The sequence below is a fragment of the Staphylococcus sp. TCBT05 genome (assembly GCF_055179755.1).
Map to the genome: position 1 here is coordinate 1 of NZ_JBUQDQ010000025.1, position 115,343 is coordinate 115,343.

Here is a 115,343-nt window from a genome sequence, read left to right on the forward strand (position 1 = left end):
CTGTAATAAGTGGTACTATACAGGCAAGCAGAGAATGAAATGTCTCTTTTTTTAGATCCAAGGAGCTTATCTTCTCAATCACTAGAAGAAAGTAAAAGGTACTAAAAAACGAATGTTACTATAAAAATGGTTTTTACAAATTAAAAAGAGCAATCATTTATATTGAAATGATTGCTCTTTTTATGAAAAAACGCTAATTAGTATTAAATAAGAAGTGAGTAAAGCATTTTATTTTCGTTAATATAAATATTTGAAGGATCAAAATCATCTACATTGGCTTTAAGTTGATCTAAATCGTTATGTTCATAAAGTTGTATACCAATAATAACCGTACCTGTATTTTGTGATGATTTTTTTAAGTATTCAAATTTTGTGATATCATCTTTTGGACCTAATACATCATTTACAAATTCTCTTAATGCACCTGGTCTTTGTGGAAAGTTCAAGATGAAATAGTGTTTCATCTCTTCGAAGAGTAATGAACGTTCTTCGATTTCTTTCATTCTATTGATGTCATTGTTACCACCACTAACGACACAAACAACTGATTTTCCTTTGATTTCTGATTTGTATTGTTCTAAGGCACTTACACTTAATGCACCTGCTGGTTCTGCAATAATTGCCTGTTTTGAGTACATATCTAAAATTGTGCTACACACAGCACCTTCATGTACTTGAACATAATCATCTACAACATTTTTTGCAATGTCATAAGTGATTTCACCGACACGTGCAACTGAAGCGCCATCGACAAACTTATCAATATTAGGTAATGTTACGATTTGATTTTCTAATACAACAGAGGCATACATACTACTAGCTCCAGCTGGTTCAACACCAACAATGGATGTGTTAGGTGAATGTTCTTTAAAGTATGTGCCAACACCTGAAATTAAACCGCCACCACCAATTGCTGCAAATAAGTAATCAAATTTGACATTATCTTCTTTAGATTGATTAAGGATTTCCTTTGCAAGTGTACCTTGTCCTGCAATTGTATATATATTATTAAAAGGATCAATAAAGTTCATTTGATGTTCTTGTGTATAGGTAAGTGCTTCTTTCAAACAATCATCAAAAGTATCACCTGTAAGAACGACTTCTACATTTGTGCCACCGAAAAATTTAACTTGGTTAATTTTTTGTAGTGGTGTCGTCACAGGCATAAAGATTACTGCATTTAAATTTAATTTGCTAGCAGTAAACGCTACGCCCTGAGCATGATTACCTGCACTTGCACAAGTAATTCCATTTTGTCGTTCTTCTTCTTTTAAAGTAATGATTGCATTATATGCGCCTCTTAATTTGAAAGAACGTACCCATTGTAAGTCTTCACGTTTTAAATATACATCGCACTCATATTTATGAGAGAGATAATGATCTTTTTGAAGAGGGGTTTCTTTCACTATATCTTTTAATTGTAAGAAAGCTTCATCAATATCTTTAGAAGAAACAGTTGTTTTTACAGTCATAAGTTTCACACCTTTATTTAATAAGATTAAAATGTTTTTGTTTTTTCATAAGATTTAATTTGTTCTTCATATTCTAAAGTAATTGCTATATCATCTAAACCTTTAACAAGTTTGTTTTTCCAAGTATCATCAATATCAAAGTGGAATGATTTTTCTGATGTATAAACGGTTTGATTAGGTAAATCTACAGTAATTTCTTTAGCTTCTGCTAGATATTTTCTTGCAGGCTCATCTAGAACGATAGGCAACATGGCGTTCTTAGTACAATTCATATAGAAAATATCACTATAACCACCTGCAATAATAATATCAAATCCGTAATCTTTTAGTGCCCATGCTGCATGTTCACGACTTGAACCACAACCAAAGTTATCACCAGTAATCAAAATGCTCGCACCTTGATACTCTGGTTTATTTGGATTAAAGTCTGGATTATCAGAACCGTCATCTAAATAGCGCCATTCATCGAATGCAAATGGTCCAAACCCTGTTTTTGAAATTCGTTTCAAATGTGCTTTAGGAATAATTTGATCTGTATCAATATTATCATTAAATAATGGTACAACCTTTCCTGTATAAGTAGTAATCGGTTTGATTTCCATATTAAACAACAACCTTTCTTACATCTACGAATTTACCATTTATAGCAGCTGCTGCAGCCATAGCAGGGGAGACGAGATGTGTTCTCGCACCTTTACCTTGTCTACCTTCAAAGTTTCGGTTACTCGTTGAAGCACAGTGTACTCCGGTAGGAACTTGATCCGGATTCATACCTAAACACATTGAACAACCAGGTTCTCTCCAATCAAATCCTGCATCTTTAAAGACTTTATCTAGACCTAGTTTTTCAGCTTCAATTTTTACAGTACGTGAACCAGGCACAACAATAGCGGTAATATTTGGATGTACTTTATTACCTTTGACAATTTCACTAGCTTCAACTAGGTCTGATAGTCTTGCATTAGTACATGAACCCAAGAACACATAACCAAGTTCAATATCTTCAGCTTTTTGACCTGGTTTCAAATCCATATAATTATATGCACGTTCATCGTTAACATTTTGAATTTCTGGGAAAGGTTCATTGAAACTCACTCCCATTTCTGGATTTGTTCCCCAAGTAACTTGTGGTTCTAAATTAGTAACATCTAAAGTGATAACTTTGTCAAATTGTGCATCATCATCTGTGTAAAGCTCTTTCCACTCATCTATTGAATATTCATAATTAGTTGCATAAGGACGACCTTTTACATATTCAAATGTAATATCATCTGGTTGCATCATGCCATATTTTGCACCGGCCTCAATGGCCATGTTACAAATCGTCATACGCGCTTCCATAGAAAGTGATCGAATTGTCTCACCAGTAAATTCCAATGCATAACCCGTTCCAAAGTCAACACCATACTGGCTAATAAGATAGAGAATGATATCCTTAGCATAAACACCAGTAGGAAGTTTCCCTGTAACGTCAATTTTTAAATTTTTTGGTTTAGTTTGCCAAAGTGTTTGAGTTGCAAAAACATGTTCAACTTCACTTGTACCGATTCCAAATGCAATAGCGCCAAATGCACCATGTGTTGCAGTGTGAGAATCGCCACATACGATTGTTTTACCAGGTTGAGTTAATCCTGTTTCTGGTCCAACCATATGCACTATACCTTGTTCGTCAGAACCCATATCAAATATATGAACACCAAACTCTTTAGCATTTTTTTGCAAAGTTGTAATTTGTTTGTTTGCAATCTCATCCTTAATATTAAAAATATCTATTGTTGGTACGTTATGATCAAGTGTCGCGTACGTTAAATCCGGACGACGTAGTTTACGGTTTTGAAGACGCAAACCTTCAAATGCTTGAGGAGATGTAACTTCATGTATTAGATGCAAATCAATGTATAATAACTGTGGGTCACCTTCTTTACCAGTTAAGACATGTTTATTCCAAACTTTATCAAATAGTGTTTTACCCATATGACATCTCCTCCTTTTATAGATTTTCTTTTACAAAATTAAATATTTCAGATGTTTTATAATGACCATTTAGGTCTTGGGTTGTCTTGCCTTCTTTAATTAATTGATAAATTACAGTTTCAAGTTTTGTAGCTGCTTCATTTTCATTAAGACTCTCTCGTAAACACATTACAACTGAAAGTAGCATTCCAAATGGATTAGCCTTATCTTGATTGGCGATATCAGGTGCAGAACCATGAATTGGTTCATAAAGTCTTGGGCCTTGTTCGCTAAAACTAGCAGAAGGTGAAAGACCTAAAGAACCAGGAATTACTGAAGCTTCATCACTTAAAATATCACCGAATAAGTTTTCAGTAACGATGACATCGAATTGAGATGGGTTGGTAATTAAATGCATTGCGCAAGCATCCACTAATAAATGATTTACTTCAACCTCAGGATAATCTTTCGCAACTTCATCTATGACTTTACGCCACAATTTACTAGAAGATAAAACATTTTCTTTATCTACAGAAGTAAGTTTTTTATGACGTTTCTGTGCTAAATCAAATCCAACTCTAGCAATGCGCTCAATTTCATCACGGCTATAAGTCAAAGAGTCTAGTGCTGATTCGTCATTCCAATGTTTTGGCTCACCGAAGTAGATACCTCCAGTTAACTCTCTTACTAAAATAAAATCTGTTCCTGCTACGCGTTCTTCTTTGATAGGGGATAAATGACTTGTGCCATTTGTTACTGTAGTGGGGCGAATATTAGCAAATAGACCCAATGCTTTACGTATACCTAATAAACCTTGCTCAGGCCTATTATTTGGATCTGTCCACTTAGGTCCCCCCACAGCACCTAGTAAGATCGCATCTGCATTTTTACAAGCGGTTAATGTTGTTTCTGGAAGTGGTTTGCCATGATTATCGATAGCGATACCACCAAAGTCGTGACTCTCGATTTCATAATCGAAATTGAATTGTTCACTTAATTTTTCTAAGACTTCTAATGAACCATTTAAAATTTCAGGACCAATTCCGTCACCTGGCAATGCTACTATTTTGTAACTCATGAATGTATACCTTCTTTCTTAGATGTATTAGCTGCATATTTTGCATGAGCTTCTACATAAGCTTTACATGATGCAAGTAGGATATCATGGTCGATGCCAACACCAGTGACAATCTGGTCATTAATTTTAAGTTGTACGTGTACTTCACCTTGTGCATCAGTACCTTCTGTAACAGAATCGATAGTATAATCAATTAATTCTGTTTCCTTATTAAATATTCTATCAACTGCATTATAGATGGAAACGATTGAACCTGTACCAATACTTGAATCTTGATAGGTATTACCTTCATTGTCTTTAATGACTACTACTGCACTTTGTAATCCACTTGAGACAAATTGTAATTGCAATGTCTCGACTTGATAAATTGCATTTTGTTCGTGCTCAGTACCTTGAATTAATGCGTGGATATCTCTATCGGTAACAGATTTTTTCTTGTCAGCAATTGCTTTGAACTGCTTAAATAATACTTTTTGTTCTTCAGGAGAAACGTCATATCCAAGCGCAATTAATTTTTCTGCAAATGCATGCTTACCTGAAAGCTTTCCAAGTGGAAGTTCTGTAGTATCAACGCCAACTAATTGTGGTGTCATAATTTCGTATGTTTCAGGATTCTTTAGAACACCGTCTTGATGGATTCCTGATTCATGGCTAAATGCATTTTGACCAACAATTGCTTTGTTTCTTGGGACTCGAATGCCGGCAAATCTTGAAATTAAATCTGAAGTTTGTTTAGTTTCAGCAAGTTTAATTTGTGTTTGGTTATTGTAATGATCTTGTCGAACGTAAAGGCCAAGTGCAACTTCTTCTAAAGCTGTATTACCTGCACGTTCCCCAATACCATTTAAGGTGCCTTCAATTCGTTTAGCGCCATTTTCAATAGCAGCCATACTGTTAGCAACAGCTAAACCTAAGTCATCATGGCAATGTGCACTGTAAATTACATCTTGATTTGTTTTAATTTGATCTAGAAGTGTTTTAAAAATTTGACCATATTCTGAAGGATAACTGAAGCCTACAGTATCTGGGATATTGATAACAGTGGCACCAGCATCAACAGCTGTTTGTACACATTCGATTAAGAATGGTAACTCTGTTCTTGTCGCGTCCTCAGGTGAAAATTGAACAACTTCGAAGAATTGCTTTGCGTAAGTTACATGTTCTTTAATAGAAGCTAATACTTCTTCTTTAGTCATCATTAGTTTTGAGTCGCGGTGGATGGGGCTAGTTGCGATAAATACGTGTATTCTTGGTTTAGCGGCTTCTTTAGTTGCTTCATAAACTGCGTCTATATCGGATTTTACGCAACGTGCTAGTCCACAAACTGCTGTTGTTGTTAAAGCTTTTGAAATAGCTTCAACTGATGCAAAACTGCCTGAACTTGATGCAGGAAATCCTGCTTCAATTATATCGACGCCCCATTTTTCTAATTGCTTTGCAATCTTTAGTCGTTCGTCGAAAGAAAAGTTAACCCCAGGTGTTTGCTCGCCGTCTCTTAGTGTTGTATCAAAAATTTGAATATGGCTACTCATTTTAAACATCTCCTAACATTTGTTGTAATTATTGATAGTTAAATAGCATCCCCTGAAGGTTTTATAGTCGCTTTATTCAATCGTAATGTATAAAGCATCATAAGTGATTTATATTGTTATGAATTTAAATATAAAATGACTTATAATGCTTTAATTACGATGGTTAGCTATTTAAGAATCAAATTATTTTTGAATACTTTTTGATTTAATGAATGGCATCATTTCGCGTAGGTCTTTACCGACAGCTTCGATTTGATGGCCGTGTTGTTCTTCACGTAATCTATGGAATTCTTCAAAGTTATTTTCATTATCTTTAATGAAACGATCACTAAAGTTACCTTTTTGAATATCTTCTAATACAGCTTTCATATTATCTTTAACATCTGGTGTAATTACACGTGGTCCTGATACATAATCTCCAAACTCAGCAGTATTCGAAATTGAATAACGCATGTTTTCCATACCGCCTTCATACATTAGGTCAACGATTAATTTCATTTCATGTAAAACTTCGAAATAAGCGATCTCTGGTTGATAACCAGCTTCTACTAATGTTTCGAAACCTGATTGAATTAATTTTGTAGCACCACCACAAAGTACTGCTTGTTCACCAAATAAATCTGTTTCAGTTTCTTCTTTGAATGATGTTTCTAATACACCAGCACGTGTTGCACCGATGCCTTTAGCATAACTTAAAGCTAAGTCTCTAGCTTCACCACTAGCATCTTGTTGAACTGCAAATAGGGCAGGGACTGCACTACCTTCAGCGAATGTACGACGAACTAAGTGACCTGGACCTTTAGGAGCTACTAAGAATACATCTACATCTGCTGGTGGTTGAATTACGTCAAAATGAATATTAAATCCATGTGCAAACACTAATGCATTGTTTGGTTCTAAATTAGGTTCGATTTCTTCTTTATATACTTGGCCTTGAATTTCATCTGGTAATAAGATCATGATGACATCAGCTTGTTTTGCTGCCTCATTTACAGGGTAAACTTCGAAACCATCGTCTTTAGCTTTATCGAAAGAACTTCCTGGTCTGATACCGATGATTACATCATAGCCGTTATCTTTTAAGTTTTGTGCATGAGCATGTCCTTGAGAACCATATCCCACGATTGCTACTTTTTTACTTTGTAATGCGTCTTTTGTAACTGATTGGTCATAATAAACTGTTGTCATAATAAAATCCTCCATGTTTTAAATAAATTTTTTAAATTTTCTAAAAACTCAACTAAATAATACCTGCTGAACCAGTTCTAGAAACTTGTGCAATACCATATGATGATAAATCGTCTAATAAGTTGTCCATTGTATATTGAGGACCAGATGCTTGAAGATAGGTATAATCATCTTCTTTCTTTAATATAGAGATTAGCGCATCATACGGTTTTATTACTTTTTCTAACTGTGCATTATTAGATGGTGTTTGTAATTTCACTAATACTAATTCTCTATTATAAGTATTAGTATCAGTAATATCTTCGACGTGTATAATGTTTATTTGTTTCTCTAGTTGTTGAATTAAATTTCTTAATACATCTGTGTCAGGCACTTCTGCTACAAATGTTATATCTGATATACCATCTTCTAATGTAGGTGTTGCAGAAAGTGTGACGATATTAAATTGTCGACGTACAAAGATACTCGTTAATCTATTTAATGTTCCTGCTTTATCTCTTACTTTCGTTCTAAATGTTCTTCTCATGATAGTCCCTCCATCTCATGGTTCGCTTTGCCACTAGGTACCATAGGTGTTACAGGCTCTATCGGTGAAATACGTACTTCAATAAGTGCTGGACCGTCATGATTAAATGCTGCATCGATTTGTTGTTCTAATTGTGTAGGATCATCGATTAAGAATCCTTTAACATTATAGGCTTCTGCTAATTTCAAGAAATCTGGTTGATCATTGAATACAGAGTGTGAAAAACGTTTGTTAAAGAACTTATCCTGCCATTGTTTAACCATACCAAGTGTCCCGTTATTTATTAGAACTACTTTAATGTCTAAACCATATTCTTCAAGTATTGCCATTTCTTGATTTGTCATTTGGAATCCACCATCACCAACAATAGATACAACTGTTTTATCCGGAGATGCTAATTTTGCACCAATAGCAGCTGGAATACCAAAGCCCATCGTTCCTAAACCACCACTTGTTACTAACTGTCCATGAGATTTAAATGGATAGTATTGAGCTGTCCACATTTGGTGTTGACCAACATCCGTAGTAACAATTGCATCACCATCTGTGATTTCACCGATATACTCGATCGCACGCTGTGGTTTTGAAAATGATTCGTCTTCATCTTTACTATATGAAAATGGATGCTTTTCTTTATTACTATTACAGTATGCTAACCAATCATCGTGTTTTATTGAGTAACTTTCATAGTCTAACAATGCTTCTAATGTAGCTTTACAATCAGCAACGATACCTAAATCAACTTTGATAATCTTATTGATTTCAGAAGGGTCAATATCTACGTGTACGATTTTAGCGTTTGGTGCAAATTCATCAGGTTTACTTGCTAGTCTATCGTCAAATCTACTACCAAAGTTGATGAGTAAGTCACATTCTGTTAGTGCCATATTACTAGCGTATGATCCATGCATGCCTCCCATTCCTAAGAAGAGGGGATGTTCATATGGTATAGCGCCTAGGCCAAGCAATGTACTTACTACAGGTAATTGATGTCGAGTCACAAATTCAGTGAATACATCATTTGCTTTTGCATGATTTATACCTGCTCCTGATAAAACAATTGGTTTTTTTGCTGATTTTAAATAGTCACGTAATTTTTGAATTTCATTTTCAGCTGGTTTATCAGCTACGTGGTATCCAGGTAATTCTAGTTCGTCTGTCGTCTGTGCATTTGTTGAAAGAATACCCATATCTTTAGGAAAATCTATTACAACTGGCCCTTTACGACCTGTGTTTGCAATATGAAATGCTTCATGAATAATCTTAGGAATTTCATTTACATTTTTGACTTGATAATTGTGTTTTGTAATCGGTGTTGTCATAGAAAGTAAATCTGCTTCTTGGAAAGCATCTTTTCCAATTCCTGCTGTTGCAACTTGACCTGTAATTACAACAAGTGGTAACGAATCACTATATGCATCTGCAATGCCAGTGATAGCATTTGTAGCTCCAGGACCGCTTGTAACAACAACCACACCTGTGTTTCCTGATACACGTGCATATCCTTCGGCTGCATGTGTTGCACCTTGCTCATGTCTAGCTAGAATGTGTTTTATTTTACCGTCATAGAATGTGTCATAGAGGGGAAGGACAGCACCTCCTGGATAACCAAAGATAAAGTCAACATTTTCATTTGCTAAAGATTCAACTAATAATTCAGAACCAGAACGCATTTCATCTACTGTATCTTGCTCGAGTTCAACTTCGGGCTCTACTGAATGGGCTGCTTCCAAAGAATCAAAATTTTCTGACTTTTCATACTCAAGTGTTTCAATTTGTTTAGACATTGTTCTCACTCCTTAGATAAGGTTTTCAGGTACTTGCATAATTCCACCCGTATTTGCACTTGTAACTAATGCTGTATAACGTGCAAGGTAACCAGATTTAACTTTTGCTTTAAATGGTTTTAAGTCTTGCTTTCTAGCTTCTAATGTTTCAGTAGATACATCAACATCTAATGTACGATTGGTTAAATCAATTGTAATTTCATCACCATCGTTGATTAATCCGATAGGTCCACCAGCTGCTGCTTCAGGAGATACATGTCCTACAGCGATACCTCTTGTTGCACCTGAGAATCGACCATCTGTAATTAAGGCAACATCTTTACCTAACCCACGACCAACGATTGAAGAAGTAGGTGCTAGCATTTCAGGCATTCCAGGTCCACCTTTAGGTCCTTCATATCTAATTACTACGACATGTCCTTCTCTAACAGTATGATTGTCGATTGCTTCAACAGCTTCGTCATGTGAATCGAAACAAATTGCTTTTCCTTTAAATACTTTGATAGATGGATCAACACCACCAACTTTTATGACTGCACCTTTAGGAGCTATATTTCCGTATAATATTGATAGTCCACCTTGTTTGTCATACGGATTGTCTAGATGTCTAATTACGTCGCTATTTAAAATTTCTTTATTTTCATTATTTTGTCGTAAGGTTTGACCAGTTGCAGTTATTCTATCAGGATGTAATGTACCTTCTTTTTTGAACAATTCATTGATGATTGCAGGAACACCGCCAGCTTCATGAACATCGTGCATTGAATATGATGAACTTGGAGCTATTTTTGATAAATAAGGTGTCTTTTTAGCAATTTCATTAATTCTTGTTAAATCATAATCAATACCTGCTTCATTAGCGATTGCTAATGTGTGCAATACAGTATTTGTAGATCCACCCATAGCCATGTCTAATGCGAATGCATCATCAATTGCTTCTTCAGTGATGATATCTCTTGGTTTTAAATCATTTTTAATGTTATCTACTAATTTGAATGCTGCTTCTCTTATCATTTCACGGCGTTGTTCGCTGACTGCTAATGCAGTACCGTTATAAGGTAATGCTAATCCTAATACTTCCATTAAACAGTTCATTGAGTTAGCTGTGAACATTCCTGAACAAGAACCACAAGTAGGGCAGGCATTTTGTTCCATGTCTAAAAATTCATCTTTTGAAATTGAACCATCTTTAAATGCACCAACAGCTTCGAACATCGAAGATAATGTTAAGGCTTTACCCTGAGAAGATAATCCAGCTTTCATTGGACCACCTGAGCAAAAGATTGCTGGTACATTTGTTCTTACAGATGCTAGCAACATTCCTGGAGTGATTTTGTCACAGTTTGGAATATAAAATACGCCATCAAACCAGTGTGCATTGATAACTGTTTCAGCAGCGTCTGCGATGATTTCTCGTGATGGAAGTGAATATCTCATGCCAATGTGTCCCATGGCAATACCATCATCAACACCAATTGTGTTAAATTCGAAAGGAATCGCACCTGCTTCTCTAATTGCTTCCTTAGCAATATCTCCTAATTCTCGTAAGTGAACATGTCCAGGGACAATATCAATATAGGAATTACAGATTGCTACGAAAGGTTTATTCATATCGGTAGGCTGTTTTAAAGCGCCCGTAGCGTGTAAAAGACTTCTTGCTGGAGCTTGATGATCTCCTTTTTTGATCATATCGCTTCTCATGTTTGATTCCCCCATAAAATTGAAAATAAAAAAACGTCCCAATAATAATTGGGACGTTTTTAAGTCCCATTCAACTAGAAAGAGGACTTAAACTCTTAGTAATTTCTTTACTAAAGTTCCAGTCCTACGAGCATAATAAAATGACTAAAATATTTGAAGTTGTCGGTTGATATTGCATTGTACTTTGCATCATTTTATTATGCTCCTTTCGATAGAATGGTTTATTTTTTGATTTGTTAGAAATATCTAAAAATTTGATAAATTAAATTTACTACATCGATGTGATGATGTCAATAACTATTTGTAATTTTCTTACAATTCAAATAACTACAATTTATTGAATTAGTTATATTATGTTGAAGTAAAGTGACTTAAAATTTGTTAAAATATAGGAGTTAATTTATTAGACATTATGCTTGCTAATTCCTATGATTGACTAGAGGTTAACGCGTAATACACAATTTCTATTATCTAGACGGATGTACTTAATCTAAATTTAGCATGTGATGTACAAGCTGATCAGAAAAATCAATAATGTAATTTATTATAGGTAAGTCATTTAATTCATGGAGCATAATAGTTAAAATGCGCTCAGATGTAAATGTCAGTATATTTTTATTTTGAAATACAAGGTGCGAATAACCATGCGTTACTGACGTGTAAAGGAGTTTAACGATGATTAAGATAAAAAATTTAGACGAAATGGAACATTTTGCTAAAGTATTAGTGAAACATGTAAGTGCACAAGATATAATCTTGCTTAATGGCGATTTAGGTGCCGGCAAAACAACACTTACACAATTTATTGGTAAAGGACTCGGTGTTCGTAGAAATATCAATTCACCAACATTTAATATTATTAAGTCTTATCAAGGAACCGATGTTAAATTACATCATATGGATTGTTATAGATTAGAAGAATCCGATGAAGATTTAGGGTTTGATGAATACTTTGAGGATAATGCTGTAGTCATTATCGAGTGGAGTCAATTTATTGCAGAATTTCTCCCATCAGAATTTTTAACAATTAATATTCATACAATCTCAGAACATGAAAGAGCAATTACGATAGAAGGGCACGGTACGCATTATCAAAAAATAAAGGAGGCAGTTGAACGTGAACTATCTTTTGATTGATACATCGAATCAACCATTATCAGTGGCAGTGGTACAAGATAAAGAAACGCTAAGTGAGATTAATACGAATATTAAAAAGAATCATTCCATACAATTAATGCCGTCGATTAAGCAAGTTATAGCAGATAGTGGTTTAGATAAAAGTGCAATAGATGGTATCGTTGTAGCAAAAGGACCTGGTTCTTATACCGGATTAAGAATTGGAGTAACAGTTGCTAAAACATTAGCCTATGCAATGAATGCTAAATTATACGGTGTTTCTTCATTAAAGGCGCTTGCAGCAACTGCAAAAAATGAACAAGGTCTTATTGTACCTGTGTTTGATGCGAGACGAGAAGCGGTCTATACAGGTGTGTATAAATATGTTGATCAACAACTTGTAACTGTTATTGAAGACCAATATTTGCCAATTACTCAATTACTACAAGCATTACATGAACTGGGGGAAGATTATACGTTTGTTGGACCTGACACAGACCATTTGCAGATACATCTAGATGGTAAATGTGTTGCAAATATACCCCAAGCAAAATATATGATAGAAATGCTCGAGTCACCCGAAAATGTGCATGAATTCACACCAAACTATATTAAATTATCAGAGGCTGAGAGAAATTGGTTAAACCAACAGAACAAGAATTAAATATACGATTTATGACAAAGGATGATGTACCACAAGTATTTGATATAGAGCGGGCTAGTTTTAATGATAGTAGTTGGTCAATTGATGCTTTTTTCCATGAAATTGAAAAGAATGAATTTGCAAATTATTTCATAATTGAATATGATGCACAAATCATTGGATATATAGGCATTTGGATAGTTATTGATCAAGCGCAAATTACTACTGTAGCTATAGATAAAGAATTTAGAGGTTATGGTTTAGGACAATTATTATTAAAATACGCCATGAATTATGCACAATCAAAATGCGATGTTATGAGTTTGGAAGTAAGAGTAGAAAATACGGTAGCACAACATGTGTACACAAATTTGGGTTTTCAATATGGAGGAAAGCGCAAAAATTATTACGGTGAAGGTGAGGATGCGTTAGTCATGTGGGTGAATTTAAATGAATAAAGATACGGTTATATTAGCAATTGAATCAAGCTGTGATGAAACAAGTGTCAGTATTATAAAAAATGGCACACAAATAATGAGTAACATCGTATTAAGTCAAATTGACAGCCATAAGCGTTTTGGTGGGGTTGTACCTGAAGTAGCTAGTAGACACCATGTAGAAGGTATAACTACAACTGTTGATGAAGCGTTGTTAGAAGCAGGTATCAACATGGAAGATGTAGATGCGATAGCAGTTACACAGGGTCCTGGATTAATAGGTGCACTATTAGTGGGCATTAATGCTGCTAAAGCACTAGCCTTTGCATATGATAAACCACTTATACCTGTCCATCATATTGCAGGACATATTTATGCCAATCACTTAGAAGAGCCGCTTCAGTTTCCTCTTATTGCACTTATTGTTTCTGGTGGTCACACTGAATTAATTTATATGAAGGATCATTTGAACTTTGAAGTAATAGGTGAAACGAGGGATGATGCAGTTGGTGAGGCATATGACAAAGTAGCAAGAACAATTGGTTTAAGCTACCCTGGTGGTCCACAAGTAGATAAATTAGCTGCACAAGGTGCGGATGTATATGAATTTCCGCGTGTATGGCTAGAAAAAGATAGCTATGATTTTAGTTTTAGTGGTCTGAAAAGTGCAGTCATCAATAAACTTCATAATTTGAAGCAAAAGGGTGAAACTATAAATAATGCAGATGTGGCAACAAGTTTTCAAAACAGTGTTGTCGAGGTACTTGTTGGTAAAACAATAGCTGCATGCAATGCATATCACGTACAAAACTTGATCGTTGCTGGCGGAGTTGCTAGTAATAAAGGATTACGACAGTCTTTAAATGAAGCCTGTAAAGAAAATAATATTAGTTTAGCTATACCGAGTCCTAAGTTATGTACAGACAATGCTGCGATGATAGGAGCGGCAGGGTATTATCTATATATAGAGAGTGCGACTGCTGACCTAGCGCTAAATGGCTTTGGTAATATGGATATTGAACTCTTTTCACAATAAGTTTTTTAAATAGAATTTGTATGCTAGATAAGATAGTTTGCCTTTGTTGCGAACTATCTTTTTAATTTATGCAAAGAATTGTAATATTTAAATTTAGTTAAAATGGGTATAAACATTTTAGTATCAAAATATAAAAAACATAGCAAAGGATAAAAATTAGGGGGACTTATTTATGAAAGCAGTTCAATATTTTAATTTTCAAAATAGCTTAGCGGCATTAAATTTCTATGAAAAGCATTTAGGAGCAACAAATATCCAACGCTTAGGTGGAGACAATGAGATGTTTGACGACATGCCAGATGAATATAAAGTAGATGCGGATTTCACTATGCATGCCTCATTTGAAGTGTTTGGCGAAACATTTTATTGTAGTGATACATGGAAAAATAAAAAAATTGATAACAGTGGTGCGATTGTTGCATTCACATTTGATCAATCAGATGAAGCAGCGAAAAAACGTGCAGTAGACTTCTTTAATAAGGCAGTAGAAGCGGGATGTGAAGCAACGATGCCTTTAGGTAAGACAGAGTGGTCAGAATTATATGGTATGTTTAATGATCCATTTGGGGTTACTTGGATGATTAATGCTGAATAACATTAATTTGATCTTGCATCGATCTTACTATTTAAGAAATTAAATTCAGTTGCAAATTGAAATATAAATATAAAAATTTAAATCAAAATCCAGCAAATGAAATGGCTCATTTGCTGGATTTTTATATTTTTGTAACAGAGTGTCATGTTGTATTAAGTAAGTACACCGTCTTAACTTTGAACTTAGGTAAGAAGTATTTGGCAATTTCAACTAACGTGTAGCTTAATTATTTATACAAAGTAAAGTTATTGTGTTGTCGATTTTGCGCGTTCATAAATAGAATTTGGAAAGTCAGTGATACGTAATAATTCAATAGCATTTCGTGTGTCAGCTTTTCCAGATTTAATCTTATAATCAAAGTCTATTGTGTTACCTGAAATGGATTCATTGAAATGGTAATTGGAATATTGATGATCTAATAGTTCAGATAATTCAATATCGTGCGTTGCAGCAATAACTGTATAACCATCTTGTTGGTCAAAATAATTGAGTACTGCTTCAGACGCTGCTATACGTTCAGTGGTATTTGTTCCTTTAAATATTTCATCTATAAAGCAATAAATATGGTCAGTTAGTGTTAAATCAAATAGGCGTTTGATTGACTTTATTTCGGTCATAAAGTAACTGTCACCAGAAAGAATATCATCTTGGTTAACCATTGATGTATAGACATAACCTGGTTGATATTTAAATATAGTTGCTGTTGCAGTGTGAATAGTTTGAGCTGTAATTAGGTTTAAGGCGATTGCCTTCATAAATGTTGATTTTCCTGAAGCATTTGAACCAGTTAATAAAATATGATTATCAACATTCAAAGTATTTGGTACAGCATTTGGAATTAAGGGATGGGTCAATCCTTCAAAGGTCACTTCTTGATGATTTACAACTTGAGGTAAGCAATATTCATCTAACGTTCCTCGCCACAATGCTACTGCATAATGATTATCTACTTCTGCAACATAGTCATAGCATGCCATGACTTCGGATTCATATTTTTTAAAGCTATTTTGAATGAGATGGAAAACATGATAATCAAACATAAATATTAACTTAATTAACATAATAAGTATGAAGGTTTCATCATTAGAATTAGCTCTCCCTAATAAACCACTGAACTTTCGTGCTACTACAAAGTGTTTAAAATTCACAGCTGTTTCTGGTGTACCATCTATTTTGTGAATATCATAAGCACGTTTAATTACATTTGAAGTATAGAATATAGAATTTAAATCTTGGTCAAATGTTTTGCGAATCGTTCCACTCAATACCATATTAAATAATAGTGAAGCTATGGTAAGTAATAATCCATATTTAGCATTGAATATAGATAATATGAGAAAGATAAATGGTAGGTAAGTACAGGCCATATAAAAATTATTTCGCTGTATGTATGCTAACTGATTAGGAAACAATGGATAAATTGATTTACCTAATTTTGCTAAGTGAATGGAGACATTTTCTCTGAATGATACATTTGATTTAAATCGCTTGATTAATGATTCATTCTTCACTTGATACATTTGCCTTAGAGTAGCGTATAAACGCATTTCACCAATAGAAGTGAAATTAAAGTTTATATTTTGAAATAACTGGTCCATATTTAAATCAGACCATGTTTTATCATCGATTAATTTGTCTGATTGATGCTGATGTTTGAATGTATCGTATTGATAATGATAACGATGGTATGGACGAATAAAGCACTCTAGTGGTTTTTGTCTATACCATAAGTTTTTAATATCATTCTTAAGACGGTAATTAATTACGATATTAGAAATAATCGCAATAATTAAACTAGCTAGAACAAAAGCAATAAAGAACCACAAAATCGTGGGCATGGTGAAACACAGTCCTTTCTCTCTATATAGTGAAGTCCTTTTTTATTATGACATTCATATAAAGAGATAACAATGTGGGTTCTTAATATTAAAACGTCTGAACAATGTCAATAGGGAACGTGCGTACTTATTAACAATAAGTGCATAAGTTGTGGGTAAATAAGAAGATTAATGTGGATATGGAGTGTATTTCCAAAAAATCACAGCAATAAAAGTTACTTTTTACCTGTGTATAACTAGGATAACTTTGTGGATAGCTTACAATTCAAGGATTTTTATTGTGTATAAAAAAGTGTAAAATATATCCTATGAAAAAAGCCGATGTATTAAAATATACATTGGCTTAAGTGTAAGTCAGGATATTATTGTAATAATTCTTGTAATTCTGCCCATTCTGACATAACCTGTTCTAATTTTTGTTCGGTTTCTGCTTTTGCTATTGCAATATCATTTGCTTTATCTGGATTTGAAAAAATTTCAGGTTTAGTGAGTTGAACGTTTAAATCATCGATTTGTGCTTCGTAATCTTCAATTGCTAATTCACATTGTTCTATTTTACGAGTGATTTGTCGCTGTTCTTTCTTTTGTTGCTTTTGATCAATGTAATTATTTGTTTTAGGTGTATTGTCTATTTGTTGTTCTACCTGTGATTGTTCATGCTTAGATTTTAATGCTTCAGTTTCTTCTAGTTTATCAACATAATATTGATAGTCACCTAAATAGAGCGTGCCTCCCGTTGTGTCTAAATCAAATACTTTGTTAGCTAATTGATTGATAAAATAGCGATCGTGGGAAACAAATAACAATGTACCATCGAAATTTAATAAAGCTTGCTCTAACATTTCTTTAGAATCAATATCTAAATGGTTAGTCGGTTCATCCAAAATTAATACATTATTACGTTCCAGCATTAATAGTGCAAGTTGTAGACGTGCTTTTTCTCCACCTGATAAATCATTGATAACTTTTTTTACGTCTTCTTGTACAAATAAAAATCTGCCTAATACTGCTCGAACATCTTTTTCATTCATGGTAGGGTATTGATCCCAAATATAATCAAGAATTGATTTTGTTGATTTAAATTCTGCTTGCTTTTGGTCATAATAGCCAATCTTTAAGTTTGCACCTTTAGTGATGTCGCCTGAAATTTTTGGTTGGCGTTCTGCTATAGTTTTGATCAGCGTAGATTTACCAATACCATTTGGTCCAATGATCGCGATATGATCACCTTTGGTAATTTCTAAATTGATATTTGAAGTGATTGGTTCGTCGTAACCAATGGCTAAATTTTTTATATGAAAAACATCGTTACCCGTATTGCGTTCAAAATCAAATTCAATATTTGCACTTTTAGCATCTAAGATAGGCTTATTAATAAGTTCGATCTTTTCTAACATTTTACGTCGGCTTTTTGCCATACCCGAAGTTGATGCACGAGCGATATTTTTTTCTACGAATGTCTCTAATTTTTTAATTTCTGCTTGCTGACTTTCATACTCTTGCATCTTTTTTTGGTAATATTTATCTCTTTGTTCAATGAATTGACCATAATTTCCAACATAATGTTGTACATCACCAAGTGCGACATCATATATTTGATTAACAATTTTGTCTAAGAAGTACCTATCATGACTGATTATGATAATAGCGCCTTTAAAGTAATTTAAGTAACTTTCAAGCCATTGTGTCGTCTCCATATCTAAGTGGTTAGTAGGTTCATCTAATAGTAGCAGGTCAGGTTCATTCAATAACATTTGAGCTAAAGATAATCTAGTCTTTTGTCCACCACTGAAATCGTTAATTGGTCGATTGAAATCATCTTCCGTAAAGTTTAATCCATGTAATACAGTTTTAATTTTACTTTCATATTGATAGCCTTCTTGTTGCTCAAATTGGTTTGAGATACTTTCATAGCGCGCAATATGTGCTTTATATTCGTCAGTATCATATTCCTCTGCATGTTTAGCTAACCAATCTGTTTCAAATTTCATTTGTTCTTGCATTTCTTTAATATGTTCAAAGGGCTTCGTCATTTCTGCGATTACCGTTTGATTGGTATTTAAAGTCATTTGTTGTGTTAAATAACCCATTTTTAAATTTTTAATTTTTGATATATGTCCAGAATCATAATCTTCGACACCTGCAATAATTTTCATTAATGTAGATTTACCAGCTCCGTTACGTCCAACAATACCGATACGTTCCCCCGTCTTAACTTCTAAATCTACGTTGTTGAAAATATCATCCCCGTCGAATGATTTTGTAATATCGTTTAATTGTAATAATATCATTCGAATTTGCACCTCTCTATTCAAAATCTATTTTACCGTATAAAGCGTATGGATAAAACTATCAGTGTTTATTTTTATATATCATTAATGTATAATGTTGTAGTAATTATTAGATTATTTAGTATTATTATTTAAATTAGGGGGACATGATCTTGGCTAATCAAAGCGATAAGATTCCTCGTGCAACGTTGAAACGTTTACCGTTATACTACAGATTCGTCAATACATTAAAATCAAAAGGTATAGATAGAGTGAATTCAAAGGCAATCAGCGAAGGATTGAATATAGATTCTGCAACTATTCGTCGTGATTTTTCATATTTTGGAGAACTAGGAAAAAAGGGTTATGGCTATAATATCGATAGCTTATTACACTTTTTCAAAAATGAAATTAGTGAAAATGATGAAATTAAAATTGCCATTGTTGGTGTTGGGAACTTAGGTAAAGCATTGTTAACTTACAATTTCTCAATCCATGATGAAATGACAATAACGGAAGCTTTTGATATACGAGAAGATGTGATAGGTACTGAAATCGGTCAAGTAAGTGTTAGTAATTATGCAGATATTACCGAGGTTCTAGAACGTGAACAAATAGATATCGTAATCCTTACTACACCTGAAGATGTTGCGCAGCAAGTAACAGATAAGTTAGTAGATGTTGGAGTGAAGGGGATATTAAACTTTACACCAAGTCGTGTATCTACGCCATCTGATGTGCAAGTTCATCATATTGATTTAGGTATAGAATTACAATCATTATTATTTTTTATGAAAAATTATAGTAACAAATAATTTTAACAAACGAGTTTACTTATTTAATAGAGATAAGTAAACTCGTTTATTTTTGACTTACTTTTTGTTAAAGAAAGATTTCAATATTATCTTTTATTTGTACGGACAAAGATTAAAATATATTGACTTATACGGACAAATATAATACATTGTAATTGTAAACGTTTTCATAAAAAAGGGGTTAAGGGGGATTTTATGGAGCAGATAAACAATCCAATTGTAATACAGAGAGCAGATCCGTTTGTTTTTAAGGAATCAGGAACATATTATTTTACTGGTTCTTATCCGAAATATGACCGTATTGTTTTGAGGAAAGCATCGTCATTGAATGAGCTAAATGAAGCAAAAGAACATGTTGTATGGACTAAAGATTTAGATGGAGAAAAAAGCGCATTGATTTGGGCACCTGAAATTCATAAAATAAATGATAAATGGTTTATCTATTATGCAGCAGCACCAAATGATTACATTGAGGATGATACATTTAATCATAGAATGTTCGTCTTAGAGAATAGTAATGATGACCCACTTACAGATAACTGGATAGATAAAGGGAAAATAGATACAGGATGGGAAACATTTTCGCTGGATGCAACCGTTTTTGAATTAAATGGGCGTTTATATTATGTTTGGGCACAACAAGATATAGAGATACCAGGACACTCAAATATCTATATTTCTGAAATGGAAAATCCATGGACATTAAAAGGGTCACCAACAATGTTAACGATACCCGAATATGACTGGGAGTGTAAGGGTTTTTGGGTAAATGAAGGGCCGGCCATTTTAATAAAAGAGCAACGTATATTTTTAACATATTCTGCGAGTGCAACAGGTATTGATTACTGTATGGGAATGCTTGTTGCTTCTGTAGATAGTAATCTATTAGATGTTAATGCTTGGGATAAAGTTGAAGAACCTGTATTTACAAGTGCTATTGAAAATGGACAATACGGTCCAGGACATAATTCATTTACAAAATCTAAAGATGACTTGCATGATGTGTTGGTCTATCATGCTAGAAATTATACAGAGATTGAGGGCGATCCATTGTATGATCCAAATCGTCATGCACGTGCGCAATTAATAGAATGGTATAATGGTTGGCCGGATTTTGGTTCACCTGTTGTTGATACGCGTTCAACACCTCATTCTACCAAGGTAATTGGAAGTGATGCCATTGATTAATTTAAAGCGTATTACATTTTGGAGATTTGGTGGCATTAATTTCTCTTATTTTGCTATCTGGACATTAATCATTACATTTTTGCCATTGTGGTTAAATAGAGTAGCACATTTAAACACAGCAGAAGCTGGAATTGTATTTTCAACAATGTCTATTGTAGCAATTGTACTTGAACCAATTTATGGCGTCATACAAGATAAATTAGGATTAAAAAAGTATTTGTTTGCATTTGTTATTTTTTGCTTACTGCTAATAGGACCATTTTTTGAATATGCTTTTATTCCATTAATCAATATGAATGTGCTGTTAGGTAGTGTATTAGGTGGTTCATTTATTAGTTTGTGTTTGTATAGTGGTGTGGGGGTCGTCGAATCATATTGTGAAAAATCGAGCCGAGCAAATAACTTTGAATACGGCCATGCAAGATTATTTGGTTCAATTGCTGGCGGTTCGTTCGCATTTATTGGTGGCATTATGTTTGTGAAACAGCCCAATAGTATATTTTGGGTATGTACTATAGTAGCACTATTACTTGGTATTATTCTCTGGTCTGTTAAAGTTAACGCATTTGAATATCAAAAGGATGATAAAACGAAAAATGAAAGAGCATATGTAAATAAAAATACGATTCTAAAGTTATTTAAAAATAAAAGTTTTTGGGGATTGTGTTTATTAATTATTGGTAGTGCCAGTTTATATGATGTATTTGATCAACAGTTTCCTAATTATTTTGTTAAATTTTTTACAAATCAAAGTAATGGGGAATCATTATTTAGTAAATTAACTTCAACTCAAATTTTTATTGAAGCGGTTGTTATGATATTTATGCCATGGATAATTAATAAAATAGGTTCTAAGAATGGCTTATTCTTATTTGGTATTATTTTATTTTTGAGGGTCATAGGTACGGCATTCACAGATGAAGTTTGGTTACTATCATTCTTTAGACTATTAGCAGCGATAGAAATGCCACTAATGTTAGTTTCTATAATGAAATATATCGTAGGTACATTTGATATTAGACTATCTGCTACAGTTTACATGCTTGCATTTAATGTAGCGAAGCAATTAGGGGTGGCATTTTTCTCTTTAGTAATGGGGAAACTTTATGTAATTATCGGTTTTCAAAACACTTATATTGTGATGTCGCTAATTATTATTGTCCTTGTTTGTCTAGGTGCTTTATTAATGAGTAATGATAAAATAGATTATCAAAAAATTACGATGAATAGAAAAATAAAAAAAGTAAGTTAACTTTATATATAAAAACCAAATATATATTAATCAAGCCTCTAGAACATAAATACCTAGCATTAAGCCCATCAAAGATTTTTGATGGGCTTGTTATTGCTTGCTTTCCTAAGGTAGCGAGTCTCGGTCTCGACACTCATCTTACTCCCTCAGGTGTCTCGCAAACAATTCGCAGTTCTTAAATGTAATTACTACAATAAATAAGACATTTTAAAATGAATTATTTGAAACAGAAACTATCCCTGAGATAAACCAAAAAATAAAAAACAAATTAAGTGATGAAGATTTAAATAAAATCATAAATCATCGATTATTTACTAAAATTTCTATTTCTAAATATATTAAATATATAAAATGAGCTAAGAGGTTGAAAAGTTACTCTGATTCTAATATTATTAATCTTATTGATTTTATCGGGGAAAGAGGTTATTGAATGACTTGGTTAATTTTTAGTGGGCTCATTGTAGGTGCACTATTAGGTTTTGTAATGCAACGCACACGGTTTTGTTTAGCAGGTGGCTTTAGAGATATGTATGTACAAAAAAACAATAAAATGTTTTATGCATTATTAATCGCAATTACGGTTCAAAGTATAGGTCTATTGATTCTTACGTCAACTGGAATTGTTGAAATACCAACAGCATCATACCCATTAATAGGTACTATTATTGGATCATTTATATTTGGTATAGGGATTATCTTATCTGGCGGATGTGCAACAGGTACATGGTACAGAGCGGGTGAAGGTTTAATTGGTAGTTGGTTAGCACTTGCAGCATATGCATTTACATCAGCAGCAACTAAATTTGGGATTTTATTGCCATTAATGAATGGCTTAAATAAACCAACTAATGTCAATACAAGTATGGCACAAACAACAGGCATTCCAACTTGGATTTGGGTGTTAATATTAACAATTATTACTGTATTTGTAGTGGTTAAGACATTACGTAAGCCAAAACCTAAATTTGCAGTACCACAATTAAAACAAAAATTCACTGGAGTTAGACATTTACTATTTGAAAAGAAATACCATCCTTTTGTTGCCGCAATTGCTGTTGGATTAATTGCATTATTGGCATGGCCAGTCAGTGAGACAACAGGTAGAATGTATGGTTTAGGTATAACGACACCATCAGCAAATATAATTCAATTTCTCGTTACAGGTGATACAAAGTTACTAGACTGGGGCGTATTCTTAGTTTTAGGAATTTTCCTAGGTTCTTATATTGCAGCTAGAGGATCAAGAGAATTTAAATGGAGACTTCCAGATAAAGCGACAATACGTAATAGTGTTATCGGTGGTGTGTTGATGGGATTTGGTGCGTCAGTAGCTGGTGGATGTTCAATTGGTAATGGCTTAGTAGAGACAGCGACAATGTCTTGGAAAGGCTGGATTGCATTGGCATCGATGATATTAGGCGCATGGACAATGAGTTACTTTTTATTTATAAGACCTATGAAAAAAGCACAAAAATCACAAGTAAATAATAAAAATACAGTTACTTCAGGAACACAAATGACTTAAAGTTAAAGGAGATAATAACTATGGTATATGAATTAGGTACAGTAGGTATGGTTTGTCCGTTCCCATTAATTGAAGCTCAGAAAAAAATGGACACATTAGATAATGGTGATGAATTGAAAATTGATTTCGATTGTACGCAAGCAACAGAAGCACTACCAAATTGGGCTGCTGAACAAGGTTATCCAGTTACAAATTATGAACAACTAGACGATGCTTCTTGGACAATTACTATTAAAAAAGCTTAATAAATAAATTAAAGAAGAACCATCTTGGACAGGCATAAAATAATGCGTCAATTCAAGATGGTTTTTACTTTAAATGGTATTTAAAGCGGTTCCAATATGGTAGAATAGTAATGTTTACAATAGCTAAATAATGAGAGTGAGAGTATATGAAAAATATTGCTGATATTGCAAAAATTGCAGGCGTATCCAAGAGTACTGTTTCTAGGTATCTAAACAATGGATCAGTTAGTCTAAAGACAAAACAAAAACTAGATAAGATTATTCAAGAAAATGATTATCAACCTAATCAATTTGCTCAAAGTTTACGTGCCCATAGAACAAATATGATAGGCGCAATTATTCCGAGAATGAATTCTTATGCTGTGGATGAAACAGTCAAGGGAATTAAAACAATATGTGACGAATTAAATTATAGTTTATTGTTAAATTACACTAACTTAAATTCAGAAAAGGAACTAGAAGCTTTAGAAACATTTTACCGTAGTAAGGTTGATGGCATTGTGTTAATGGCTACTGAAATTACAGATCGTCATTTAGCTATTATTAACAAGATTCAAGTCCCTGTAATTATTGTTGGACAAGAGCATGAAACTTTACATTGTGTCATACATAACGATTATCACGCTGGTTATATTGTTGGTAAAAAATTAGGTCAGCAAAATTATAAAAATATTAAATTTTTCGGTGTAACCGAAAGCGATATTGCAGTTGGTATTGATAGAAAATCAGGGCTTATTGCAGGATTGAAAGCGTATGGTCTAGAGCCAAATATTTCATTAACTTCATTTAATTATCAAGAAGCGATGGAAGATGTTATTTCTGAATTAGATGCACATCCACATTATGATGCAGTTGTTGGCGCTACAGACTCAATAGCCTTAGCTGTGCATAAATATATTTCAGAACATGATCAACAAGTGAAAAATCAACGAATTGTTGGCTTTGGTGGAGATCCTGTCACAGAAATTGTGTCACCATCGATTAGTACAGTTATATATCACTTTGAACAAGCGGGGGAAGTAGCAATGACACAATTAAATCATATGATTAAACAACAACCAATTGAACAAAGGTTAACTATTGATGTCAGCCTATCATTTAAATCTTAGTAGAAACATGATATGATGTAAAAGTATATTGTGGAACCGGTACCAAAATTATTTAGGAGGATAAAAAATGACGGAGTGGACAAGAGAACAGCGTTATCAAAGAATTGAAGATGTAGATCAACAAACAATAGATGCATTGATGGAACAAGTAGATGCATCAAAATATAGACAAAGATATCATATACAACCTACAACGGGATTACTAAATGATCCTAATGGTTTAATTTATTTTGATGGTAAGTATTATGTTTCTCACCAATGGTTTCCTTTAGGACCCGTACATGGATTGAAATATTGGTATACATATACTAGCGATGATTTGGTACACTTTGAACCAATTGGTCCTACATTAAAACCCGATACAAAAGATGATAGTCATGGAGTCTATAGCGGAAGTGCCTTTGAATATAATCAACATTTATATTATATGTATACTGCAAATCATCGTGATAAAGATTGGGCTCGTTCATCAAGTCAACATATAGCAAAAGTTGATGCAGATGGTAAGGTTGAGAAATTCCCTAAAGCTGTTATTGCTGAACCTCCAGCTGGTTATACTCAGCATTTTAGAGATCCGAAGGTATTTACAAAGGATGGGGGCTATTATGCCATCATTGCAGCACAAAATGATTTAGAACAAGGTAGAGTATTACAATATCGCTCTAATGATATTGTGAATTGGGAATTCCAAGGTGAGATTGAAACAAAATTAGATGAATTTGGCTACATGTGGGAATGTCCTGATTACTTTAATTTAAATGGCTATGATATCTTAATGTTTTGTCCACAAGGATTGGCATCAAAAGGCGAGCATTTTAAAAACATATATCAGTCTGGTTATATTATGGGGCAATATGATATTGATAATTTAACTATGAATCATGGAGATTTTCACGAATTAGATCATGGGTTTGACTTTTATGCACCACAAACATTTATAGATGAACAAGGTAGACGCATCTTAATTGGTTGGATGGGATTACCTGATACAAATTATCCATCGGACGAAGATGGCTGGGCACATTGCTTAACTATTCCTCGTGTATTAACGATAGAGGAAGGTAAGCTCAAACAAAGACCTATTCCTGCATTAGAATCATTAAGAACTAATGAAGAGACAGCACTTGGCTATGCTAATAAATTCCCAAGACAGCTTCATCCTTATGAAGGTACACAATATGAATTAATAATTGATATTTTAGAAAATGATGCAACTGCTATTTATTTCGAATTAAGAACTTCAAAGCAACATTCAACACTTATAACTTACGACACCAAATCTAGAACGTTAACTTTAGATCGTAGTGAAAGTGGTTTGTTACCCGATCCAGTTGAGGGAACTACACGTACAACAACACTAAGTCAAGATTTAACACAATTAAGAATATATGTTGATACATCAAGCATTGAAATATTTTGTAATAATGGAGAAAGTGTATTAACATCTAGGATTTTTACTGATGAAAATGCAACAGGTATTAAAACATCAACAGAATCAGGACAAGCATACTTAAGATTTACTAAATATGATTTGAAGGATGATAAATAAGTTATGAAACGTTTACTAGCAATTGGAGAAGCACTTATAGATTTTATACCTAATACAACAGATTCTAAATTAAAGGATGTAGAAGGATTTTCTCGCCAAGTAGGTGGTGCGCCATGTAACGTTGCTTGTACAGCGACTAAGTTAGGTGGTAATGCTGAAATGATTACGCAATTAGGTGATGATGCATTTGGTGATTTAATAGTCGAAACGATTGAAACAATCGGTGTTCAGACAAGTTATTTAAAGCGAACACATGAGGCAAACACTGCTCTAGCATTTGTAAGCTTAACTAAAGATGGTGAACGTGATTTTTCATTTTATCGAAAACCATCTGCAGATATGTTGTTTTCTGAGGAAGATGTCACAAATATTGAAGTAACTAATAAGGATATACTACACTTTTGTTCAGTTGATCTAGTAGAAAGCCCTATGAAAAAAGCACATAAAGCATTGATTGATAAGGTTAAATCAGCAGGCGGCACAATTGTCTTTGATCCAAATGTTAGATTACCATTATGGGATAGTGAAGCGGATTGCAAAAACGCAATTCATGAATTTCTATCACTAGCTAACATTATTAAAATTTCGGATGAAGAATTAACATTTGTGACAGGCGAGGAAAATGAAAAACAAGCCATTCAATGGTTATTTCAAGGCGATGTTGAAGTTGTTATTTATACGAAAGGTCCAGACGGAGCAGTGTTATACTTTAAAGATGGGACTATTATAGAACAACAAGGCATTAAAGTAAAAGCCATCGATACAACTGGTGCTGGTGATGCATTTATCGGTGCATTAATCAGCAGATTGTTAACATCAGACAGTACAAATGCAGTAATTCAATTAAAAGAGGAAGGGCAAGCAATTCTAAATTTCAGTAACTATGTAGCAGCTATGGTTACTACGAAATACGGAGCAATTGATAGTTTGCCAAATTTAGAAGAAGTAAATGCAGCATTAAATAAATAACAAAATAAAACGCCATATAAAGCTTTCACTATGAAAGGATACTTTATATGGCGTTTACTATTTATGAATTATATTTTTTTAACGTTCCTTACTGATGCATAACAATGTTCACTATTTTTAAAATATACGATACGAGATTTAGAGTCTATTGATTCTATGTTGTGTCGATTTACGACAAAGCTATTATGACAACGGAAAAATCTTTCATCTAATTGATCAATTTCCTTTAAGTTGCCATAAAATTCAATTTGACGATTATCCAAATGTGCTATCAACCGATGTGATTTTGATGAAGACTCGAAAAACATGACATCATCATATTGCACATAAACCGAATTACTACCACGCTTTAACTCAATTGTTTCGACATTACTTTCTTTAGATAATAATTTTAATCTAGATTCTGAAGTTTCTAAACAGTCTATTATTCTTGATTTGAGTTCATCAGGATCATCTTTAAAGATAAAATCCATTGCAGCAACTTTATAAACAAAAGTTAAATAAGTTAACTCACTATGACTTGTCACAAAAATAATATTTCCCACTGGGTCATGCTTTCGAATCTCACTTGCTAACTTTATTCCATTAATATCCGCTTCAAGTTGAATATCTAAAAAATAACAACCAATGTCATTTAAATCTTTAGAACGTTCTAAAATTTCATAAGGATCATCTGTAGCAACTTCAATTTCCATAGGTTTTTCTTCAATCATAATGTAATTGTTTATAATTGAAATCATATTCTCGCGTTGTCTTGGGTCATCTTCACAAATGAATATCTTCATGTTTCCACGTCCTTATGAATTAGAATTTAAAATTTCCACTTTTTGAATAAAGTAATTATTATCAATTGTTGTATCTAATAAAACATTAGAAGTTGTATCTGTCAATTCCTTTAAGGTAGAAAGACCTAATCCACGATTTTTCCCTTTTGTAGAAAAGTTTTCTTTAAAGAGGGTGTGTACTCTAGGCATATCAGGCTCACATTTATTCATAACAATAAACATAACAGAATCATCATTATTTTTGATAAAGGCAATGCGAATCAAGGGATCATCTTCAATTTTTTCTGATGCTTCAATTGCATTATCTAAAATTATGCCGATGGCTCGACTTAAATTAACGATAGGCATGTCAATTTTGTCAATTGGTTCTGGAACTTCAATACTGATACGAATATTTTTCTCTTGAGCTTGTAATATTTTAGTTGTTAACAAACCTTTTATCTCTCGTACTTTTAAATTTTCAATACCATTGATCTTAATGGCATTCATTTGCATACTATCTTGCATTGGTAAAATTTCTTCATTGAAGTATTTTTTTAAACCGTCCATATCATTTTCTCTAATAAATTCTGACATGGTGGACAAAATATTTACATAATCATGTCTAAACTTACGCATTTCATTATTAATGTTTTCAATTTGCAGTGTATATTTGTAATAATTTTCAATTTCTTGCATATTACGTTTATACTGAATCTGCCTTACAATACTAAATGAAATTGTGATAATTAGAATAGCTAGCGTAATGATGAATACAGCATACATTACTGTTAGAAACTTTATATCTGCAAAGGACATTATTTCTTTAGGTAAATAAAAATAAACAATCAACAAGCAAGTAGATAAAAATAACGCTACAATAGTCAAATAAATTTTATTAAATGATAAGTCCGATGATAATAATTTCTTTACAAAATATCTTGAAATAAAAGAAAACCCTAGAGTTGTGAATGCAAAAAATAATATATACAGTAGATTAAATAACAAATCACTTTCAATAAGGTTATATGAAATAGTAGCTAACCATGTAGTTATAAAGTTAGCTATGTATAGTATAAAGAAACTTATTAAGACTGAAACTAGTCCAATAATTCTATTTCTAAAGTACATAAATATGGCTGTACAAATTAATAAAAAAATCATCGCCCTAGATTGGAAGAAATAAAATACAACAGTTGAAGGGATTATAATCCCAATCATGGTAATATAATCCCGTAATTTGTAAGCTGTATTGTTTATGATTTTAATAATTATAAACAAAATAACAGCTTGAAATATTGTTAATGTAAGTGAACTTAATATTGTCATTCTTTACACACTTTCTACTGACCAATTATTTGTGTAATTCTGTTATTTCTGCTGGTACTTCTGGCTCATCAAAGAAACCACCACATGGTAAAGCCCCAACTGTAGCGCCTAGTGTTGAAAATAATTTAGTAGCTAAATTTAATAAAGAATCTAAAATATTCATTATAAAACATCCTCCTTAGGAAAAAATATTGGTAGTTGAACCACTGAAATTAATACAATACCCAAAAGTATTAATTGTTGGTAAGGTTCAGAGAAAAATACTGAAATTACTAATAATAATAAAGTTACTACAATTGTTTTTATTTTTTTACCTTTGCGAAGTCTTTCAGGTATAGGTTGCTTCTTGGTTTCTGCAGGTGCATAAATAACAAGAATAATAAATCCCATTATTGCTAGTATATACATTATTAATGGAGACACTTGCATATACCCAATTAACCAAGGTAATAAAACAAAAAGCAATAAATTTTGCACGTGACACAGAAATGATGATTTCGCATGTGCACCATGTGCAAAAAGCCTAATGAAAAAATAAGATAAATGTACAGTTAAAGTGTATAAAAAAAGATGACAGAGGATAGAAACGCCATAAGTAACTAATGCTTTAAAGAAATTAATTGCAACTGCTTGCATACCCAAACGGATTTTTAAAAACTCAATATGTTCTAAATTATTGCGTTGTTGCAAATAACGTGAAAATTGTTCGATTTTATTATCAATAAGCTTAGACATTACGCTTCTCTCCTTGCTTGTATTATACAAATTTAATTAAGTTTTGAGCGTCTTATTGCTCAACTGTACTTTTTGAGTTCCTAACTGTTTCATTTACCTATCTGTTTAATTTTAACATATATATTTTTGCAGTTTGGAATAAATTTTGACAAGTTAAGAAAAAATGACCAAGTCACTTTTAATTCATGGTTAAATGGTCATGTATCACAAAGAAGTGATAAACATTTTACAAATCATTAATCATTTTGTTTGTAATGATTATGATTGATTGAACTTAAGAGCAGGGGTTCAATTAATTAACTATTAAAGGTAAGTTCACTTTTGTATAGTTGAGTGAAATACTGGTAATAGTGGTCGTTTTTCAATTCTTTGAATACAAACAAAGGAGGCTGATGTAGTGACAAATTACTTTTCAGCATTAGTTAGTGACTTTGTAAAATAGCACAATTTTGTTTTATTCAATAGAATAAGCAAAGTTATTTTGATGTTATAGAATATTCCCAATTCTATATGTCAGAATATTGTTTTATCAGTTTTTTTTGATTTGATGATTATTCCCAGTCGCAAATCAACAGTTACACATTCGTAGATCTTTCCCAATCTCGAATGCGTATCATTTATTACTCATACTTAATAGACCATTCCCAGTCTCAAAATGAGTATTTTAAAGTACTTAATATCATTGACCTTTCCCAGTCACGAATTAAGTACGAGCTATTACATTGATTTAAGATCATTCCCAGTCTTTAAATCAAGTATCAATTAATCACTCAAACATGAGATCAATTCCCAGTCTCAGATGAGTGCCATTAATACTTTTGTGATAAGGATTTTCCCAGTCTTTAAGCAAAGGGTATTACGCATTGAGGACAGACCTTTCCCAGTCTGAAATCAATATTCAAACATCTATAACAGAGATGTTTGGAATGTTAACATGTAAGCTATCGTAAACATCATTCAATTTATCATTAATTAACGGTAAATTCACTAAAAATTTTTTCATAATTAATAACATCCCCAAAAAATAGATAGAGAATTAACTGTAAAAACATTCCCTTAATAATAAGTTACAAAAACCGTGAGCCCCTCCCAAGCTCACGGTTTTTTATGTTTTTTAGTGTTTATATAAATCAGTTCTTAAATTATCAAATACAGGTATGGCAGCTCTTTGCTGTTCAACTTCGTTTAAATCTATCTCGCATGTTATATGTCCTTCTTTTTCTTTGAGCTGTTCTACAATTTCACCGTTTGGATTAATCACTGCTGACTTTCCAGCATATAATGTATTGCCGTCATCTCCACAGCCATTACATGCAACAATAAAGATATTATTTTCAATAGCGCGAGCCTGTAATAATGCTAACCAATGATTCGCTCTTACTTCAGGCCATTGTGCCACATAAAATGCAATTTGTGCGCCATTTTTTGCTGGATATCTCAATAATTCAGGGAAGCGCAAATCATAACAGATGATTTGTGTAGCTTCGATACCATTAGAAAGTTTGAATTTCTCTGGTACAGTTGTGCCAGGCGTCATAAATCTAGGTTCGTCTAGCATAGGGACTAGATGCACTTTGTCATAACTATTTACTAAAGTACCATCTTTTGTCACTGTAAATGCACTATTATAAATATGATCATTTTTAGAATTTGACACTGAACCAGCTACAATATCTACTTGAAATTGTTTAGCTAATTTACTAATAAAAGCATAACTGCGTGTTAAATTTTTATCAGCGAGTTGATGTAATTGGGGAAGAGCATAGCCGTTGTTCCACATTTCTGGTAAAACAACCAGGTCAGTGTCATTGGAAACATATTTTTCAAACCAATTTAAGATAGTTTCTTCATTTAAAGTTACGTTTGCAGGTTCTACTTTAAATTGAAAGATCTCTATATTCATTTAAATCGCCCCTTAATTTGTTGTTAGAGTTAATATACTAAATAAATATAGATAATTCAAAATTATTCGAATATAACCAATAAAAAAGAAGTTAATCTAATATACATATAGTAAAAATAATTTCATCCAAAAAAGTAAGTATTATGATTCAATCAAAATACTTACTTTTTATTACTATATACTATTGATTAACTTCTATATTAATTTAGAGTTATTTTCTTACTAAGAAACGAGCGTTAACATCTTGGAATTCTTTTTCTCCAGCAGCTTCACGAATGTTACCAAATGGCATTTGAGCAATTAATTTCCATGTTTTAGGAATATCAAAAGCTTCTTGTGTAGCTTCGTCTACTAATGGGTTATAGTGTTGTAATGACGCGCCTATACCTTCAGTGCTTAAAGCAGTCCATACTGCAAATTGATGCATTGCATTAGTTTGATTAGACCAAATTGCGAAGTTTTCAGCATAACTTGGCATTTGCTGTTGTAATCCCTCAACAACTTCTGTGTCTTCAAAGTAAAGAATTGTACCGTATGCATGTTTAAAGTTATCAATTTTATCTGATGTAGGTTGGAAGTCTCTGTCGTCACCCATAACTTTTTTCAATTCATTTTTTGTAATATCCCAAAACGCATCATGTTTATCATTTAATAATAAGACAATACGAGTAGATTGTGAGTTAAATGAAGATGGAACATGTTTGATTGCATGTTCAATGATTGATTCTACTTCTTTATCTGAAATTGAAATTTCTTTTTCTAAACTATAAATTGTGCGTCGTGTTTCGACTGCATTTTGAAAACTATCTAATGTTTTTGTGTTTTTATTAAATAAACCCATGGCTAAAACTCCTTATCCGATTTAAATTATATATTAAGTATAATAATTATATCTTAGTTTGTAAATAGGTTTTTACATAAAATTTCAAAGATATTAATATTATCTTTCAATAACTAACTTTTAATGAAATAATAGATGAATTCTAATATACTGAAATTGATATGAGAAATTTTAGGGAGGCGAATTAATGAAGCATCCTTTTTCACAAAAAATGGTCGTTTCAAGCTTTGTATTTGCACTTAGTACTGTGTTAGTTACAAAGCCGACATATGGTGCAATACAACAAAATAATGATTCACAATACAAAAGTGTAGATAATATAGAAAATAGAGATACAAATCAACGAGATAGTTTAATGAGAAATGTTAAATATCCGGAAACAAATAATAATGCAGACGTTACAAACACGAGTGATAATAATAGTCAAAACACCTTGAACAGTGATAAGGCCACAACAACTTATCAAGATGTGACAGAACAACCAACGAATACTAACACGACAGCTGATGATAGTAAATCGCAAGATACGCTATTAACGCAAGATATTAATTCGAATCAAACAGATTCGATACCGCAAGAAGATAATACGACAGAACAATCAAATGATTCTGAGACAAATGATTCAAATTCAGATGATGGTACAGGAGAGACTTTGCCAGATTATAGTACGGATGATTCAGATAGTGGGGAACCTAATAATAATGGTGAGCCAAGTCAGTCAGATAATAACAATGAGCCGAGTACTGAAAATCCAACCGATACAGATCGTATTGATAATTCAATACCAAATTCTGATGATCAATCAAACTCTAATGTCCCAACTGATAACACTAATCCAAGCCAGACAGATGGGACGAATAACGATACATCAGGTTCAAATAATTCAACGCCACAGGATGGCTCAGACAGTACAACGAATTCAGGAGATGCATCAGACGATTCAAAACCAAATACTACAGATAATTCAAATGACTCAAATGGTGATGATTCAACAGGCAATTCAAATCAAACAGATGGTACAGGATCAGATGGCTCATCAACTGGTGATTCAACAGACAATTCAGGGCAAACGGATGGTACAGGATCAGATGATTCTAATAGTACGACGCAACCTGATAATCCAGATGATAATGCGAACCCTGATAATCCAGATGATAATTCTCAAGCAGATGGAGACAATTCATCAGAAAATCCAGATGACACAAATCAACCGAATAGTGATGTGAAACCACCACCTAGTCATACTGGAGATACTTCGGACGATTCAAAACCAAATGCTCCTGATAATTCAAATGACTCAAATGGTGATGATTCAACAGGCAATTCAGATCAAACAGATGGTACAGGATCAGATGATTCTAATAGTACAACGCAACCTGATAATTCAGGTGATAATACTGGAGATGATGATTCTCAAACAGGTGATATGCAGCCACCAAGTAAACCTAATAATACGGATAAACCGCACCAACCAACATCACCGGATAAATCAGAGGATGATAGTTCAGGACAGATGCCAAGTTCGAATGAACCAGACAATTCAGGGCATCAATCAGCCGAACAACCAACACATGATGATGCATCGACGATAACTCCAGGTGATACCCATATGACTCAGAATACGCGACCAGATAATACGTTATCTAGTAGTAATACAGGAAATCAATCGAGTCACCATTCGGTCAACACAGATACTACAACAGTAAATTACAACCAAGATAATCATGGTTCTGAACATCCAGTGAATACAGCTACACCACAATATAGTTCAGGTGAAAATAATGGGGTAACCTATGGCGAATTGTCAGCAAATAAGGAACAACAAATTAACCGTAATAATGGTGATACAAGAGTTGTGAATCGTTTTAAACAAATGTCTAGTGGATCGTTTAAATATAATCCATTTGTGTTAAATCAGGTTCGAGAATTAAACAACAAAGCCGCAAGTGTCACTGATAAAGAAATCTCTGCAGTTTTAAAAAAGCAGAGATTTGAAGATAATGCATATTTAAATTCATTGCAAAAAGGAACAAACTATTTTAAATTTGAATATTTTAATCCTCTAAAATCAAGTACGTATTATAAAAATTTAGATAAACAAGTATTAGCATTAATTACAGGGGATATTGGTTCAATGCCTGATTTGAAAAATCCTAAAACGAAAGCATCTTCAGGTAAGTATGAATATCATTCAAGTAGTGAAGAAGAGCTGACAGATACAAAAGAAAAGAATGAAAGTTCAGCGATTGATATCAAATTTGAAAGAACATTATTTGCATTAATAACTGCAATGATAGTTATATTCTTAGGAATGGTGATTGGTTACTTTGTTCATAGAAGAAAATAAACTATTCGCTACTTATGTAAATAAAATGAACCATTAAGATAGGATGTTAAAAAGAAAATTGTGAAGTCTTAAATAATTGCTAAAAAAATAGAGCTAATCACAATAGATTAGCTCTATTTTTTTATTAGTCAATATCAACAAAAGAAATGAATGATAAATGATGTTGTTTCTTGTAGTTGCTTAATTTTTTCAGGTCCAATAACAATTTGGATAATGACAACTAAACTATTTTGCATAATATGTACTAAAATAGGAACCCAAATGCGCTTTGTATATGCATATAATGCAGAAAAGATAAATCCCATACCAAAATAAATAATAAAGAATGAAGGGTCGCCGTGAGCAGCACTAAAGATTATAGAACTAACGATTGCTGCTATAAGAAAGCTTACTACTTTATTTCCTTTGATTAAGTTATATATTTCCCCGAATATAACCTTTCTAAATACAAACTCTTCTAGAATGGGACCTACTGTTGATATTAAGATTATAAATAAAGGTATTTCTTGTGCTACTTTCATTAATCTTGCAGTATTAGGGCTTTTATTTGGTGCTCCAAATACGTACATATTTATTGCACCAGCAATAATTTGATATATCATTACTACAGCAAAACCAACAACTGCCCACAATATTACATATCTTTTCTTTTCCTTGGTTTGACGTTCAATGTAGGAAGGATTTTTTATAAAAAGATTAATAAGTATGATGAGTATTGCAGCTACAATAAAGCAAGCTACTTGAGAATATATACTAGCAAAAAGCAATTCTTTCCCAGAAAGATTGTCAAAAAGGCCTAACAATTGAAGTATGACTACTCCTAATTGTGCTAGTCCATAAATTAATAATGTCAAAATTGACGCCCATAATCGAGACATGGTGAACCTCCAATAATAAGTATAGTATTTATTCTATCGTAAATAGCAGACATGTACAAAATTTACGATGAATAGTTTTAACTTGAATTATTGACCAAATTTGATTATTATAGAAAGTGTATTAGCACTCAAGTACATTAAGTGCTAACGATTTACTATTTTGAGGAGGAACAGTCAATGTTAAAGCCATTAGGTAGTCGAGTGATTATACAAAAAACAGAACAAGAACAAACAACGAAAAGCGGAATCGTATTAACAGATAGCGCTAAAGAAAAATCTAACGAAGGAACTGTTGTAGAAGTAGGTGCAGGACGTACTTTAGAAAATGGTACTCGAGTTGTTCCTGAAGTTAATAAAGGCGATAAAGTAGTCTTCCAACAATATGCTGGTACAGAAGTTAAACGTGGAGACGAAACATACTTAATCGTTAATGAAGATGACATTTTAGCAATTATTGAAGAATAAAGACCTTATATATATTTTTTAACAATAAAAATTACAGCACGGGGGTAAGAAAATTATGGCGAAAGATTTGAAGTTTTCAGAAGATGCACGTCAAGCAATGCTACGAGGTGTAGATAAATTAGCCAACGCAGTCAAAGTAACAATTGGGCCAAAAGGTCGTAATGTTGTTTTAGATAAAGAATATACTTCACCACTTATTACTAATGATGGTGTAACAATCGCTAAAGAAATTGAACTAGAAGATCCATACGAAAATATGGGGGCGAAATTAGTACAAGAAGTAGCAAACAAAACCAATGAAATAGCTGGTGATGGTACAACAACTGCAACGGTACTAGCGCAAGCGATGATTCAAGAAGGACTTAAAAACGTTACAAGTGGTGCTAACCCAGTTGGTTTACGTCAAGGAATTGATAAAGCTGTTGAAGTTGCAATAACTGCTTTACATGATATTTCTCAAAAAGTAGAAAATAAAAATGAAATCGCACAAGTTGGTTCAATTTCTGCAGCTGACGAAGAAATTGGTAAATATATTTCTGAAGCTATGGAAAAAGTAGGTAATGACGGAGTTATAACTATTGAAGAATCAAGTGGCTTCAATACAGAATTAGAAGTCGTTGAAGGTATGCAATTTGATAGAGGATATCAATCTCCATATATGGTTACTGATTCAGATAAAATGATTGCAGATCTTGAAAGACCGTACATTTTAATCACTGATAAGAAAATTTCATCATTCCAAGATATCTTGCCATTACTTGAGCAAGTAGTTCAAGCAAGCAGACCAATCTTAATAGTTGCAGATGACGTTGAAGGCGACGCATTAACAAATATCGTCTTAAACCGTATGCGCGGTACATTTACTGCAGTAGCAGTCAAAGCACCTGGCTTTGGTGACCGTCGTAAAGCAATGTTAGAAGATTTAGCAATCTTAACAGGTGCACAAGTGATTACAGACGACCTTGGGTTAGAGCTGAAAGATGCGACAATAGATATGTTAGGTACTGCTAATAAAGCAGAAATTACTAAAGATAATACTACTGTTGTAGATGGTAATGGAGACCAAAACAATATCGATGCACGTGTCAGTCAAATCAAAGCTCAAATTGAAGAAACAGATTCAGACTTTGATAGAGAAAAATTACAAGAGCGTCTTGCTAAATTAGCAGGTGGTGTAGCAGTAATTAAAGTTGGTGCAGCTAGTGAAACTGAATTAAAAGAACGTAAATTACGTATTGAAGATGCATTAAACTCAACAAGAGCTGCCGTTGAAGAAGGTATTGTTGCAGGTGGTGGAACTGCATTCATGAATATCTATGATAAAGTGGCGCAAATTGATGCTGAAGGTGATGTAGCTACAGGCGTTAACATCGTATTGAAAGCATTAGAAGCACCTGTACGCCAAATTGCTGAAAATGCTGGTTTAGAAGGATCAGTTATTGTTGAAAGATTGAAAAATGCAGAAGTCAGTGTAGGATTTAATGCAGCTACAAATGAATGGGTTAACATGTTGGATGCAGGTATCGTTGATCCAACAAAAGTTTCACGTTCTTCATTACAACACGCAGCAAGTGTTGCGGCAATGTTCTTAACTACTGAAGCGGTAGTTGCTAATATTCCAGAAGAAAATAATGGCAATGATGCTCAAGCAGGTATGGGTGGCATGCCTGGAATGATGTAAAATAACCATTGAACGTTGATATGACGCCATATCAGTTATCCAATGGTCATAATTTGGTCATAGAAATTTTAAAATAAATTATTTGAGACGTTTTCCATAAGTTTACTGAACTTTTGGGAAGCGTCTTTTTTATATGATTCAGTAATCTTTGCGTAGATGTTCATTGTGGTATTTATGTCCTTATGGCGTAATCGTTCCTGAATTTCTTTTATATGCACACCAGCTTCAATTAAAAGGCTGCAATGCGTGTGTCTGAACGAGTGCGTCGTGATATTCTTATCAATATTAGTCTGTAGCATAATTGCCTGAATCCACTGTGACAGCTTCTTAATGACAAGTGGGTATCCGTTATTATCTGTGAATATAAAATCATTATCCACGTACAACTCATTTTTCCATTTGTCTTGCACATTCACTTTATAATCTTGAAGTAACTTAATAACGTTAGGATCAATTGAAATTTTGCCGATAGATGATTCTGTTTTTGGTGTGAGTATCTGATAATTTTTCTTATTGTTATTTGGATTGTAATAAGTTTTTGTGATACTTACCGTACATTCTTCATAGTCAATATCAGACCATTTAAGCGCTAATACTTCACCTGCACGCATGCCAGAATACGCAAGGAAGGTAAATAATTCAAAGCTATTCAGTGGCTTATGGTGGTTCTTAGCAACGCTTAAAAACTCGAATAATTCATCTTTTTCAAGAAACTTTTGTTTTAAGCTATTTTGTTCTAAATCCTCAACGGTAGGTTTAAATTTAGTCCTCTTAATTCCCTCAATAGGTGACTTAGCAATTATCTTCATATCTAACGCATACTTAAATATAAGGTTAGTTGAGCTTACAATACTATCAACATAATTTTTACTGAATCGAGTGCTTATATCGTCCACAAATGCTTGATAGTCACGCTTGGTTATAGTCTGTATACTTCTATTACCAAATTGTTGTTTAGCGTGATATATGGCTTTTTCTCTTGCTCTAACACTACTCACTTTTGCATTTCTACTATAGTGATTAATCCATTCATCAGCTACATAATTAAATGTATGAGTAGACGGCGCAATATATTCACCATTTCTTATTTGTCTTTCTACCATTTCAGCGTGATTCTTAGCATCAGACTTACGTGCAAAACCAGACTTAGATATATATTCATATTTATCAGTATTAGGGTTTTTGCCTAGTGATATACGGTATCGCCATGTATTTCCACGTTTTTCATAGTTTGCCATTTAATCTTTTTCATCCCCTCCATTTTTCAAATATTTAAACTCTTCAGTAAGTAAACTATCATCATAATCTAGTTTTTTTAATGTTTTTGAAATGATTTTCATATAGTCATCATACGTTGTTTTATCAATATCTCCATTTATGTGCATTGCCCCAACCTGGTTTGCTTGTGTTTTATATATTTGAGTTAAATAGTCATTTATCATTTCGTTAATGTGAATCATTTCCCAGTTATCTATTTCAACATTTCTAAAATATTTTTTATTGTTTATATCATTCAAATGAAAATTCAAATCATTAATTGGTTCTTCAAAAAAACTTTCGCTATACTTCCCTTTTTTGTTAGAAGAAAAAATATGTGGATCCGAAAAGTTTTGCACTATTTTTTTCATTTCCTCATTAGCATTGGCTTTTAATGAGTCCATTGAAGAAGGTAGTTTTTCGAAAACGTATGCACCATCTGCTAATCTATTTATCAAATCAATATAATAATTTGCATCGTCTACATCATTATCAAATATACCTAACAAATATTGTTGAATAAAATCATTTGATGGAGATAATTTTGCTTCATTTTCCACAGAACTAATGTAACTGTGCGAATAACCAATTTTTTTAGCTAAGCCCCTTGTAGTCAAATTAGTAGTGTTTCTCAAAGTTTTTAATATTCCACCAAGTCCAAAATATTCTTTATCCATTTTTATCACCTCACAAAAACAATATCACACAACAGAGTGCAAGAGAACAAAAATGTGATATTTGGATTGAAAAACTTCCTTTTTGGTGTACAAGAGTACAAAATAATCATTCTTGTGCTTGACTTATATATTTTAAAAATGTACTATGAAATTAGAAACCAAGAGAACATATAAATTAAATTTGGTTTCTAGGGAGGTTTTTGAAATGTTGTTAACTGTTAAAGAAACAGCAGAGTTACTTAGAATAAGCGAACGGTATACGTATCAACTTATTAAAAAAAATAAGTTACCACACATTAAGTTAGGTGGAAAAATATTGTGTGATAAGCAATCGTTAATGGATTATTTAAAATCTATTGAACAAGCTTCAATAAAAAAGGAGGCATAAACCATGTTTAATATCGGCATTGATGAAGATGAAGCACGTGAGTTGCTACAACAAGCAATTGATGAACGTGTAGAGGAATTGGCAAAAGAGAAATACTTTATGACTTATAACGAGTTATCAAAATATCTTAATTTATCTAAACCTACTATTGAAGATTTGCTAATCAAAAACGGAATGAAATATTTTCGTGTAGGTAGCACATACCGTTTTAAGAAGTCTGATGTAGATGATTTCATGGATCACATTACTTCGCAGATGGATATTACTAACAACGATCTAAAAAGTTTAAAGAAGGTGAATACAATATGAAATTATTCGGAACACTTATTGCAGCAAGCTCATTGACATCATCAGTGGTAGGTGTAGTAACGCAAGATATATTTAATAGTTTTGCTTTATATACGCCACTAGCTGTTTTGTCATGGGCAGTATCAGAATGGTTTAACGGAAGAAAACAATTATTGGAGGTTGAATAAGATGAAAGTTAGAGAATTTAAAAACAAATATGGTAGAGAGATTGGGCTAATGCTCATAAGTGAACGTATTAGAAATAGAGATTTCAGTAAAGATGATAGAAAAGTACATGAAATGCAACTTATCCAAGCTTACATGAAACAGCACGATGTTAACGATAAGTATATCGGTGAATTAGATATTTTAGATATGATACAAGATTTTGAAACGATGGTTCAAATGTCAGTATATGCAACCAATATATTAAAGAAAATGCAGGTTAAAAATTATGATATGGCTAATGAAATTAGTTACTTCTCACGAGAAGATGACTTAAATAATTTGTATCTTGCTAAATTAGAAATTGAAAAATTGATTAAAGCAATTGAGAAAAATAGACCAAACTACATTAATTTTTATAAGGAGAGTAAATAAGATGAATTATTCAGAAAAAGTACAAGAAAGCGTTGAGTTTGCAGATTTGAGAAATAAGGTTCAATCGTTGCTCGATTACCTTGGAATGGAAACATCAGAATTAGAAGATGAAAGAGAGTATGCAGTCAAGAAGAATCAGCCTATATATCACCAAGCTATTAATAACAATCTGAAAGCTAATTATATTGTCTCAAGCACTTTGCAAGCGATTAGAACAGACATTGAGAACATGCACGATGATATTCGAGCTGATATTAAGCAAGAAAAAAACGCATTATCTCATGCCGACCAAAGCGAAGATAACGCGTAAGAAATGAATACATGAGGTAATCATGCATAGATATTTTATCATGGTTGCCTCTCATTTTAAAAGAGGTGGAAAAATGAAAGAGTTTAACAAAATAAAATTGGATAACGATTTTCGTATATCCATTATACAATATGACAGCCTTTATGCCAACTCATTTAGAGATTTTGATACATGGAATTGGTCTGATTGGCTCAATAAATTACAAATACCAATGAATCATGCCGATAAATACAAACGTGGTTTAGTGCTTTATGGAGATGTAAAAGATGAAGTGAAAGACGGTGAAACAATACTGAAATACCGTAAAGACGACAATATTATCAATCGTTCTGTGATTACACTAGATTACGATGAGATTATTGATTTTAAGAGACTATACAATGCTATTTGCAAGCAATTAGAAAGATATTCTTGGGCATTTCATACCACGCATTCACATACTACTGATAAGCCACGTATACGCTTAATGATACCTTTAAATGAACCTGTGAACGCAGAGGATTATCGTAAGTATAGTAGGGCGTTAGCAAATCATGTTGGTTATGAAGTGGACGAAGCAAGTTTTGTACCATCACAAGCTATGGCACTACCAGTTAAACGTGATAAGGATGCCGTGTACATCTTTAAATATAATGATGCGCCTGCAATGGCGATTGATGACTTAAATCAGTTTTCCACAAATCTGGAAAACACTAAAAAAGACAAACCAATTACCATTAATTATTCCAATCAATATAAAAAAAGAGATTCGTCTTATTGGCGTGATCTTGCATTTGGAGTTGGTGAAGGTGAACGTAATCAAGCACTAGCTTCAATAAGTGGTTACTTATTGCGCAGATATGTTGAACCTGAACTTGTATATGGTTTAGTGAGTGCTTGGGCTATGAATTGCTCGCCACCTATTGAGCAAGAGGAAGTGAATAAAACCTTTATTTCAATACTGAAAAAAGATAAGAAGAATAAACAGAAAGGGGCTAATAAATGAGTGACAAAAGCGAAGTGTTAAGTCATATATCAGATTATCGTGAAGAAATAATTCAGCAAGAGGACGACAAGTTTAATCACACTGCCTTTAGTTATAATTTAGCTTCGAAATACAACATGATTATGATTGATGGTAACATTCATTTTTTCAATGGGAAATACTATCAACATTTAGATGAAGATACCATTAGACAAATTGCTTATTTAGAAATGCCACACATTAAGGAACATCAAAATAGGGAAGTGTTTTATAAATTAAAGGCAATGTCTATAAAGTTTAAAGATAAACAGCTAGAACCACATAAATTAGTTGTAGATAATGGTGTTTTAAACTTAAAAACGGGTGATTTAACAGACTATTCACCACAACATATATCTACAAGTAAGATTGACGTTAAATATGATAAGAATGTTGAAAGTGCAGTGCTTGAAAGGTTTATAAGAGGTGTTGCAGATGACGATTCTCAAATTGAAAAACTTATTTATCAAGTGATCGCATATTGTCTATACAAAGAAAATTTTTTAGAAAAAACAATATTCTTTTATAGTACAGGTACAAAAAATAAAAATGGCAGTAATGGTAAGTCAACATTACTTCAACTAATACAAAATTTTATTGGTCGAAGAAACACCACTGCTTTAAAATTCAAAGATTTAGGACATGAATTTAAACCAGCTCGTCTAATGGGCAAGATGGTTAATATTGATGATGATATGGATAATACTTTTATTAAAGATACAGGTAATTATAAATCAATTGCCACTGGTAACGTCATTAATGTTAATCCTAAAGGCAAACAGGATTTTGATTTTAAACCACACAACAAGCTATTGTTCGCTGGTAATAATATTCCGCAGGCAAGTGATAAGACATACGGTTTTTATCGACGTATGGTTATTGTTCCTATGAAGCGTACCTTTGGTGATGGTGGTTATGAAAAAGAGCTTGGACTTGATGAAAAGTTAAACCAACCTGAAATATTAACCGCATTATTAAATAAATGCATGGAACACCTGACTGAATTACTAGAAACAGGTGAGTTTACACAAGTAGATGAAAGCGATGAACTGGTAGAAAGTTACCAATATGAAAATGAACCAGTTAGACACTTTTTAGATATGGAAGGTAATAGACCTATACACCCTGTAGATGGTCGAGCAAGAGAAGTAGCGTACGAAATATATCGACAATGGGCAAAGCGTTACGGTTATGAAGTTATGAAGGTACACAGCTTCACTAAAGAATTAATAAGACTAGGTTATACGGTCGAACGTGTACATTCCCCGTTTAAAGGATACCAAATAGATTTTTACCATAAGCAAAGTAAAGTATTATTTGATGTTGCACCGTATGATATTGATGATAAATACAATGACAATACAAATATCATTGAGCCTAGAAAAGGAAGTAACTTGTATAAAAAAATAAATTCTGTGTCAGAGAAGTAGAGAAAAAAGTTACTTGATAAGACGAAAGTTACTTGATGTAGCTTGAAACACTAGAGCCAGTAAGGATTCAATACTAAGTAACTTTTTGAGTTTTAAAGTAACTTCTTAACATTTGAAGTAACTTTTACAGAATAACTAAGTAACTTTTACACAATGACTAAGTAACTTTTTGAGTTTTAAAGTAACTTTATAGCCCTACCAAGTAACTTTTATTCATGCTGTATTAAGAGTTAAACACTGTTATATCAATGTTCAATAACCATACTAAGTAACTTTTGCTTATATCAAGTAACTTTTATTTCACTCTCGTGACACACAGATACTATAAATAAGAATGGAGCATATACTATGAATAATATTAATCACCCTGATCATTTCGAAACATTAAACGAAGTTAAGCAAAATGCACTACTAGAATTTTGTTATTCAATCAATAAAATTAAGACATTTAACACAAGACATTCATCATATGGATTGAAACATGTCTTTGAAAGAAAATATCGTAAGGCGTTGTCTGGAACCTTTGAAGGTAGTTATGTAACTAATGGTCAATTTAAAGGCGCTATGTTGAAAGCCGGTTTTGATGTTAAAGACAAAAGTCGTCTTAATTGGCACTTTAACGCTAGTCAGAAAAGTATTAAAGAACTAGATAAATAACACTAAAATTAACCTCAAATGGTCCGACGTCGGACTCTTTAAAGATATTCCAGTTACTTTATGTCTTTATACAACTTAAACCCTTGTCATTATTGGATTTATATACCCTAGTGTGGTATAATTACATTAAATAATAGAACGTACGTACCCAAATAGAACGAATGTTTGGTAATTTTAAATAAAGCAGGTGAGCAAGTGCCAAAATGGATAGATAAGATGTTAGGAATTGACAAATTAGAACAACAGAATCAGAAGCATTTTGAAATGTTAAGTGGTGGTTTTAAGTCTTTATCATCATTTACTGGTGATGCATACAGTAACGATATATACCGTTCAGCCGTAGATTCAATTGCAAGACACATTGCTAAGTTAAGTGGTAAGCATGTGATAGATAATGCAAAAGATGAAACGAAAAACTCTAAAATAAACAGACTACTACAAGATAGACCGAATCCATATATGAGTGGATATGATTTCTTATACAAAATAGCAACACAATACTTTTTATACAACAACGCTTTTATATTAGTACAAAAGGATAATCGAGGTAACTTGTCGGGAATGTACCCACTCACACCGAATAGTGTTGAATTTGTGGTTGATGGTGCAGGCGAAGTATATATCAAGTGTTTGTTCAAAGAAGGTAAGATTGTTCACTTCCATATATCAGAGGTGGCAATATTACGCCGACACTTTAACAGTAACGAGTTATTGGGAGATAGTAACGACGCGATTATGGGAGCCTTAGAATTGGCACATACGCAAAATCAAGGTATGCAAGAGGCTATTAAAAATTCGGCTCAAATACGGGGCATTGTGAAGTACACACAAGCATTAAGCCCTAGTAAGTTAAAAGAAGCTAAAGAAGAATTTATGAATAATTATTTCACAATGGCTAATAATGGTGGTGTGATTCCAGTAGATACATCAATGGAATATCAACCGTTAAACGTGTCTGATGTACAAATAGACACGTCACAAATAGAAGCTGTAAAACGGAAAGTTTACGATTATCTCGGTATCAATGAATCAATAGTAACTGGTAATTATAACGAAGACCAATGGCAAGCATTTTTCGAGTCAATCGTTGAACCTTTTGCGATACAAATATCATCAGAATTAACTGAAAAGATATTTAGTGAACGTGAAAAAGCATTTGCGAATCGCATTATATTTGAATCATCTAAATTACAGTATGCAAGTAATAAATCTAAAACGAATGTTATTAAAGAATTGTTACCACTTGGTGTACTTACAATTAACCAAGCGTTGGATTTACTCAACTTACCTAATGTGGAAGATGGGGACGAACGTATACAGTCATTGAATTATATTGAGAAAGCACTAGCAAAGAATTATCAAATGGACGGTAAGGAGGACAACAGCAATGAAGGAAATTAGATCAGCAGAAATACAAACTGACTCACAAAATGGTGAGATGGTGCTTGAAGGTACACCGATTGTATTTGATAAACCAGCACTCATTAAGACACCTACAGGCACATATACAGAAGTGATTAAACGTAGTGCATTAGATGGCTTAAAGCTCAATGATACAAGGTTGTTAGTGTCACATGATATGAACCGAATCCCATTAGCAAAGTCACCTAAGACAATGGAGTTATGGACTGATGAGGTCGGTCTGCATATGAGGGCAACACTACCCGATACAGAAGAAGCACGCTCTTGCTTTCAGGCAGTTAGCAGGGGCGATATGACAGGCATGTCTTTCGGATTTACATGTAGTAATCAAGGTAATGATTACGATGTGAATACTAGAACTAGAACCATTAATAAGATTGATAAAGTATTAGAGTTTTCCATTGTGAATTATCCTGCTTATCAAGAAGCAAGTGTGGAAGCTCGTAATCAAATGCAAGATGCAGAAATTAAACAGCAACAAATTAACCAAGCAAAAATTAACTTAAATAAGTTATTTACAAAGGAGATTAAATAATATGTTTAATACAGTACAAGAAGCATTTAACCATTATAGAAACTCAAGTTTAGAAGAAATTGAAACACGTGCAGGGGAAATTAAAGGCACAATCGAGAATGACCCTGATGCAGATATTATTAAATTAAATGTAGAAATTGAAGGCTTAAATCAAGCTAAAGAAAACATTAAAGACAAAGAAAACAACGAAGGAGATGGCAATGTGGAAAATCGTTCATATAACCCAATTACAGGTGGACAAATCAGAGGACAACAAGAATTAAATAAGGATACTATTTTTGAATCTAACGAATATCGTTCAGCATTCTTTAAAACAATGCTAGGACAAGACTTATCTAATATTGAACAACGTGCATTTAATACAGCACAAGAAGTTGAATCACGTGCAGAAGGTTTTGCATCATCAAGTAATTCAAGCGCTGTGTTACCTGAACAAACTTTAAACGAAGTGATTTCTAAAGCACGTACACAAGGTGGACTTATTTCACATGTACGTAACTTTAATATCCCGACTAAGATTCGTATTCCAATTGGTACACCATCATCAATGGCTAACTGGCACACTGAAGGGAAAGAAGTACAAGCAGAACGCCCTGACACAGTGAATATTCAATTTGAAGGCAATGAGATTGTTAAAGTATTCTCAATCAGTGTAAAAGCTCAAACAATGAGTATCCAAGCGTTTGAACAATATCTTGTACAAGAATTAACACAAGCTGTCGTGGAAACAATCGATTATGCACTTGTGAACGGTACAGGTAACGAACAAGGTCAAGGTATCTTAACTGGTATCACTTGGGACACATCAAACACTGTAGAGCTTACAGGCGCTTACACAGACTTCACAAAAGCATTAGCATTAATGAAACGTGGCTATAATGCAGGTGCTAAATTTGCAATGAGTAACGCAACTTTATATAACACTGTGTACGGTGTGATGGACGCAAACCAACGCCCAATCTTTATCCAAGATGCTCAAAATGAAAGTGTAGGCTATATCTTTGGCAAAGAATGTATTCTGGATGACCATATCGAAGATGGAACAATTCTATTAGGTAACTTCCAATATGCAGGCTTTAACTTACCACAAGGCATTGCATTAGAGAAATCAACTGAATCATCATTCCGTAGTGGATTGATTGACTTTAGAGCAATGGCTATCGCAGATTGTAAACCATTAGTAGATGAGGCATTTGTTAAGTTATCAGGTGCAACACCAACAGCATAAACTATATAGAACAGTTAGGGCATCAGTTGTGACTGGTGTCCTTTCTTATAATAAGATATGGACCGTGGTCCACATGTAAACAACATATACCGTTACGGACCAAGGACCGGAACGGAGTAAAGGAAGTGAACATATGATTATAAGTATAGAAGATGCACGCAATGCATTAAGAGTTGATGGAGATTACAACGATGATGTGATACTACCATTGATAGAATCAATACCAAGTTACTTAGAGTTGACGACTGGTCGTGATTGGTTAGATTATGAAGTTCACCCATTGGCAAAGACAGTATCAGGATTCATATTGCAATTATGGTTTGACCCACAGACACAGGACAGTGAGAGACTTAAACGTACGATAGATGGCTTATTGGTATCATTAACAGCTTTAGGACGCTCATACAATGGCTAGAAGTGTATCAGAACGCTTTTATCGTACGAGTAAGTGGGAGAAGTGTAGGACTGGCTACATGTCATCGCAACATTATATATGTGAGCGATGTGGAGGACTAGCTACGATATGTCATCACAAAGTTTGGTTGAATGAGAGCAATGTGAATGATCCAATGGTTACTTATAATTGGGATTTGTTAGAAGCATTGTGTATCGACTGTCATAACAAAGAACATTTTGGAAGTCATGCAGTCGCAGAAGGATTACAATTTGATGAAAAAGGAAATTTAATAAAAATATAATATAATTTTAAAATTAAAGACCCCCCATTTATTTTTTAGAAGTCGTGACCAAAGGGAAACGGCGATGGGCACAACTTTTCCTCTACTCAAGATTTAGAATATTTAGGGGTGCCTAAACTTATATAAGGAGTAAAATATATGAATAATTTATACAATTCAATTAATTTAGATAAAGTTAAAGCACAGATTGATAAAGAAGAAAACATGAACCAAGCAGTGGCATATGATCTACTAGAAGAATTGGTATTCATGAAAGAAGCAATGGAAGAACTCAAGAAAACCATACAGCTTCATGGTGCTACGTATATATTCAAGCAAGGGGAACAAGAATATCTTAAAGAAAACCCTGCTATGAAGTCATACAACACCACTGTGACTAAGTACAATGCAACAATGAAACAATTATTATCCTTAATACCTGAACAGTCTGATAAATCTGATGCATTTATGGACTTTGTAGAAAATGCCTAACTATATTGAGCAGTATTACCAAGCAATCCAAGATGGTAGTATTACTGTTTCAAAACGTGTTAAGAAACAATATCAGAATTTAATTAAGGATATGAAAGACCACCCGAAATATGTATTTGATGAAGCTAAAGCGAACCGTCCTATTAAGTTTATAGAATCATTCTGTAAGCATTCTAAAGGGGAATTGGCAGGCAAACCATTAGTATTAGACTTATTCCAACGTGCGTATATATCGGCGCTATTTGGCTTTGTAGATAAGGACACAGGTTATCGTCGTTACACTGAATCATTCTTCTTTGTAGGGCGTAAAAATGGTAAGAGTACCATGCTTGCTGCGATTGCATTATATATGTTGATTGCAGATGGTGAAAGTGGCTCAGAAGTGTACTCAGTTGCATCTAAACGTGACCAAGCTAACATACTGTTTGACCAAGCACATGAAATGATTAAGCAAAGCCCAGATTTAAATAAAAATATTCGTAAGCGTAAAAGTGATTTATATTTTCCACATAACTTTAGCAAGATGCAATCACTAGGCAAAAACTCTAACTCACTTGATGGGCTTAATGCTCAACTTGTGGTCATTGATGAATTGCACTCAATCCAAGACAGAAATTTATATGAAGTAATGAAACAATCACAATCGGCACGTACACAACCTTTACTCATCATGATTACGACTGCTGGTACACATCGGGGCACTATATTTGATGACTTATACGAGTATGCATGTAACGTGGTTGATGGTAATTTTGAAGATGATAACTTTTTACCAGTTATGTATGAGTTAGATCACAAGGCAGAATACAAGCTACCGGATTGTTGGCAAAAGGCAAATCCTGCACTAGGTGTATCTAAAAAGGTTGAGGACATTGAGCGTAAAGTGGCACGTGCTAAAAATAATATGAATGACTTAACAGGTATCTTAACGAAAGATTTTAACATACGTGAAGTAACCAATAATGCATGGCTTACATTTGAAGCAATCAACAATGAAGCTACATTTGATATTAAAGACTTTGCAGGTTGGTATGCGATAGGTGGTGCTGACTTATCCATAACTACAGATTTAAGTTGTGCCACATTATTATTCATAGATCCTGATACAGAAATGCGTTACGTCCATCAGATGTATTGGCTACCTGAGGACAATCTCAGAAAGCGTGTAGACGAGGATAAGATACCGTATGACAAATGGTATGAACAAGGCTTACTAAGGCTATGTAGTGGCAATACAATCGACTACAGCGACATCACAGACTGGTTTCTTGAGATGTTGAATGACTACGATATTACGCCACTGTGGATATATTATGATAACTATTCGGCTAGATATTGGGTAGATGAAATGGAAGGTTACGGCTTTAAATTAGTACGTACGCCACAAGGGGCTAAAACATTAAGTTTACCAATGCAGAATATGGGCGCTGATTTAGAGAAGCATAAAATTAATTATAATAACCATCCTATATTGAAGTGGTGTTTAACGAACACTGGTGTAGAAACTGATAGGAACGGCAATATCGTACCTATTAAGAATCAATCACCGAAACGACGTATAGATGGCACAGCGTCCATGTTAGATTCGTATGTTGGACTATTTGATAACTATGAGCAATTCTTAAGGGCGATGTAAGCGCGCGCGCGCCTGAGTTTGTCCAATTGTTGGACAAATGTCGAAGCGCTTCGATGTTTCAAAATTGCGCTCGTGCGCAAATGTTGGCACATACCAACAAAAAGCGTAGTGCAACAGTTGCACAGCGAAAAGTTTTGTCGTCAAAACGAATACGACCACATGGTCGCATTTCAAATTGTGCGATGTCGCATAATATATAAAAGAGGTGAAACAAATGGCATATCATTTTAATAATAGAATAGAGATTAAAGGTTATAAGCAAGACCCTAATGCGTTTTTTCCTGATGATCCAATGATTCCATATACGGTTGCTAAACCATGGGCGGATATCAAAACACTCAAAGGTGATGAATTTATAACGAGTATTGGACTTGAAGCAAATAAACAGCCGATACGCTTTATCATTCGTTATCGTAAAGGTATTGAACATCATCACAAAGTGAAATATCAAGGTAAAGAATACGATATTGAATCTATTACAAATGACAATGGTATGAATCACACACTGACATTATTTGCTACAAGTGTAGAATAATTACTAGCCTACTTTAATTAGTGGGCTTTTTGTATGCTGAGAAGTGGATTGTGTTGCATCGAGAAACTAATAATTGGATAGTTGGTAATTAAACGTAAAAAAACCACCCTATAAAGGATGGCTATTATATGGATATAGACCCATAAACTGCAAAACAATATCTTTTATTTGAACCATATGCAAACAAAATTCATTTGTATAGACATAGATTTTCTCAAGTGAACCCAACTTGAGAAGTGATGATTTAGAAAACATCGAGCAACCCTATACGACAAATGAACTTAAGACTGTACCTTTTAGGTACAATTACATTATACCATAAATTAAGACCTGGTACTAATTTATAATGTATTTTCTGGTATCAAACTTACAAAGTCAAATTCTGCATCTTCATCAACTTTTATGAAGTTAATAGGTAATTTGTCGATTAAATTGTTCACATTATAAATATAAGGTGGTATTGTTTCACTGAATTCTATATTATAGTGTACTGATGTTTCATCTAATAATCTTAAATAATCAACACTTGATAATCTACTACTAGCTTTAATTAAGATACCTAAATCTGTTTTACCAAGCTCTCCAGAATGGTGTGCTGTAAAATGTTTCCATTCACTATTTTTTACGTTGATGTATTTAAAAGATTCTTCATAAGATTCTTCATGTAAATCTGCTAGATCCGATAAATTTAACAATTTAATGTAGAAACGTCTAAAATTAAAATCAGTTTTTAGACTGGGTACAAAGTTTCCTGAATAAGTATTCCCTTTAAGTCCAAAGACTAGTTTAAATTCTTTACTGTCCGAATGTGCGTTAACTATTTGTAATAAAAAATCTAGTTGCTGTAATTCTGAAATTTTCATAAATATTTCCCCCAATGTATTTGATAATACAATTATAGCAGATAAGTTTATAATTATAATGATATTTATAGTATAATTGAGATAATAAAATAAAAAAGGGGACATGAATAAAAATGGATGCAAATTTAGTAAGAGGATTATTACAAAAAGATGAAGTACAAGGGTTAGATTTATTTTTTGTATCTGGAGAAAAGGAACGTATTACAAAAATTAATGAAAAAGAATCAGCTGGTAATATATTAGTCGTAATAAAACCTTATGATTTAATTATTAATTTGAATCATGTGACTAAAATAAAGAGTTTAGCTAATATCGGTGGTCGTGTATCATCTGTTAATGCTTTTTAAAAGGAATCTCACGCATACGGGAATGAATAAGTTTTGTGTGGTCATAATTTGGTCATAACAGAATAAAAAAACTAAAAATAATGGCATATGTAAATTTATAAAACATTGATTTAACGGTCTTTTGTTAACGTATTTATAGTAGTTTGTATATATACAGAATGCCTGGAATGATGTAAAACGGCTTATAAAAGCCGTTGTTACAACGTTTTTCGATTTTCGAAGACATAACAATGACTTAAAAAGTTCAAATAAATGCCCGATAGGTTCAGCTGAACTTGTCGGGCATTAAAATTATTCTTTGAGACGCTTTCCATGAGTTTACTAAACTTTTGGGAGGTGTCTTTGTTATATGAAATATAATGTAATTTGTATTGTTTAAAAGTGATTATCTACTATTAATATCTATTTTAGGCATTTAACAAATAGTTGGATTAGTAGCGGAAATATAAAAAATTTCAATAGATAATTTATAGTCGCTGACTCTTAGTCTTCGTTTACATAACTAAATTGGCAATAGAGCAAAGTAACCATCTATTTATAATTTAGAGATGGCCATTAATTATTTATTATACTTATTAAATATAAAATACCTGCTATTAAATACAGTAACGCAATGACTTTCGATCTTCTAATATATACAATAAACATAGTTATAAAGAAGGCGAAAAAATATAAATTTCCAAATTGATTATTAATATGTATATAATCAAACAGGATTAAAGCTCCCAAGGTTAGAAATACGATAGCAAAAACAGTAAATATCATTTCATAAACATTTAGTTTATCGTCTTTTTTCATAAAATCACTCCTGCTAGAATAATTTTTAGCATAGATTGTTTTTATAAAGTGAATAACAGTGGTATTGTTGAACCAATTTGATATGTTTATGGTGATGTTAGGTTGTTAATTTATTGATTATAAGCATGAGTCATAATAGAAAGTGCTATCATTAATTAAATTGTTATGGATATCATTACTTTTTAATTAATTTTTTCTATTAGCAGTTTTATTACTTTGATGTTAATTTTACTTTTAGTAAACGTTTGGCATAATATTATCATCAAGATTTCTATAATTCTAGTGGGTACGATAAATGAGTTGAACGACACCGGAAGTAAAGGTGTTTGTTTCAATCAATGTTAAATTTAATCTATGCTTTAAATCATCGAATAGTGGTTTTCCTGATCCCAAGATAACAGGGTGTATTGAGAGTCTATATTCGTCAATCAAATTTAATTCAATAAATGTAGTGATTAGGCTTGAACCACCATATAACCATAGGTTTTTTGTAGATTCTTGTTTTAATCGATTCACTGTTTTGGAAATATCTTTGCTGATAACGTGAACATTTTCCTCTGGATAGGTTTGCGATTTAGAAAATACATATTTTACTTTGCTGTGAATTATATTCCACATTTCCTTTTCATCTTCAGTTGCGTCATTCGTTGGCGTGAATTGTCCCCATAAATCATAACTTTTTCTTCCATATAGTATTGTATCAATTTGATTTAGGAACGTTGTAAAGGACATCTCAGGATCCATGATGCACCAATCAACTTCACCATTTTCTCCTTCGATAAATCCGTCTAATGTAATAGCCAAATCTAAAATTACCTTGCTGGTCTCCGATTTCGAAGTCATCATCATACCTCCTATTATACGAAAGATTGTCTATCGCTTAATACTATTGATTATATTTCGATATTATCATAAGCACAACTACACGTCACTTGGACATCATTTTTAACTCTAAGTTACGTCATAATAACGTGTAGAATGAATTGTAATGTCTATGGCATCAATTTAGAAAATGATTCATCTAACATGATTACACGATAAATGCGTATAAGAGGAAAAATAAATTTATAGAATTATAAGGAGAAATTGACTTAAATCGGAAGAATTATCATCAATAATATTGATTAAATTAATCAAAAATCATCATTTTTATTGATAGAAGTTTCGCCGTATAATATAAAGTATAATTCTGATTCGAAAAGAGGGCAAAGCATGTTAGATAGAACGTACAAGCAATTGATATTAGGAATGATAGCCTTATTTATAGTTATGGCAATCAGTAGGTTTGCATTTACACCAATATTACCGATTATGCAATCAGCTACAGCGTTAAATAGTCAAACTTCAGGTTATTTAGCAACTTCCAATTATTTAGGTTATCTGATTGGCGCTATTATACCAATTTGGTTTGTTTTCAAATCAAAAGCGATCGATTTGAAAATATATTTACTAATTAATATTGCTAGTACAGTATTAATGGGAGTATCGAACCATTATGTTGTATGGTTGGTCTTACGTTTAATAGGCGGTATTACTAGTGGTACAGTGTTTGTATTGGCTTCTAATATTGTGTTAGATGCATTAAGACAAGCACATAAAGAAAGTATTTCTGGTCTATTGTATAGTGCTGTTGGTATGGGACTCTTTGTAAGTAGTATTTATATATTTTTCGCTACGAGTTATGTATCGTGGCAAGCGTTATGGATTACATTAGGTATATTTTCAATGATTATAGCCATGTTTGTCTTTTTTACAATGAAAGATAATACACCTTTGAAAAAGGAGAGTGCACAAGGTCATAACCATTTAGCAACACAATCTATTAATGCTAAATTTAAAAGATATTTCTATATTGCATATTTCTGTGAGGGGGCAGGATATATTATAACAGGTACATTTTTAGTTGTTATTGTAAAATCTATACCGCAATTTGCAGACTATGCTTCGCTCAGTTGGATGTTTGTTGGATTAGGTGCAATTCCTTCAACAGTACTTTGGTCAATGATTGCTGATAAGATCACTAGAGAGAAAGCAATATATTTAGCATTTACTTTGCAGATAATTGGTGTTTGTTTACCAATCTTTTCTCATAATATAGTTAGCATTATTATTAGTTCTATATTATTTGGCGGTACTTTCTTAGGTCTAACTACACTCTTTTTATCTCAAGGTCAAACTATGATGTATCGCTTTAATACTAAGACTAACTTTGTTGCCTCGTTAACCGTAATCTATAGTGTAGGACAAATGATTGCGCCTAGTATATCAGGTGTTTTGATAGGTGAATCGGGAAATTATAACTTAGCTTTAGGATTTGCAACGGTTATTTTATTGGTTGGTTTGATCAGTAGTGCTAAGAGTTATAGCGTGATGCGTTAAATTGGAGTGATATGAAAAATGCAAATTGAGGATTTAAAAACATTTAAAACGGTATGTGATATGAAAAGTTTTACCAAAGCTGCAATTGAATTAAACTACGTACAGTCAAATGTAACTGCTAAGATTAAGCGTTTGGAAAAACATTACGATGCGCAACTACTTTATAGAGATAAGAGAGAAATTACACCTACAGCAAAAGGTCAGGTACTCTTAACTTATATTAATGACATACTTTCTCTTGTAGCAAAAGCAGAAGCAGATATTGTTAAAGTAAAACAATCCACATTAAAAATTGGTTCAATTGAAACGATTGCAGCGACAAGGTTACCTGAAATATTGGAAGCCTTTCGCAGAACAGATAATAACACTAAATTAAATGTTACTACTGGTTCATCTAAACAGCTCATTGAGTATATTAAAGCTAGAAATCTAGACGGCGCATTTTTATCAGGAGAGGTTAATGAAAAAGAACTGTTACAAGTCCCATTATACGAAGAAAGAATGATTGTTATTTCTCAAAAGGGTAGTGAGGACTTGTTACAGACTAACCTACCACAATCAATTATTGTCTTTGAACAAGGGTGTTTTTATAGAAGTTACTTTGAACATTGGTTGGACTATAATCATATAGCTATTCAAAGTGTCATGACTTTAAATACTTTAGATGGTATTTTAGGTTGTGTGAAAGCTGGCATAGGCATTGCAATGTTACCATTGTCTGTATTACATAACAGACCTGATATTGATGTTGATTTTTATGAAATAAATGAAATTTTTGAAGATGTACCCATTTCTTTTGTTTATCGTAAAGACAATATAGGTACACCTGCCTTTTTACAATTATTAGCTATCTTACAGAAATAATTATTGAATAAGGTTAATGCTTTGTCTAACTCCATCGTAATATTACAGCATATGTTAGTGTTAATAAGTTGATTTAATTTCTAATAAGGAATGAATTTGATATGCTACTTATTAGCTATTGATATTTTATAAATATTCTAGTATTTATTGTGCACTGAATAAACATTTGATATTAGGGTAGAGTTGAAAATAGTTTCGCTACAAAGGTGTAATGCTTTGTATGATTTTCAACTTGTTTACGAAAGGGAGAATAATTATGACAAAGAAAACAGTTTATGAGGTTATTGATACTGGAATTAATTATCTATTGTCTGGATATGAAAAATGGGATAACGATCAAGTTTTAGATGACAAATTTGAGCTGTTTCCAAATACAATTCATTGGCAATACGGACATGTATTAACGATATTTGAATCTGGCTTATCTCTATGTGAACAAAACGAAGTAGATGTGGTTAAATATAATGAATTATTCGGATATGGTAGTTCTCCAACAGAATGGGGAGATAAAGAAATACCATCAATCGATGAAATTTTTAATTATTTAAAAACTGTACCTGATAGAGCGAGAAATTTAACGGATCAACAATTAGAACAGGAATTGACTGAAACAATTGCAGGTTGTAATACATTAGATGAATTGCTTGTATTAAATGCGATACACATTCCATTACATGCCGGTAAAATTGAAGAAATGTCACGAGTATTAAAACAACAACAATAAATAAAAGGAACAAACACTAATTTAACGTTTCACTTAATAAAAGTGACGTTGTAGTTTAGTGCTTGTTCCTTTTTAGTTTAATTAATTTTGTAATTCTGCAATTGCTTTTGCGATAGAATCAAATACATGCGGTATGTCTTCTTTTTCTACACAACTAAAGGCAATTCTGATATCTGTCTTATTTAAAGCGATAATACCGATTGAATAATTTTCAATTAAATGTGTGCGTAATGTCTCAGGATCTACACCTTTGACTTGTACAGCCATGAAGTAACCTGAATTAAATTCATATGGTTGCCAGTATGGTTTATATTTTTCATCATAAACGACATCTTTAGTGACTTCATAGCGTGCTTGTAACGTATCGATATTGTGTTGAATTTCTTGGTCGAACGTTTCATTATGTTCTAACACGTATTTCACTGCACTTTGGGAAGGCATAGGACCACTAGAAATATTACTTCTAATCATACCTTTAACCTTTGCTTCTAATACAGATTTTGCTGTTTCATCATTTACACCAAATGTAATGAAACCAACTCTTAAGCCCCAAGCAAAAAATTCTTTAGTTGCACCGTCTAAACGTATAGGAAGTAGATTTTTTAACTGTAAGTTTGTTAATGCAGTAAATAAAGATTGAGTATAGACATCTTCATAGAATAATCCGTAATATGCATCATCAACAAGAGCGATGACATTAGTACCTCGTTCTGCTAAGTCTTTGATAGCTGTCACGATTTGATTAACTTGATCTTTAGTAGGTGTGTAACCTGTTGGGTTGTTTGGATAATTTAATATAAGTACTACTTTATCTTTATTATAATTCGCTAAAGTATTCACTAAAGCATCTGTAGTGTAATTACCATTTTCATCAAAAATATCATACGTTTCGAAAACAGCACTATGTCTTGTACTATAAACAAGTTTGTAGTTACCCCAGTTATGTGTAGGCAATAATATTGTATCACCACTGTTTACAAACATATCGCCAACTAATGATAAACCATGAGTCAATGCATTTGTGATAATAGGTCTAGTCATATCCGTTTTATTTAAATCTGGATTTTCTTTCAACATTTTTTCTTGCCATAAATCACGTAAGGGTTCGATACCTTGAGGAGGTGAGTAAGGGAAAATTTCATCAGGTTCTAATTCGCCAAAAACGTTATTTAAAGTGTCTGCGTACATCTTTTTATTGCTATAAGTTGCCATACCAATTGTGGCATTATATTTTGTAGCTTTGGCTTCAGCAGATTGAGATAAAATACCTTTCGGATAATACATTAATTTACCTAAATCTGAAAGCATATCTGCAATTTCTGGATTTGATTTAGACAATTGTTCATTTAAATCTAAAGCTAATGGATTCATGGATGGTCTACCTCTCTTTACATATTGTTACTTCCTATATTATCTTGAAATCATTTAAAATTAAAGTCCTGACCACATTTTAAATAAAATTTATAAAAAAACTGACACCTTTATCGAACATATGTTCTATTTATGTTAAAATAAGAACAGGCCATCAAATTCCACATGGCACTTTTTACTGTGGGAGGTGTAGTATGATATCGTGGTGGCAAGAAATTATAGGAACGCTAATAACGGGTTGCTTACTTGTTATTTTCCGTGTTTGGTTAGAAAATAATTGGAAAGACAAATAGGTGGCCCTACACAAAAACCCCAAGTCTGCGACACCAGACTTGGGGTTGTGTAGTATAATTCGTGGATACATTTACAATTTTATCATCAATGATATAACTCTGCAAACATTATATTTTATTGTATATAATAGAATTAGAACTGTTCATATACTAATAAATTTAATAGTATATTTAGAAAATTAAATTATTGTTTGCTATAATTACGATGTTCGGGGTGATTAGGTGAGACATTTAACTAAAGTTTTTGTGTGCTCAGCAATTATTTCATTTATTGTAGGATATTATTTACAGGCGAATGGTAATGAATCATCTGGTATTAAATTATTAATAGCTGCAATAATGTTTATGATTTGCGCGTTTATTAATCGAAATAATAATAGGAAAGAACGAAATAAACACCACAAAAAATAATTTATAAGTAATTACAAGGCTTAACTGTGTATATACTGTATACTCAATTAAGCCTTTTTCCATGTATTAATCACATATTTAACAGAAAGATGTTTACAACTAATGATATATTGTGTATATTGTATATATACAGTGATAAGGGAGGACGTTAATGAAAATACTTTTAAAAAATAATAGTGAGAGCCCCATATATGAGCAAATTAAACAGCAAATTAAAGAAAATATTTTAAAAGGCTACGTTGATCCCGGCGAACACTTACCTTCAATGCGTGAATTAGCACAAGATTTAAGTGTTAGTGTAATTACCACCAAACGTGCTTACGAAGATCTCGAGAAAGATGGATTCGTCTTCACTATTAGAGGAAAAGGCACCTTTGTAAAGGAACAAGATAGTTCGATATTGAAGGAAAAACAATTTATTGTGATTGAATCCTTAGCCAAGTCAATTAGCAAAGAAGCTAAAACGATTGGTATGTCTCTCTCTGAATTGCAAGATATCCTAGCAATGATATATGAGGAGGACGAGGAATGAATGCAATAGAAGTTAATGCCGTTAATTACGAATATGGTGGCTTTGCATTAAAAGATATTAACTTTCAAGTTCCAAAAGGGTATGTAACAGGCTTTATCGGCTCCAATGGTGTTGGGAAGACGACCATGATTAGAATGATAATGGATTTAATTGAGCCAAGTAGTGGAGAAATCTTTGTGTTTGATAAGTCAATGCGCAAACATGCTGTGGCGTTGAAAAATAAAATTGGTTTCGTTTACTCGGATTTATATTTAAATGAAAAATGGACTATTAATAAGGTTGAATCGGTTGTAGCTCCTTTTTATGACGATTGGAATCATGAGTTATTTAACAGCTACTTAAGAAAATTCAATTTATCATATAACAGTAAGATTAAGACTTTATCAACTGGAATGAAGATGAAATTATCAATTGCGATTGCCTTCAGTCATCAAGCTGAGTTATTCATTTTAGATGAGCCGACCTCTGGATTGGATCCAATCGTACGCAACGAAGTCCTAGATATAATACAGCAAGAATTGATTAATGAAGAAAAAACAGTCTTTTTATCGACACATATCATTTCAGATCTAGAGAAAATTGCAGATTACTTAATTTACTTTAAAGACGGTAAAGTTGTATTGAATGATTATTTAGATCAAATTATGAATCAATATCAAGTTGTTAAAGGTGATTCTGAACACCTAGACGATGAGTTGTTTGGATTGATGCATTACTATGAAAAAAACAAAACAGGATATGTCGCCTTAACTGACCAAGCCAATGTCTTCAAAGAAATATTTGGTAATAAAGTTGCAATTACCAAGCCGACGATAGAAGAATTAATGGTTTACTTGGAAAAAGGTGACAGTACAGCAGTGGAACATGAAAGTGAGAATAAATGAAGGAGACGTTAGATGAAAAATTTAATTATTAGAAACTTTAAATTACGTAAAAAAACCATTGTGTTGTATAGTCTCTTGCTCATTTTTGCACCAATTCAATTACTGATTAACAATGACTTGTTGATCATTAGAATACTTTCATCTATTGTTGCAATGATTATTCTTTTTGTTTCATTGTTAGATTCTGGTCATGCCTTTCGCTTTCACAGTAGATTGGGTCACAAACAATCACTAGACTTCTTTGGTAGTTTACCAGTGTCTAAGAAAGCATTATTAGATTCAACATATATTACTATTTTATTATTTACTTTAATCGGTGCAGGTATTTTATCTTTATATAATATTCCTAGTTCAACAGTTTCTAAGACGGGAATTTCGTATAGTATAACCTTGCCATTTTCTTATATAGCGATTAATTTATTCGCTGTACCAATCGCATTTAAGAGAAATTTAGAACAAAAATCTGAGAATATTTCATATTTAGTTTACTTATTGATAATGATTTTATTTATACCATTTTTAATGATTCTCATTGCTGTAGGCATACAATCTTTGATAGGGCATCAACCTATATTTTTGAATTACTTAGAATTGCTCTATAAATATGGTTTTTTAATTATTAGCATTATTTTCTTTATTAGTAACTACTTTATACAATACAAAAAAATAAGTAACCAACAAAAGGAGGCAAATTAATGCAATTACACGATATAACTAAGACCTATGGTTCTAATAATGTACTGGATCATATAGATTTTGATTTTGGCCATAGCCAAATTGTAGGTTTAATTGGTAAAAATGGTGTCGGAAAAACGACTTTAATGAAAGTAATGAATGGAAATATTATTAATTATAAAGGTGAAGTAAAATTAGGAAATAAAGAAAATATCGGTTATCTAATTGAACATCCTAAATTATATGATAATAAATCAGGACTATATAATTTGAAATTATTTGCACATGTCTTAGGAAAAGGTTTTGACAAAAAATATACAGATTATATTATCGATGCATTTGGTATGAGACCGTATATTAAGAAAAAAGTTAAAAAATATTCAATGGGAATGAAACAAAAATTAGCAATAGCAGTTTCATTAATGAACAAACCCAAGTATCTTATTTTAGATGAACCTACTAATGGCATGGATCCAGATGGTTCTATAGATGTATTGAAAACAATTCAATCATTAGTAAAAGAATTGGAAATGAAAATATTAATTTCTAGCCATAAATTAGAAGATATTGAGTTGATTTGTGACAGAGCAGTATTTCTAAGAGATGGTAATTTCGTGCAAGATGTAGATATGAAATCAGGTGCACCTACTGATTCTACAGTGGTTATTGTAGCAACAGACGAATTTGATAAAACATTAGCACATTTAAACGAACATCATGAAGTTATTCAATCACTAAAAGAAAATAATGAAATAATATTGAATGCTCAAAAGAACTACAAATCACTATTAAAAGGATTAGCTGAAATCGGCATTTATCCAGAATTTATTGAAACTCGTAAGAGTTCTTTACGTGATACTTACTTTAATATTAATCAGAAAGGCGGGAAATAATGAATAGTTTACAATTAGTAAAATATGATATGTATAGTATTTTTAAAAGTCCTTTGACTTATTTAGCATTACTGCTAACTATTATTCCATTAATAGGGTTTACTGTATTGTTTGTTCAACAGTCAGATCAAATGAATGGTAATACATTACTATCGGCAGGTAGTTGGTTCTTCTCATTAATGGGTTTACTGTTTGTTATTAAAACAATCACAAGAGATATCTCACAAGGTACGATTCAATTATATATGAATAAGAAATCAAGTCGTGCTGGCTATGTTATCGCCAAAGTGATTTCTATACTGTTGATTTCAATTATGATAACTGCCGCTCTGGTTGTATTTGTCTTAATTGTACAAGGTATTGTAGATGGTAAAAATGTAAAAACAGATAAATTCTTTGAACTCTTATGGTTTTTCTTTATTTTCCATTTATTCTATGGATTATTGCTTTATTTATTCTCATTAATCGTTCCTAAAACGGCATTAATCTTTACATTAGGAATCTTTTTAGTATTAATTGTTCCATTTGCTGAACCATTCTTACCAATGATTCCTAAAATTGGGGACGACATTAAAGATTCATTAAAATATGTACCATTTAGCTATTTAACTTCTAAAACAACATCAGGTGATTATACATTCACGCATTGGCAATGGTTCATTTCATCAGCATCTATAGTTGTGTTATTTATCGTCAATTTATTTTATGCAACTAGAAAAGATATATAAGATTTAACCGAATTTCACAATAAAAAGAGACGTATGAATCAACGGTTAGAAAACCTATTCATACGTCTCTTTTTTTATATTGTGATAAGTTTGTCTAAAATTGAATCATAAACATGTTTCCACATTTGAGAATCTGTCTTATAGCGGTTACTAATAATTACATGTGTTTCTGCAGATTTATCTTCATATGTAGGATCATCTTTAGCTGGTAACTTTGCACGCGTTTCGTCTACAAAATGCTGTACTTGTTTAGCACGTGGACCCCACACTGAAACTTGTTCAAAATTATCATTTAAAAAGACAAAAATTGGAATGGACCTAGCAGTTCCATTTGTTAGATATTGATCTATTAAATCAGTATTTTCATCACGATGGAAGACACGAACTTCCAAGTTTAGTGCTTCACTGATATGTTTTAAAATTGGAATGTTCATCATAGCATCGCCACACCAATCTTCTGAAATTACCAAGACTTTGCTGTAGTTTGATGTTTTAAGTTGATCTAGTCTTTGATCATTATTTGGTAAAGAGAATGAATGATATATTGACTCTAAATTCTCTTTGTTTTCTGTCATTGCTGCAATATACTGATCAAGTGGTTGACTGTTGTTGAAATACGTTTCTAAACTTGTCATAGTACTTCCCCCTTTAGTTTATTAGGTATTATTATATCAATAAATATAAATGAAAGAAAATTTTTAATACTTATAAAAGTAATATGTTTTAAAAAGTATAGTTTATGGATGAAAGTATGAAATTCCTATGCTATATTAATTAAGTGATATGGAATGTGGTGACAAAATGAAGTTATTGAAAAATGTTAAATGGATAATTACAGTTGTTTTCATACTTATTACTATTGGCACCGTAGTGATATTCGTCAATCATAATAGGTTACATACTAATACTAATTTGAGTAACTTTAAAATTGATAAATTTAAGATTGGTTCAAAAATGAATAAGCATAAATTTGAATTAGATGATGATGTTTTATTAAAGAAGGTTTATGTTTATTCAATGGTTGATCATCCTGAATTTATAGTATTAGTAAATAAGCGTAGTAATCAAATTGTTGGGATGTCGTTATTAAATGACGATAGTCTACAGACAAATTATGGTTGGAAAATCGGTGACGATATTTCAAAAGTGAAGGCGAGTTTAAATGCAAATTATAGAGAAAAATCACTACATAATGGATTTAAGTCTTTGATTTTTATTGATAAAAAACATAAAATAAAGTTGTTTGTTGTACATAAGAATAATAAAATAAAAAAGATTGAAATTCATAATAAATAACAATTTAAAATGACATTGCCAACAGGTATGTCATTTTTCTATTTGAACATATAAAGTGGATTGAATTCTATACTTGAATGGCGGTAGATATTTTGGATAAAATCACTTTTTTAAATGAATTAGAACAAGAGTTAGATAATTTACCAAGAAGTGAAAGAGATAAAGTAATGTATGAATATGAGGATTACTTTTTCGAGCAAGAAAGTGAAGGTAGAAATGAGTACCAAATTATTGGTGCATTAGAATCACCGAAGAAAATTGGTAAAGAGATTATGGCGAAGAGTGCTATAGCCTCAGCTGAATATAAACCGAATGTAAGAACCATTGTTCGTGCGATTATGGCATCATTGGGCATGGGTATCTTGTCTGTAGTGATTATCTTGATTCCAATGATATTTGTAGGTTTCTTTATGGTTATCTTATTATTATGTTCTCTATTCTTTACACTTAGTCCAGTGTTACTGATTATCAATGGTATATTTAATCATAATATCAGCTTTGCGGTTAGCAATTACTTGTTTGCAATATCATATACTGGCTTAGGCATTGTACTTTTCGTTGCAATTGCTAAATTAGCTCAATTTGTATATCGTTTAATTTTGAAGTATTTACGTTGGAATATCAAAACGATTAGAGGGAGTGCAGTTGAATGAAGAAGTTATTCATAAGTGGATTAATCTTATTTATAGTATGCTTCCTCTTAGGCTGCTTGACTTGGTTTGGATTTGAGCAACAAAATAATAAACTTAATTCTGTAAATAAAACCTTTGATTCTAAAAAGATAAATAGTCTTAAGTTAGATAGTCAAAATAGTTCGATTAACATCAAACGAGGTAAACAATTTGCAGTTAAATATAGTGGTAAGAAAAGGTTGAACATTGATGACTCTAATCAAGAATTAAGCATTCAAGAAAATAGTAATAGTGAAGATCATTATGGTTTGAATTTTAACCCATTTAGACGAGTAAATGACCAGATGACAATAATAGTTCCAGATAAACAATTAGATAAGTTAACACTATCATGCGAAACAAATGCGACTACCATAAATAATGTGGATATTAAATCAGCAAAAATTTTATTTAATGACACTGGCGGTGCGCGTATTACAGTAAAAAATTCGACGATAAATGATATGTTTTATAGAGGGACTAATTCTCCAATTCACTTAACTAAAAGTGATATAAAGCATGCAAATATTAAATCGAAAAATGAAAGCATCATAGTTAATGATTCCTTAATTGAATCTTCAGTATTGCTTGCGAACAAAGGGAATATTGAGTTGAATAAAATGGATGTAAAATCTGATTTTAAAGCCTCTACACAACACGGTAATATACACATGAGATATAACAAAGAACCGAACAATACGTTGTTAAAGTTAAATCCCGAAAATGGCAATGCGCATGTAAACAATAAAATGTTTATCGATGGTAAAGTTGGAGATGGACAAAATGTCTTGGAATTTTATACCAATCATGGTGATATTCATATAGATTAATAGAGCGTAAATGAAAGAACCGAGTTTAACATTTTGTGTTATTGTCGGTTCTTTTTATAATTTATTCAGTGGCAAATGTTAAATCAGTATCAATTTTTCCAGTGATTTGTGTTTCATTTAATGATGATCCAGTTAACCATTTTGAAAAGTCGACTTTAAGTGGAGATTGATTTTCACCTAAAGCAATATAAGCTGTTAGTGACTGGGGCTCATACATACTTGTGTGTATCGTCCCTGACCAACTTTTAAATAATTTACTATAAATTTCAAATTTTGGATCATTGAACATCTGGAATGCGTCCATTTTATCAAGATGTTGTGGTGTTTTTTTTAACAATCTCGACAGTCGCTCCTTCGATTCTTTGGTGTAATTTCTATTCTCATGTGTTAATAATTTAAAATGATTGGTACATGTTCGATCATAGCGAACCTCGATGGAACGTGGTGAAACTTCAATGATTGCATGATTTAAATGCTTATCCATAACAATATAACTGAAAGAACTTCGGTGAGGTATTTCTTCTAGTAATTTTATTGCTTCGGGAACATCTTTACAGTATTGAAGTATTAATCTACCAATCATATAGCATACAAATCCGTTTCCTGGATGCTTTCTATGCATGAAATTATAACCCATAGCTAGGCCGGCCTCATTCATACCATCCATTCTACCTGTTACTCTAGATGTAGGGGCAACATGTGCTAGTCCACCATCATTTGGTTGGAACAATAAATAACGTCCGTCATATGTAGCAGGGTGATAATCATAATTTCTAACCATATAATCATTGCCTAGAAACACTGTGCAGCCACTATTCTTAAGTGGTGTGAAGCGGTAATGAGCAAAATTTAATATCATTTGGCTAGTTGGGATATTTAATACTTCTTGCATGCCATTAATCTCTTCCCATATTTGTGGTGCATAGACTTGGAATATATCATATGTTTCCTTTATATGTATGTCAAAACGTGGAACACGCTTTTTCCATTCTTTTTCTCTGTTTTTCAATAGTGGGGTTTGTTGCATCCATTTAGCAGTCTCTATACCTAAATCAAAGTGAGAACCGCGATGCGTGAAAATATCTGATTTTACATTTTGCATAAACAAAACTCCTAATTTATTATATATTAACTTACAGAACTGTAATTCTTTTGTAACTTCATATTAATTGTATTATGTAAGTAGAATAGTTATTATAATAATAACATCAGCGAATAACTAATAAAATTAGTTTAATGAGGTGATTATAATGTCAAACTACTATGATTCATTTAAAGACGCCGTATCAACTTGGTGGAATAATTAAATTAACTATATTAAAGGCTAATACAATTGCTATTAGTCTTTTTTATTTTGATATTCTATATACATTGTGCTTATATAGTTGTGAGAAATTTAATGGAAGCATGGATGCATTTATACATCAATAACATAAAATTACTTTAGAATTTTGTAGAATAAAAGCTATAAAAGTGGGTATATATTTATTGATGCTTTTAATTGTGCTATCATTAGGTATAGACATTGTTAATAAATTATTGAGGTGAACAGAATAATGTGGAATTTTATTAAAGGTTTATTTAAATTTGTTTTCGGTACAATCTTTACCGTTTCATTAATCGCTGGCGTTGGTGCTGTAGCATTCGCCTATATCTTCAAAAAAGATTTTGAAGAAATCGAAAGTAAAACTAAAGAAATCGTTTCAGATATCGAAACAAATAATTAATTTATTGATAGAACACGTTAAGTGTTCTATTTTTTTATGCGAATTTGAAAATTGCGAATCAAAGGGAGTAAATAGTAGCTATCTTAGCAGTTAATTACTGCCAAGATAACCTATTCAATTGATGTACGATTATCAGTGGTGAGTATCTTGGTGATGTCTAATAAAGATAATGTCATCGTGCGTGTTGAATTTGTAATCTCACCCTCCAAGTTCATTTGTAATAAATTGATACGCTTGATTCGTAGCTCAACGGTTTCTAACCAACCATCTTGGAAGTATTCTATTGAGACAGGAATGTCTCTATGTAATGCTTGATGTAGTTGGCTGTTCAATTCGTTTAATTGATCATCTGATAACAAGGGACGGTCGATTTTATTTTGATCTATAATATATTGTTGAATCGACTCGAATTGTTCTGGCAATGTGGCAAACGGCGCCCATTTTACCATGCCTCGTCCTTGGGGAATATTTGGATTGAGAAACTCTCTAGGAATCTTTCTATAATCCGTTTCATCTTGGTATTCTTTAGGAATCATAAAATCACCTCACCACAATAATAGAACATATGTTCGTTTTTGGCAAGTGATATTTTAACAGAAGAAATGTTCTGAAAATGTCAATAACATAGTATTTATAAAGAATATATTTTCAATTGATTGTTTATTATGTAGATATTTATTAGAATAAAGATATATGAAAATGGAGGGGTTTACATGAGGACGATTGGTTACATAGGCACATATACTAAAAAAGAAGGTAAAGGTATATATCGCTTTGAATTAGATGAACAAACAGGAAAAGTCACAGAAGTAGACACTGGATTTGAATTAGAAGCATCTACTTACGTGAATCAACATAATAAGTTCTTATATGCTATTAATCGTGAAGGTGAAAATTGTGGCATAGCTAGCTTAGAGATTTTAGAAAATGGGGAACTAAAATTAATTAATAAATGTTTAGCATCGACAGAGGGAACTGGTTGTTATGTAGATATTTCACCAGATGGTAAGTATATCTTTGAATCCGTATATGGTGCAGGCTTAGCTAGAATATATGAGGCGAATCCTGAAACAGGTGAAATCATACGCTTAATACAAGAGTTAGCTCATGATTATCCTACTGGTCCAGACGAACGACAAGAAAGCTCGCATGTACATTTTCTAAAGACAACGCCTGATGAAAAATATGTTGTGGCGGCAGACTTAGGAACAGATAAAGTCGTGACTTATGAATATGGAGATGAAGGTCTAAAAGTATATGCTGTTAGTGATTTTGAGCCAGGTGATGGTCCAAGACATATCGCATTCCATGAAGATGGTAAGCATGCATATATAGTACATGAAATTTCTAATATGGTAAGCACTGTTGCATATAACGATGGTAAATTTACTGAAATAGAGCGTCACTCAACAATACCTGCTACATTCGAAGGCGAAACTAAACTTGCAGGTATTCGATTATCGAATGACCAAAAATTTATTTATATTAGTAATAGAGGTCATGATAGTATTGCCATCTTTAAAATAGGAGAAAAAGGTTCTTCGATTTCATTTGTAGATATTGTGTCAAGTGGTGGAGAATTCCCACGAGATTTTAATATTACAAATTCAGATGAATACCTAGTTTGTGCACATCAAGAAGGTGATTACGCATTAACTGTGTTTAAGCGTAATAAAGTGACAGGAGAATTAACTCAAGTCGATCATCAACAACAAGCGCCTGAAGGTGTATGTGTACAATTTTTACAGTAATAGTCAAACGTGTTTGATATAAAAATTCTGAAAAAGTCAGTAAATGAGTAGTACGTATCCTTTAAGGTTTCATTTTTTAAAATACCACCTTGAAGAACACGTATCAGAAAATTCATTTACTGACTTTTTATTTTGATGATTTCTCGTATTGTAATTGTTCGATGATTTAAGTATTGCATTGAGACATGGTATAGACTCGCGCCATGCTATCTTAAATGTCTTTATAAAAAGCGTATCAATGTAAAAAATAAGGCACATCGTCCCATTTAATAAATAATTACTAAATGAACGAAGTACCTTATATTATGATATAACAATGCTCAACTAACATATAATTTGGTATTGTTATACTCAGAACTTGTTAATTATTAAAAAACGTTTTTATATATTTGAATTTCCCTTTATATGGTGGGAAGAATAAGCTTGATTCTAATCTTGTTGATTTGAAAATATAAGATTTATCATGACTAAAGGTATTGAAACTATATTTGCCGTGATATTGACCAATACCAGAAGCGCCAACTCCGCCAAATGGTAAATTAGGATTGGCAAGTTGCATCACAGTATCGTTGATAGCACCACCACCGAAAGAAATTTCCTTTAATACACGTTCAGTAGCATTTTCATCTTCGCTAAATAAATACAAACTTAATGGTTTAGGTTTAGAACGGATTAATGAAACGGCTTCGTCAAAATCATCATAAGTGATAATAGGAAGTAGTGGGCCGAAAATTTCATCCTCCATAATTTTGGAATCAAAGGTAATGCCTTGTAAAAGTGTCGGTGAAACATAACATTCATCCGCGTCTGTTTGACCACCAAAGATAATATCTTGCTGATGAATGGTAAGTAAATCATGCAAACGATTGAAGTGCTTCGAATTAACAATTCGTCCAAAATCAGGACTTTGTTGTATTGATTTGCCGTAGAATTCAGTGATCGTTTGTTTAAGTGCAGTGATAAGCGCATCTTGAACTTTACGATGAACTAAAATATAATCTGGTGCGACACACGTTTGACCAGCATTAGCAAATTTACCAAAGCAAATACGTTCACTGGCAACTTTAATATTTGCTGTCTCGTCTACAATAACAGGTGATTTACCACCTAATTCTAACGTGACAGGTGTTAAATGTGAACTTGCTGCCTGATAGACTATACGGCCAGCCTTTTCGCTACCAGTAAAGAAGATATAATCAAAAGGCAATTCAAGTAGTTGTTGTGTGACTTCGCTGTTGCCTTGACAAATACTTACGTATTCAGCATCGAATACTTCTTCAATAATCCTTTGAATGACTGTTGAAACAGTTGGTGTATATTCAGAAGGTTTCAATATGACAGTATTCCCAGCAGCAATTGCCCCGATTAAAGGTTCGATCAATAGTTGAAAAGGATAGTTAAACGGACCAATGATTAATACTGTTCCATAAGGCTCTTTCATAATATAACTTTTGGTTGGAAACATAAAGATAGGGGTGTTGACTTGCTTTGGTTTCGCCCAATTTTTAAGTTCTTTACGTGCAGTTTTAATATTTTTTAAAGTGAAACCAATTTCTGAGGCATAAGTCTCTACTTTGTTTTTTCCTAAATCTTTCTGAAAAGCGTCGAGTAATTCATCTTCATGATTACGTATACTTTTACTTAACAGCTTGAGCTGCTTTCTTCTAAATTTAATATCTTTGGTTTCGTGAGTATCAAAATATTTTTTACTATTATGGAAAGTCTGTTCTATCACATTCAAATGGAATCCTCCTAATCTGACAAGTACTAGATAAGTATACTTGGATAAAAAACTGGAACATATTTAAATATGTTCCAGGATTACTATATTGATAATATAACAACAATAATTGCTAATTTATAAATAATATAACGTATTAAACTATTTAGTTAAAGTTTCTGTAATTTGAGGAACAACTTGTTTCTTACGAGATACAACACCTGGTAAGAATGCAGTACCATTTTCAAGTTTAACATCAAATGCAACGCCAACTTGGTCTTTTTCAGCACCAACAACAAGGATTTTTGAATCACTGTTAATAATATCAGTGATGACAAGAACAAATAAATCATATTTTTCATTTGCACTTGCTTCTAACATAGCTTTTTCTAATTCATCTTGACGTTCGAACACTTCATCTATATCTACAGTGTTAACTTGAGCGATGCGTGTAGTATAGTCACCCATGTTGAATGATTTTGCATCTGCAGTTAATAAGTCTGTTGCAGATTTATCTGAAGTTGAAGCCCCAGCTTTAAGCATTTCTAGACCATAAGATTCTAAGTCTACGTCAGCAATCGCTTTTAATGCTTCTGCAGCATTAACATCTTCTTCAGTACATGTAGGTGATTTAAATAGTAAACTGTCAGAAATAATAGCTGAAACCATTAATCCTGCAATATGTGGTTTGATTTCAAAACCACGCTCTTGATACATTTTATATAAAATCGTAGCAGTACAGCCTACAGGTTCAGCACGGTAATACAATGGTGCTGCTGTTTCAAAGTTAGCGATTCTGTGATGATCTACAACATGCTTCACTTGTGCATCTGCAATTGAATCTGCACTTTGTTGGAATTCGTTGTGATCGACTAAGATAACTTCTTGATCAGCTAAATTATCATTTAATAATTCAGGTGCGTCTACTTTAAAGTGATCTAAAGCATATTGCGTTTCAGCATTAACGTCACCTAAACGATAAGGTGTAGCTTCAGTATTACCAGTTTGTTGTTCAAAGTCTGCCATAATAATTGCTGATGAAATTGCATCAGTGTCTGGGTTTTTATGACCGAAAATATATGTTTTTGCCATGTTTAAATTCTCCTTATTTTTATATTTAATTTTATTTTATCATGATTAATAGTCGTTATTCTACTACTGCACCCAAGGAATTTTTAAAATGTGTTAACGCCCATTCATGTCCGGTTGGATTAAATGAGGCCACACCTTTATGTGAGATAAATAATTCGTAGCCTAAATTATAAGCGGAAATTGCAGTATGTAGGACGCAAATATCAGTACATACACCTACGATTTCAAGTTGTGTAACGCCTCGTTCTCTCAACATAATGTCTAATGGTGTTCCGAAAAATGAATCGTAACGTGTTTTATCTAAAAAATGTACGTGTTCATTAAACAGAATATTTTGATAAATATCATTAACCTTACCGTACAATTCTCTTCCAATCGTACCTAAAATATTATGTGGTGGAAAAAGTTTACTCTCAGGATGGTAATGATTATCTTCGTAATGTAAATCCATCATAAAAAAGATTTGTTGCTTTTTATTATTGTAAGCTTCAATTCTTTCAACGATATAGTTTTCTATTTGTTGACCGGCTTCCCCACAAGTCAATTTGCCATTATCTGCAACAAAATCATTTGAATAATCAACTATAATCAGTGCACTATTTTTCATTAACCTTTTACACTCCCTAATTATAAAGTTAATAGTCATTATATACTAACTCGTAAAAACATCAAAGGTGTATATATAGGGTTTAAATTAAATAGAATTTGTTTAATATATAGTAGTCAGGATAGAAAGGAAGTTTTCGATGATAATCAACGCGGCAGATTTTGGATTGAAAGGAAAGCGTAAATGGGCTGATACTAAAGCATTACAACGTGCATTAGATATTGCCAAAACACAGGAGAAGGTCACGATACAAATACCAAAAGGTGAATATCATATACGTAGATCTTTGAAAATATATGAAGGTACAACATTGTTACTTGATGATGAAACGGTCTTGAAGCGAATAGGAAAAGATGCACTGTTAAAAAATGGTCGTAAGCTGAAACGTTATTATGGTTATAACGGAAATAGTCATATTCATATTGCGGGTGGTACATTTGATATGAATGGTTACGAATATCCATATAATAATACAGCAATGAGTATTGGACATGCGCAAGATATCCAAATTGTAGGCGTTACCTTTAAAGATATTGTCGGTGGTCATGCAATAGATGCATGTGGCATAAATGGATTATATATGAGTCAGTGTCAATTTCTTGGATTTAATGATGATAATGGAGAACGAAGTTTTTCTGAGGCAATCCAAATTGATTTACAAGTTAAAGGCGCATTTCCAAAATTTGGTGCAACAGATGGAACAGTTACTAAAAATGTAATTATTGAGCATTGTTACTTTGGTGCTTCTACCACACCTACAATGAAAGCATGGAATAGAGCTATCGGCTCGCATGCCAGTCGATTTAATCAATTCTATCAGAATATTCATATACGATATAATACATTTGATGGATTGAATCAATACGCTTTAACTCCTTTGAAAGCGAAGGATACTTATATTCATGATAATCATTTTATTAATTGTGTTGGAGGTATTCGTTTTTTAGCAGTAAAAGATGGCAAAAATGCGCAAGATTTATCAGGGAGACTATGTAATACGCAGGCAGGCGAAAATTTAAATATTTATCGTAATACCTTTATAGGGCCAATGACGAAAGAAGCGATTAGAGTTCAAAGTTACAATAAAGTCATGCATAAGAAAATAGTCATTGCGCATAATAACTTTGAGCATTGTTCTCAGAAGATTTATTTAAACCATGTTCAAGATGTGATTTTATTTGGAAATGGTGATGCAAAAGTGGTTAAAAAACAAGTTGAATAAATAAGATGGACAGCGCTTATACCAAAGGTGTAAGCGTTTTAATTATACACTTTATTTGTTGTGAAGATATGTTATAATCGCTGTAATTATTGTGAATATTCAGACAATAATAAAGGGGGATTTTATGAACAAATTAAATGAAGGGGAGTGTCCGCTAAGCCATTACTTAACATTCTTTTCACAAGACAAAAAGTCATATAATACTGGGCAAAAAATTGGTTTAATCTTAGGTCCACTATTGTTTGTGTTAACGTTATTATTCATACACCCAGAAGACTTGTCGCGAAAAGGGGTGTTCGTATTAGCAATAACGCTATGGATTGCAGTATGGTGGATAACGGAAGCGATACCTATAGCAGCAACGAGTTTATTGCCATTAATTTTACTACCAATGGGACATGTATTAAATCCAGAAGAAGTTTCAGCGCAATACGGTAATGACATTATATTTTTATTTTTAGGTGGTTTTATATTGGCCATTGCGATGGAACGATGGAATTTACATACGCGTGTAGCATTAACGATTATTAATTATTTAGGCACAAGTACTGGTAAAATTTTATTAGGATTTATGATTGCGACAGGATTTTTATCGATGTTTGTATCAAATACTGCAGCGGTGATGATCATGATACCTATAGGTATGGCGATTATTAAAGAGGCTCGTGAATTGAAAAATAGTGATATAAGTGAACATTCATTAAGTAAATTCGAACAATCTTTAGTGCTCGCAATTGGTTATGCTGGGACAATCGGCGGACTTGGAACATTAATTGGAACGCCTCCATTAATCATTTTGAAAGGGCAGTATCAGTCGGCTTTCGGTGAGGAAATTAGTTTCGCAAAATGGATGATTATTGGGGTTCCTACGGTGATTATTTTACTGGCAATTGTCTGGGCTTATATTCGATTTGTAGCATTTAAACATGAAATGAAAACTTTGCCTGGTGGTCATAATGTTATCAAGGATAAACTTGATGAGTTAGGCAAGATGAAATTTGAAGAAAAGGTCGTTCAATTTGTGTTTATTTTAGCTAGTTTTTTATGGATTAGTAGGGAATTTTTATTAAAGCGTTGGGAATTAACATCTGAAGTTGCAGATGGCACAATCGCTATATTTATATCTGTCTTATTATTTTTAATACCTGCGAAAAATAAAGCTAAGCATAAACGTATTATTGATTGGGATGTCGCAAAGGATTTACCTTGGGGGGTCTTAATATTATTCGGAGGAGGTTTAGCATTAGCTAAAGGTATCTCTTCAAGTGGATTGGCAAAATGGTTGGGCGACCAATTACGCTTAATAGAAGGCGTCAGTCCATTACTTATCGTTATTGTTATTACTTTATTTGTACTCTTCTTAACAGAAATCACATCGAATACAGCTACAGCGACAATGATATTACCTATATTAGCTACACTATCAGTAGCAGTAAATGTTCACCCATTATTATTAATGGTGCCAGCAGCTATGGCAGCTAATTGCGCATACATGCTACCGGTTGGAACACCTCCAAATGCCATTGTTTTTGGAACAGGTCGGATTACGATAAAGAAAATGGCAAGTGTAGGATTTTGGGTAAACATGATCAGTGTGGTTGTTATCGTACTTATTGTCTATTTCCTAGTACCACCAGTGTTAGGTATAGATATTACGAAACCATTGCCACTGAAATAATATGTAAAAAAAGCGATAATGTCGACACTAAAATTGTGTCACATTATCGCTTTTCGTATTTGTTAAAACTTTGTTTTGACGAAAAATGGTGAAAGTTTTTATATCTATGATTTATCTGATAGGTCCATTTTATTAAAGGAACCAATTACTGTAACTTCAAAGTCTAAAGTATTTAATATTTTAATCACTTTATTAAGCTCGTCATTAATAGGTGAGTCAGCCTGTACGAAAAAGTGATACATACCTAGCTGTGTCTTTAATGGACGTGATTCAATCCACGATAAGTTAATATTAAATAATGCGAATGTGTTTAATATGCTCGCCAATAATCCAGGTTTATCATATTTTGGTGTGATGAGTACCATGCTATCACTTGCATCTTTAATATGCTGAGGTTGATTACTCACAACTAAAAAACGTGTTGTATTATGTGGAAAGTCTTGGATATTGTGAGCGATTGCTTTATATCCATATGGTTCGCCACTGCCTAAGGGTGCAATAGCGCCAGTTTGATCTGAAATTTTATCTAGGCTACTGATTGTACTTTCGACATAATCATAATCAAATCCGTGGTTTTGAATGTATTGACTTGTCTGACTGATTGCCGGTGCAATGGAATAGACTTTGTTAATATCATTTACAGTTGCATCGTCCGGGCCATAAAGTGCAAATTGAATATCTAAATGTAATTCACCTTGTGCATAGATATTTTGTTGAGTTAATGCATCAGCGACGATATTAATGGTTCCCTCAATTGAGTTTTCAATCGGAACGACTGCGATACTTTCGTCATCATGAGATACTGCTTGAACGACCTCGTATAAATTTGATTTAGGTATAAAATCATATGCATCTTCAGATTTATATTGTTTTGCAGCTAAGTAAGAAAATGTACCCTTCGGTCCCAGATAATAAAGTTTCATAACGTTACCCCTTGTTCTATATGTTGATTACGTACTTTTAATGAAAAGGACAACCGGTCGGTGCTTTCTTTTTATAATGAAAATTAGGATCCTTGATCTCGTTTTTATACCCATGATGATAGTTTGGAACTAATGACGGTGACAAAGATGGTGCTAACCAAGACCATTTTCCTGTTACTTCACGACCTGCAGTATGTTCTGCTTGTTCAAACATTTCAAATTGCTTTGATGCAGTTAAATGATCCACTATAGAGACGCCTTCATTTCTAAAAGAATGGTAGACTGCATAATTTAATTCGACAAGTGTTCTATCTTTATTAAAAGTATTATTCCTAAGTGTATCAAATTCAAAGGCATCTGCAACAGTTTCTAATAAATTATAACGATAATTATCTGTGAAATTTCTAACTGCAATTTCATTGACCATATACCAACCATTAAAGGGAGCAGTTGGATAAGTAATACCACCTATGCTTAAATCCATACTTGAGATAATTGGTACTGCATACCATTTGAGACCTAATGATTGTAATTTTGGGTAACGGTCATGAGTAATTGGCACTTCCTTAATTAACGATTTTGGATAGTTATGGTACTTAATACTATCATTTGGCATTTGATAGATAAGTGGAAGAATATCAAAGTTTGTATGCTCGCCTTGCCAACCTAGATGTTGTGCGAGTGTTGTAACTTCCTTCTCTGCTGGGTCACCTAAATCGTCATAACCGGCATAGCGAATTAATTGATTATTGTATATAGTAGGTGGATTTGTAGCACTGAAAATAGTGATATAAGGTTTGATTCTACCATTATTTGTAGCGTGTTCAATATGATTTTCAATTTCTGTTATAAACTCTGTTTCAGTATGAATTGACCTTGCATCATTGACGGTTAAAGATTCCCAGAATAGTCTTCCGATACAGCGATTTGAATTACGCCATGCCATTTTAGCACCGTACGTGAGTTCAGCTGTTGTGTGCTCATACGTACCAGTGTTAGTGATGGCGTGTTCAATTTCTGATAAGCGTTGACGTAATGTGTCGTTGCTATAATTTAATTCATTATACATTGCTTTAATAAACGCTTTGGCTTCATTTAACATTTCTAACACCTCATAATATATTATAAAAGATTTGCTCTTAAATATAATGAGATAATTTGAAAATTCATTATTTTGTTTTGTTTCAGTCACATAATCATCATAATTTTAATTTTTATATGGAAATTGTACAATATATATAAGGTATAGAAAGAACATAAAATCCATCATATTTAAGGTGCTATCAGTGTTTCTTTTATGCTAAACTAATGGAAAAGCTGATTGGAGAGATAATTGTGTACCAATTTGAAGATGATACATTTGTATTACATAATGATTTATATCAAATAAATATGGCTGAAACATACTGGAATGATGGCATTCATGAGCGATGGTCAGTATTTGATTTATATTTTAGAAATATGCCATTTGACAGTGGTTACGCTGTATTTAATGGATTAAAAAAAATTATAGATTTTATTAGTGATTTTCATTTTTCAGCAAATGATATTGCGTATTTAAAATCAATTGGCTACCAAGATGACTTTCTAGGCTATTTAAAGGACTTGAAATTCACTGGTCATATACGCTCAATGCAAGAAGGGGAACTTTGCTTTGGGAATGAGCCGCTACTTCGAGTAGAAGCACCGTTAATTCAAGCACAACTTATAGAAACCATGTTGTTGAATATTGTGAATTTCCACACGCTAATTACAACAAAAGCGAGTAGAATTAGACAAGTTGCGAGCAACGATAAATTAATGGAATTTGGTACGCGAAGAGCACAAGAAGCAGATGCTGCTTTATGGGGAGCGAGAGCTGCATTTATCGGTGGTTTTAATTCAACGAGTAATGTGAGAGCTGGCAAACTATTTGATATCCCTGTATCTGGCACACATGCGCATGCAATGGTACAAGCATATGGCGATGAGTATATTGCCTTTAAAAAGTACGCAGAACGTCATAGAGATTGTGTGTTCTTAGTTGATACGTTCCATACATTAAAGTCAGGTGTACCAACAGCAATAAAGGTTGCTAAGGAGTTAGGTGACAAAATAAACTTTGTTGGTATCCGTTTGGATTCAGGGGATATCGCTTATTTATCTAAAGAAGCTCGAAAAATGTTAGATGAAGCGGGCTTTAAAGATGCCAAAATTATTGCCTCAAATGATTTAGATGAAGAAACAATCATGAGTTTGAAATCGCAAGGTGCAAGAGTCGATTCGTGGGGCGTTGGCACGAAATTAATTACTGGCTACGATCAACCAGCACTTGGTGCGGTATATAAACTTGTTGCCGTCGAAAATGAACAAGGTGAATATGTAGATCGTATTAAATTATCTAATAATGCTGAAAAGGTAACAACACCAGGTAAAAAGAATGTTTACCGTATTATTAATAAGAAAACAAACAAAGCAGAAGGTGACTACATTACATTAGAACATGAAAATCCAAATGACGAAGCACCTCTGAAATTGTTCCATCCTGTCCACACATATAAAATGAAATTTATTAAATCATTTATAGCTAAGGACTTACACAGTGATATTTTTAAAGATGGACAACTCGTTTATGACTTACCAAGTGAAAAGGAAGCGCAACGTTATTTAACAGAGAACCTTTCACATTTATGGGAAGAAAATAAACGTCATTTAAATCCACAAGAGTATCCAGTTGATTTAAGTACTGCATGTTGGGAAAATAAACATAAACGTATATTTGAAGTGGCTGAACATGTAAAGGAGATGGAGGAAGAACATGAGTAATTTACAAGATATTATCGTAAAGGAAATGAAAGTGAAACCTGAAATAGATAGTAAAGCTGAAATTCGTAGCATCATTCAATTTATTAAAGGTTATATACAAACGCATTCTTTTATTAAGTCATTGGTATTAGGTATTTCTGGAGGGCAAGATTCAACATTAACAGGTAAATTATGCCAAATCGCAGTTAATGAATTGAGAGAAGAGCAAATAGATTGTCAATTTATTGCAGTGAAATTACCCTATGGTCAACAACAAGATGCGGACGAAGTAGAGGATGCATTAGCATTTATTCAACCGGATAAGACAATTACAGTAAATATTAAACCTGCGGTTGATCAAAGTGTACAGTCATTAAAAGAGGCTGGAATTGAACTTACTGATTTCCAAAAAGGTAATGAAAAAGCACGTGAACGTATGAAGGTGCAATTTTCTATTGCTTCAAATAAACAGGGCATTGTTGTAGGTACGGATCATTCAGCAGAAAATATTACTGGATTTTATACTAAATATGGTGACGGTGCAGCAGATATCGCACCGATATTTGGTCTGAATAAGCGACAAGGTAGACAGTTATTACAAACTTTAGATGCCCCAAGTCATTTATATGAAAAAACACCAACAGCAGATTTAGAAGAAGACAAACCGCAATTACCAGACGAAGAAGCTTTGGGTGTCAGCTATAATGACATTGATGATTATCTAGAAGGTAAGCCAGTGTCTAGTGAAGCTAAGGCGACAATTGAACAACACTATATCAAAACAGCACATAAAAGAGAGCTAGCATACACAAGATATTCATGGCCGAAAAATTAAATTTAGCGTAATTTTTTTAGTGACAAATAAAGTGTGAGTTGATAAAATTACTTAAATTTAATGTATGAGAAAGGACAATGAATATGTCAGTAATAACTTCTAATCCGTGGTTAATGGTATTAGCGATATTTGTAGTTAATGTTGCATATGTATCATTTTTAACAATGCGAACAATATTGACGTTAAAAGGTTATCGATATGTTGCTGCTGTCGTTAGTTTTTTAGAAGTCTTAGTTTATGTTGTCGGTCTAGGGATGGTAATGTCAAGTTTAGACCAAATTCAAAATATTATTGCTTACGCTTTTGGTTTTTCAATCGGTATTATTGTAGGGATGAAGATAGAAGAAAAATTGGCTCTCGGCTATACTGTCGTCAATGTTACATCTTCAGAGTATGAATTAGATTTACCGCGACAATTGAGAGATTTAGGGTATGGTGTAACACACTATACTGCTTACGGTAGAGACGGTGACCGCTTAATTCTACAAATTTTAACGCCGAGACGATTTGAGTTTAAATTAATCGATACAATTAAACAAATAGACAATAAGGCTTTTATCGTAGCATATGAACCACGTACGATACATGGAGGCTTTTGGGCTAAAGGTCTTAAAAGTAAGAAACTTAAACAATATGATACGGATGAAGTTGAAAGTATATGAAAAAACAACAAAAATTCAAAGTAGAAGAAAACGAATCAATTCAGGATTGTTTACAGCGCATGCGTGAAGCAGGGTATATGCCGGTGAAACGTTTCGAAAAGCCTGTTTACAAAGAAAATAAAGACGGTAGTGTCGAAGTGCTAAGACAAGATATTGAATTTGTAGGTCGTTTAATGGAATCTTAAAATAATGATCGCATGGTGTTACCATGCGGTCTTTTTTTAAAGGATGAATTTAATTGAACTGAACAACAAGTTAAAAATTTTAAAAGAAAACCTAAAAGGTTTATACATTTGATAATAATTCTGTTAAACTAGTAGTGAAGAGATTAAACACGAACTTTAAACTCTATTTTTCATTAAATGTACATGTTTTTGGGTTTGTGAACTAAAACTTACGTAAGATAGGAGCTTATTTCAATGATTGAACGTTATTCAAGAGAAGAAATGTCAAATATTTGGACTGACCAAAACCGCTATGAAGCATGGTTAGAAGTGGAAATTCTAGCATGTGAAGCTTGGAGTAAATTAGGGGACATCCCGGAAGAAGATGTAAAGAAAATCCGTCAAAATGCAAAAGTGAATGTAGAACGTGCGCAAGAAATTGAGCAAGAAACACGTCATGACGTCGTTGCATTTACTAGACAAGTTTCAGAAACTTTAGGTGAAGAGCGTAAGTGGGTTCATTATGGTTTAACTTCAACAGATGTTGTAGATACTGCTTTGAGTTATGTAATTAAACAAGCAAATGACATTATTGAAAAAGATTTAGAGAGATTTATCGAAGTATTAGCACAAAAAGCAAAAGATTATAAATATACATTAATGATGGGACGTACACATGGTGTTCATGCTGAACCTACTACATTTGGTGTGAAGATGGCACTTTGGTACACAGAAATGCAACGTAATTTAGAGCGTTTTAAACGTGTAAGAGAAGAAATTGAAGTTGGTAAAATGAGTGGAGCAGTTGGTACATTTGCAAATATTCCACCAGAAATTGAAGCATATGTATGTGAGCATTTAGGAATTGATACTGCACCGGTTTCTACTCAAACATTACAACGTGATAGACACGCTTATTATATTGCGACATTAGCCTTGATTGGCACTTCTTTGGAAAAATTCGCAGTAGAAATTCGTAATTTACAAAAAACTGAAACAAGAGAAGTTGAAGAAGCATTTGCTAAAGGTCAGAAGGGTTCTTCAGCAATGCCTCATAAACGTAATCCTATCGGTTCTGAAAACATTACGGGTATCGCACGTGTGATCAGAGGTTACGTTACAACAGCCTACGAAAATGTACCATTATGGCATGAACGAGATATTTCACATTCATCTGCTGAACGTATCATGTTACCGGATGTTACTATTGCACTAGATTACGCATTAAATCGATTCACAAATATCGTGGACAGATTAACAGTCTATGAAGATAATATGAAAGCAAATATTGATAAAACATTTGGTCTAATTTATTCACAACGTGTTTTATTAGCATTAATTAATAAAGGTATGGCACGTGAGGCAGCTTATGACAGTGTTCAACCTAAAGCAATGGAATCATGGCAAACTAAGACACCATTCAGAACTTTAATTGAACAAGACGATGCAATTACAAGTCAATTGTCAAAAGAAGAATTAGATGAATGTTTCAATCCTGAACATCATTTAAATCAAGTTGATACAATTTTTGAACGTGCAGGTTTAGTTTAAAAGTTAACTTAACTTGAATTTTTCAATAAAAATCGTTACACTTTAATGTGTTAGTACGTTAAAACGAGATTAAATTGAAAAATACAGGGGTTGTTTTTATGCAAATAGAAAAATTAAGAGGACAAGCATTGGACGAATTGTTTGATGCAATTTTAACGCTTGAAAATCGTGAAGAATGTTATCAATTTTTTGATGATTTGTGTACCGTAAATGAATTACAGTCATTATCTCAACGATTACAAGTAGCTAAAATGATTAAGCAAGGTTACACTTACGCAACTATTGAACAAGAATCAGGTGCTTCAACTGCTACAATTTCTCGAGTGAAGAGATCTTTACAGTGGGGGAACGATGCCTACACTGTTATTCTTGAACGCATGAATATTGAAACAGCCGACTAAATAATAATTAATTACTACCAACTATGTCATAGAACTTAGTTGGTAGTTTTTTTTACTATAAAAATCTTTTTTATTGTGATAAATTTTGTTGTATGTAATATTGGATGTTGACATAGTAAAGTGTAGCTTGTTAATTATTATGCGTGTATATTGGGGGATAAATGATGTGATAAGCGTATGTTTTTATATGATGGAAGGGGTAATTTATGTTAAAAAAGTTGATGATTAGCAGTGTGATTTTTATTATAATTTGTTTGATTATTATCGTCTGGTTAATCATATCGGTTGTTAAGTCTTATAATAAAAATACAGAAGAAGCAATTACAATGATAAAGCCGACTCATGCGGTACCAATCATCACCAAAGCACAGGGCGTTACACGAGTGAATGGTCATGTCATTGTTAACAAACGATTTAGTCTACCTCCAAACTATAAGCCAAAGGAAAATAAGCATGCGCGCCATCAGCTTGATAAATTATTAGAAAATGCTCAAAAGGATAACATGGATTTAAACTATGTCAGTGGCTATCGTAATTATAATGAACAAAAGAAAGTAGTAGCAGCATATGAGAAAAAAGACGGTAAAATGACAGCAGAGCAATATACAGCGAAACCAGGTCATTCTGAACATCAAACTGGATTGGCATTTGATGTTGGTACACATAGACCAATGAAAGATTTTCATAAAGACTTTCAAAATTCTAAAGAAGCACATTGGTTAGAGCGTCATGTAGCTGAGTACGGTTTTATTATTCGTTATCCCAAGGGACAATCTAAACAAACTGGGTATGCTTATGAAGCATGGCATATTAGGTATGTTGGTAAGACATTAGCGAAAATAATCACAGATGAACATACTAATTTAGAACATTATTACGAAATACAATCAAAATAATAACTTAAGTTAATAGCGCTTGAATCATGAATTTCAATTTCAGAATAATAGCGCCAATACGTAATGATCAGTACCCTTCAAAATTGACACTGGAAAATGTTAACTTTGAAGGGAATTTTTTATGGCTGGCTGAAATCCTCCTCCAAAACCTATCAAACGACATACAATTTATAAAGTGTGGGATATTTATTACCCATTTTTGTTAAATAAAGAAAGGAATTATAATACCTTGTAACTATTAAAGAATGAGAAAAAGTGAATAAATACTACCTGCATTTAGTTAAATGGATGTTAACAAAAAAACTCGCTTATTGAGTCGCTCATTTTTAACATCATTTTAGAAACCACTGGCTAAAAATGATATAATACAATGTATGCTAAATAAAGGAGTAACATATCATGTATGACATAAAACAGTGGGAACATATTTTTAAATTAGACCCTGCAAAAACAATCTCAGATGAGGATTTGGAATCATTATGTATGTCAAACACTGACGCAATCATTATCGGAGGGACTGACAATGTTACAGAGGATAATGTAATCCAGTTAATGAGTCGTGTAAGACGTTATCCATTACCTTTAGCTTTAGAGGTTTCTAATGTTGAAAGTGTAATGCCAGGATTTGATTTTTATTTTATTCCAACCGTCTTAAATAGTAATGACGTTAAATTTCATAATGGCATATTATTAGAGGCTTTAAAGTCATTCGGTCATGTTATTGATTTCGATGAAGTCGTGTTTGAAGGTTATGTTGTGTTGAATCCTAAGAGTAAGGTTGCCGAATTGACTGATGCGAGCACAGATTTGTCAATTGAAGATATTGAAGCGTATGCTCAGATGATTAATGATATGTATAAGTTGCCTGTCATGTACATAGAATATAGTGGGACATATGGTAATAAAGATTATGTAAAAGCTGCAGCTGATATGTTAACTGAAACACAATTATTTTATGGTGGTGGTATTGACAGTTTAGAGGCTGCAAGAGAAATGGCAGCATATGCAGATACCATAATTGTCGGAGATGTTATATATACAGATATTAAACAAGCATTAAAAACAGTTAAAATAAAGGAGTCACATAAATGAATGCATTAGTTAGTAAGATGAATGATGAACAAAGCCAAGCAGTACGTACGACTGAAGGTCCATTGCTGATAATGGCAGGAGCAGGATCAGGTAAGACACGTGTATTAACACATCGTATAGCTTATTTGCTTGATGAAAAAGATGTGTCTCCATATAATGTGTTAGCAATAACGTTCACAAATAAAGCTGCAAGAGAAATGAAAGAACGTGTAGAGGCATTAGTTGGCGAAGAAGCGCAAGTAATTTGGATGTCAACATTCCATTCAATGTGCGTGAGAATATTAAGACGTGATGCTGATCGTATAGGTATTGAAAGAAACTTTACGATTATCGATCCAACAGATCAAAAGTCTGTCATTAAAGATGTATTGAAAAATGAAAATATCGATAGTAAAAAATTTGAACCAAGAATGTTTATCGGAGCAATCAGTAACCTTAAAAATGAATTGAAAACACCGGAAGATGCTCAAAACGAAGCTCAAGATTACCATTCACAAATGGTAGCTACAGTATATAAAGGTTATCAAAGACAACTTTCACGTAATGAGGCATTAGATTTTGATGATTTAATCATGGTAACAATTCGTTTATTTGAACGTGTGCCAGAGGTGTTAGATTATTATCAAAATAAATTCCAATACATTCATGTGGATGAGTATCAAGATACCAATAAGGCACAATATACGTTAGTTAATTTATTAGCAAGTAAATTTAAAAACTTATGTGTCGTAGGTGATTCAGACCAGTCTATTTATGGTTGGCGTGGTGCAGATATTCAAAATATTTTATCATTTGAAGAAGACTATCCAGAAGCAAAGACTATTTTCCTAGAGCAAAATTACCGTTCTACAAAAAATATTCTGAACGCAGCTAATGAGGTAATTAAACATAATTCTGAAAGAAAGCCGAAAGGACTTTGGACTGGTAATACTGATGGTGATAAGATTCATTATTATGAGGCTACGACAGAGCGTGATGAAGCGGAATATGTTGTTCGTGAAATGATGAAGCATCAACGCAATGGTAAGAAGTATCAAGATATGGCTATTTTATATCGTACAAATGCACAATCTCGTGTATTAGAGGAAACATTTATGAAATCGAATATTCCTTATACGATGGTTGGTGGTCAAAAGTTCTATGATCGTAAAGAAATTAAGGATCTATTAAGTTATTTACGTATTATTGCAAATAGTAATGATGACATCAGTTTACAACGTATTATTAATGTTCCTAAGAGAGGTATAGGTCCGTCATCAGTGGATAAGATACAAGCATACGCAAATCAAAATGATATTAGTATGTTTGATGCCTTAGCAGAAGTAGACTTTATTGGATTATCTAAGAAAGTGACACAAGAATGTGTTCAGTTTTATGAGGTAATGCAAAACTTAATAAAACAACAAGAATTCTTAGAAATTAGTGAAATTGTAGTCGAAGTGCTTGAAAAATCTGGGTATAGAGAAATGTTAGAACGTGAACAAACTTTAGAATCAAGAAGTCGTTTGGAAAATATTGATGAATTTATGTCTGTACCGAAAGATTATGAAGAAAATACACCACTTGAAGAACAATCATTAATTAATTTCTTGACGGACTTATCATTAGTTGCAGATATTGACGAAGCGCAAATCGAAGATGGTGTTACATTGATGACAATGCACTCTGCTAAAGGTTTGGAGTTTCCAATTGTCTTTATAATGGGTATGGAAGAATCACTGTTCCCACATATTAGAGCTATAAAAAGTGACGATGATCACGAAATGGAAGAAGAACGTAGAATATGCTACGTAGCCATTACAAGAGCAGAAGAGACATTATATATAACTCACGCAACTTCAAGAATGTTATTTGGGCGCCCACAATCTAACATGCCATCAAGGTTCCTAAGAGAGATCCCTGAAGATTTATTAGATAAAGTAAATCAATCTAAGCCAAGATCACAAACTACCAATGGATTTAAATCAGCGACGAAACAACCAGCAAAGCGTGGATATAGTAGACGCGCGACAACATCAAGTAATTCGCAATCAACTTCAGATTGGAAAGTTGGAGATAAAGTCATTCATAAATCTTGGGGTGAGGGTATGGTTAGTAATGTAAATGAAAAGAATGGTTCAGTAGAATTAGATATTATTTTCAAATCTCAAGGACCTAAACGATTACTCGCTCAATTTGCACCGATTGAAAAGAAAGGGGAATAACACTTGGCAGAGTTACAAACACGTGTAGAAACGTTACACAAATTATTAAACCAATATAGTTACGAATACTATGTACAAGATAACCCATCGGTACCCGATAGTGAATATGATAAATTATTACATGAATTAATCGACATTGAAGCAGAACATCCAGAATTGCGTTCACCAGATTCACCAACAGTAAGAGTTGGTGGGTCGGCGCAATCTACATTTGAAAAGGTTGCACATGATACACCAATGTTGAGTTTAGGCAATGCATTTAATGAAGAAGATTTGCGCAAATTTGATCAGCGTATCAGGGACCTTATTGGTCCAGTTGAATATATGTGCGAATTGAAAATTGATGGATTAGCCGTTTCTCTTAAATATGAGAATGGTCGTTTCGTACAAGGCTTAACACGTGGCGATGGGACGATTGGTGAAGACATTACAGAAAATTTACGTACCATTCATGCGATACCATTAAAAATCAACGATACGCGAACTTTTGAAGTTCGTGGTGAGGCATACATGCCACGTCAATCATTTATTAATTTAAATGAAGAAAAGGAAAAAAATGATGAGCAACCATTTGCCAATCCACGAAATGCTGCAGCAGGTTCATTACGCCAATTAGATTCTAAATTAGCGGCCAAACGTAAATTGAGCGTATTTTTATATAGTGTCAATGACTTTACACAGTTTAATGCTGTTACACAAAGTGAAGCGTTAGATGAGTTAGATGAACTAGGATTTAAAACGAATCACGAACGCCAACGTGTAGAAACGATAGACGAAGTTTTACAATATATTGAAAAATGGACAGCACAGCGTGAGGATTTACCTTATGACATTGACGGTATAGTTATAAAGGTTAATGCTATTGACCAACAAGATGAATTAGGTTTTACTCAAAAATCGCCAAGATGGGCCATTGCATATAAGTTTCCAGCTGAAGAAGTGATTACAAAGCTAAAAGATATTGAACTAAGTATTGGGCGAACTGGCGTAGTCACACCAACTGCAGTATTAGAACCTGTTAAAGTTGCAGGGACAACAGTATCACGTGCCTCGTTACATAATGAAGACTTAATACATGAAAAAGACATCAGAATTGGTGACAGTGTAATTATCAAAAAGGCTGGAGATATCATTCCGGAAGTTATAAAAAGTGTTATCGACAGAAGACCTGAAGATGCGACTGTTTATCACATGCCTACGCATTGTCCAAGTTGTGACCATGAACTTGTTCGTATTGAAGGAGAGGTAGCACTTAGATGTATCAATCCTAAATGTCAGGCACAATTGGTAGAAGGTATGATTCATTTTGTTTCTAGACAAGCAATGAATATTGATGGTTTAGGTACGAAAATTATTCAACAATTATATGAAAACGAAAAAATTAAAGATGTAGCAGATATTTTTTATCTAACGGCAGAAGACCTATTACCACTAGAGAGAATGGGTGAAAAGAAAGTCAATAATCTTTTAACTGCGATTGAAAATGCTAAATCTAATTCTCTAGAACAATTACTTTTTGGTTTAGGTATACGACATCTAGGGGTAAAGGCGAGTAGAGTTATTGCTGAAAAATATGGCTCTATCGATAAATTATTTGAAGTAACCGAAGAAGAATTTACCAGTATTCATGATATTGGTCATAAACTCGCTCAATCAGTGGTTACATATTTAGAAAATGAAGATATTCGTGCGCTAATTGATAAACTTAAAGCGAAAAATGTTAATATGCTTTACAAAGGTGTGAAAGTTTCTGAAGTGGAAGGTCACCCTGAGTTCAATGATAAAACAATTGTATTGACCGGTAAGTTACAACAGATGACTAGAAGTGAAGCTTCTAAATGGTTAGAAAATCATGGTGCTAAGGTGACAAGTAGTGTCACTAAGAGTACAGATTTAGTTATTGCTGGTGAAGATGCTGGTTCAAAATTAACAAAAGCTGAAAAGTTTGGTACTGAAGTCTGGTCAGAAGAAGAGTTTATGAATAAACAAAAAGAAATTGAGGGATAGAGGAGATCTGGCATGAAAAGAACGCTTATATTAATCATCTCGGCGATTTTTGTGTTGTCTGCATGTGGTAATGATGACAATGGCAACAACAAAAAACAACAAGCAACAAATGATCAACAAGAATCAGGCTCTGTAAAAGAAATTGCAACTGATAAAAATGTCCAAGGTAATAACTATAGAACCATTCTGCCGTTTAAAGAAAGTCAAGCTCGTGGTGTATTACAAGATAATATGGCAAATAGTTATAATGGTGAAGACTTTGAAGATGGCTTATTGGAATTAAGTAAAGAAGTATTCCCAACTGATGACTATATCTATCAAGATGGTCAGTACTTTGATAAGGATACAATTAATGCTTATCTACAACCCAAATATACTAAGAGTGAAGTAGATAAGATGGACGAAGATGAGCGCAAAGAAAAGAAAGCGAATGAAAATTTAGGTTTAAATCCTTCACATAAAGGTGAAAGTGATCCTGAAAAAATTGCCAAAAAATCACCGGCATATCTTTCTAATATTTTGGAACAAGATTTCTATGCGAGTGGAGATACAAAAGGTAAGAAAATAAAGGGTATGACTATTGGATTAGCGATGAATGGTACATATTACTATCAAAAGGAAAAAGATGGCGAAACATTTAGTAAAAAATTAGACGATAAAGAAATCAAAAAGCAAGGTCAACAAATGGCTAGTGAAATTCTATCAAGATTGAGAGAAAATAAAGAACTTAAGGATATTCCTATCCACTTTGCTATTTATAAGCAATCTGGTGAAAACTCTATTGTACCAGGTGAATTTATCAGTGGTACGACAGTAGAAGAAGGAAAAACACGTATCAATGAATGGAAAGATATTAAACAAAAAACAGTGTTACTACCTTCAAATGAAGCAGCTGATTTAGATGAAAATTTAAACACGAATTTCAAACAATTTAATGATAATTTGCAAAGTTATTTCAATAACTTCTCTCAAGCTGTTGGGACGGCTAAATTTGATAATAAAAAAGCGAAGCAATTGTCTGTTGATATTCCGATAGATTTCTATGGTAAAGCAGAAACAATTGGAATCACACAATATGTTACGGAACAAGCTGAAAAATATTTCGATAATATTGATGAATATGAGATTCACATTAAGGATGGAAATGATTCAAAAGCATTAATCAGCAAAACAAAAGATGATAAAGAGCCACAAGTTCATATTTATAAAAACAATAATTAAAAATTATGAAATTTAAATTCCAAATAAAGCACTCAGATGAATGAATTAAATTTATCTGAGTGCTTTATTTTTATATATTACGTATTGTGGGCTCGCTTTCCTAGGGGACAGCTTCAGCCTATAGTCTTCCGCTTGTCCTGTTCCCTCAGGAGTCTCGCCAAAATACGTAGAAAACATTTGTGACTTTTAAATTAGCATTCATTTAAATGCTTGAATTCAATTTGTCTTGTTTATGTTGCTATATCAATCATTAAATAAATAATACTTCAGCTGTTGGTTTATTATTCATATTTCGTATTGTTGGCTCGCTTTCCTAGGGGACAGCTTCAGCCTATAGTCTTCCGCTCGTCCTGTTCCCTCAGGAGTCTCGCCAAAATACGTAGAAACATTTGTGACTTTTAAATTAGCATTCATTTAAATGCTTGAATTCAATTTGTCTTGCGCTTGTGTTGCTATATCAATCATTAAATAAATAATACTTCAGCTGTTGGTTTATTATTCATATTTCGTATTGTTGGCTCGCTTTCCTAGGGGACAGCTTCAGCCTGTAGTCTTCCGCTTGTCCTGTTCCCTCAGGAGTCTCGCCAAAATACGTCATTGCCAGATCTGAGGGTAGATTAAAATACTTTAAAAAAAGGCAATTCCTATATTATTTCAATAGAAATTGCCTTTTCATGTATCTAATATTTTAATATCTCAGACGTTATGTGATTTGTTAAAACTTTTTATTAATCTTTCAATATACGTTTCACTTCTGCGATATCATGATCTACAAAGTCTCCTGGCTTCTTAGTCATTTTACTAACGACATAAGTTACGATGACACTAGCTAAGAATCCTGGGATAATTTCATACATACCAAAAATTTCATTAATTTCAGCGAGTGGTTTAATCCACGCAATCCAAATGATAACAACGATTGCACCAACAATCATACCACTTAAAGCACCAGCTCTTGATAAACCTTTCCAATAAAGTGAGAAGATGACAAGTGGACTAAATGCTGCACCGAAACCTGCCCAAGCATTACCAACTAAGTTTAAGATCGTATCGTTTGGTGACCAAGCAATCCAAATTGCTACTATCGCCACAAGTAATACAGATAAACGACCGACCATTACAAATTCTTTTTCATGTGTCTTTGCTTTTTCTTCTCCACGAATTAATTTGTAAAAGTCCTCAGTTAAAGAACTAGATGTAACGAGCAATTGTGAAGAAATGGTGCTCATAATTGCTGCTAAAATTGCTGCAAGCAAGAAACCACCAACTAATGGATGGAATAAGATTTGACTCATAATAATAAATAGAGTTTCAGGGTCTTCCATTTTAATGTTGCGTTCAGAAATGAAAGCAATACCTGTAAGTCCAACTGCTACGGCACCAAGTAAACCAACCACCATCCAGCTAATACCAAGGCGACGCGCTTTTGGTAACATTTTATGTGTTTTAATAGACATAAAACGCACAATGATATGTGGTTGTCCAAAGTAACCTAATCCCCATGCTAATAGTGAAATAATTCCTAACACTGTTGTCCCTTTAAATAAATTTAAATTCGTTGGTTTCATTTCGGCAACTTGTCTAAATGTATCTAAGCCACTTAATTCAATCAAAGCAACGATAGGTACCATAACCATAGCAATTAACATGATTACACCTTGGAAGAAGTCAGTGATGGATACTGCCATATAACCTCCAAAGAATGTATAAAAAATAACGATTGCAGCGACTAAAATTAAACCAAAGTGATAATTTAAGCCAAATGCGCTCTCGAATAATTTACCACCAGAAACAAAACCTGAATGAGTATATAAAGTAAAGAAGACGACGATAATTAAGCCAGAAATAATTTTAATATAATTTTTACGATCGTCTAATCTATTCTTGAAGAAATCAGGTAATGTGATAGCATCCCCAGCTATTTCTGTATAAACACGTAGTCTTGGTGCTACTACAAAGTAATTTATGTATGCACCTAGTGAAAGACCAATAGTGATCCACATTGCTGATAGACCGGTACTGTATACCGAACCAGGTAATCCCATTATCATCCAACCACTCATATCAGAGGCACCAGCAGATAAAGCTGTTACATAGGGCCCTATGCTTCTACCTCCGAGCATAAATTCACTCAAGTTACCAGTTGACTGTTTATAACCATAATAACCAATCACAAGTAAAATGAGGAAATAAACTACGATCATGATATATGTTTGCCAAGTTGCATGTACTTGACTGGCTAATGAAGAACCTAAAATCATCATGATGAACATCCCCCTTTGTCTATAAGTATATAATTGTGTTACATGAATTATTATACATTGAATTTAATTGTTAGAATAGTGGGAATTCAAATAAATTTTATAAAAATCTTTTTATCACAGTAAATTAAGCGCTTACAATATAATAGTGCAATTATATCCCATGTATAAAAAAGGGTGGTTTAATATGCAAAAAGTACATGCCAACTTTAATAAAATTATAAAAGAGTCAAGTTGCTTAAAATTATATTGTTGATTAAAATCACAAGGAAAGATAAAGATTTATAGACTAATTTACTGATAATAGTGAAAAACTTAGATTTTTAAGCGAAATTTTGGTACAATTTTGTAATGAATGAGTAAAAAGGAGGCTTTTAATTTAATGGCTAAAGTTACACGTGAAGAAGTTGAGCATATTGCAAACTTAGCTAGACTTCAAATTACTGAAGAAGAAACAACTGAAATGCAAGATACATTAGAAAGTATCTTAAATTTTGCCAACCAAATTGATACTGCAGATACAAGTGATATCGAACCAACATATCACGTTTTAGATTTACAAAATGTATTACGTGAAGATAAAGCAATCGAGGGTATTCCTCAAGAGCTTGCATTGAAAAATGCAAAAGACACTGAAGATGGTCAATTTAAAGTACCATCTATCATGAATGAGGAGGACGCGTAAGATGACCATTCGTTATGAGTCTGTAGAAAATTTAATTAAATTAATTAAAAATAAAGAAGTTAAACCGTCACAAATCGTTAGTGATATATACGATGCAATAGAAGAAACAGATCCTACAATTAAATCGTTTCTTGCTTTAGATAAAGAAAATGCTATTAAAAAAGCACAAGAATTAGATGAATTACAAGCGAAAGATCAAATGGAAGGGAAACTATTTGGTATCCCAATGGGAATTAAAGATAACATTATTACAGAAGGCGTGGAAACAACGTGTGCAAGTAAAATGTTAGAAGGATTCGTACCGATTTATGAATCAACTGTAATGAATAAACTACATAATGAGCAAGCGATACTAATCGGTAAAGTCAATATGGATGAGTTCGCAATGGGTGGTTCAACAGAGACTTCATATTATAAGAAGACAGTGAATCCATTTGACCATACTGCTGTTCCTGGTGGATCATCAGGTGGTTCTGCTGCAGCGGTTGCAGCCGGTTTAGTACCATTTACTTTAGGATCTGATACAGGTGGTTCTATTCGTCAACCAGCAGCATATTGCGGAATTGTAGGATTGAAACCAACATACGGTCGTGTGTCTCGCTTTGGATTAGTTGCATTCGCTTCATCTTTAGACCAAATTGGACCATTGACTCGTACTGTTAAAGATAACGCATTAGTACTTGAAGCAATTACTGGATTAGACGAACATGATTCAACAAGTGCACCAGTTGAAGATGCTGATTTTACTTCAGATATCGGTAAAGACATTAAAGGATTAAAAATTGCATTACCTAAAGAATATTTAGGGGAAGGTGTTTCTGAAGAAGTTAAAGCATCTGTACAACAAGCAGTTGAAACTTTAACTGAATTAGGAGCTACCGTAGAAGAAGTATCACTACCTAATACTAAATATGGTATTCCATCATATTATGTTATTGCATCTTCTGAAGCATCATCAAACTTATCACGTTTTGATGGTATTAGATATGGTTATCACTCACCTGAAGCAAACTCATTAGAAGAATTATACAAAATGTCTCGAAGCGAAGGCTTTGGTGCTGAAGTTAAGCGTCGTATTTACTTAGGAACATTTGCTTTAAGTTCAGGATACTATGACGCATTTTATAAAAAATCACAAAAAGTAAGAACACTTATCAAAAATGATTTTGATCGTGTATTCAAAGAATATGACGTTGTTGTTGGTCCAACTACACCAACTCCAGCCTTTAATCTAGGTGAGGAAATTGATGATCCATTAACAATGTATGCAAATGATCTATTAACGACACCAGTTAACTTGGCTGGTTTACCAGGTATTTCTGTTCCTTGTGGTAAATCTAACGGTCGTCCAATTGGCTTACAATTTATCGGTAAACCGTTCGATGAGAAGACGTTATATCGTGTTGCTTACCAATATGAAACAAAATTCAATCTTCATAATGAATACGAAAATTTATAAGGAGTGGAAACCATGCATTTTGAAACAGTTATTGGACTAGAGGTCCATGTTGAACTTAAAACAGAATCTAAGATGTTCTCTCCATCACCAGCGCACTTTGGTGCAAATCCAAACTCTAATACGAACGTAATTGATCTTGCTTACCCAGGTGTCTTACCAGTAGTAAATAGACGTGCAGTAGACTGGGCGATGAGAGCTTCAATGGCATTAAATATGGATATTGCTACAGAATCTAAATTCGATCGTAAAAACTATTTCTACCCAGATAATCCGAAAGCATATCAAATTTCTCAATTTGACCAACCAATTGGTGAAAATGGTTATATTGATATTGAAGTAGACGGAAAAACAAAACGAATCGGTATTACACGTCTTCATATGGAAGAAGATGCTGGTAAATCAACGCACAAAGATGGTTATTCATTAGTTGACTTAAACCGTCAAGGTACACCATTAATCGAGATTGTGTCTGAACCTGACATCCGTTCTCCACAAGAAGCATATGCTTATTTAGAAAAATTACGCTCAATTATTCAATACACTGGCGTATCTGATTGTAAAATGGAAGAGGGATCATTACGTTGTGATGCTAACATTTCTTTACGACCATATGGTCAAGAGGAATTTGGTACTAAAGCAGAGTTGAAAAACCTTAACTCATTTACTTACGTACGTAAAGGTCTTGAATATGAAGAAAAACGTCAAGAAGAAGAATTATTAAATGGCGGAGAAATTCTTCAAGAAACACGTAGATTTGATGAATCAACTGGTAAAACAATTCTAATGCGTGTGAAAGAAGGTTCTGATGATTATCGTTACTTCCCAGAACCTGATATTGTTCCACTTTATGTAGATGAAGAATGGAAAGAGCGCGTACGTCAAACTATTCCTGAATTGCCAGATGAAAGAAAAGAAAAATATGTTAATCAATTTGGTCTGCCAGCTTACGATGCACATGTCTTAACATTAACTAAAGAAATGTCAGATTTCTTTGAAGGTGCAGTAGAAGCAGGTGCCGATGTAAAATTAACATCAAACTGGTTAATGGGTGGCGTAAATGAATATCTAAATAAAAACCAAGTTGAGCTGTTAGATACAAAATTAACACCAGAAAATTTAGCTGGTATGATTAAGTTAATTGAAGATGGCACAATGAGTAGTAAAATTGCTAAAAAAGTATTCCCAGAATTAGCTGAAAATGGTGGAGATGCTAAACAAATTATGGAAGATAAAGGACTAGTTCAAATTTCTGATGAGGCTACATTATTGAAATTTGTTAACGAAGCTTTAGATAATAATCCACAATCTGTTGAAGACTTTAAAAATGGTAAAGGTAAGGCGATGGGCTTCTTAGTCGGTCAAATTATGAAAGCCTCTAAAGGTCAAGCAAACCCACAATTAGTTAACCAATTATTAAAGCAAGAATTAGAAAAGAGATAATTGAGTAATTAATATAATAGCTTGGGGTCATCATTGCACATAGCTTATACAAGTAGGGCTAATCCAAAAAATTGGATTAGCCCTACTTGTTATTTTATAGAAAAAAAGGTTATCTTATATTTTTAAACATAATGACTATCTATTGATTTTCAGTCAATGATACAGTTTATGTGGAAGTCAATTTTGTCTATTTGCATAATATATTCAGTTAATTTGGTCTAAATGCTTTTATCCATTTCATAAATCATTTAATATAGAGTATGAGTAAATGAAGTTGAGGGATAAAATATGAGAAAACGAGCTAGAATCATTTATAATCCAACGTCAGGTAAGGAATTATTTAAACGTACGTTACCAGATGTGTTAATAAAATTAGAAAAAGCTGGATTTGAGACGAGTGCATATGCGACTGAAAAGGTTGGCGATGCGACTGCAGAAGCAGCAAGATGTTTAGAACATAACTACGATGTACTGATTGCAGCTGGTGGTGATGGTACCCTTAATGAAGTAATCAATGGTATCGCTGAACAGCCTAACAGACCTCAATTAGGTATTATTCCAATGGGGACTGTGAATGATTTTGGACGTGCTTTACATCTGCCTAATGACATCATGAGTGCAATCGATGTTATTATAGAAGGTCACAGTACCAAAGTTGATATTGGTAAGATGAATAGTAGATACTTTATAAACTTGGCGGCTGGCGGTCAACTCACACAAGTTTCATATGAGACACCAAGTAAATTGAAGTCGATTGTAGGACCTTTTGCATACTATATCAAAGGTTTCGAAATGTTACCACAAATGAAGGCTGTCGATTTACGTATAGAATATGATGATGAAGTGTTCCAAGGTGAAGCCTTGTTATTCTTATTAGGTTTAACAAATTCGATGGCAGGATTTGAAAAGTTAGTACCAGATGCCAAGCTAGACGACGGACATTTTACATTGATTATCGTTGAGAAGGCTAATTTAGCAGAATTAGGGCATATTATGACGTTAGCTTCAAGAGGCGAGCACACCAAACATCCAAAAGTGCATTATAAAAAAGCAAAATCAGTCAGTGTGTCATCATTCGTTGATATGCAGTTAAATGTCGATGGCGAATATGGCGGTAAATTACCAGGTAATTTCTTGAATTTAAAGCAACACATTGAAGTTTATACACCGAGTGATGTTCATAATCAAGAATTAGTAGAACAATAATAACGTAAATTAAGCTTGAAGTGTGTATTCACTTTAAGTTAAAATAAATAGTCGAAAAAATTTAAAAGAGAGTTAAGCGACGAGGTTAGGTAAACATCAAGTATCCTAACCTCTTTTCATGTGGGGTGAAATAATGAGTACATTACAAAAAAATGAAGTGCGAGAAGGTAAAGTGATTGATTTGACACATGAAGGGCATGGTGTTGTTAAATTAGATCGCTATCCTATTTTTATACCGAATGCATTAATTGATGAAACAATTGAATATAAAGTGATTAAGGTAAAAAAGAACTTTGCAATTGGTAAGTTATTAGATATTAAAGTACAAAGCAATCAAAGGGTTGAACCACCCTGTGTTTATTATTACAAGTGTGGTGGTTGTCAGTTGCAACACTTGTCATATCAAGCACAGTTAGCAATGAAAAAAGAGCAAGTAATTAATTTGTTTCACCGTAAGGCCAACTTCGAAAATACTATTATCCATGACACAATAGGAATGGAGACGCCATGGCGCTATCGAAACAAATCTCAAATTCCTGTAGGTAAAAATGAAAATAATGATGCAATCATGGGTTTTTATCGTCAAAGAAGTCATCAAATCATAGATATGGATGAATGTTTAATACAAGATACAAAACATCAAGATGTAATGAATCATGTGAAGCAATGGTGCAATGAACTAAATGTGAGTATTTATGATGAGCGCAAAAAAGCTGGACTTATGCGTCATGTTGTTATCAGAACAGGTCATTATACTGGAGATTTGATGGTTATATTTGTTACAAATGGTAAGAAATTCAAACAAAGTGACATTATGACTCAAAAATTAATTGAAACATTTCCAAATATAAAAAGTGTAAAGCATAATATTAACAATACCCATTCTAATGTCATCATGGGTGACGTTTCACATACACTTTATGGTGTAGATCAAATTGAAGATACTTTATCAGATATTACCTTTAAGATTAGCGATCAATCATTTTACCAAATTAACTCTACTCAAACTGAAAAATTATATCAACGTGCGATTGAATATGCAGATTTACAAGGCGAGGAAACAGTGTTAGACACATATTGTGGTATAGGTACAATTGGTCTTTACATGGCACCAAAAGCAAAGCATGTATATGGTGTTGAAGTTGTACCTGAAGCTATTGAGGATGCTAAAAAAAATGCGACTATAAACCAGTTTGAAAATACTACTTTTGTCTGTGGTAAAGCAGAAGAAGTTATTTTAAAATGGAAAGCACAAGGAATCAAGCCTGATGTAGTTATGGTTGATCCCCCACGCAAAGGTTGCGATGAAAGTTTTTTAGATACATTATTAGAATTAAATCCAAGAAGAATTGTCTATATATCTTGTAATCCTTCAACGCAACAAAGAGATGCACAACATTTAGCAACTCAGTACGAGTTAACACAAATTACACCTGTCGATATGTTCCCACATACAACACATGTGGAAACAGTGGCGCAATTTGATAGAATATAATATTTGTTAGTAAAAGGTAATAAAGGGAATAGACCAACTAACATAGAACTATAATATTTCGAAATATTGCAGGAAACGGATGTTTGTTAAATTTCAATTACAGGCAACTAACTTTCGTGAAATGTACTTTAAACGTGGGAATAACCATTGTATACTCTAGGTAATAGGTAACGATTGGGAGGTTAGCTAATGTTTAAAATTGATTTGCTTGCTAATAAAAAAGCATTGGAAAGATTTATATTGTTCCAACTCACAGTGGTAATGATTTCAATTTTATTTTGCTATAAGTTGGCATATTCATTAACGCATATTATTGAGCAAAACATCGTCTTTAACATGATATTTGGGATTCTAGGGTTTACGGTGATTTATTTCTTACATGAACTGATTCATATCGTATGTTTTAAATTGTTCTCTAAAGGTGAGAAGCCCACATATAAATTTAAACTGGGCTTGTTGTCGACACATATGCCAAAGGTATATTTTAAAAGATGGCAATATATCATTATAATGTTAGCACCTTTAGTCGTTATCACAGCATTATTATTTATTGTATTTTCATTTTATGCTTACTCATCAATATTGTTTATTGCTAGTATACATGTGGGATATTGTGTACTTGATATTTATTTTGTGACTGGGGCATTAAATAGTAAAGTCAAACTTATTGAAGATACTGAAGAGGGTATATTGTTTTATACAGAAGATAAGACTACATACCGCACTGAGCTAGAATAAGCTAAATTAGGCAATTGCAATTGTATATTATGTTAGTTCGATTATAGAGCCAATGATTTCAAGTTATTATTGAAACCATTGGCTTTAACTATGTCATGAATTGTAAATATTTTAAAGTTCTAATAACTCATTAGAATAGACAAATGGCTACAACTGAAACTAAATTGCTAGTATAATAAATGTACTAGAAGGTAATATCCATGATGAAATTTTATGACATAAATGAAAAGGAGGTGTATGGTATTGGCAGAAAGACGCATTATTCATGTTGATATGGATTATTTCTTCGCGCAAGTTGAAATGCGTGATAATCCAAAGTTAAAAGGGAAACCAGTTATTGTAGGAGGTAAAGCGAGTAGTCGGGGCGTGGTATCTACAGCATCTTATGAAGCACGTCAATATGGTGTTCATTCTGCAATGCCTACAGCTCAAGCGCATAAACTATGTCCGAATGGCTATTATGTTTCTCCAAGATTTGAAGCATATAAAGCAGCTTCTGATAAAATTATGAAAATATTTAAAAGTTATACAGATATTGTTGAACCATTATCTTTAGATGAGGCGTATTTAGATATAACCCATTTGGTGAGACCTGATCTTCCAGCATCAAGTATTGCTCAATATATAAGAAGAGATATTTTTGAGGAAACAAAGTTAACAGCTTCAGCTGGCGTATCATACAATAAATTTCTCGCTAAATTAGCCAGTGGTATGAATAAGCCCAATGGTTTAACAGTAATTGATTATAATAATGTTCATGAAATATTGATGAATTTAGATATTGGTGATTTTCCAGGGGTAGGTAAAGCATCAAAAGAAAAAATGCATGAACACCATATATTTAATGGACAAGATTTATATAATCAAAGTGAGTATGAACTGATAAGGTTATTTGGTAAACGAGGTCATGGTTTATATAATAAAGCGCGTGGAGTCGATCATAATCCTGTAAAACCAACAAGAATTCGTAAATCTGTAGGTACTGAGAGAACCTTTTCAACTGATATGAACGACGATGACGCGATATTACAAAAAATATGGGAACTAAGTAATAAAACTGCAGATAGATTAGCTAAAATTCAAAAGTCAGGTAAAACAGTAACCGTAAAAATAAAAACATATAAATTTGAAGCCTTATCAAAGCAAAAAAGTTTAAGGTCACCTGTTAGAAATGAAACAGATATCTATAATATCGCTTATAGCCTGTATGCTGAGTTGAAGGACCCTGAAGTACCAATTCGATTAGTTGGTGTAACTGTAGGTAATTTAGAACGCTCAACATACGAAAATATGACTATTTATGACTATATTTAAATTACATTAATGTAAATATAAACAGGCACGAAGCAAATTTTTGCTTCGTGCCTGTTCTGCATATTAATAAACTAATCTTTATTAGTTAAATCTTTTCCATAAATTTTTAACATGCTATCTAAATTTTCATAGTGTTGTAATAATCTGAATGTTATCATAGCGCATGCTTTCGCATCATTTAATGCATCATGATGACCATGGAAATCTAAATTGTAATATTGCATCATATAATTTAGTCCATAGCGATGGTGATTGATTGTTCTTCTGGATAATTGCAATGAACAAAAGTATCTCATACTAGGTGTTTGTTGACCTATTGCCTTTATACTTTCATGCAATACATTCATATCAAACGCAGCATTATGCGCAACAACAGGTAAATTACCAATAAAATCCAACATATGTGGATAGACAAATGCAAAGTCAGGTGCATTTTGAACATCATCTGGTTGAATACCGTGTACTGCTATGTTTTGTTGAGAAAAATAGTCATTCGGATTTACTAATGTGTAAAATGTTTCAGTGATTTGATGATTGACTACTTTAACCATACCAACTGAACAAATGCTTGTGCGTTTACCATTTGCAGTTTCAAAGTCCAAGGCAATAAATGCGTCGTCTTTCATTGTGCAAGTTCCTTTCAAAGTAAAAATATATCGTTTAAATTACTAGCTTCAATTATAAATAATATCCATATTGTTAGTAATATTATTATACACTATATAGTAATATTCATGGCACAACTTGCATAATTAATAGCAGTGATAAAATATAAAAAACCCATTCTTAAATGTGAATGGGTGAGCCGTTATGGAACGATTGAACTTAAGTTTAAAAAATATAGACTGAATTATGAACCTTATTCTTCATTAAATGTACGTGCTGCAAGTTCTTTTTCGTATAAATAAAGTGTATTGCTATCATCACCGATACGTTTCAAGTAATCGATGTGTGTTTCAAACATTGATTCTTCTTCAACTTGTTCATCTAGGAACCAATTTAAAAATGAAATTGTTGCATAATCTTTATCTTTATTTGCTAATTCTGATAAATTATAGAAACGACGTGTAACATCTTGTTCTTGTGCAAGTCCATCTTCAAATGTTTCTAAAATATTTTTGAAATCAGATTTTGGTGCTGAAATAGCAGAGAACACTGCTTTTTCACCACGGTCATTAATGTAATCATAAATTTTTTGACCATGAAATCTTTCTTCTTTAGCTTGTTGGATATAAAAGTTAGCAAAACCTTCATATGAACCATTGTCACAGTATGCTGCCATTGCCATGTATGCATGGGCTGCGTAAAATTCATGGTTCATTTGTTCATTTAATGCGTCTAACAATTCTTTGTTTAACATAAGTAATAGCCTCCATATATCATTTTTTTTAGTATAACAAATCTATTATCATTAGTAAATAATAATTATTATAATCTAGAGATTGGGTATGATAATTCTTAATGAGAATTGTTTGGAATACAACTTAATCATGTTATAATATTTTAAGTGAAGAAGTAGAGGAGGAACGACATGAGACGTTGGACTGCGACACGACTAGCAAAAGTAGCAAGGCAAGCGAGCAGAGCTGCAGGGAAAAAGGGCACTGACTTGCCAGGTCAAATTGCTAGAAGAGTAGATAAAAATATATTAAGAAAATTAGCTTCTCAAGTGGATGAAATTGTATTTATAAGTGGTACAAATGGGAAAACAACCACTTCAAATTTAATAGGTCATACTTTAAGAGCCAATGATATTAAAATCATACATAATAATGAAGGTGCGAACATGGCAGCTGGCATCACTTCGGCATTCATTTTACAAATCAAACCAGCAACAAAGATTGCTGTTATTGAGATTGATGAAGGATCGATACCAAGAGTGCTAAATGAAGTAACGCCGACAATGATGGTATTCACAAACTTCTTCCGAGACCAAATGGACCGCTTTGGTGAAATTGATATTATGGTTAACAATATTGCTAATGCTATTAGTAATAAAGGTATAAAGTTGTTACTAAATGCTGATGATCCATTTGTAAGTAGATTGAAGATTGCAAGTGATACAGTTGAATATTACGGTATGAAAGCTCATGCACATGAATTTGAACAAAGTACAATGAATGAGAGCAAGTATTGTCCTAATTGCGGACAACTATTACATTATGATTATATCCATTATAACCAAATTGGGCATTATCATTGTAATTGTGGCTTTAAGCGTGAAGCAACGAAATACGAAGTATCTCACTTTGATTTAACCCCTTTTATTAATATATCCATTGAAAATGAAATGTTTAATATGAAAATTGCAGGCGATTTTAATGCTTATAATACAATTGCAGCATATACAGTTCTGAGAGAATTAGGATTAAATAATGATGCGATACGAAGAGGATTTGAAACATACACATCAAATAATGGACGTATGCAATATTTCAGAAAAGATAGTAAAGAAGCAATGATAAACCTAGCTAAAAATCCTGCCGGTATGAATGCGAGTCTTTCAGTAGGTGAACAATTAGAAGGACGTAAAGTATATCTAATGAGTTTAAATGACAATGCTGCTGATGGAAAGGACACATCCTGGATTTATGATGCCGACTTTGAAAAGCTAACACGTCAGGATATTGAAGCGATAATCGTTACAGGGACTCGTGCGGAAGAGTTACAATTGAGATTGAAATTGGCTGAAGTAAATGTACCAATCATATTAGAGAAAGACATTTATAAGGCCACTGCTAAGTCAATGGAGTTTAAAGAGAGTTTTACTGTGGCGATACCAAACTATACTTCATTAACGCCAATGCTTAGTCAGTTAAACCACTCTTTTGAGGAGGGGAAAGATAAATGAACGAATTAACGGTTTATCACTTTATGCCAGATAAATTAAACCTTTATAGTGATATAGGGAATATCATTGCATTAAAGCAACGTGCCAAGCTGAGAAACATTAAATTAAATGTCAGAAATGTAAATGAAACTGAAGGTGTAACATTAGATGACTGTGATATTTTCTTTATCGGTGGTGGTAGTGATAGAGAACAATCATTAGCTACTAAAGAACTAAGTAAAATTAAAGAAAAATTAAAAACTGCAATTGAAGACGGTATGCCAGGCTTAACAATTTGTGGCGGTTATCAGTTTTTAGGCAGTAAATATATTACACCTGATGGTACAGAATTAGCAGGTTTAAACATTTTAGACTTTTATACTAAATCACAAACTGACCGACTGACTGGTGATATAGTAATTGAAAGTGAGACATTTGGTACAATTGTTGGTTTTGAGAACCATGGTGGAAGAACGTATCATAATTTTGGTACGCTAGGTAAAGTCGTGCATGGTTTTGGTAATAATGATGACGATGCAAAAGAAGGGATTCATTATAAAAATTTATTAGGTACTTATTTACATGGGCCAATTTTACCTAAAAATCATGAAATAACGGATTATTTATTGGAGAAGGCATGTGAGAGAAAGAATATTCCATTCGAGCCGAAACAATTAGATAATACGGAAGAAGAAGCGGCAAAGCAAGTTATTGTCGACCGTGTTTCAAAGTAACAGGTATAGCATAATCCTATTCTTATAGGTTTAATAAAGATATAACTAAAACTGCCAATACAGTGCGTGCACTGTATTGGCAGTTTTTATATGGAAATATTCTGTTTTGATTTGATGATTTCTTAGAAACAATCATTTAACCAGTGACTAAACGAGGTCTATCACGTTATCAGGTACTTTAGCAATGTACTAAATATAATAAACAAAGTCTAGACAATTACCAATAAAGACTTTAAATGAACCTTGGTTTGAAACTGTATGACAAGAAGAGTAAAGTGTTTAAAATCGATTGTAACCATTTAGGCAAATCGATGATCTAATATACGATAGATTAATAATATTTCGTAAATAATATGGCTCTTTATTTGATTGTCATCAAATTCATCTAACCCTTTAACAGATGCTTTTAACACGGAAGCAGCACGTTGTTGTCTTTCGAAATGTCCGGTTTTATGAATTTCACTAATACTATGTGCAATATTAAGTATTGCAAGGCGTTCCTCGCAAGTAAACACTTCATATGTATCCTTAGGTAAATAAACAAGGTTAGAAAGATGTGTGATAAATAATCTGTTAGTGTGTGAGCGTGTCGTTAATGATTTAAGTCTGATCCATTCATCGTCATGGTGTTTATGGTAACTGAGTTCGTCTTTTTGATAGGATAGCAGTGTTTCTACCTTTTGGTTTAAATCTAACAATGCGTTCAATTGATTGAAGGGTGCTCCTTTAGTAAACTTCCCAAGTAACAGTTGTTTCATGCGTGTGTTGAATAAATCATACATCAAAGATTCCGTTAAATTAATATTGTCTTCAAGTTGATCATAATACTTGGGTGGTAAGACGATGAAGTTGACTAACCCAGCAGTGACCAATCCGATAATGGCAGTCAATAAACGCGAAAAGAAATTGAAATAGTATGCTTCATGTATACCTGGAATCATCGCCATCGCTGTAAGCGTTGCTACCGTGGTACCAACATGTAAATTAAGTTTAGTACATAAAATAATAGTAAATGTTGCACTAAAGGCGTATGAAAATGGCGACTGGTCACCAAAGATAAAGGTGAATACAACAGAAAATAATGCACCAATTACAGTTGCAGGCAAACGTTTGTAGCCTTTTTTTAATGATGCTTTAGCAGTTGGTTCTATTGTTACGATAGCTGTTAATATTGCGAAAATAGGATTTAAATCTAAGGCTAAACAAAAAAATGCAGTTAAAAATGTAGCTAAACCTGTTTTAATTGTTCTTGCACCGATAATGCGTTTATACCAATTATCATTCATTAACAAAACTCCTAGTAGATTAAAAAATCAAACGTAGTATATAAACAAAAGTTGCCGTATGATTCATTCAAGTATAGTGTTAAACTGTACTTGTTGAATTTTTCTAATTTATTATATCAAAAAAAATCTGCTATAATAAGAAAGAATATAAATTTTAAAAAGGAACGGGATAAAATGATTGTAAAAACAGAAGAAGAATTAATTGCGTTAAAAGACATTGGTTACATCTGTGCTTTAGTTCGCGACAAAATGCAAGCTGCTACAGTACCTGGTATCACAACTAAAGAATTAGATGATATTGCAAAGGATTTATTTGAAGAACATGGTGCAATTTCTGCACCTATCCATGATGAAAACTTCCCAGGGCAAACATGTATTAGTGTAAATGAAGAAGTTGCTCATGGTATCCCTGGTAAACGCACAATTAAAGAAGGCGACTTGGTAAATATAGATGTTTCTGCATTAAAGAATGGTTATTATGCAGATACTGGAATTTCATTTGTAGTCGGAGAATCAGATAATCCATTAAAGCAAAAGGTATGCGATGTGGCTTTAGAAGCATTTGAAGCGGCAATGACTAAGGTGAAACCAGGTACGAAATTAAGTCAAATCGGGAAGGCTGTACACGCAACAGCACGTAAAAATGATTTGACAGTAATCAAAAACCTAACGGGGCATGGTGTTGGCCAATCATTACACGAAGCACCAAACCACGTAATGAATTATTATGATCCAAAAGATAAAACATTATTAAAAGAGGGCACTGTAATAGCAGTAGAGCCGTTTATTTCAACAAATGCTACATTCGTTACAGAAGGTAAAAATGAATGGGCATTTGAAACAAATGATAAAAGTTTTGTTGCACAAATTGAACACACAGTGATTGTGACAAAAGATGGACCTGTTTTAACTACTAAAATAGATTAAAAGGTGTTTCGGTCTAAAGTCCTAATATAAGATGGTTCCGGAGCCTATTACAATGGCTCCGGATATTTTTTATAATAGAATCTAATCAAGCATGAGGTGATTCTATGAATTATATTACGTTATATTTAGAAAAAGTTACGCGAAATACATTTTATAGCAGTTTAGTAGAATACAGAGATGCATTAGATAAAAAATTAAGAAGCATCGAATTATATATCAAATACTTAATTGAAAGAAAAGCATATTTAGAAGAATTAATTGACAGTTTAACTTTAACCTTAGAGAATAAATATATCGATAAAATAGAGGAAAAACATATTTATTGCGCTAAGGAAATCGATGATAATGAAATTGAAAATATTAAAAATAAATTAAATGGAATGGAAGCAGACTACGCGAGAATTGAAGCCGATTTATCACATCAAGCTACAGAGAAAGCAAATGTAGAAACAGAATGTGATTTAATCGAACGTATTAGTTTAGTCGCTTGAAGAAAGGTGGCGAAACATGACTCATAAATATATATCAACTGAAATGTTGATCATATTTACAGCTTTAATGATCATAGCCAATTTTTATTACATTTTCTTTGAAAAGATTGGCTTCTTATTAGTGTTATTACTAGGGTGCATTTTAGTTTATGTAGGTTACTTATATTTTCATAAAGTAAGAGGACTATTGTCTTTTTGGATAGGAACATTATTAATTGCCTTTACATTACTCTCTAATAAATACACTATTATAATTTTATTTATCTTTTTAATTGTCTTAATTGTGAGATATATTATTTATAGATTTAAACCATTAAAAGTTGTTGCAACGGACGAAGATGTAGAGTCACCCGAGTTTATTAAGCAAAAATGGTTTGGTGAACAACGTACACCAGTTTATGTATATAAATGGGAAGATTTACAGGTTCAACACGGCATTGGTGATGTCCATATAGATATGTCAAAAGCAGCAAATATTAAGGAAAATAATACAGTTGTTGTGAGACATATTTTAGGTAAAGTACAAATCATTGTTCCGCTTAATTATAATATTAAATTAAATTTCACCACTTTATATGGTAATGCTTATATCAATGATAAGTCTTACAAAGTGGAAAACAATAATATAAAGGTTGAAGAACAGACTAAAGCTGAAAATTATGCTGTGAATATCTTTGTTTCAACATTCTTAGGTGATGTTGAGGTGATTTATAAGTGAATCACTATATAAGAGCGATTGGCTCGATGTTAATATTAGTTTATAGTACATTTTTTGCAATCTTTTTTATAGATAAAGTGTTTGTAAATATCATGTATTTCCAGGGCATGTTTTACACACAAATATTTGGTATTCCAGTATTGCTTTTTCTAAATTTACTAGTAATATTGTTATGTATCATTGTTGGTTCTGTTTTAGCTTATAAAATAAATCAACAAAATCATTGGTTACAAAACCAAATAGAACGCTCAATTGAAGGTCAAACAGTAGGGATTAATGACCAAAATATTGAACTGTACAATGAAACGATAGAATTGTACCAAACGTTAGTGCCACTTAATCAAGAGGTACATAAACTGCGTATGAAGACGCAAAATTTAACAAATGAGTCATACAATATTAATGACGTTAAGGTTAAAAAAATAATAGAAGATGAAAGACAAAGGTTAGCTAGAGAATTACATGATTCTGTAAGTCAGCAATTGTTCGCTGCGAGTATGATGCTTTCAGCTATTAAAGAATCGAACTTGGAGCCACCTTTAAACCAACAAATTCCAGTCCTAGAAAAAATGATTCAAGATTCACAACTAGAAATGCGTGCTTTACTCTTACATTTGAGACCAATTGGTTTAAAAGATAAATCATTAGGTGAAGGTATTAAAGATTTAGTCGTTGATTTACAAAAGAAAGTACCTATGAAGGTTGTACATGATATTGAAGAATTTAAAGTACCTAAAGGTATCGAGGATCATTTGTTTAGAATAACGCAAGAAGCTATTTCTAATACATTAAGACATTCTAAGGGAACTAAAGTTACGATTGAATTATTTAATAAAGAAGATTATCTTTTATTACGTATTCAAGATGATGGGAAAGGCTTTAATGTTGACGATAAATTAGAGCAAAGTTATGGGTTGAAAAATATGCGAGAACGTGCACTTGAAATTGGCGCGACTTTCCATATTGTATCGTTACCTGATGCAGGTACAAGAATTGAAGTGAAAGCACCGTTAAATAAGGAGGAGTCTAATGACGATTAAAGTATTATTTGTTGATGATCATGAAATGGTTAGAATAGGAATTTCAAGTTATTTATCAACACAGTCAGATATTGATGTGGTAGGAGAAGGTAAATCAGGAAAAGAAGCTATTGAAAAGGCACATGAACTACAACCAGATTTAATCTTGATGGATTTACTCATGGATGACATGGACGGTGTCGAAGCTACCGAGCAAGTTAAAAAGGACTTACCTCAAATCAAAGTAGTTATGTTAACAAGTTATATAGAAGATAATGAAGTATATCGAGCACTAGATTCAGGGGTTGATAGTTATATTCTAAAGACAACAAGTGCAAGTGATATTGCTGAAGCAATTAGGAAAACACATGCTGGTGAATCTGTTTTTGAAGCAGAAGTACTAGTGAAAATGCGTAATAGAATGAAACAACGTGCAGAATTATATGAAATGTTAACAGAGCGCGAAATGGAAATCTTATTACTTATAGCTAAAGGTTATTCAAATCAAGAAATCGCGAGCGCATCACATATAACAATTAAGACCGTTAAGACACATGTTAGTAATATATTGAGTAAACTTGAAGTTCAAGATAGAACACAGGCTGTTATCTATGCCTTTCAACATAATTTAATTCAATAATAAAAAGGACAATCGATTATTTCGATTGTCCTTTTTATTATTAATTTTATATTTATATATTCTGTTGATTATTGATTTCTGCTAATGTTTGTTCTTCTGGTGTTTTACCGGCGATTACTTTTCGTTGATGCATAATTGCATTAATTTCAGCGCCAATAATGATAATAAAACCAGTAATGTATAACCAAAGCATTAATATGATAACCCCGGCGATACTACCATATGTTTTAGAATAGTTGGCAAAATTAGAAATATAAATACTAAATAGGTAAGTCCCACCTAAAAATACAATTGTTGCAAAAATAGCACCAGGTATAACAGATTTCATTTTAATCTTCACATTAGGTGCTAATGTGTACAATACAACAAAAGCTATAAACACAATAATGAGAGGTAAAATAAATCTCACTAAGTTAAAAATAATCTTAACTTGTTCACCAAGACCGAGTGGACCAAATAGTAGTGCACCAATTTGCTGGCCGAATGTTGGTAAAATCATTGCAATTGGGAAGATAATAACCATTGCTAGTGTGAAAAGTACACTGAGTAATTTAGAGACGATAAAGTTCCTACTGTCTTCAACATCGTATGCAACGTTAAATGAATTCATGATTGCGGTCATACCATTAGAAGCTGACCACAATGCCATTATTAAACCGATTGAAAGTAAGCCACTACTTGCGTTGCCCATGATATCTCCAATGATAGATGATACTTGGGGTGCGTAATCTGGTGGTACATGTTCTTTAATCATAGAACGAATCGTCGACTGTTTTATACCTACCATAGGAACTATAGACAATAAGAATAGTAACATTGGAAAAAGTGATAGCATAAAGTAATATGATAATTGTGCAGATAGACCTGATGCATCATCTTTACCAATACGATAAATTAAATATGAGAAAAAATTAGAATCCTTGGTATACTTTACAGGTTTATTAATGCGAGATACAAAAAATGTTTGATTTTCTTTCTTTGCTGACTTTGATTTGAATTGATCAGGTGTGATATAAGTTCGATCACGTTTCGATTTACTTTTATGTTCATTTTGAGTATGTGTTTCTTGTTCTTCCTCTTTAATTTCATTAAGGAATTCAGAAGTACTTCGTTTTTGTTTAGACATATCAAAGCTCCTTATGTATTATATTTTCATATACCACTTTAATATACTGTAAAAATTGTTTTTGGTAAATATGTGTTACGTGATTCTTTCTATAAAACTCTAATTTATCTTTTTTAAAAATATTGTTTAGACTTTTTATTGTAAAAAAAAAACAATACCAGAGCAAATGCACTCTAGTATTGTTTGCAAAGTGGTTAAATAAAGTTAACCATTTAAACGATTATTTTTACGGTCTACAAATGTATCCTTTGCATCCTTTAATGAACGTTCTAATTCAGGATTGTTGCGTCTAATTTCTTCAACTACATCTTTCCAGTAAAGAACTTCATCTTTAATATTCCCAATTTTTGAAGGTTTTTGTGAACGATTACCTTCTTTAGCATCTTTAATTGATTGTTTTAATGATTGGCGTGTTGATTTATCTGCTAAAGTTATAGTGCCTCCAATCACGGCACCTAATAAAATTCCCGGTATTAATTTGTTTTGCATGTCGTGTTACCCCTCTCCTAAATTTGAATCTTTAAGTATAAAATCAATTAAATTATCACAAGATGATTGTACCATTTTATATACACCTTCGAAATTATTTGTATAGTATGGATCAGGGACATCTGTTTCCTCCATATCACTAAACTCTAATAGTTTAAACAATTGTCCTTTGATATTTGGGTTGATGTTACGTATGTTTTCAACATTACTTTGATCCATTGCAATGATATAATCGAAATCATCTGTAGATGTGAATAACTCACTAATCATTCCATCAATCGAAATATTATTTCGTGATAGTATGTCTTGCGTACCTTCATGTGGTGGTTCACCGAGATTCCATTTACCTGTACCTCGTGAATACACCTTTATGTCGGTAATGTTGCGTTCTTGTAATCTTTGTCTCATGATGCCTTCAGCCATAGGTGAACGACAAATATTTCCAAGACAAACAAATGCTACTGAAATCATTGTGTACCTCCAAATTGTATAATCCTAATTCCCATTTTAAAGCTTTTTTAATCATTTCTAAAGGGCATTTATGATAAAAGTTTAACAAGATAGGTAATTTTGATAAAATAAAACGTAAAAAGAGGTGAGTACTGTGACAACAAGAAATGAACAAATGATTGAAGAAATTCGTGAAAAATTAAACTTGGTTAATCAAAGTTTAATTGATCCAGAAAAATATAAGACTGCGAATGAAGAAGAAGTGCAAGAAATCCATGAGTATGTTACTTCTAAAGATTCTTTTACTCCAAGTGAAACAGCGGCTATTGCAGATGCACTTGGACAACTTCGCAAATAAACAAAGGAGCGTGTTAATATGACAAATTTACAAGATAAGTTACAGCAATATGCGCAATTACTCGTAAATGTAGGTATGAATGTACAAAAAGGGCAACCGGTATTTATTCGTTCAAGTGTAGACGCATTAGAATTGACACATTACATAGTTGAAGCTGCTTATGAAAGAGGAGCTTCAGATGTTAAGGTTGAATATAGTGATGATCGGTTAACACGTTTGAAATTTGAACATGAATCGTTAGACCATTTTGAGAATAATGAAGTTAAAGCATATGAAGTAGAAAAAAGAATGGATTATGTTAATAGAGGTGCAGCAAACCTTGCGTTAATCACTCAAGATCCAGACTTATTGAACGGAATTGATAATGATAAATTAGGAACTTTCCAACGCGCATATTCAATTGCGTATAAAGGCTATATGGAAAAAAGTCAGAAAAATGAATTTCCATGGTGTGTTGCCGCATATCCTTCTAAAGCTTGGGCGAAACGTGTATACCCTGAGTTAAATGAGGGTGATGCATATGAGAAATTTATTGATGAAGTGTTAGATATTGTTCGTGTAGATGGCAATGATCCGGTTGAAAATTGGAAAAATCATGTTGCTAACTTAAGTAAACATGCAGAAAAATTACAAAGTAAACAATATAAAGCGCTACAATATATCTCTGAAGGTACAGATTTAGAAATAGGATTACCTGATGGCCATATCTGGGAAGATGCGACAAGCTATACAAGTAAAGGACAAAAATTTGTTGCCAATATTCCTACTGAAGAAGTGTTTACTGCACCACATAGAGCGAAAGTAAATGGTTATGTAACGAATAAATTGCCATTAAGCCATAATGGTAACATTATAGATGGCTTTAAACTTACGTTCAAAGATGGTGAAGTTATAGATTTTGAAGCAGCTCAAGGAGAAGCGGTATTAAGAGATTTATTAAATACTGATGATGGTGCCAAACGTTTAGGTGAAGTTGCATTAGTACCTGATGATTCCCCAATTTCAAATAGAAATACGATTTTCTATAATACGTTATTTGATGAAAATGCATCATGTCATGTTGCATTAGGTGCTGCATATGCATTTAACCTTCAAGGTGGTACAGAAATGACTACTGAAGAGAAAATAGAGAATGGACTAAATGATTCATTAATACATGTTGACTTTATGATTGGAAGTTCGGACTTAACAATATATGGCATTACACAAGATGGTAAAAAGGAATTAGTATTTGAAAATGGTAATTGGGCATAAATTCTAATAACTGAGATATAAACGATGATGAAAATTATAATGGGAAAAATTGAATTAAATCTTGTTTGTATAAATAATTTACAGATAGGTCATACGACTTAAAGAGGGGATATGAGTATATATGGGAAATCGAAAGAGTAAGCCAATGTCAGAAGGACGTAGTGTGAAGGCGTTACAAGTTTTTCCACAAGACACTAACCACCATCACACAATGTTTGGTGGAACTATGATGGCTAATATTGATCAAATTGCTGCTATTACAGCTATGAAACATAGTAATGCACAAGTGGTGACAGCGTCTACGGATTCTGTAGACTTCTTGAAGCCAATAAAAACAGGAGATGTTGTATCTTACGAAGCGATGGTCACATTTGCAGGCACATCATCTATGGAAGTATGTGTACAAATTATAATTGAAGATGTATTGAATAATGAACGTCATTTAGCAGCACTTAGTTTTTTAACATTTGTTGCATTGGATGATCAAGGTAAGCCTGTTGGAGTCCCAGACGTATATCCTGAATCTGAAACTGAAAAATGGTTCCATGATACGGCGCCTGCTCGCGTTAAACGACGTAAAGAACGTCGAACAGAGAGTAAAAACACAATAGAATTTTTGTCGAATGTACAAAAAATAGAATAAAGTATAGGTGTTAAATTCTTAAATGATGAAACTATCTACAGAACATTATTGTTTTGTAGGTAGTTTTTTTATATGTTGTGTTGTAAATCATTGTTTCGTAAAGCTCATCAAAGGTTTTTGATCATTAATGGGCTTGTTATTGATCGCTTATCTAGGGGGATGGATCGAGCATTGGTCTTGGCACTCACCCTAATCCCTCAGGTGTCTCGAAAACAAGACGAAGTGCATATATCATTACTACAAAAAAGAAGACACTTCGTATAATTTAATAAACATACTAAACTAAATTAACGAGGTGTCTTATGTATAAAAAATTTAAATATATCTCAATTAACTCTACCAATGGAAACTGTAATACTTATACCTAAAACCGACATCGCACCTATTGAATATCATTTAGTAGAAACAATTCCACAAAAATGTATGCAACCATTTCTATGGTGCTTCTTTTTATCATCCTAAAAGGATGTTAAAAGTCATCGAATTTATTTTAATCTGTAAGACGAATGTCTAGGCTCATGTAATATATTCACTTATAAATACTTATTATATATGATTTTATGTCATTGAATATATACGGTGCATTTGACGTTCTTTTTCTTTAAAGTCAGTGTTAGGGTAATACATATTTTTTACTAATACATTTGGACCCAAACAATTAAATTCTGAACAATGACAATTTAATGATTGTGCTAAAGGTGTTTGTAACCATTGATTAAAGACATCTGGTAATTTATCTGATTTGATATTAGAAATAGTTCCATTTTCATCACCAAAGTCAG

At 32.8% G+C, this 115,343-nt stretch carries 118 protein-coding genes (1 of these 118 running past the window's edge); 78 read left to right on the forward strand and 40 right to left on the reverse strand.

Features of this window, described 5'->3' with window-relative positions; genetic code table 11:
* Nucleotides 1–203: 203 nt before the first annotated feature.
* From ilvA to ilvD, 9 genes are all read right to left on the reverse strand, one after another.
* On the reverse strand, nt 204–1,472 hold the full coding sequence (gene ilvA, locus ACY191_RS06055) for a threonine ammonia-lyase IlvA (protein ID WP_042739426.1): 1,269 nt from the start codon (nt 1,470–1,472) through the stop codon (nt 204–206).
* 26 nt (nt 1,473–1,498) lie between these two features.
* The gene (leuD, locus tag ACY191_RS06060; protein ID WP_042739425.1) at nt 1,499–2,074 is read right to left on the reverse strand and encodes a 3-isopropylmalate dehydratase small subunit; all 576 of its coding nucleotides are present in this window, start codon (nt 2,072–2,074) and stop codon (nt 1,499–1,501) included.
* Between the two features lies 1 nt (nt 2,075).
* Nucleotides 2,076–3,446 carry a 3-isopropylmalate dehydratase large subunit gene (gene leuC, locus ACY191_RS06065; RefSeq protein ID WP_042739424.1) on the reverse strand — a complete coding sequence of 457 codons (1,371 nt, stop codon included), beginning with the start codon at nt 3,444–3,446 and terminating at the stop codon, nt 2,076–2,078.
* Between the two features lie 16 nt (nt 3,447–3,462).
* Entirely contained in the window at nt 3,463–4,503 is a 1,041-nt protein-coding gene (gene leuB / locus ACY191_RS06070) for a 3-isopropylmalate dehydrogenase (protein ID WP_042739423.1), read from the reverse strand.
* A complete protein-coding gene (locus ACY191_RS06075; protein WP_042739422.1) occupies nt 4,500–6,035 on the reverse strand; it encodes a 2-isopropylmalate synthase in 1,536 nt (511 codons plus the stop codon). The genes leuB and ACY191_RS06075 overlap by 4 nt, the downstream gene beginning before the upstream one ends.
* A 183-nt stretch (nt 6,036–6,218) precedes the next feature.
* Nucleotides 6,219–7,223, reverse strand: a complete 1,005-nt coding sequence (gene ilvC / locus ACY191_RS06080) for a ketol-acid reductoisomerase (protein WP_229366854.1) — start codon at nt 7,221–7,223, stop codon at nt 6,219–6,221.
* Nucleotides 7,224–7,275: 52 nt separating this feature from the next.
* The gene (ilvN, locus tag ACY191_RS06085; RefSeq protein ID WP_042739420.1) at nt 7,276–7,749 is read right to left on the reverse strand and encodes an acetolactate synthase small subunit; all 474 of its coding nucleotides are present in this window, start codon (nt 7,747–7,749) and stop codon (nt 7,276–7,278) included.
* Complete coding sequence (gene ilvB, locus ACY191_RS06090) at nt 7,746–9,536, reverse strand: biosynthetic-type acetolactate synthase large subunit (protein ID WP_042739419.1); 1,791 nt, start codon at nt 9,534–9,536, stop codon at nt 7,746–7,748. Before ilvB ends, ilvN begins: the two co-directional genes overlap by 4 nt.
* A 12-nt stretch (nt 9,537–9,548) precedes the next feature.
* Nucleotides 9,549–11,237 (reverse strand): dihydroxy-acid dehydratase, encoded by a 1,689-nt coding sequence (gene ilvD / locus ACY191_RS06095; protein ID WP_042739418.1) that lies wholly within the window; start codon nt 11,235–11,237, stop codon nt 9,549–9,551.
* 675 nt (nt 11,238–11,912) lie between these two features.
* On the opposite strand from ilvD, the gene tsaE reads away from it, so the two are divergent.
* The 5 genes from tsaE to ACY191_RS06120 all read left to right on the forward strand — a co-directional run bounded on the left by tsaE (nt 11,913) and on the right by ACY191_RS06120 (nt 15,064).
* Nucleotides 11,913–12,374 (forward strand): tRNA (adenosine(37)-N6)-threonylcarbamoyltransferase complex ATPase subunit type 1 TsaE, encoded by a 462-nt coding sequence (gene tsaE / locus ACY191_RS06100; protein WP_042739417.1) that lies wholly within the window; start codon nt 11,913–11,915, stop codon nt 12,372–12,374.
* Nucleotides 12,355–13,017 carry a tRNA (adenosine(37)-N6)-threonylcarbamoyltransferase complex dimerization subunit type 1 TsaB gene (gene tsaB / locus ACY191_RS06105; protein WP_042739416.1) on the forward strand — a complete coding sequence of 221 codons (663 nt, stop codon included), beginning with the start codon at nt 12,355–12,357 and terminating at the stop codon, nt 13,015–13,017. Before tsaE ends, tsaB begins: the two co-directional genes overlap by 20 nt.
* Nucleotides 13,018–13,028: 11 nt before the next feature.
* Nucleotides 13,029–13,454, forward strand: coding sequence for a ribosomal protein S18-alanine N-acetyltransferase (gene rimI / locus ACY191_RS06110; RefSeq protein WP_371663842.1), 426 nt, complete (start codon nt 13,029–13,031; stop codon nt 13,452–13,454).
* Nucleotides 13,447–14,469 (forward strand): tRNA (adenosine(37)-N6)-threonylcarbamoyltransferase complex transferase subunit TsaD, encoded by a 1,023-nt coding sequence (gene tsaD / locus ACY191_RS06115; protein WP_229366855.1) that lies wholly within the window; start codon nt 13,447–13,449, stop codon nt 14,467–14,469. Before rimI ends, tsaD begins: the two co-directional genes overlap by 8 nt.
* A 172-nt stretch (nt 14,470–14,641) precedes the next feature.
* On the forward strand, nt 14,642–15,064 hold the full coding sequence (locus ACY191_RS06120) for a VOC family protein (RefSeq protein ID WP_042739413.1): 423 nt from the start codon (nt 14,642–14,644) through the stop codon (nt 15,062–15,064).
* Nucleotides 15,065–15,309: 245 nt separating this feature from the next.
* On the opposite strand, the gene ACY191_RS06125 is transcribed toward ACY191_RS06120, so the two are convergent.
* Together ACY191_RS06125 and ACY191_RS06130 are read right to left on the reverse strand one after the other, a co-directional pair.
* On the reverse strand, nt 15,310–16,902 hold the full coding sequence (locus tag ACY191_RS06125) for a MutS-related protein (RefSeq protein ID WP_229366856.1): 1,593 nt from the start codon (nt 16,900–16,902) through the stop codon (nt 15,310–15,312).
* Nucleotides 16,903–17,264: 362 nt separating this feature from the next.
* A complete protein-coding gene (locus tag ACY191_RS06130) occupies nt 17,265–19,193 on the reverse strand; it encodes an ABC-F family ATP-binding cassette domain-containing protein (protein WP_229366857.1) in 1,929 nt (642 codons plus the stop codon).
* Between the two features lie 146 nt (nt 19,194–19,339).
* On the opposite strand from ACY191_RS06130, the gene ACY191_RS06135 reads away from it, so the two are divergent.
* The 8 genes from ACY191_RS06135 to ACY191_RS06170 all read left to right on the forward strand — a co-directional run bounded on the left by ACY191_RS06135 (nt 19,340) and on the right by ACY191_RS06170 (nt 27,824).
* Nucleotides 19,340–19,987 (forward strand): redox-sensing transcriptional repressor Rex, encoded by a 648-nt coding sequence (locus ACY191_RS06135; RefSeq protein WP_107512835.1) that lies wholly within the window; start codon nt 19,340–19,342, stop codon nt 19,985–19,987.
* Nucleotides 19,988–20,182: 195 nt separating this feature from the next.
* On the forward strand, nt 20,183–21,175 hold the full coding sequence (locus ACY191_RS06140) for a glycoside hydrolase family 43 protein (protein ID WP_229366858.1): 993 nt from the start codon (nt 20,183–20,185) through the stop codon (nt 21,173–21,175).
* A complete protein-coding gene (locus tag ACY191_RS06145; protein ID WP_229366859.1) occupies nt 21,168–22,427 on the forward strand; it encodes an oligosaccharide MFS transporter in 1,260 nt (419 codons plus the stop codon). Before ACY191_RS06140 ends, ACY191_RS06145 begins: the two co-directional genes overlap by 8 nt.
* A gap of 430 nt (nt 22,428–22,857) precedes the next feature.
* On the forward strand, nt 22,858–23,952 hold the full coding sequence (locus tag ACY191_RS06150) for a YeeE/YedE family protein (RefSeq protein ID WP_107512832.1): 1,095 nt from the start codon (nt 22,858–22,860) through the stop codon (nt 23,950–23,952).
* A 20-nt stretch (nt 23,953–23,972) separates the two neighbouring features.
* Nucleotides 23,973–24,197 carry a sulfurtransferase TusA family protein gene (locus ACY191_RS06155; protein ID WP_042739407.1) on the forward strand — a complete coding sequence of 75 codons (225 nt, stop codon included), beginning with the start codon at nt 23,973–23,975 and terminating at the stop codon, nt 24,195–24,197.
* Between the two features lie 146 nt (nt 24,198–24,343).
* A complete protein-coding gene (locus ACY191_RS06160; protein ID WP_229366860.1) occupies nt 24,344–25,306 on the forward strand; it encodes a LacI family DNA-binding transcriptional regulator in 963 nt (320 codons plus the stop codon).
* Nucleotides 25,307–25,373: 67 nt separating this feature from the next.
* Nucleotides 25,374–26,855, forward strand: coding sequence for a sucrose-6-phosphate hydrolase (locus tag ACY191_RS06165; RefSeq protein ID WP_229366861.1), 1,482 nt, complete (start codon nt 25,374–25,376; stop codon nt 26,853–26,855).
* 3 nt (nt 26,856–26,858) lie between these two features.
* Nucleotides 26,859–27,824, forward strand: a complete 966-nt coding sequence (locus ACY191_RS06170) for a carbohydrate kinase family protein (protein ID WP_042739404.1) — start codon at nt 26,859–26,861, stop codon at nt 27,822–27,824.
* Nucleotides 27,825–27,892: 68 nt separating this feature from the next.
* On the opposite strand, the gene agrA is transcribed toward ACY191_RS06170, so the two are convergent.
* From agrA to ACY191_RS06200, 6 genes are all read right to left on the reverse strand, one after another.
* Entirely contained in the window at nt 27,893–28,609 is a 717-nt protein-coding gene (gene agrA / locus ACY191_RS06175) for a quorum-sensing response regulator AgrA (protein ID WP_107512827.1), read from the reverse strand.
* Nucleotides 28,610–28,621: 12 nt separating this feature from the next.
* Entirely contained in the window at nt 28,622–29,917 is a 1,296-nt protein-coding gene (agrC, locus tag ACY191_RS06180) for a quorum-sensing sensor histidine kinase AgrC (protein WP_229366862.1), read from the reverse strand.
* A 25-nt stretch (nt 29,918–29,942) separates the two neighbouring features.
* Nucleotides 29,943–30,080, reverse strand: coding sequence for a cyclic lactone autoinducer peptide AgrD (gene agrD / locus ACY191_RS06185; protein WP_107512825.1), 138 nt, complete (start codon nt 30,078–30,080; stop codon nt 29,943–29,945).
* Nucleotides 30,080–30,652, reverse strand: a complete 573-nt coding sequence (locus tag ACY191_RS06190) for an accessory gene regulator AgrB (RefSeq protein ID WP_107512824.1) — start codon at nt 30,650–30,652, stop codon at nt 30,080–30,082. Before ACY191_RS06190 ends, agrD begins: the two co-directional genes overlap by 1 nt.
* Nucleotides 30,653–31,766: 1,114 nt before the next feature.
* On the reverse strand, nt 31,767–32,555 hold the full coding sequence (locus ACY191_RS06195; RefSeq protein WP_107513041.1) for a carbon-nitrogen family hydrolase: 789 nt from the start codon (nt 32,553–32,555) through the stop codon (nt 31,767–31,769).
* 211 nt (nt 32,556–32,766) lie between these two features.
* Entirely contained in the window at nt 32,767–33,396 is a 630-nt protein-coding gene (locus tag ACY191_RS06200; RefSeq protein ID WP_042739399.1) for a nitroreductase family protein, read from the reverse strand.
* A gap of 187 nt (nt 33,397–33,583) precedes the next feature.
* On the opposite strand from ACY191_RS06200, the gene ACY191_RS06205 reads away from it, so the two are divergent.
* On the forward strand, nt 33,584–35,743 hold the full coding sequence (locus tag ACY191_RS06205; protein WP_229366863.1) for an SdrH family protein: 2,160 nt from the start codon (nt 33,584–33,586) through the stop codon (nt 35,741–35,743).
* A gap of 134 nt (nt 35,744–35,877) precedes the next feature.
* Here ACY191_RS06205 and mroQ read toward each other — a convergent pair whose 3' ends face one another.
* Nucleotides 35,878–36,621 (reverse strand): intramembrane glutamic endopeptidase MroQ, encoded by a 744-nt coding sequence (gene mroQ / locus ACY191_RS06210; RefSeq protein ID WP_229366864.1) that lies wholly within the window; start codon nt 36,619–36,621, stop codon nt 35,878–35,880.
* 177 nt (nt 36,622–36,798) lie between these two features.
* Here mroQ and groES point away from each other — a divergent pair, with 177 nt between their 5' ends.
* Together groES and groL are read left to right on the forward strand one after the other, a co-directional pair.
* Nucleotides 36,799–37,086, forward strand: a complete 288-nt coding sequence (gene groES / locus ACY191_RS06215) for a co-chaperone GroES (RefSeq protein WP_042739397.1) — start codon at nt 36,799–36,801, stop codon at nt 37,084–37,086.
* A gap of 55 nt (nt 37,087–37,141) precedes the next feature.
* The gene (groL, locus tag ACY191_RS06220) at nt 37,142–38,767 is read left to right on the forward strand and encodes a chaperonin GroEL (RefSeq protein WP_042739396.1); all 1,626 of its coding nucleotides are present in this window, start codon (nt 37,142–37,144) and stop codon (nt 38,765–38,767) included.
* 68 nt (nt 38,768–38,835) lie between these two features.
* On the opposite strand, the gene ACY191_RS06225 is transcribed toward groL, so the two are convergent.
* Together ACY191_RS06225 and ACY191_RS06230 are read right to left on the reverse strand one after the other, a co-directional pair.
* Nucleotides 38,836–40,005 (reverse strand): tyrosine-type recombinase/integrase, encoded by a 1,170-nt coding sequence (locus ACY191_RS06225; protein WP_463269946.1) that lies wholly within the window; start codon nt 40,003–40,005, stop codon nt 38,836–38,838.
* Nucleotides 40,006–40,701 (reverse strand): helix-turn-helix domain-containing protein, encoded by a 696-nt coding sequence (locus ACY191_RS06230; RefSeq protein ID WP_463269947.1) that lies wholly within the window; start codon nt 40,699–40,701, stop codon nt 40,006–40,008.
* Between the two features lie 205 nt (nt 40,702–40,906).
* On the opposite strand from ACY191_RS06230, the gene ACY191_RS06235 reads away from it, so the two are divergent.
* The 16 genes from ACY191_RS06235 (at nt 40,907) to ACY191_RS06310 (ending at nt 51,902) form a co-directional block, all read left to right on the forward strand.
* Nucleotides 40,907–41,089, forward strand: a complete 183-nt coding sequence (locus tag ACY191_RS06235; RefSeq protein WP_463269948.1) for a helix-turn-helix domain-containing protein — start codon at nt 40,907–40,909, stop codon at nt 41,087–41,089.
* 3 nt (nt 41,090–41,092) lie between these two features.
* Nucleotides 41,093–41,398 carry a helix-turn-helix domain-containing protein gene (locus ACY191_RS06240; protein ID WP_463269949.1) on the forward strand — a complete coding sequence of 102 codons (306 nt, stop codon included), beginning with the start codon at nt 41,093–41,095 and terminating at the stop codon, nt 41,396–41,398.
* The gene (locus ACY191_RS06245; protein WP_463269950.1) at nt 41,395–41,565 is read left to right on the forward strand and encodes a hypothetical protein; all 171 of its coding nucleotides are present in this window, start codon (nt 41,395–41,397) and stop codon (nt 41,563–41,565) included. Before ACY191_RS06240 ends, ACY191_RS06245 begins: the two co-directional genes overlap by 4 nt.
* A 1-nt stretch (nt 41,566) precedes the next feature.
* Nucleotides 41,567–41,977, forward strand: a complete 411-nt coding sequence (locus tag ACY191_RS06250) for a hypothetical protein (protein ID WP_069819095.1) — start codon at nt 41,567–41,569, stop codon at nt 41,975–41,977.
* A gap of 1 nt (nt 41,978) precedes the next feature.
* Nucleotides 41,979–42,287 (forward strand): hypothetical protein, encoded by a 309-nt coding sequence (locus ACY191_RS06255; protein WP_463269951.1) that lies wholly within the window; start codon nt 41,979–41,981, stop codon nt 42,285–42,287.
* 73 nt (nt 42,288–42,360) lie between these two features.
* The gene (locus tag ACY191_RS06260) at nt 42,361–43,272 is read left to right on the forward strand and encodes a primase alpha helix C-terminal domain-containing protein (RefSeq protein WP_463269952.1); all 912 of its coding nucleotides are present in this window, start codon (nt 42,361–42,363) and stop codon (nt 43,270–43,272) included.
* Entirely contained in the window at nt 43,269–44,720 is a 1,452-nt protein-coding gene (locus ACY191_RS06265) for a DNA primase family protein (RefSeq protein WP_463269953.1), read from the forward strand. Before ACY191_RS06260 ends, ACY191_RS06265 begins: the two co-directional genes overlap by 4 nt.
* A gap of 348 nt (nt 44,721–45,068) precedes the next feature.
* The gene (locus ACY191_RS06270; protein WP_258085720.1) at nt 45,069–45,377 is read left to right on the forward strand and encodes a hypothetical protein; all 309 of its coding nucleotides are present in this window, start codon (nt 45,069–45,071) and stop codon (nt 45,375–45,377) included.
* A gap of 195 nt (nt 45,378–45,572) precedes the next feature.
* Entirely contained in the window at nt 45,573–46,778 is a 1,206-nt protein-coding gene (locus tag ACY191_RS06275) for a phage portal protein (RefSeq protein ID WP_463269954.1), read from the forward strand.
* The gene (locus ACY191_RS06280) at nt 46,765–47,334 is read left to right on the forward strand and encodes an HK97 family phage prohead protease (protein WP_313637700.1); all 570 of its coding nucleotides are present in this window, start codon (nt 46,765–46,767) and stop codon (nt 47,332–47,334) included. Before ACY191_RS06275 ends, ACY191_RS06280 begins: the two co-directional genes overlap by 14 nt.
* A 1-nt stretch (nt 47,335) precedes the next feature.
* The gene (locus ACY191_RS06285) at nt 47,336–48,562 is read left to right on the forward strand and encodes a phage major capsid protein (protein ID WP_463269955.1); all 1,227 of its coding nucleotides are present in this window, start codon (nt 47,336–47,338) and stop codon (nt 48,560–48,562) included.
* A gap of 133 nt (nt 48,563–48,695) precedes the next feature.
* Nucleotides 48,696–48,977 carry a head-tail connector protein gene (locus ACY191_RS06290; protein ID WP_463269956.1) on the forward strand — a complete coding sequence of 94 codons (282 nt, stop codon included), beginning with the start codon at nt 48,696–48,698 and terminating at the stop codon, nt 48,975–48,977.
* Complete coding sequence (locus tag ACY191_RS06295) at nt 48,970–49,260, forward strand: HNH endonuclease (protein ID WP_463269957.1); 291 nt, start codon at nt 48,970–48,972, stop codon at nt 49,258–49,260. The genes ACY191_RS06290 and ACY191_RS06295 overlap by 8 nt, the downstream gene beginning before the upstream one ends.
* Nucleotides 49,261–49,398: 138 nt before the next feature.
* Entirely contained in the window at nt 49,399–49,731 is a 333-nt protein-coding gene (locus tag ACY191_RS06300; protein WP_463269958.1) for a hypothetical protein, read from the forward strand.
* Nucleotides 49,724–51,367 carry a terminase large subunit gene (locus tag ACY191_RS06305; RefSeq protein WP_463269959.1) on the forward strand — a complete coding sequence of 548 codons (1,644 nt, stop codon included), beginning with the start codon at nt 49,724–49,726 and terminating at the stop codon, nt 51,365–51,367. Before ACY191_RS06300 ends, ACY191_RS06305 begins: the two co-directional genes overlap by 8 nt.
* Nucleotides 51,368–51,581: 214 nt before the next feature.
* On the forward strand, nt 51,582–51,902 hold the full coding sequence (locus tag ACY191_RS06310) for a phage head closure protein (RefSeq protein ID WP_463269960.1): 321 nt from the start codon (nt 51,582–51,584) through the stop codon (nt 51,900–51,902).
* A gap of 341 nt (nt 51,903–52,243) precedes the next feature.
* On the opposite strand, the gene ACY191_RS06315 is transcribed toward ACY191_RS06310, so the two are convergent.
* Nucleotides 52,244–52,765 (reverse strand): hypothetical protein, encoded by a 522-nt coding sequence (locus ACY191_RS06315; RefSeq protein ID WP_463269961.1) that lies wholly within the window; start codon nt 52,763–52,765, stop codon nt 52,244–52,246.
* A gap of 113 nt (nt 52,766–52,878) precedes the next feature.
* Between ACY191_RS06315 and ACY191_RS06320 the strand changes: the two genes are divergently transcribed.
* The gene (locus ACY191_RS06320) at nt 52,879–53,112 is read left to right on the forward strand and encodes a hypothetical protein (RefSeq protein WP_463269962.1); all 234 of its coding nucleotides are present in this window, start codon (nt 52,879–52,881) and stop codon (nt 53,110–53,112) included.
* Between the two features lie 555 nt (nt 53,113–53,667).
* Here the strand turns inward: ACY191_RS06320 and ACY191_RS06325 are convergent.
* The gene (locus ACY191_RS06325) at nt 53,668–53,910 is read right to left on the reverse strand and encodes a hypothetical protein (protein ID WP_229366865.1); all 243 of its coding nucleotides are present in this window, start codon (nt 53,908–53,910) and stop codon (nt 53,668–53,670) included.
* Nucleotides 53,911–54,189: 279 nt separating this feature from the next.
* Entirely contained in the window at nt 54,190–54,753 is a 564-nt protein-coding gene (locus ACY191_RS06330; protein ID WP_229366866.1) for a dihydrofolate reductase family protein, read from the reverse strand.
* 369 nt (nt 54,754–55,122) lie between these two features.
* Between ACY191_RS06330 and ACY191_RS06335 the strand changes: the two genes are divergently transcribed.
* The 3 genes from ACY191_RS06335 (at nt 55,123) to ACY191_RS06345 (ending at nt 57,877) form a co-directional block, all read left to right on the forward strand.
* Nucleotides 55,123–56,289, forward strand: a complete 1,167-nt coding sequence (locus tag ACY191_RS06335; RefSeq protein ID WP_229366867.1) for a YbfB/YjiJ family MFS transporter — start codon at nt 55,123–55,125, stop codon at nt 56,287–56,289.
* A gap of 18 nt (nt 56,290–56,307) precedes the next feature.
* On the forward strand, nt 56,308–57,153 hold the full coding sequence (locus tag ACY191_RS06340; RefSeq protein WP_229366868.1) for a LysR family transcriptional regulator: 846 nt from the start codon (nt 56,308–56,310) through the stop codon (nt 57,151–57,153).
* A 256-nt stretch (nt 57,154–57,409) separates the two neighbouring features.
* Nucleotides 57,410–57,877, forward strand: coding sequence for a DinB family protein (locus tag ACY191_RS06345; RefSeq protein WP_042739391.1), 468 nt, complete (start codon nt 57,410–57,412; stop codon nt 57,875–57,877).
* A gap of 81 nt (nt 57,878–57,958) precedes the next feature.
* On the opposite strand, the gene ACY191_RS06350 is transcribed toward ACY191_RS06345, so the two are convergent.
* Complete coding sequence (locus ACY191_RS06350; protein WP_229366869.1) at nt 57,959–59,248, reverse strand: aminotransferase class I/II-fold pyridoxal phosphate-dependent enzyme; 1,290 nt, start codon at nt 59,246–59,248, stop codon at nt 57,959–57,961.
* A 197-nt stretch (nt 59,249–59,445) separates the two neighbouring features.
* Between ACY191_RS06350 and ACY191_RS06355 the strand changes: the two genes are divergently transcribed.
* The 7 genes from ACY191_RS06355 to pmtD all read left to right on the forward strand — a co-directional run bounded on the left by ACY191_RS06355 (nt 59,446) and on the right by pmtD (nt 63,664).
* The gene (locus tag ACY191_RS06355; protein ID WP_229367409.1) at nt 59,446–59,541 is read left to right on the forward strand and encodes a Trp-rich small protein; all 96 of its coding nucleotides are present in this window, start codon (nt 59,446–59,448) and stop codon (nt 59,539–59,541) included.
* Between the two features lie 222 nt (nt 59,542–59,763).
* Nucleotides 59,764–59,952, forward strand: a complete 189-nt coding sequence (locus ACY191_RS06360) for an SE1626 family protein (RefSeq protein ID WP_229366870.1) — start codon at nt 59,764–59,766, stop codon at nt 59,950–59,952.
* Between the two features lie 151 nt (nt 59,953–60,103).
* Nucleotides 60,104–60,484, forward strand: coding sequence for a PSM export ABC transporter transcriptional regulator PmtR (gene pmtR / locus ACY191_RS06365; protein ID WP_042739388.1), 381 nt, complete (start codon nt 60,104–60,106; stop codon nt 60,482–60,484).
* Nucleotides 60,481–61,368 (forward strand): phenol-soluble modulin export ABC transporter ATP-binding protein PmtA, encoded by an 888-nt coding sequence (gene pmtA, locus ACY191_RS06370; RefSeq protein WP_229366871.1) that lies wholly within the window; start codon nt 60,481–60,483, stop codon nt 61,366–61,368. The genes pmtR and pmtA overlap by 4 nt, the downstream gene beginning before the upstream one ends.
* A 12-nt stretch (nt 61,369–61,380) precedes the next feature.
* A complete protein-coding gene (gene pmtB / locus ACY191_RS06375) occupies nt 61,381–62,064 on the forward strand; it encodes a phenol-soluble modulin export ABC transporter permease subunit PmtB (RefSeq protein ID WP_042739386.1) in 684 nt (227 codons plus the stop codon).
* The gene (gene pmtC / locus ACY191_RS06380) at nt 62,064–62,936 is read left to right on the forward strand and encodes a phenol-soluble modulin export ABC transporter ATP-binding protein PmtC (protein WP_042739385.1); all 873 of its coding nucleotides are present in this window, start codon (nt 62,064–62,066) and stop codon (nt 62,934–62,936) included. The genes pmtB and pmtC overlap by 1 nt, the downstream gene beginning before the upstream one ends.
* The gene (pmtD, locus tag ACY191_RS06385) at nt 62,936–63,664 is read left to right on the forward strand and encodes a phenol-soluble modulin export ABC transporter permease subunit PmtD (RefSeq protein WP_042739384.1); all 729 of its coding nucleotides are present in this window, start codon (nt 62,936–62,938) and stop codon (nt 63,662–63,664) included. Before pmtC ends, pmtD begins: the two co-directional genes overlap by 1 nt.
* 74 nt (nt 63,665–63,738) lie before the next feature.
* Here the strand turns inward: pmtD and ACY191_RS06390 are convergent, their stop codons facing one another.
* Nucleotides 63,739–64,299, reverse strand: a complete 561-nt coding sequence (locus tag ACY191_RS06390; RefSeq protein ID WP_042739383.1) for a thioredoxin family protein — start codon at nt 64,297–64,299, stop codon at nt 63,739–63,741.
* A 166-nt stretch (nt 64,300–64,465) separates the two neighbouring features.
* On the opposite strand from ACY191_RS06390, the gene ACY191_RS06395 reads away from it, so the two are divergent.
* The 3 genes from ACY191_RS06395 to ACY191_RS06405 all read left to right on the forward strand — a co-directional run bounded on the left by ACY191_RS06395 (nt 64,466) and on the right by ACY191_RS06405 (nt 66,461).
* Nucleotides 64,466–64,960: a hypothetical protein gene (locus ACY191_RS06395; RefSeq protein ID WP_042739382.1), complete on the forward strand. Its 495-nt coding sequence runs from the start codon at nt 64,466–64,468 to the stop codon at nt 64,958–64,960.
* Between the two features lie 92 nt (nt 64,961–65,052).
* On the forward strand, nt 65,053–65,613 hold the full coding sequence (locus tag ACY191_RS06400) for an HAAS signaling domain-containing protein (protein WP_042739429.1): 561 nt from the start codon (nt 65,053–65,055) through the stop codon (nt 65,611–65,613).
* On the forward strand, nt 65,610–66,461 hold the full coding sequence (locus tag ACY191_RS06405) for a DUF4097 family beta strand repeat-containing protein (protein WP_042739381.1): 852 nt from the start codon (nt 65,610–65,612) through the stop codon (nt 66,459–66,461). The genes ACY191_RS06400 and ACY191_RS06405 overlap by 4 nt, the downstream gene beginning before the upstream one ends.
* Nucleotides 66,462–66,522: 61 nt before the next feature.
* Here the strand turns inward: ACY191_RS06405 and ACY191_RS06410 are convergent, their stop codons facing one another.
* Nucleotides 66,523–67,563 carry a C45 family autoproteolytic acyltransferase/hydolase gene (locus tag ACY191_RS06410; protein WP_229366872.1) on the reverse strand — a complete coding sequence of 347 codons (1,041 nt, stop codon included), beginning with the start codon at nt 67,561–67,563 and terminating at the stop codon, nt 66,523–66,525.
* Nucleotides 67,564–68,017: 454 nt separating this feature from the next.
* On the opposite strand from ACY191_RS06410, the gene ACY191_RS06415 reads away from it, so the two are divergent.
* Nucleotides 68,018–68,188 carry a hypothetical protein gene (locus tag ACY191_RS06415; RefSeq protein WP_107512689.1) on the forward strand — a complete coding sequence of 57 codons (171 nt, stop codon included), beginning with the start codon at nt 68,018–68,020 and terminating at the stop codon, nt 68,186–68,188.
* 110 nt (nt 68,189–68,298) lie between these two features.
* Here the strand turns inward: ACY191_RS06415 and ACY191_RS06420 are convergent, their stop codons facing one another.
* Nucleotides 68,299–68,724: a YolD-like family protein gene (locus ACY191_RS06420; protein WP_107512688.1), complete on the reverse strand. Its 426-nt coding sequence runs from the start codon at nt 68,722–68,724 to the stop codon at nt 68,299–68,301.
* Nucleotides 68,725–68,901: 177 nt separating this feature from the next.
* On the opposite strand from ACY191_RS06420, the gene pglS reads away from it, so the two are divergent.
* Nucleotides 68,902–69,939 (forward strand): 6-phosphogluconolactonase, encoded by a 1,038-nt coding sequence (gene pglS / locus ACY191_RS06425; protein ID WP_042739380.1) that lies wholly within the window; start codon nt 68,902–68,904, stop codon nt 69,937–69,939.
* A 361-nt stretch (nt 69,940–70,300) separates the two neighbouring features.
* Here the strand turns inward: pglS and ACY191_RS06430 are convergent, their stop codons facing one another.
* The 3 genes from ACY191_RS06430 to ACY191_RS06440 all read right to left on the reverse strand — a co-directional run bounded on the left by ACY191_RS06430 (nt 70,301) and on the right by ACY191_RS06440 (nt 73,358).
* Nucleotides 70,301–71,680 (reverse strand): aldehyde dehydrogenase, encoded by a 1,380-nt coding sequence (locus ACY191_RS06430; protein ID WP_463269963.1) that lies wholly within the window; start codon nt 71,678–71,680, stop codon nt 70,301–70,303.
* 141 nt (nt 71,681–71,821) lie between these two features.
* Complete coding sequence (locus ACY191_RS06435) at nt 71,822–72,751, reverse strand: manganese-dependent inorganic pyrophosphatase (RefSeq protein ID WP_042739378.1); 930 nt, start codon at nt 72,749–72,751, stop codon at nt 71,822–71,824.
* A gap of 55 nt (nt 72,752–72,806) precedes the next feature.
* Nucleotides 72,807–73,358, reverse strand: a complete 552-nt coding sequence (locus ACY191_RS06440; protein WP_042739377.1) for a cysteine hydrolase family protein — start codon at nt 73,356–73,358, stop codon at nt 72,807–72,809.
* Between the two features lie 139 nt (nt 73,359–73,497).
* Between ACY191_RS06440 and ACY191_RS06445 the strand changes: the two genes are divergently transcribed.
* On the forward strand, nt 73,498–74,580 hold the full coding sequence (locus ACY191_RS06445; RefSeq protein WP_229366874.1) for a glycoside hydrolase family 55 protein: 1,083 nt from the start codon (nt 73,498–73,500) through the stop codon (nt 74,578–74,580).
* Nucleotides 74,581–74,704: 124 nt separating this feature from the next.
* The gene (locus ACY191_RS06450) at nt 74,705–76,258 is read left to right on the forward strand and encodes an SLC13 family permease (RefSeq protein ID WP_229366875.1); all 1,554 of its coding nucleotides are present in this window, start codon (nt 74,705–74,707) and stop codon (nt 76,256–76,258) included.
* Nucleotides 76,259–76,362: 104 nt separating this feature from the next.
* Here ACY191_RS06450 and pheA read toward each other — a convergent pair whose 3' ends face one another.
* On the reverse strand, nt 76,363–77,181 hold the full coding sequence (gene pheA, locus ACY191_RS06455; RefSeq protein WP_042739204.1) for a prephenate dehydratase: 819 nt from the start codon (nt 77,179–77,181) through the stop codon (nt 76,363–76,365).
* A gap of 37 nt (nt 77,182–77,218) precedes the next feature.
* Nucleotides 77,219–78,283, reverse strand: coding sequence for a nitric oxide synthase oxygenase (locus ACY191_RS06460; protein ID WP_042739203.1), 1,065 nt, complete (start codon nt 78,281–78,283; stop codon nt 77,219–77,221).
* Nucleotides 78,284–78,516: 233 nt separating this feature from the next.
* Between ACY191_RS06460 and ACY191_RS06465 the strand changes: the two genes are divergently transcribed.
* From ACY191_RS06465 to ACY191_RS06515, 11 genes are all read left to right on the forward strand, one after another.
* Entirely contained in the window at nt 78,517–79,986 is a 1,470-nt protein-coding gene (locus ACY191_RS06465; RefSeq protein WP_107512682.1) for a nicotinate phosphoribosyltransferase, read from the forward strand.
* Nucleotides 79,979–80,800 (forward strand): ammonia-dependent NAD(+) synthetase, encoded by an 822-nt coding sequence (gene nadE / locus ACY191_RS06470; protein WP_042739201.1) that lies wholly within the window; start codon nt 79,979–79,981, stop codon nt 80,798–80,800. Before ACY191_RS06465 ends, nadE begins: the two co-directional genes overlap by 8 nt.
* 83 nt (nt 80,801–80,883) lie before the next feature.
* Nucleotides 80,884–81,462, forward strand: a complete 579-nt coding sequence (locus ACY191_RS06475; RefSeq protein WP_042739205.1) for a DUF2179 domain-containing protein — start codon at nt 80,884–80,886, stop codon at nt 81,460–81,462.
* On the forward strand, nt 81,459–81,647 hold the full coding sequence (locus tag ACY191_RS06480) for an NETI motif-containing protein (protein ID WP_042739200.1): 189 nt from the start codon (nt 81,459–81,461) through the stop codon (nt 81,645–81,647). The genes ACY191_RS06475 and ACY191_RS06480 overlap by 4 nt, the downstream gene beginning before the upstream one ends.
* Nucleotides 81,648–81,881: 234 nt before the next feature.
* Nucleotides 81,882–83,177 carry an adenylosuccinate lyase gene (purB, locus tag ACY191_RS06485; protein ID WP_042739199.1) on the forward strand — a complete coding sequence of 432 codons (1,296 nt, stop codon included), beginning with the start codon at nt 81,882–81,884 and terminating at the stop codon, nt 83,175–83,177.
* A 98-nt stretch (nt 83,178–83,275) separates the two neighbouring features.
* Nucleotides 83,276–83,578, forward strand: a complete 303-nt coding sequence (locus ACY191_RS06490) for a YerC/YecD family TrpR-related protein (RefSeq protein WP_042739198.1) — start codon at nt 83,276–83,278, stop codon at nt 83,576–83,578.
* Nucleotides 83,579–83,784: 206 nt separating this feature from the next.
* Nucleotides 83,785–84,474 (forward strand): M15 family metallopeptidase, encoded by a 690-nt coding sequence (locus ACY191_RS06495; RefSeq protein ID WP_229366876.1) that lies wholly within the window; start codon nt 83,785–83,787, stop codon nt 84,472–84,474.
* Nucleotides 84,475–84,873: 399 nt separating this feature from the next.
* Nucleotides 84,874–85,566, forward strand: coding sequence for a heptaprenylglyceryl phosphate synthase (pcrB, locus tag ACY191_RS06500; protein ID WP_042739196.1), 693 nt, complete (start codon nt 84,874–84,876; stop codon nt 85,564–85,566).
* Entirely contained in the window at nt 85,563–87,770 is a 2,208-nt protein-coding gene (pcrA, locus tag ACY191_RS06505; RefSeq protein ID WP_107526940.1) for a DNA helicase PcrA, read from the forward strand. The genes pcrB and pcrA overlap by 4 nt, the downstream gene beginning before the upstream one ends.
* Before the next feature lie 3 nt (nt 87,771–87,773).
* Entirely contained in the window at nt 87,774–89,777 is a 2,004-nt protein-coding gene (ligA, locus tag ACY191_RS06510) for an NAD-dependent DNA ligase LigA (RefSeq protein ID WP_107513112.1), read from the forward strand.
* 12 nt (nt 89,778–89,789) lie between these two features.
* Nucleotides 89,790–90,998 carry a CamS family sex pheromone protein gene (locus tag ACY191_RS06515; RefSeq protein ID WP_042739193.1) on the forward strand — a complete coding sequence of 403 codons (1,209 nt, stop codon included), beginning with the start codon at nt 89,790–89,792 and terminating at the stop codon, nt 90,996–90,998.
* Between the two features lie 728 nt (nt 90,999–91,726).
* On the opposite strand, the gene putP is transcribed toward ACY191_RS06515, so the two are convergent.
* Nucleotides 91,727–93,262 carry a sodium/proline symporter PutP gene (putP, locus tag ACY191_RS06520; protein WP_042739192.1) on the reverse strand — a complete coding sequence of 512 codons (1,536 nt, stop codon included), beginning with the start codon at nt 93,260–93,262 and terminating at the stop codon, nt 91,727–91,729.
* A gap of 379 nt (nt 93,263–93,641) precedes the next feature.
* Here putP and gatC point away from each other — a divergent pair, with 379 nt between their 5' ends.
* The 7 genes from gatC (at nt 93,642) to dinB (ending at nt 101,596) form a co-directional block, all read left to right on the forward strand.
* Entirely contained in the window at nt 93,642–93,944 is a 303-nt protein-coding gene (gene gatC, locus ACY191_RS06525) for an Asp-tRNA(Asn)/Glu-tRNA(Gln) amidotransferase subunit GatC (protein WP_042739191.1), read from the forward strand.
* Nucleotide 93,945: 1 nt separating this feature from the next.
* Nucleotides 93,946–95,403 (forward strand): Asp-tRNA(Asn)/Glu-tRNA(Gln) amidotransferase subunit GatA, encoded by a 1,458-nt coding sequence (gene gatA, locus ACY191_RS06530; RefSeq protein WP_042739190.1) that lies wholly within the window; start codon nt 93,946–93,948, stop codon nt 95,401–95,403.
* 12 nt (nt 95,404–95,415) lie between these two features.
* Nucleotides 95,416–96,843, forward strand: a complete 1,428-nt coding sequence (gene gatB / locus ACY191_RS06535; RefSeq protein ID WP_107513078.1) for an Asp-tRNA(Asn)/Glu-tRNA(Gln) amidotransferase subunit GatB — start codon at nt 95,416–95,418, stop codon at nt 96,841–96,843.
* A gap of 288 nt (nt 96,844–97,131) precedes the next feature.
* Complete coding sequence (locus tag ACY191_RS06540) at nt 97,132–98,049, forward strand: diacylglycerol kinase (RefSeq protein ID WP_042739188.1); 918 nt, start codon at nt 97,132–97,134, stop codon at nt 98,047–98,049.
* A 133-nt stretch (nt 98,050–98,182) separates the two neighbouring features.
* Complete coding sequence (rlmD, locus tag ACY191_RS06545; RefSeq protein ID WP_042739187.1) at nt 98,183–99,544, forward strand: 23S rRNA (uracil(1939)-C(5))-methyltransferase RlmD; 1,362 nt, start codon at nt 98,183–98,185, stop codon at nt 99,542–99,544.
* Between the two features lie 189 nt (nt 99,545–99,733).
* Entirely contained in the window at nt 99,734–100,282 is a 549-nt protein-coding gene (locus ACY191_RS06550) for a DUF3267 domain-containing protein (protein WP_042739186.1), read from the forward strand.
* Between the two features lie 243 nt (nt 100,283–100,525).
* Nucleotides 100,526–101,596, forward strand: a complete 1,071-nt coding sequence (dinB, locus tag ACY191_RS06555; protein ID WP_042739185.1) for a DNA polymerase IV — start codon at nt 100,526–100,528, stop codon at nt 101,594–101,596.
* 71 nt (nt 101,597–101,667) lie between these two features.
* Here dinB and ACY191_RS06560 read toward each other — a convergent pair whose 3' ends face one another.
* A complete protein-coding gene (locus ACY191_RS06560; protein WP_229366877.1) occupies nt 101,668–102,222 on the reverse strand; it encodes a 3'-5' exonuclease in 555 nt (184 codons plus the stop codon).
* 233 nt (nt 102,223–102,455) lie between these two features.
* On the reverse strand, nt 102,456–102,956 hold the full coding sequence (ftnA, locus tag ACY191_RS06565) for an H-type ferritin FtnA (RefSeq protein ID WP_042739183.1): 501 nt from the start codon (nt 102,954–102,956) through the stop codon (nt 102,456–102,458).
* Between the two features lie 171 nt (nt 102,957–103,127).
* On the opposite strand from ftnA, the gene murT reads away from it, so the two are divergent.
* On the forward strand, nt 103,128–104,447 hold the full coding sequence (murT, locus tag ACY191_RS06570; protein WP_107590090.1) for a lipid II isoglutaminyl synthase subunit MurT: 1,320 nt from the start codon (nt 103,128–103,130) through the stop codon (nt 104,445–104,447).
* Entirely contained in the window at nt 104,444–105,160 is a 717-nt protein-coding gene (gene gatD, locus ACY191_RS06575) for a lipid II isoglutaminyl synthase subunit GatD (RefSeq protein ID WP_042739181.1), read from the forward strand. The genes murT and gatD overlap by 4 nt, the downstream gene beginning before the upstream one ends.
* Nucleotides 105,161–105,459: 299 nt before the next feature.
* Here the strand turns inward: gatD and ACY191_RS06580 are convergent, their stop codons facing one another.
* Entirely contained in the window at nt 105,460–106,446 is a 987-nt protein-coding gene (locus tag ACY191_RS06580; RefSeq protein ID WP_229366878.1) for an FUSC family protein, read from the reverse strand.
* Nucleotides 106,447–106,620: 174 nt separating this feature from the next.
* On the opposite strand from ACY191_RS06580, the gene map reads away from it, so the two are divergent.
* From map to vraR, 5 genes are all read left to right on the forward strand, one after another.
* Nucleotides 106,621–107,373, forward strand: a complete 753-nt coding sequence (gene map, locus ACY191_RS06585) for a type I methionyl aminopeptidase (protein WP_042739179.1) — start codon at nt 106,621–106,623, stop codon at nt 107,371–107,373.
* A gap of 104 nt (nt 107,374–107,477) precedes the next feature.
* Nucleotides 107,478–107,864 carry a hypothetical protein gene (locus ACY191_RS06590; protein WP_042739178.1) on the forward strand — a complete coding sequence of 129 codons (387 nt, stop codon included), beginning with the start codon at nt 107,478–107,480 and terminating at the stop codon, nt 107,862–107,864.
* A gap of 16 nt (nt 107,865–107,880) precedes the next feature.
* Nucleotides 107,881–108,582, forward strand: coding sequence for a cell wall-active antibiotics response protein VraT (vraT, locus tag ACY191_RS06595; RefSeq protein WP_042739177.1), 702 nt, complete (start codon nt 107,881–107,883; stop codon nt 108,580–108,582).
* Nucleotides 108,579–109,622: a sensor histidine kinase VraS gene (vraS, locus tag ACY191_RS06600; protein ID WP_042739176.1), complete on the forward strand. Its 1,044-nt coding sequence runs from the start codon at nt 108,579–108,581 to the stop codon at nt 109,620–109,622. The genes vraT and vraS overlap by 4 nt, the downstream gene beginning before the upstream one ends.
* Nucleotides 109,612–110,241, forward strand: a complete 630-nt coding sequence (vraR, locus tag ACY191_RS06605; protein WP_042739175.1) for a response regulator transcription factor VraR — start codon at nt 109,612–109,614, stop codon at nt 110,239–110,241. Before vraS ends, vraR begins: the two co-directional genes overlap by 11 nt.
* 52 nt (nt 110,242–110,293) lie before the next feature.
* On the opposite strand, the gene ACY191_RS06610 is transcribed toward vraR, so the two are convergent.
* The 3 genes from ACY191_RS06610 to ACY191_RS06620 all read right to left on the reverse strand — a co-directional run bounded on the left by ACY191_RS06610 (nt 110,294) and on the right by ACY191_RS06620 (nt 112,327).
* Nucleotides 110,294–111,367, reverse strand: coding sequence for a YihY/virulence factor BrkB family protein (locus tag ACY191_RS06610; protein WP_042739174.1), 1,074 nt, complete (start codon nt 111,365–111,367; stop codon nt 110,294–110,296).
* Nucleotides 111,368–111,571: 204 nt separating this feature from the next.
* A complete protein-coding gene (locus tag ACY191_RS06615; RefSeq protein ID WP_042739173.1) occupies nt 111,572–111,856 on the reverse strand; it encodes a magnesium transporter CorA family protein in 285 nt (94 codons plus the stop codon).
* Nucleotides 111,857–111,862: 6 nt separating this feature from the next.
* Entirely contained in the window at nt 111,863–112,327 is a 465-nt protein-coding gene (locus ACY191_RS06620; protein WP_042739172.1) for a low molecular weight protein-tyrosine-phosphatase, read from the reverse strand.
* A 154-nt stretch (nt 112,328–112,481) separates the two neighbouring features.
* Between ACY191_RS06620 and ACY191_RS06625 the strand changes: the two genes are divergently transcribed.
* The 3 genes from ACY191_RS06625 to ACY191_RS06635 all read left to right on the forward strand — a co-directional run bounded on the left by ACY191_RS06625 (nt 112,482) and on the right by ACY191_RS06635 (nt 114,561).
* Nucleotides 112,482–112,664, forward strand: coding sequence for a DUF1128 family protein (locus tag ACY191_RS06625; protein WP_082039199.1), 183 nt, complete (start codon nt 112,482–112,484; stop codon nt 112,662–112,664).
* A gap of 18 nt (nt 112,665–112,682) precedes the next feature.
* Nucleotides 112,683–113,918 (forward strand): aminopeptidase, encoded by a 1,236-nt coding sequence (locus tag ACY191_RS06630; RefSeq protein WP_229366879.1) that lies wholly within the window; start codon nt 112,683–112,685, stop codon nt 113,916–113,918.
* Nucleotides 113,919–114,039: 121 nt separating this feature from the next.
* Entirely contained in the window at nt 114,040–114,561 is a 522-nt protein-coding gene (locus ACY191_RS06635; RefSeq protein ID WP_042739169.1) for an acyl-CoA thioesterase, read from the forward strand.
* A gap of 558 nt (nt 114,562–115,119) precedes the next feature.
* Here ACY191_RS06635 and yfkAB read toward each other — a convergent pair.
* Nucleotides 115,120–115,343, reverse strand: the final stretch of a protein-coding gene (gene yfkAB, locus ACY191_RS06640) for a radical SAM/CxCxxxxC motif protein YfkAB (protein WP_042739168.1). 931 nt of this gene lie beyond the right edge of the window; the window shows 224 of its 1,155 coding nt (coding positions 932–1,155); its start codon lies off the right edge, out of view — the gene reads right to left on this strand; the stop codon is at nt 115,120–115,122.

Excerpts from the sequence above, each read along its gene's own strand:
- ACY191_RS06205 (WP_229366863.1), top strand. The coding sequence starts at position 33,584 with ATGAAGCATCCTTTTTCACAAAAAATGGTCGTTTCAAGCTTTGTATTT.
- gatB (WP_107513078.1), top strand. The coding sequence starts at position 95,416 with ATGCATTTTGAAACAGTTATTGGACTAGAGGTCCATGTTGAACTTAAA.
- ACY191_RS06405 (WP_042739381.1), top strand. The coding sequence starts at position 65,610 with ATGAAGAAGTTATTCATAAGTGGATTAATCTTATTTATAGTATGCTTC.
- ACY191_RS06190 (WP_107512824.1), bottom strand. The coding sequence starts at position 30,652 with ATGTCTAAGCTTATTGATAATAAAATCGAACAATTTTCACGTTATTTG.
- ACY191_RS06420 (WP_107512688.1), bottom strand. The coding sequence starts at position 68,724 with ATGATTCCTAAAGAATACCAAGATGAAACGGATTATAGAAAGATTCCT.
- ACY191_RS06515 (WP_042739193.1), top strand. The coding sequence starts at position 89,790 with ATGAAAAGAACGCTTATATTAATCATCTCGGCGATTTTTGTGTTGTCT.
- ACY191_RS06150 (WP_107512832.1), top strand. The coding sequence starts at position 22,858 with ATGACTTGGTTAATTTTTAGTGGGCTCATTGTAGGTGCACTATTAGGT.
- ACY191_RS06335 (WP_229366867.1), top strand. The coding sequence starts at position 55,123 with ATGTTAGATAGAACGTACAAGCAATTGATATTAGGAATGATAGCCTTA.
- ACY191_RS06295 (WP_463269957.1), top strand. The coding sequence starts at position 48,970 with ATGGCTAGAAGTGTATCAGAACGCTTTTATCGTACGAGTAAGTGGGAG.
- ACY191_RS06560 (WP_229366877.1), bottom strand. The coding sequence starts at position 102,222 with ATGAAAGACGACGCATTTATTGCCTTGGACTTTGAAACTGCAAATGGT.
- ACY191_RS06590 (WP_042739178.1), top strand. The coding sequence starts at position 107,478 with ATGAATTATATTACGTTATATTTAGAAAAAGTTACGCGAAATACATTT.
- ACY191_RS06540 (WP_042739188.1), top strand. The coding sequence starts at position 97,132 with ATGAGAAAACGAGCTAGAATCATTTATAATCCAACGTCAGGTAAGGAA.
- ACY191_RS06580 (WP_229366878.1), bottom strand. The coding sequence starts at position 106,446 with ATGAATGATAATTGGTATAAACGCATTATCGGTGCAAGAACAATTAAA.
- ACY191_RS06440 (WP_042739377.1), bottom strand. The coding sequence starts at position 73,358 with ATGAAAAATAGTGCACTGATTATAGTTGATTATTCAAATGATTTTGTT.
- ilvD (WP_042739418.1), bottom strand. The coding sequence starts at position 11,237 with ATGAGAAGCGATATGATCAAAAAAGGAGATCATCAAGCTCCAGCAAGA.
- ACY191_RS06310 (WP_463269960.1), top strand. The coding sequence starts at position 51,582 with ATGGCATATCATTTTAATAATAGAATAGAGATTAAAGGTTATAAGCAA.
- agrC (WP_229366862.1), bottom strand. The coding sequence starts at position 29,917 with ATGACAATATTAAGTTCACTTACATTAACAATATTTCAAGCTGTTATT.
- groES (WP_042739397.1), top strand. The coding sequence starts at position 36,799 with ATGTTAAAGCCATTAGGTAGTCGAGTGATTATACAAAAAACAGAACAA.
- ACY191_RS06480 (WP_042739200.1), top strand. The coding sequence starts at position 81,459 with ATGAAAAAACAACAAAAATTCAAAGTAGAAGAAAACGAATCAATTCAG.
- ftnA (WP_042739183.1), bottom strand. The coding sequence starts at position 102,956 with ATGTTAAACAAAGAATTGTTAGACGCATTAAATGAACAAATGAACCAT.
- vraT (WP_042739177.1), top strand. The coding sequence starts at position 107,881 with ATGACTCATAAATATATATCAACTGAAATGTTGATCATATTTACAGCT.
- ACY191_RS06615 (WP_042739173.1), bottom strand. The coding sequence starts at position 111,856 with ATGCAAAACAAATTAATACCGGGAATTTTATTAGGTGCCGTGATTGGA.
- ACY191_RS06410 (WP_229366872.1), bottom strand. The coding sequence starts at position 67,563 with ATGCAAAATGTAAAATCAGATATTTTCACGCATCGCGGTTCTCACTTT.
- leuD (WP_042739425.1), bottom strand. The coding sequence starts at position 2,074 with ATGGAAATCAAACCGATTACTACTTATACAGGAAAGGTTGTACCATTA.
- ACY191_RS06390 (WP_042739383.1), bottom strand. The coding sequence starts at position 64,299 with ATGACAAGTTTAGAAACGTATTTCAACAACAGTCAACCACTTGATCAG.
- groL (WP_042739396.1), top strand. The coding sequence starts at position 37,142 with ATGGCGAAAGATTTGAAGTTTTCAGAAGATGCACGTCAAGCAATGCTA.
- ACY191_RS06250 (WP_069819095.1), top strand. The coding sequence starts at position 41,567 with ATGAAAGTTAGAGAATTTAAAAACAAATATGGTAGAGAGATTGGGCTA.
- ACY191_RS06135 (WP_107512835.1), top strand. The coding sequence starts at position 19,340 with ATGATCTTGGCTAATCAAAGCGATAAGATTCCTCGTGCAACGTTGAAA.
- rimI (WP_371663842.1), top strand. The coding sequence starts at position 13,029 with ATGACAAAGGATGATGTACCACAAGTATTTGATATAGAGCGGGCTAGT.
- murT (WP_107590090.1), top strand. The coding sequence starts at position 103,128 with ATGAGACGTTGGACTGCGACACGACTAGCAAAAGTAGCAAGGCAAGCG.
- leuB (WP_042739423.1), bottom strand. The coding sequence starts at position 4,503 with ATGAGTTACAAAATAGTAGCATTGCCAGGTGACGGAATTGGTCCTGAA.
- ACY191_RS06415 (WP_107512689.1), top strand. The coding sequence starts at position 68,018 with ATGTGGAATTTTATTAAAGGTTTATTTAAATTTGTTTTCGGTACAATC.
- ACY191_RS06255 (WP_463269951.1), top strand. The coding sequence starts at position 41,979 with ATGAATTATTCAGAAAAAGTACAAGAAAGCGTTGAGTTTGCAGATTTG.
- ACY191_RS06350 (WP_229366869.1), bottom strand. The coding sequence starts at position 59,248 with ATGAATCCATTAGCTTTAGATTTAAATGAACAATTGTCTAAATCAAAT.
- ACY191_RS06155 (WP_042739407.1), top strand. The coding sequence starts at position 23,973 with ATGGTATATGAATTAGGTACAGTAGGTATGGTTTGTCCGTTCCCATTA.
- ACY191_RS06265 (WP_463269953.1), top strand. The coding sequence starts at position 43,269 with ATGAGTGACAAAAGCGAAGTGTTAAGTCATATATCAGATTATCGTGAA.
- ilvC (WP_229366854.1), bottom strand. The coding sequence starts at position 7,223 with ATGACAACAGTTTATTATGACCAATCAGTTACAAAAGACGCATTACAA.
- ACY191_RS06165 (WP_229366861.1), top strand. The coding sequence starts at position 25,374 with ATGACGGAGTGGACAAGAGAACAGCGTTATCAAAGAATTGAAGATGTA.
- ACY191_RS06195 (WP_107513041.1), bottom strand. The coding sequence starts at position 32,555 with ATGAATATAGAGATCTTTCAATTTAAAGTAGAACCTGCAAACGTAACT.
- tsaD (WP_229366855.1), top strand. The coding sequence starts at position 13,447 with ATGAATAAAGATACGGTTATATTAGCAATTGAATCAAGCTGTGATGAA.
- ilvN (WP_042739420.1), bottom strand. The coding sequence starts at position 7,749 with ATGAGAAGAACATTTAGAACGAAAGTAAGAGATAAAGCAGGAACATTA.
- agrA (WP_107512827.1), bottom strand. The coding sequence starts at position 28,609 with ATGAAGATATTCATTTGTGAAGATGACCCAAGACAACGCGAGAATATG.
- ACY191_RS06120 (WP_042739413.1), top strand. The coding sequence starts at position 14,642 with ATGAAAGCAGTTCAATATTTTAATTTTCAAAATAGCTTAGCGGCATTA.
- ACY191_RS06620 (WP_042739172.1), bottom strand. The coding sequence starts at position 112,327 with ATGATTTCAGTAGCATTTGTTTGTCTTGGAAATATTTGTCGTTCACCT.
- putP (WP_042739192.1), bottom strand. The coding sequence starts at position 93,262 with ATGATGATTTTAGGTTCTTCATTAGCCAGTCAAGTACATGCAACTTGG.
- ACY191_RS06245 (WP_463269950.1), top strand. The coding sequence starts at position 41,395 with ATGAAATTATTCGGAACACTTATTGCAGCAAGCTCATTGACATCATCA.
- ACY191_RS06130 (WP_229366857.1), bottom strand. The coding sequence starts at position 19,193 with ATGATATTATTACAATTAAACGATATTACAAAATCATTCGACGGGGAT.
- ACY191_RS06450 (WP_229366875.1), top strand. The coding sequence starts at position 74,705 with ATGAACAAATTAAATGAAGGGGAGTGTCCGCTAAGCCATTACTTAACA.
- ACY191_RS06225 (WP_463269946.1), bottom strand. The coding sequence starts at position 40,005 with ATGGCAAACTATGAAAAACGTGGAAATACATGGCGATACCGTATATCA.
- ACY191_RS06280 (WP_313637700.1), top strand. The coding sequence starts at position 46,765 with ATGAAGGAAATTAGATCAGCAGAAATACAAACTGACTCACAAAATGGT.
- ACY191_RS06235 (WP_463269948.1), top strand. The coding sequence starts at position 40,907 with ATGTTGTTAACTGTTAAAGAAACAGCAGAGTTACTTAGAATAAGCGAA.
- ACY191_RS06320 (WP_463269962.1), top strand. The coding sequence starts at position 52,879 with ATGGATGCAAATTTAGTAAGAGGATTATTACAAAAAGATGAAGTACAA.
- vraR (WP_042739175.1), top strand. The coding sequence starts at position 109,612 with ATGACGATTAAAGTATTATTTGTTGATGATCATGAAATGGTTAGAATA.
- ACY191_RS06490 (WP_042739198.1), top strand. The coding sequence starts at position 83,276 with ATGCAAATAGAAAAATTAAGAGGACAAGCATTGGACGAATTGTTTGAT.
- ACY191_RS06330 (WP_229366866.1), bottom strand. The coding sequence starts at position 54,753 with ATGACTTCGAAATCGGAGACCAGCAAGGTAATTTTAGATTTGGCTATT.
- ACY191_RS06445 (WP_229366874.1), top strand. The coding sequence starts at position 73,498 with ATGATAATCAACGCGGCAGATTTTGGATTGAAAGGAAAGCGTAAATGG.
- ACY191_RS06140 (WP_229366858.1), top strand. The coding sequence starts at position 20,183 with ATGGAGCAGATAAACAATCCAATTGTAATACAGAGAGCAGATCCGTTT.
- pcrB (WP_042739196.1), top strand. The coding sequence starts at position 84,874 with ATGTATGACATAAAACAGTGGGAACATATTTTTAAATTAGACCCTGCA.
- ACY191_RS06475 (WP_042739205.1), top strand. The coding sequence starts at position 80,884 with ATGTCAGTAATAACTTCTAATCCGTGGTTAATGGTATTAGCGATATTT.
- pcrA (WP_107526940.1), top strand. The coding sequence starts at position 85,563 with ATGAATGCATTAGTTAGTAAGATGAATGATGAACAAAGCCAAGCAGTA.
- ACY191_RS06315 (WP_463269961.1), bottom strand. The coding sequence starts at position 52,765 with ATGAAAATTTCAGAATTACAGCAACTAGATTTTTTATTACAAATAGTT.
- ACY191_RS06200 (WP_042739399.1), bottom strand. The coding sequence starts at position 33,396 with ATGGGTTTATTTAATAAAAACACAAAAACATTAGATAGTTTTCAAAAT.
- ACY191_RS06635 (WP_042739169.1), top strand. The coding sequence starts at position 114,040 with ATGGGAAATCGAAAGAGTAAGCCAATGTCAGAAGGACGTAGTGTGAAG.
- pheA (WP_042739204.1), bottom strand. The coding sequence starts at position 77,181 with ATGAAACTTTATTATCTGGGACCGAAGGGTACATTTTCTTACTTAGCT.
- ACY191_RS06610 (WP_042739174.1), bottom strand. The coding sequence starts at position 111,367 with ATGTCTAAACAAAAACGAAGTACTTCTGAATTCCTTAATGAAATTAAA.
- ACY191_RS06630 (WP_229366879.1), top strand. The coding sequence starts at position 112,683 with ATGACAAATTTACAAGATAAGTTACAGCAATATGCGCAATTACTCGTA.
- gatD (WP_042739181.1), top strand. The coding sequence starts at position 104,444 with ATGAACGAATTAACGGTTTATCACTTTATGCCAGATAAATTAAACCTT.
- ACY191_RS06460 (WP_042739203.1), bottom strand. The coding sequence starts at position 78,283 with ATGTTAAATGAAGCCAAAGCGTTTATTAAAGCAATGTATAATGAATTA.
- ACY191_RS06270 (WP_258085720.1), top strand. The coding sequence starts at position 45,069 with ATGAATAATATTAATCACCCTGATCATTTCGAAACATTAAACGAAGTT.
- map (WP_042739179.1), top strand. The coding sequence starts at position 106,621 with ATGATTGTAAAAACAGAAGAAGAATTAATTGCGTTAAAAGACATTGGT.
- pmtD (WP_042739384.1), top strand. The coding sequence starts at position 62,936 with ATGAATAGTTTACAATTAGTAAAATATGATATGTATAGTATTTTTAAA.
- ACY191_RS06125 (WP_229366856.1), bottom strand. The coding sequence starts at position 16,902 with ATGCCCACGATTTTGTGGTTCTTTATTGCTTTTGTTCTAGCTAGTTTA.
- ACY191_RS06340 (WP_229366868.1), top strand. The coding sequence starts at position 56,308 with ATGCAAATTGAGGATTTAAAAACATTTAAAACGGTATGTGATATGAAA.
- gatA (WP_042739190.1), top strand. The coding sequence starts at position 93,946 with ATGACCATTCGTTATGAGTCTGTAGAAAATTTAATTAAATTAATTAAA.
- ACY191_RS06290 (WP_463269956.1), top strand. The coding sequence starts at position 48,696 with ATGATTATAAGTATAGAAGATGCACGCAATGCATTAAGAGTTGATGGA.
- ACY191_RS06170 (WP_042739404.1), top strand. The coding sequence starts at position 26,859 with ATGAAACGTTTACTAGCAATTGGAGAAGCACTTATAGATTTTATACCT.
- mroQ (WP_229366864.1), bottom strand. The coding sequence starts at position 36,621 with ATGTCTCGATTATGGGCGTCAATTTTGACATTATTAATTTATGGACTA.
- ACY191_RS06495 (WP_229366876.1), top strand. The coding sequence starts at position 83,785 with ATGTTAAAAAAGTTGATGATTAGCAGTGTGATTTTTATTATAATTTGT.
- ACY191_RS06260 (WP_463269952.1), top strand. The coding sequence starts at position 42,361 with ATGAAAGAGTTTAACAAAATAAAATTGGATAACGATTTTCGTATATCC.
- ACY191_RS06075 (WP_042739422.1), bottom strand. The coding sequence starts at position 6,035 with ATGAGTAGCCATATTCAAATTTTTGATACAACACTAAGAGACGGCGAG.
- ACY191_RS06625 (WP_082039199.1), top strand. The coding sequence starts at position 112,482 with ATGATTGAAGAAATTCGTGAAAAATTAAACTTGGTTAATCAAAGTTTA.
- ilvB (WP_042739419.1), bottom strand. The coding sequence starts at position 9,536 with ATGTCTAAACAAATTGAAACACTTGAGTATGAAAAGTCAGAAAATTTT.
- ACY191_RS06550 (WP_042739186.1), top strand. The coding sequence starts at position 99,734 with ATGTTTAAAATTGATTTGCTTGCTAATAAAAAAGCATTGGAAAGATTT.
- leuC (WP_042739424.1), bottom strand. The coding sequence starts at position 3,446 with ATGGGTAAAACACTATTTGATAAAGTTTGGAATAAACATGTCTTAACT.
- rlmD (WP_042739187.1), top strand. The coding sequence starts at position 98,183 with ATGAGTACATTACAAAAAAATGAAGTGCGAGAAGGTAAAGTGATTGAT.
- pmtR (WP_042739388.1), top strand. The coding sequence starts at position 60,104 with ATGAAAATACTTTTAAAAAATAATAGTGAGAGCCCCATATATGAGCAA.
- pglS (WP_042739380.1), top strand. The coding sequence starts at position 68,902 with ATGAGGACGATTGGTTACATAGGCACATATACTAAAAAAGAAGGTAAA.
- ilvA (WP_042739426.1), bottom strand. The coding sequence starts at position 1,472 with ATGACTGTAAAAACAACTGTTTCTTCTAAAGATATTGATGAAGCTTTC.
- ACY191_RS06240 (WP_463269949.1), top strand. The coding sequence starts at position 41,093 with ATGTTTAATATCGGCATTGATGAAGATGAAGCACGTGAGTTGCTACAA.
- ACY191_RS06305 (WP_463269959.1), top strand. The coding sequence starts at position 49,724 with ATGCCTAACTATATTGAGCAGTATTACCAAGCAATCCAAGATGGTAGT.
- ACY191_RS06395 (WP_042739382.1), top strand. The coding sequence starts at position 64,466 with ATGAAGTTATTGAAAAATGTTAAATGGATAATTACAGTTGTTTTCATA.
- pmtC (WP_042739385.1), top strand. The coding sequence starts at position 62,064 with ATGCAATTACACGATATAACTAAGACCTATGGTTCTAATAATGTACTG.
- ACY191_RS06160 (WP_229366860.1), top strand. The coding sequence starts at position 24,344 with ATGAAAAATATTGCTGATATTGCAAAAATTGCAGGCGTATCCAAGAGT.
- ACY191_RS06435 (WP_042739378.1), bottom strand. The coding sequence starts at position 72,751 with ATGGCAAAAACATATATTTTCGGTCATAAAAACCCAGACACTGATGCA.
- ACY191_RS06325 (WP_229366865.1), bottom strand. The coding sequence starts at position 53,910 with ATGAAAAAAGACGATAAACTAAATGTTTATGAAATGATATTTACTGTT.
- ACY191_RS06230 (WP_463269947.1), bottom strand. The coding sequence starts at position 40,701 with ATGGATAAAGAATATTTTGGACTTGGTGGAATATTAAAAACTTTGAGA.
- gatC (WP_042739191.1), top strand. The coding sequence starts at position 93,642 with ATGGCTAAAGTTACACGTGAAGAAGTTGAGCATATTGCAAACTTAGCT.
- purB (WP_042739199.1), top strand. The coding sequence starts at position 81,882 with ATGATTGAACGTTATTCAAGAGAAGAAATGTCAAATATTTGGACTGAC.
- ACY191_RS06300 (WP_463269958.1), top strand. The coding sequence starts at position 49,399 with ATGAATAATTTATACAATTCAATTAATTTAGATAAAGTTAAAGCACAG.
- ACY191_RS06345 (WP_042739391.1), top strand. The coding sequence starts at position 57,410 with ATGACAAAGAAAACAGTTTATGAGGTTATTGATACTGGAATTAATTAT.
- agrD (WP_107512825.1), bottom strand. The coding sequence starts at position 30,080 with ATGAATATTTTAGATTCTTTATTAAATTTAGCTACTAAATTATTTTCA.
- nadE (WP_042739201.1), top strand. The coding sequence starts at position 79,979 with ATGAGTAATTTACAAGATATTATCGTAAAGGAAATGAAAGTGAAACCT.
- tsaE (WP_042739417.1), top strand. The coding sequence starts at position 11,913 with ATGATTAAGATAAAAAATTTAGACGAAATGGAACATTTTGCTAAAGTA.
- pmtB (WP_042739386.1), top strand. The coding sequence starts at position 61,381 with ATGAAAAATTTAATTATTAGAAACTTTAAATTACGTAAAAAAACCATT.
- pmtA (WP_229366871.1), top strand. The coding sequence starts at position 60,481 with ATGAATGCAATAGAAGTTAATGCCGTTAATTACGAATATGGTGGCTTT.
- ACY191_RS06285 (WP_463269955.1), top strand. The coding sequence starts at position 47,336 with ATGTTTAATACAGTACAAGAAGCATTTAACCATTATAGAAACTCAAGT.